We start from the raw sequence: 113,702 nt of genomic DNA on the forward strand, positions 1-113,702 counted from the left end.
GGCGCCCGCCGGTCGAGCGGCCGCTCTTGACCACCAGTACCGGCTTCTTCCGGCCGACCAGGCGGGCCAGCCGGCCGAACTTGCGCGGATTGCCGAACGACTCCAGGTACAGCCCGATCACGTCGGTCCGCGGGTCGTTCCACCAGTGCAGCAGAAGATCGTTGCCGCTGACATCTACTTTGTTGCCAAGCGAGACGAATTCGGACACGCCGGGGCCGATCCGGCCGGCATGGTCCAGGACCGCGATCCCGACTGCGCCGGACTGCGCGGCGAGGCCGAGCGAGCCGGCCATCGGCGGGACGTTGGCGAAGGTGGCGTCGAGGCGGACGGCCGGATCGGTGTTGACGATGCCCAGGCAGTTCGGGCCGATCAGCCGCAGGCTGTAGCGCCGCGCGATCTCCAGCAGCTTCTGCTGGGCCAGCCGGCCGTCGGCGCCCGACTCGGAGAACCCCGCGGAGAGGACGACGGCCCCGCCGGCACCGGCCCGGCCACAGTCCTCGATCACGCGGGCGACCTGCGCGGCCGGCACCGCGATCACGGCCAGGTCGACATGGCCCGGAACGTCTTCGACCGAAGGGTACGACGTGATGTCGCCGATCCGGTCGGCCTTCGGGTTGACGGCGTACAGGTCGCCGGTGAAACCGCCGTCGAGAAGATTGAGCAGTACTTCGTGGCCGACCCCGCCCGGCTTGCGGCCGGCGCCGATCACGGCGATGCAGCGTGGTGAGAGCAGCGGCCGCAGCGACCGGGACTCGGCGGCGCTCTCCCGCTCGGCCATCCGGTCGAGGGTGCGCGCGGAGTACGCGGTGTCGAGGGACAACTCGACCAGGCCGCTGTCCAGCTTGTGCACCTCACGGAAACCGGAGTCCAGGAAGACCCGCAGCATCGGTGCGTTCTCGGCGAGCGTGTCGGCATGCAGATGCCGGATCCCACGCTCGCGGGCGACCGCTGCCAGCTGCTCGAGCAGCAACGTCCCCAGACCCCGTCCGTGCACGGTGTCGTCGATCAGGAAGGCCATCTCGGCCTCGTCGGCCCGCATCGGCTCGTAGCTGGCAACACCGGCCACAACCCCGTCCACCTCCGCGACCAGCGCCACGTGACCATGCGCCGGGTCGGCCTCGACCAGATGCCGGGTGTGCTCGTCGGCCGTCAGCCGGCTCAACCCGAAGAACCGCAGGTAGACCGAGCGGTCCGAGAGCCGGTGGTTGATCGCCATCAGGGCCGCCTCGTCGTCGCGGCGGATCGGCCGCAGATGAACGACCGACCCGTCGGACGCAAGCGCATCCCAGCCGGCCGGAGCCGGCTGGGACGGGGTTCCCTCGGGGGTGGGAACCCTGGCCCGGCCGGAGTCTCCACCGACCGGGCCTGTCGTGGCCGATGTCATCGCCCCGGCCCGATCACGACTTGCGGGTGATCGGGACGGTGCGGGTCTCCACCGACCGGGTGGTCGTCGGCACGCTCACCTCGAGGATGCCGGCGTCGTACTGCGCGGTGACGGCGGACTCGTCCGCCCCTTCCGGCAGGAAGATCCGCCGGGTCAGGGAGCCGTAGTGGAACTCGGTCCGGGTCCCGGTGTGCTCCTCCTGCCGACGGGTCGCCGCGATGGTCAGGATGCCGTTGGCCACCTCCACCTTGAGGTCCGGCTCCGGATCGATGCCGGGCAGTTCCGCCTTGACCACGTAGCGATCGCCGTCGGCGTACTCCTCGATCCGGACGCCGCGGATTGCAGCCGGCCAGCTGAACATGTTCGGCAGGGAGTCGGCCCAGTCGAACAGATCGGCGAACTGGTGCCGTCCGTCCTTGCGCTCGAGTGTGGTCATCTTCACTCTTCCTCCTTCTCCTCGGTTCTGCTGACACCTCCACTCCACCTCGCCGGGGGCGGCCGGAGCAGGGCCGGAGGGACTCGACTGGTGCGGACCTTCGGCCCTGTCCACCGCCGTCACGCGACTCCTACGGTCGAACGGAACGGAGGTAGAGCAGGAAGGAGCGCGACATGGACGCCGCGATCAGGACTACGGGACTGTCCAAGCGGTTCGGCACGCACCAAGCGCTACGGCGGCTGGATCTCGAGGTCCCGCGCGGATCGGTGGTCGGCTATCTCGGACCCAACGGTGCCGGCAAGACCACCACGATCCGGATCCTGGCCGGGCTGATCGCGCCGACCACGGGGACCGCCGAGGTTCTCGGGTACGACGTGGTCGACCGCTGTGAGGAAGTCCAGCGGCGGATCGGCTACCTGCCGGGCGAGTTCGCGGCGTATCCCGAGCTGACGGGCGCGCAGTACCTGCACTACCTCGCGAACCTGCGCGGTGATGTCGACTGGGCGGAGACCGAGCGGCTGGCCAAACGGTTCGACCTGGATCTGTCCAGGCGGTTCAAGACGCTGTCGCACGGCAACAAGCAGAAGCTCGGCATCATCCAGGCTTTCATGCACCGGCCCGAGCTGCTCATCCTCGACGAGCCGACCGCCGGACTCGACCCGCTCATGCAGCGCGAGTTCCTGGCGCTGCTGCGGGAGACCAGGGACGACGGCCGGACCGTCTTCCTGTCCTCGCACATCCTGTCCGACGTCGAGGCGGTGGCCGACACGATCGCGATCCTGCGCCGCGGCGAGCTCGTGGTGACGAAGACCGTCGAGGAGTTGCGCGAACAGGCGCTGCACTGGCTGGAGCTCACCTTCGCCGGTCCCGCGCCGCTCGAGCAGCTCAGGCAGGCCGACGGAGTCCAGCAGCTCAGCGTCGACGGAAGAACCGCGCATGTGGAGGTCAGCGGTTCGACGGCCGGGCTGCTGACGGCGGCCGCGCCGTACCAGGTCGTCGACATCGTCAGCCACGAGGCCGATCTCGAGTCGATCTTCCTCGACTACTACACCGCAAGGAGCTGAGCACAGTGTTCCGCAACGTCTACTGGAAGACGCTGTACGACGAGCGCCGCGGCCTGGTCGCCTGGTCGACCGCCCTCGTGCTCCTGGTCGGCCTCGAGTCGGCCCTGTGGCCGTCGCTGCGGGACATGCCCGACATGAAGGAGATCTACGCCCAGCTCCCCGAGGAACTCGGCAAACTCTTCGACTTCGACGCGATGACCACCGGCCCGGGCTTCCTGAACGCCGAGCTCTTCACCCTGATGCTGCCGATCCTGTTCCTCGTCTACGGCATCGGGCACGGCGCCCGGCTGATCGCGGGCGAAGAAGAGGCCGGCACCCTCGATCTGCTGCTGGTGCAGCCGATCACGGGCGCGCGGATCGTCCTGCACAAGGCGCTGGCCCTCTTCAGTTGCCTGGCCGTCCTGGGCCTGGCCCTGTTCGTCGCGACCACCGGAATGAGCCTGATCTTCGGCCTGGGCATCGGCGCCGGCCAAGCTGCGACCGGTTCCCTGGCGATGACGCTGCTCGGCGCGGAGTACGGCGCCCTCGCCCTCGCCGCCGGAGCCCTCACCGGCCGCCGCTCGATCGCGATCGGTTTCGGCTCCGCCGCCGCGGCGGCCGCGTATGTCCTGTACGCCGCCGGACTGATGATCGACTCGCTCGACCCCTGGCGCCCTCTCTCCCCCTTCGACCAGGCGCTGAGCGGCGGCCCACTCGGCGCGGGCCTGCCAGCCACCTACCTCTGGCTGATCGCCGGCGCCGCCGCCCTCACCGTCATCGCGATGCCGGCCCTCGACGGCCGCGACATCGCCGCCCACAACTGAGGTTGGGTCCGACGGTCCCGCTGGGGTGGGACCTTTGGCACTGGGGGCGGGGACCGGCCGGCTGGGACCGTCGTTGCCATGGATGCCATAGACCTTGCCCGCTGGCAGTTCGGGATCACCACCGTCTACCACTTCCTGTTCGTGCCGATCACGATCGGGCTGTCCGCGCTGGTGGCCGGGCTGCACACCGCGTGGTACCGGACGGGGAACGTGAAGTACCGGCGGATGACGCAGTTCTGGGGGAAGTTGTTCCTGATCAACTTCGCCATCGGCGTGGTGACCGGGATCGTGCAGGAGTTCCAGTTCGGGATGAACTGGAGCGCGTACTCGAAGTTCGTCGGCGACATCGTCGGCGCCCCACTGGCGATCGAGGGACTGCTGGCCTTCTTCCTCGAGTCGACCTTCCTCGGCCTGTGGATCTTCGGCTGGGACCGGTTGCCGAAGAAGGTGCACCTGGCCTCGATCTGGCTCGTTGCCATCGGCACCTGGTTGTCGGCGTACTTCATCCTGGCCGCCAACTCGTGGATGCAGTGGCCGCGCGGCTACACCTACAACGCCACGACCGGCCGGGCCGAGCTGCACGACTTCGGCGCGGTGCTCACCAACAAGGTCGCGCTGGCGACCTTCCCGCACACGATCGCCGCGAGCTTCCTGACCGCCGGCGCCTTCATGCTCGGCATCGCCTTGTGGCACCTGCTGCGCCGCCCGGGTGAGCACGGCAGCCTGTTCCGGCCGGCCGTCAAACTCGGTGCGATCACCACCCTCGTCGCGGCCGTGGCGCTGGTCGTCACCGGCGACATCCAGGCCAAGATCATGACCGAGACCCAGCCGATGAAGATGGCCGCCGCCGAGGCGCTGTACGACACGTCGGCCCCGGCGCCCTTCTCCATCCTGACCATCGGCTCGCTCGACGGCAGCAAGGAGGTCTGGTCGCTGAAGGTCCCGCACGGGCTGTCCTTCCTGGCGACCAGCAGCTGGAACGGGAAGGTCGAGGGGATCAACGACCTGCAGAAGGCCTACGAGCAGCGGTTCGGCCCGGGCACGTACAAGCCGAACGTACCGCTGACCTACTGGACCTTCCGGTTCATGATCCTGTGCGGTGTCCTGGCCGCGGCCATCGCCCTGCTCGCCCTCTGGCTGCTCCGCCGGCAACGAATGTCGAAGTCCAAGTGGCTCATCCGGGCAGCCCTGGCCGTCCCGCTGCTGCCGCTGCTCGGCAACAGCCTCGGCTGGATCTTCACCGAGATGGGCCGTCAGCCCTGGATCGTCTTCGGGCTGATGCAGACCCGCGACGGGGTCTCGCCGAGTGTCGGGGCCGGCAGCGTCCTGACCTCGCTGATCGTCCTCACCCTGCTGTACGGCGTACTGGCGGTGGTCGAGGTGTTCCTCCTGCTCCGCTTCGCCCGTGAGGTGCCCGTGGAGTCCGAGCCGTCCGACCCGGAGGCCGCCGAGCCGGCCTTCCTGTACTGAGGAGCACCCCGATGGCACTCACTGATGTCTGGTTCCTGCTCATCGCCGTCCTGTGGACCGGCTACCTGGTGCTCGAAGGCTTCGACTTCGGCGTCGGCATGCTGCTCCCGGTCGTCGGCCGGGACCCGATCGACCGCAAGGTCACCCTCAAGACGATCGGCCCGGTCTGGGACGGCAACGAGGTCTGGCTGCTGGTCGCCGGCGGTGCGACCTTCGCGGCGTTCCCGTTCTGGTACGCGACGTTGTTCTCCGGCTTCTACCTGGCCCTGTTGATCATCCTGGTCGCCTTGATCCTGCGTGGCATCGCGCTGGAGTACCGCGGCAAGCTCGACGACGCGACCTGGCACCGGCGCTGGGACGCGGTCATCGTCGGCAGCAGCGCGGTACCGGCCCTGCTGTGGGGCGTGGCCCTGGCGAACATCGTGCGTGGTGTACCGATGGGCGCCGACCATGAGTACGCCGGTACGTTCTTCACCCTGCTCAACCCGTACGCACTGCTCGGCGGCATCACGACGCTGCTGCTGTTCGCCCTGCACGGCGCCATCTTCCTGGCGCTGAAGACGCACGGTGAGGTGCACGACCGCGCCCTCAAGGTGGTGCCGCCGATCGGCATCGCGACCATCGTGGCCGCCGCCGGCTTCCTGGGGTGGACGCAAACGCTGGACGGCTCCTGGATCACTTGGCTGCTCGCGCTCGCCGCGGCACTCTGCCTGATCGGCGGACTGGTCGCGTCCCGGCTCGGCCGGGAGGGCTGGGCGTTCATCGGCACGGCCGCGACCATTGCGCTGGCCGCCGCGACACTGTTCACCACGCTCTACCCGAATGTGTTGCCGTCGACGACGGACGCGGCCTTCAGCCTGACGACGGTGAACGCCGCCTCCACGGCGTACACGTTGAAGATCATGACCTGGGTCGCGGTGATCTTCACTCCGGTGGTGCTGGCCTACCAGGGCTACACGTACTGGGTCTTCCGTCGCCGGCTCGGGCGTTCGGACATACCGGTCACGGCCCAGAAGGCCAACGCCTGATGCCCGCGATCGATCCCCGCCTGCTGCGTTATGCGAGGACCACCCGGGTGTTCCTGGCGTTGTCGGTGCTGATCGGCGCCGGTCAGGCGCTGGTGATCCTCGCTCAGGCGTGGCTGCTGGCGTCGATCATCACGGACGCTTTCCTGCACGGGGCCGGCCTGCACGACGCCGCGGGCCGGCTCATCCTCCTCGGCACGACCCTGGCCGCTCGTGCCGGCCTGTCGTGGCTGGCCGAGGTGGCGGCGCATCATTCGTCCGCCGCGGTGAAGTCCGAGCTCAGGATGCGGCTGCTGCGCCAGGTCGCGCGGCTCGGTCCGCGCTGGCTCACCGGGGAACGCAGTGGCGAGCTCGGCACCCTCGCTACGCGCGGGATCGATGCCCTGGACGACTACTTCGCCCGCTACCTGCCGCAGTTGGTGCTGGTCTGCTTCGTACCGATCGTGGTGGCCGCGCGGATGTTCGCGGCCGACTGGCTGAGTGCCACCATCGTCGTGGTCACCCTGCCGTTGATCCCGGTCTTCATGATCCTGGTCGGCCTGACCACCAAGCAGCTGATGGCTAGACAGTGGGCGGCGCTGCAACTGCTGGCCCACCACTTCCTGGACGTACTGTCCGGGCTCGGGACCTTGAAGGCGTTCGGCCGGTCCCGGGCGCAGGCCGGTACGGTCGAGAAGCTGGCGGACAAGCAGCGCAAGGCGACCTTGTCCTCGCTGCGGATCGCCTTCCTCTCCTCGCTCGTCCTGGAGTTGCTCGCGACTTTGTCGGTCGCGCTGGTCGCGGTCTCGGTGGGCCTGCGCCTCGTCGACGGCAGGCTCGACCTGCAGACCGCCTTGCTGGTCTTGATCCTTGCTCCCGAGGCCTATCTGCCGCTGCGGTTGCTCGGCGCTCACTACCACGCCAGTGCCGAGGGCCTCAGCGCCGCCGAGCAGGTCTTCGCCGTACTCGACCACGAGACTCCCGCACCCGGCACGGCCACCGCGGACGCCCGGCAGACGATCGAGCTCGACGAGGTCGTGGTGAACGGCGCCGATCGCGACGGCCCGTCGCTCGACGGTTTCTCGCTGACGATCCCGGCCGGACAGGTGACCGGGATCGTCGGCCCCAGCGGTTGCGGCAAGTCCACTCTGCTCGCCACGCTGCTGGGCTTCACCGAACTCGAGTGCGGCCGGGTGCTGGCCGGCGGCGTCGATCTGTCCACTGCCGACCTGGACAGCTGGCGGTCCCAGGTCGGGTGGCTCAGCCAGGACCCTGTCCTGTTCACCGGTACGGTCCACGAGAACATCCGGCTCGGCCGCCCGTACGCCGACGACGCCGCGGTCCGGAGAGCCGCCCGGACGGCCCGGGTCGACGTACCGCTCGAACAGCAGATCGGTGAACGTGGCAACGGTCTGTCGGCCGGCCAGCGTCGCCGGATCGCACTCGCCCGGGTCCTGCTGCTCGACGCTCCCCTGCTGCTCCTCGACGAGCCGACGGAGGGCGTCGACCCTGACACCGAACACGAGTTGCTCAGCACGCTCCCCGCGGCCTTCGCCGGACGCACCGTCGTGCTGGTCACCCACCGCACCGCGCTGCTGGACCTGTGCGACCGCGTCGTCGATCTCGCAGGGGTGCCGGCATGACCTCCGTCCGGTGGTTGCTGCGGATCGCGCGGCCCGAGGCATGGCGGCTGATGGCGGCCGCGCTGCTCGGATCGCTGGCGCTCAGCTGCTCCATCGGTCTGATGGCGACCTCCGGCTGGCTGATCTCGCGCGCCGCCCAGCAACCCCCCGTGCTCTACCTGACCGTGGCCATCGTCGCCGTCCGTGCCTTCGGGATCGGCCGTGGCGTACTCCGGTACGCCGAACGCCTGGTCGGCCACGACGCTGCCTTCCGCGTCCTGGCCCGGACTCGCGTCCAGGCCTGGCTCGACCTCGACCGGGCAGCCCCTGCCGGCCTCGGCAAGTTGCGCACCGGCGACGTCATGACTCGCGTGGTCAGCGATGTCGAAGCCGTGCAGGACTTGCTCGTCCGTGCCGTCCTCCCCATCGCCGTCGCCGTCATCACCGGTACTGCGACCGTGGTGCTCCTGGGCGCCCTGCTTCCTGCGGCCGGTCTGGTGCTGTTGCTAGGACTGTTGATCGCAGGCGTCGTGGCGCCGGCGATCACGCTGTCCGTGGCCGGGCGGACCGAGCGACGGCTCGCACCCGCACGGGCTGCGCTCGCCGACCCGGTTCACGATCTGCTGGCCGGAGCCGCCGAGCTGATCGCGTTCGGCGCGGCCGGGCCGGCTCTCGAACGCATCAAGGTGCACGATCGGCGGCTGACGTCGCTCGCCCGCCGGTCCGCCATCGGCGCGGGGGCCGGGGCTTCGGTCGGCGCCATCGCGCTGGCGTTGACCGTCGTCGGTGAACTGCTGGTCGGGATCCAAGCTGTCCGGGAGGGGAGGCTGCCCGGAGTACAGCTGGCCGTTCTGGCGTTGACTCCGCTTGCCGCCTTCGAGTTGACCACTGGGTTGCCCGCTGCAGCCAGGCATCTGGTTCGCGGCCTCCGCGCAGTCGACCGGCTCCGGGCTCTCGGAGACCTTCCGCAACCCGCCGTTGCCTGGGGCAACAAAGATGTCATCGGTCATACCCTGGAGATCCGGCATGCCGATGCCCGCTGGCCCGGCGCCGATCAGCCGACGGTGCGCGACCTGACCTTGCGGCTCTCCCCCGGCCGCCGGATCGCCGTCGTGGGCGAGAGCGGCGCCGGCAAGAGCACCCTCGTCGCCGCCCTGGCAGGCTTCCTGACGGCCGAACGCGGCACCGTCACCTACGGCGGCATCGCGCTACCGGAGCTCGACGAGAACGCGTTCCGTCGTCACGTCACCGTCTGCGCCCAGGACGACCATCTCTTCGACACCACCATCCGCAACAACCTCCTGATCGGCAAACCGGACGCGACCGACACCCAACTGATGAATGCCCTCCGTCAGGCCCGTCTAGCGGCCTGGGTCAACCGCCAGCCACAAGGCCTCGACACCCCCGTCGGCGAACGCGCCGCCCAACTCTCCGGCGGCGAACGCCAGCGCCTCGCCCTGGCCCGCGCCCTCCTCGCCGACCCCGCCGTCCTCATCCTCGACGAACCCACCGCCCACTTGGACGACCCCACCGCCGCCGAACTCACCCGAGACATCCTCACCGCCACCCGAGGCCGCGCCACCCTCCTCATCACCCACCGCCTCGAGGGCCTGGACGACCTCGACGAGATCATCGTCCTGAGCCATGGCCGGGTGGCCCGCCGCGGCCGGCCGGCCGAGATCCTCGGCGCCGCGCACGCCTGATCCGCAACCCGAAGATCCCGGTCCGCTGTCGCGGACCGGGATCTTCCTTGCCCGGGTCAGAACTCGAAGACCAGCCGGGCCGGTACCTCTCCGGCCAGCACCTGGGCGATCGAGGTGTTGACCTCGTCGAGCTTGCGGCTCTCGGCGATGACGCGGGTCCGGCCCGCGGCGTGCAGCGCGAAGACCTCGGTGAGGTCCTGGCGGGTGCCGACGATGGAGCCGATGATCTCGATGCCCTTCAGGACCGTGTCGAAGATCGGGATCTGCATCGTGCCCTCGGCCGGCAGCGCCACGCAGATCAGCCGGCCACCCGGGCGCAGCGAGCGGAACGCCTGCTCGAAGGCCAGCGGCGTCACTGCGAAAGCCAGCGCCACATCAGCCCCGCCGAGTGCCTGGATCGCCTCGACCGGGTCCTCCCGCGCGGCGTTGACGACATGCGTCGCGCCCAGCTCCTTGGCCAGTTCCAGCTTGTTGTCCGCCAGGTCGACGCCGATCACCGTGCCGCCGACGATCTTGGCGTACTGGATCGCGAGGTGTCCCAGACCGCCGACGCCGAACACCGCGACGTTCTCGGTCGGCTGGATCCTCGCCACCTTGATCGCCTTGTACGACGTGACACCGGCACACGTCAGCGGCGCCGCGTCGAACGCGGAGACACCGTCCGGCACGCTGACCACGTACTTCGCGTCGGCGACGGCGTACTCGCTCCAGCCACCGTCCACGGAGTACCCGCTGTTGGCCTGGTGCTGACACAACGTCTCCCGGCCGTCGATGCAGTACCGGCATTCACCACACGCGCTGCCGAGCCACGCGATGGCAACCCGGTCACCGATCTTGTGCGAGGTCACCCCCGCGCCGAGTTGCTCGACGACCCCGACCCCTTCGTGCCCCGGTACGAACGGCGGACTCGGCTTGACCGGCCAGTCCCCATGCGCTGCGTGGATGTCGGTGTGGCACAGCCCGCAAGCCTCCATCCGCACCAGCACCTGCCCGGCAGCCGGCTCCGGCCGCACCCTGTCCTGAACCTCCAACGGCCGGTCGAACCCTGTCACTACTGCGGCCTTCATGAGTTACTTCCTTTCGTCGCGAACACGTTGGCTCCAGCCTCCGATGACCCGGTCCCGGCCCCCAGGGTCTCTGGTCCCGACGTGAGCGCAGGAAGTCCTTCAGAAGGCTGTTGTCCCGAGCAACTGGCCGATGCCGTAGGTGACGGCCATCGCGAGGGCGCCGCCGCCGACGAGTCTGACGACGGCCGGAAGCATGCGGCTCTGGCCGAGCCTCGCGCTCAGCAGGCCGGTGCCGGCGAGGGCGAGCAGGACTGCCAGGAAGGTGATCGGGACCCGCCATCCCTCGGGTGGCAGCAGGATGGCGATGAGCGGGAGCAATGCTCCGAGGGTGAAGGCCAGCGCGGACGCGCCGGCCGCGTGCCATGGGTTGGTCAGTTGTTCAGGGTCGATGCCCAGTTCGGCGTCGGCGTGCGCGGCGAAGGCGTCCCGCTCGGTCAGCTCGGCGGCGACCTTCGCGGCCGTCTCGGCCCTGAGGCCCTTGGCACGGTACAAGGCCGCCAGTTCGGCCAGCTCGGCCTCGGGGAACGCGGACAGCTCGGCGCGCTCCTTCGTCAGCAGTGCGCGCTCGGTGTCACGCTGACTGCTCACCGAGACGTACTCCCCCAATGCCATCGACACAGCCCCGGCCGTCAAGCCCGCCACCCCGGCCGTGAGAATCGTCCCGGCCGAGGTCGTCGCACCGGCGACGCCGACCACCAGTCCCGCGGTGGAGACGATGCCGTCATTGGCCCCGAGCACACCGGCCCGCAACCAGTTCAACCGCCCGGCGAGCCCTCCTCGGTGCGATTCGCCGGAGTGTGGCGGGCCTGCTGTAGCGCCGGACACGTCGATCAGCCCCCGACGTACGGGGCTGAGGTGACCTTGCCGTCCCAGCTGGCCTTCGCACCGGAGTCGCCGATGCGGTAGATGTCGTACAAGGTGGCGACGGCGACCAGGACGGCGATCACGGCGATCACTCGTGTCACGGTCTTCGAGGCCGGCGCCAGCCACGTGCGCTGCATCAGCGGCAGTCTGGTCAGCACTGTCCCGGACCGGGTATCGAGGTCCCGCGCGGCATGCGCGGCGTCCCGGGTCTGCAGGTCCGACTCACGGTCCCGCCACCAGATCACGACGGCCATCACCGCCAGAGCGATCGCGAAGAAGATCGCGGTGCCGCCGACCTCGGCGTGCTCGCGGACCTGCTCGCTGTTCGGCACGTGTTGCTCCAGCCACTCGCCAGCGCCCGTGGTGAGCGGGACGATCACCACGGTCGACAGGGCAAGCAGCGCGTTCGCTCCGGCCAGCCTGCGCCGAGCCGATGCCCAGAACGCCGTCAGCACCAGAACCAGCGCTGACAACGGCATCAGGACGACCACGGCGTGGACCAGCAGGACATGGACCGGCAAACCGTTCAGGGTGTTCATGACGTTGTCCTTCCAGGGTTTCGGCTGCGCAGCCGCAGCCGCCAGAGCTCATCGGCGCCCCAGACGATGAACGGGAAAGTGACCAGTACCGCGAGTTGCGGGACCGGCGGGAGGGCGGTACCGAAGATGTTCTGCAGGGGCGCGATGGTGACGACCGCGGCGGCGAAGGCCAGCTCGAAGGCGATTCCCCACAACAGAAGATGGTTGCTCAAGGCACCGATCGAGCGGAGCGAGGCGTGTTGGGTACGGGCGGCGAAGGCGGTGCCGAGCTGGCAGGCGACGATGCCGAGGAACGTCATCGTGGTGGCCTGGATCCAGAGGTGGTGCAACGCGCTGCCGTCGCCGGTCGGGGCGCCGGGGTGCCAGCCGCCGGCCAGCAGGGTCCAGAAGAAGACGCCGAGAACGAGAACCGCCGACAGCCCGCCGAGCAGGCCCCAGGCGCGGGCCAGCATCCGCGCGTCGATCACGTTCTCGCCGCGCTTGCGGGGTGGCCGGTCCATCAGCCCGGGTTCGGCCGGTTCACGCCCCAGAGCCAAGGCCGGCAGCGTCTCGGTGCCGAGGTCGATGGCGAGGATCTGCAGCACGGTCAGCGGCAGTGGTACCCGGCCGCCCGACAGCGCGAAGACCAGGAACGGGATCATCTCCGGCATCGCGTGCGCGAAGATGTAGACGATGAACTTGCGGACGTTGTCGTAGACCCGCCGGCCGGCCTCCACCGCGGTCACGATGCTGGCGAAGTTGTCGTCGGTCAGCACCATGGTGGCGGCCTCGCGCGCCACGTCGGTCCCGGCGACGCCCATCGCCAGGCCGATGTCGGCCCGGCGCAGGGCGGGCGCGTCGTTGACGCCGTCACCCGTCATCGCGACGACGTGCCCCTGAGCCCGCAACGCGTCCGCGATCCGCAGCTTGGCCTCCGGCGAACTACGGGCGAAGATCAGCTCGTCCTCGCCGGCCAGCAGCTCGTCCAGCGCCGCCTCGCTCATCGCTTCCAGTTCGCGACCGGTGACAACCCGAGCGCCACGCCGCCCGATCCCCACCCGGCGGGCGATCTCGGCCGCGGTCAGCCCGTTGTCCCCGGTCACCACCAGCAGCCTGATCCCGGCGTCGTGACACCGCGCGACAGCAGCCGGTACCTCCGTCCGCGGCGGGTCGAACATCGCGAGCAGGCCGAGGAACACCAGGTCGCGCTCGGCCTGCTCGCGCCGCTCGGGCAATGGCTCGCCCGGACGCAGATCCCGCCGGGCGACGCCGATCACCCGCAGCCCGCGCCCGGCCAGGCCGGCGAACTCCTCGGCCAGCCTCGTCCGGTCGGCGGCGGTCAGCGGTCGCGGCGTACCGCCCGGCCCGGTCAGCAGACTCGACTGCGCCAGCACCTCCTCCGGCGCGCCTTTCAGATTGACCTCGAGCGACCCGTCGCCGGTCCGGTCGATCGTGGACATCCGCCGCAGGTTCGGATCGAAGTGGAACTGCCGGACCCGGTTCGCGGTCCGCCTGTCGGCCGAGACGTCGGCACCGAGTCCGGCGGCCGCCAGCAGGAGTGCGATCTCGGTCGGGTCTCCGGTCGCGGTCTCAGGCCGCGCCGGATCCACGGTCGCATTCGTGCAAGCAGCCAGGGACTGCGCCAGCAACCGTGTCGCCGCGTCGGGCGGCCCCGGGGGGACGATGCCCTCCGGAGTCCAGATGTCCGTGACCTGCATCCGGTTCTCGGTGAGTGTTCCCGTCTTGTCGGTGCAGATCACCGTGGTCGAGCCCAGCGTCTCGACGGCGGACAGCCGCTTCACCACCGCGCCGCCCCGCGCCAGCACCCGTACGCCGACAGCCAGGGCCAGCGTGATGGTCGGCAGCAACCCCTCTGGCACGTTGGCCACCAGCAGGCCGATCCCGAAGTTCACGGCATCCGCCAACGGCAGGCCTGCCACGAAAGTACCGATCAGCAGGAACAACAGCCCAACGCCGACGGCGACGCCGGCGATCAGCCACGCGACTCGCTTGACCTGCCGCTCGAGCGGGCTCTCGTCCTGTTCGACCCGCTGCGACAGCGCCGCGATCCGGCCGAGCTCGGTCCGCATGCCGGTGGCGAAGACGACCGCCGTCGCCTCTCCGCCGGTGCAGCTGGTCCCACTGAACAGCAGGTCCGCGGCATCGAGGAGGGAGCCGTCGGTGTCGAGCAGATCAGCCGACCGGTACGCCGGAAGCGACTCGCCGGTCAGCGTCGACAGATCCACCTCGACCGCGCCGTCGAGCAACCGCGCATCGGCTGAGACCCGATCCCCTTCTTCGACGATGAGGATGTCGCCGGGTACCAGGGTCCGGGCCTCGACGGACTCACGGACTCCATCGCGGAGTACCGAGGCCTTGGCCGGCAGGTAGGCGGCGAGTGCCTCGACGGCCCGCTCGGCCTGCTGCTCCTGGACGAAGGCCAGGGCGGCGTTCAGGACGATCACCGCGACGATGGCGATCGCCAGCACCGGCGTACCGGACACGGCCGCCAGGACTGCGGCCAGCCACAGCAGCAGCGCAAGCGGGTGGGTGAACTGGCGGAGCAACTGACGCGGCCAGTTCCGGCGCGTCCGGCGAGTGAGCTCATTGGGGCCGTGCGCCTCCAGCCGGCGTGCGGCCTCGCGGTCGGTCAGCCCGTCGGCCCGGGTCCTCAGGTCGCGAAGAAGCCGCTCGGCAGGCTCGCGCGGATCGTCCGTCAGTGCCTGTATCTCGTCGACAGTCATTCTCCGAGCCTGGTCGCCGGACCGCCGCGCCCGTAGGGCCGAACGACTCGATCCGGCCGTCCGTTGGACCCCGCCCGCCGACTTGCGGCCCCCTCCGGACGGACTTTCGGCCCTGGGTCCGGCCGACCGCGATCGACCAGGCTGAAGGCATCCGAACACGACAGGGAGCCCGACGATGGAACAGGTCACGGACAAGCCGCTGACAGCCACCGAGATCGCCGCACTGGACGCCTACTGGCGAGCAGCCAACTACTTGTCCGTCGGGCAGATCTACTTGCTCGACAACGCCCTGCTCAGCAAGCCGCTGCGGCCCGAGGACGTCAAACCGCGTCTGCTCGGGCACTGGGGAACCACCCCCGGCCTGAACATGCTCTACGTCCACCTCAACCGGGTGATCCGGCTGCGCGATCTCGACCTGATGTACGTCATCGGTCCCGGTCACGGCGGCCCTGCGATCGCCGCGAACACCTGGCTGGAAGGCAGCTACAGCGAGACCTACCCGGACGTGTCGCGCGACGAGGCCGGGATGAACCGGCTCTTCCGGCAGTTCTCCTTCCCCGGTGGCATTCCCAGCCACGTCGCCCCGGATCTGCCCGGCTCGATCCACGAGGGCGGCGAGCTGGGGTACTCGCTCAGCCATGCCTACGGCGCGGTACTGGACAACCCCGACCTGATCGTCGCCTGTGTGATCGGTGACGGCGAGGCGGAGACCGGACCGCTGGCCGCCTCGTGGCACTCGAACAAGTTCATCGACCCGCGGACCGACGGCGCCGTGCTGCCGATCCTGCATCTCAACGGGTACAAGATCGCCAACCCGACGGTGCTCGCCCGGATCGGCGACGACGAGCTGAACAGCCTGCTCGAGGGATACGGCTACCGGCCGTACCTGGTCTCCGGCGACGACCCCGAGATCGTCCACCAGCAACTGGCGGCCACCCTCGACCGGGCGCTCGACGACATCGCCGACATCCAGTACGAGGCGAAGGCAGAGCCGGACGCCCCGCGTCGCGACTGGCCGATGATCGTACTCCGGACGCCGAAAGGCTGGACCGGTCCGCACGAGGTCGACGGCGTGCTGGTGGAGGGAACGTGGCGAGCTCACCAGGTGCCGCTGGCCGGCGTACGGACGTCTCCGGAACACCTTGCCCAGTTGGAGACCTGGCTGCGCAGCTACCGGCCGGAAGAGCTGTTCGACGACGAGGGCAGGCCGGTTCCCAGGCTGCTCGACCTGGTCCCCGAGGGTGACCGGCGGATGGGGTCCAACCCGCATGCCAACGGCGGTCTGCTGTCACGTGATCTGAAGCTTCCCGACCTGGCGGAGTACGCCGCGGAGGTACCGCACCCTGGTGCCGGCCCACACGAGCCCACCCGCACCCTCGGCCGCTATCTGCGCGACGTGATGCGGGCCAACGAGGACCAGCGCAACTTCCGGGTCTTCGGCCCGGACGAGACCTCGTCGAACCGGCTGGAAGCCCTGTACGAAGTGACCGGCAAGGCGTGGAACGCCGGGGTGCTGCCCACCGACGAGCACCTCGCGGTCGACGGCCGGGTGATGGAGATCCTCAGCGAACACACCTGCCAGGGCTGGCTCGAAGGCTACCTGCTGACCGGCCGGCACGGCTGGTTCTCCTGCTACGAGGCCTTCGTCCACATCGTCGACTCGATGGTCAACCAGCACGCCAAGTGGCTCAAGGTGACCAGGAAGCTGCCGTGGCGCCGGCCGATCCCCTCGCTCAACTACCTGCTCACCTCGCACGTCTGGCGCCAGGACCACAACGGTTTCTCACATCAGGACCCCGGTTTCATCGATCACGTGGTGAACAAGAAGGCCGAGGTCATCCGGGTCTACCTGCCGCCGGACACCAACACCCTGCTGTCGACCGCCAAGCACTGCCTGGCCAGCCACGACTACATCAACGTGATCGTGGCCGGCAAGCAGCCGCAGGAGAGCTGGCTCGACCAGGAGGCGGCCGAGCTGCACTGCGCGCGCGGCCTGGGCGTGTGGCCGTGGGCAAGCAACGACGACGGCGAACCCGACGTGGTGATGGCCTGCGCGGGCGACGTGCCGACGCTGGAGACGCTCGCCGCGGTGACCCTGCTGCGCGAACACCTGCCCGAGCTACGGATCCGGGTCGTCAACGTGGTCGACCTGATGCGGCTCCAGCCGGCCGCCGAGCATCCACATGGGCTGCCCGACCCGGAGTACGACGCGCTCTTCACCACCGACAAGCCGGTCATCTTCGCGTACCACGGCTATCCCTGGCTGATCCACCGGCTCACCTATCGCCGGGCCGGGCACGAGAACCTGCACGTCCGCGGGTACAAGGAAGAAGGCACGACCACGACGCCGTTCGACATGGTGGTCCGCAACGACCTCGACCGCTTCCACCTCGCGATGGACGTGATCGACCGGGTCCCCGGCCTGGCCCAGCACGCGGTCGAGTTCCGCCAGTGGCTGATCGACCAGCGGACCCGTCACCACGCCTACATCCTCGAGCACGGCGACGACCTGCCCGAGATCCGCGACTGGCACTGGCCCGTCCAGGAAGGAACCCCGTCATGACCACCGGTCAGAAGTACGTCCTTGTCGGGTACGACGGTTCGCCCGCGGCCAAGAAGGCCACCCAGTGGGCCGCCGCCGAGGCAGTTCGCCGGCACGCCGAGCTACGACTGGTCCATGTGCTGGGGCTGCCGATGGTGAGCAGCCCGATGGGGTTCGCGGTGCCGATCGAGACCGAGCCACTGCGCGCCGCGGCCAAGCGGCTGCTGCGCGAGGTGGTCGAAGAACTTCATGCTGAGCATCCCGGCCTCACCGTGCGGGTCGGCGCCGAGTTCGGCGGTACCGCGCCCACTCTGTTGCAGGAGGCAACCAATGCCCAGCTGGCGGTGGTCGGCTCGCGGGGTCTCGGCGAGTTCCGCGATCTCGTCTCCGGGTCGGTCTCGGCCCACGTGGCCACGCACGCGACCTGTCCGGTCGTCGTGGTGCCGGCACAGTGGGAACCAGGCGGCCGGGGTGAGGTCGCGGTCGGGATCGACGGCTCGGCCACCTCGACCGCCGCGGTCGACTTCGCCTTCGAGCAGGCGCAGGCCAGGAATCTCCCGCTGACGGCAGTGATGGCCTGGCACGATCCGGTCCGGACGGGACCGGGCGATCTGCTGCCACTCGTCTACGATCTCGACGCGCTCGAACAGGAGAGCGCCGCGGTGCTGGCCGAAGCGGTCGCCGGGCACGCCGAGAAGTATCCCGACGTGACGGTACGCCGCGAACTCGTCCGGGGTCATGCCGACGACGTCCTCATCGACGCCGCCAGGTCGGCGGAGCTGCTGGTCGTCGGCTCCCGGGGACGCGGCGCCTTCCGGGGGCTGCTGCTCGGCTCGACCAGCAGGTCGCTGGTCCACTACGCCCCTTGCCCGGTGGCCGTCGTCCGTTGATGCCGGAAGGCAGGGACGGCCGGGACCTTCGCCCCTGCTGCATCAGCGCCGGCGGGCAGATCGTTGAGGTGAGAGCAAGGAGGCTGGGATGACCGAGGCACGGGTGGTAGCAGGCATCGACGGCTCGCCGATGGCCGAAGCGGCGATCAGATGGGCCGCGACCGAGGCGGCGTCACGTGGTACCGGCCTGTCGCTGGTGCACGCGTTCGTCTGGCCCGAGTTCCCGGTGCCGTTGGGCGGTAACGACCTCGCGCCCGGTCTGCGGGCCGGTGCCGACAAGGTGGTCCGCGAGTCGGTGGAGCTGGCCCGGAAACTCGAGCCCACCATCGAGGTCGAGGGCACCCGCGTCGACGGATTCCCCTCTCCCGTACTGCTGCGCGCCTCCAAGCACGCGGAGGTCGTCGTGATCGGCAGCCGCGGACTCGGTATCGCGCTGGGCGCGCTGGCGGGCTCGACCGGACTCGACCTGGCGGCCAATGCCCATTGCCCGGTCGTCGTCGTCCGGTCCGGCCTGACACCGGCCACCGGCAGCAGGGTCGTCGTCGGGTACGACGGTTCGCCCGCCTCGGCGCTCGCGCTCGACTTCGGTCTCGACTATGCCCGCCGGCACCACCTGCGGCTCCGGGTGGTCGCCGCCCAGCCGTTGCACACCGAACACGACCGCGTCTCCGCCCAGGCGCTGGAAGCCGACGTCAGGTCCCGCGCAGGCGGCCAGGACGCCGAGCTGATCCACATCGACGGCCATCCGGCCGAACAACTGCTGCGAATGGCCGCTGACGCCCAGCTGATCGTGCTCGGCTCGCGCGGCCGTGGCGGGTTCGCCGGCATGCTCCTCGGCTCGGTCAGCCAGACCGTGCTGCACCACGCGGCCTGCCCGGTCGCCGTCATCCCGGCAGGCATGATCGGAGGCTGATCCAGATGACCACCTCGTCCCGCCCGACCCTCCAAACCGACCCGGCCCTGGCCTGGCCCGCCATTCATCGCGGCTTCCTGGCGATCTTCGGCATCGGCGGCCTGGTCCACGTCAGCCTCGGCATCGCCGATCCGGACAGCTACCGGCCGTTCGCGGACGCCGCCCTGTTCGACTGGGTCCGCCGCGGCTGGCTGGACATCTTCATGGCGCACCCGACCCTGTGGGCGCTGGTGCTGGCGGCCGGTGAGTTCGTGATCGCCGGTCTGCTCCTCGCCGCCCGCCGGACCGGCTACGTCGCCGTCGTCGGCTTCCACCTGGCGCTCATGTTGTTCGGCTGGGGCTTCTGGCTGTGGTGCCTGCCCGCCCTGGCGTTCGCCGTACCGGCGACGGTCCACGAGTTCCGTGAGACGAGCAGGCGGGAAACGTCATGAAGCGAGCCGCCGAGCGCATCGTCAAGGTGCCCTGGGTACGCCGGCTGGTGATCGACGCCGGCCGGGCGTCCCGGCGCCGGCATTCCATCCATGGCTTGTTCGAGGTCGACGTGACGGCGGCCCGGAAGGCACTCCGGACCCAGTTGCGGGACACCGGCGAGCAGATGTCCTTCACTGCCTTCGTCGTCAGCTGCGTGGCCCGGGCGGTTGCTGCCGAGCCTGCCGTGCAGGCCTATCGCAACCTTCGCGGCCGCGAGGTGATCTTCAGCCAGGTCGACGTCGGCCTGCCGGTCGAGGTCGAGCTGGACGGCGTCCCGTTCGCGTTCACCCATGTACTCCGCGACGCCGGCCGCCGGAGCGTGCGCGAACTGCACGACGAGATCCGCGCCGTCCATGCGGACCCGAATCGCAGCCCGTCGGTCCGCAAGTCGAACTGGGCTCGTGCCTACCTGCTGCTACCCGCCTTCGTCCGGACCGGGCTGCTCGGCGCCTTGCATCGCTTCCCGCACCGGCAACGGGCAATCGCCGGAACGGTAGGCGTCAGCGCGGTCGGGATGTTCGCCGGTGGCGGCGGCTGGGGCATCGGATTCCAGTTGCACACCCTCGCCGTCGTCGTCGGCGGCATCACCGTCCGCCCGGTCCTGGCCGGCGGCCGCCTGGTCGACCGTGAGTGGCTGCAGCTGACCGTCAGCGTCGACCACGACGTCGTCGACGGCGCTCCGGCCGCGCGGTTCGTCAACCGGTTGCGCGCCCTGCTCAGTGCCGCCGACGCTCTGGAACCGGCGGCCGGAAGGCCGGACCGGTCAGGACTTTCGCCCCTGCAGCAGGGATCGGCGATGGCAGACGGTGGAGCTGACCCCGAGGAGGACGCAACCATGACTGAGGACAGCACCCGGCGAGGCCCGGCGAACGAGAACGTGCCGGTCTCGCGCAGCTCCCGTACCTACGACGGCCTGCTGAAGTACCTGGGCGCGCGGCTGTACGAGGAACGCGAGCACGCGCGCCACGAGGACGAGGAACACGAGGTCAAGGACTCCGGGAACAAAGACTCCGGGAACCGGCCGAAGAAGAGGTGAGGACGATGCTGATCCGGGAGCTGATGACGACTCCGGCGGTGACGGTCGGGCCACGCACCTCGATCGGCACCGCGCTGAAACTGCTCGACGACCGCAAGATCACCTCGCTTCCGGTGGTCGACGCCGGCGGCGGGCTGGCCGGGATCGTCAGCGAGGCCGACCTGGTCCAGGACCAGGACCTGATCGACGACCGGGTTCCGGTCGCGGCCGTCCACACCAGCGGGCGGACCCCCGCCCGGCTGGTGGCCGAGGTGATGACCCACCTGGTGGTCGCCGTCCGGGCCGACGACGAGCTCGAGACCGCGATCGACCTGATGCGCTCGACGATGATGAAGAGCCTGCCCGTGCTGGACGCCGGCAAGGTGGCCGGGATGATCAGCCGCAGCGACGTGATCCACCTGCTGGCCGGGCGTGACCAGCGGATCCAGGCCGAGGTCGAGGAGCTGCTCCGGGTCGAGGCGCCGGACTGGAAGGTCCAGGTCAACGACGGCATCGTCACCGTCACCGGCCCGGCCGACCCGCACGAACGCCGGCTGGCCGAGGTACTGGCCGGCACCGTCCGCGGAGTCGTTGCCATCAGCATCGACCGGCGGCTCAGCGGGACCTGACCGCCACCAGGGATCCGGACCCACGGCTGTGGGCGAGATCGGACAACGCCTGATCGATCCGGTCGAACCCGACAGCCGTGGTCCGCGGCCGCACGGCCACCCGGCCTGCCAGCGCGAAGAGCTCCTCGCCATCGACCCGGGTATTCGCCGTGACGCTGCGCAGGTCGCGTTCCCGGAACAGGTCCCGGTCGTAGTTCAGCGCAGGGACGTCGCTCAGGTGGATCCCGGCCACCGCGACCGTCCCACCCGGCTTGAGCGCCTGCAACGCCAGTGGCACCAGTTCGCCGGCCGGCGCGAACACGATCGCCGAATCCAGCCCCACCGGTGGTACGTCCTGGGCTCCCCCGACGAACGTGACACCCAGCTCGCGCGCCAGCTCCTGGTTCGCCTGCCCACGAGTGAGCACATAGATCTCCGCACCCTGAGCAGCCGCCAGCTGGGCGGTGAGATGAGCGCTGGACCCGAAGCCGTAGATGCCCAGCCGGCCACCTGGCGGCAGATTGGCGCGACTCAGCGCGCGGTACCCGATGATCCCCGCGCACAGCAGCGGAGCCAGCTCCTCGGACGTACACTCCTCCGGCAGCCGGTAGGCGAAGTCCTGCGCGACCACGGCGTACTCGGCGAACCCGCCGTCGGCGTCCCAGCCGGTGTAGGTGGATCGTGGGCAGAGGTTCTCGGCTCCCCGCCGGCAGAACTCGCATTCACCGCAGGTGCCGCGCAGCCAGGCGATGCCGATCCGCTCGGCCAGCGCGAACCGGTCGGCGCCACGACCACGTTCCAGTACCTCGCCGACGATCTGATGACCAGGTACGACACCTGGCCGCCGCGGCTCGAGATCCCCCTCACACAAGTGCAGATCCGTCCGGCACAAGCCGCACGCGAGCACCCGCACCAGCACCTCACCGGCTGCCGGCTCGGGTACGTCCCGCCGCACCAGCCGCAACGGTCCGAGATCGATCGGTCCAGGCCGCCGCACGGCCCAGGCATCCATCTGCTCAGTCATCTTCCGACCATGCCAGACATCACCCCTACTGGTCATCGCCGAGCGACGGTTGAGGCCTTTGGTCCGCGCGGCCGGGGACCGGGGTCCCTGCCCCGGACCGGGTCGCCGCGAGAGGCTCGAAGTGTCCGGAACCGACGGAAGGAGCCGTCATGACCGTCTTGTGGATCGTTCTCGCCGTGATCGTGCTGCTACTGGTGGCATGCGTCCGCGTGGTCACCCAGTACGAGCGTGGAGTGCTGTTCCGGCTGGGGCGGATGAAAGCGGTCCGCGAGCCCGGACTGCGGCTGATCATCCCGCTGGTCGACGTCTTGCGGAAGGTGTCGCTGCGGATCGTCACCCGGCCGATCCAGTCGCAGGGCATCATCACCAAGGACAACGTCAGCGTGGACATCTCCGCGGTGGCGTACTACCAGATCGTCGACGCGGCCAAGTCGGTGCTGGCGATCGAGAACGTGGCGGCCGCGATCGACCAGATCGCCCAGACCACGCTGCGCGGCGTGGTCGGCCGGCACACCCTGGACGAGACGCTGTCGGAGACCGAGGTGATCAACGCGAACATCCGCGAGATCCTCGACCAGACGACGACCGAGTGGGGCGTGCTGGTCACCTTGGTCCAGCTCAAGGACATCCAGCTGCCCGACACGATGAAGCGCGCGATGGCGCGCCAGGCCGAGGCGGAGCGGGAGAAGCGGGCCAAGATCATCGCCGCCGAGGGCGAGGCGATGGCCGCCGCGTCGCTCGGCCAGGCCTCCGACACGATGATGGCCCACCCGCTCGCGCTGCAGCTGCGCAACCTGCAGACGCTGGTGGAGATCGGCGTCGACAAGAACTCGACCGTCGTCTTCCCGGCGCCGCTGATGAGCACGATCGGTGAGCTCGGCACCTTCCTGACCCGCGAGTCCGCTGCCGCCGCCGAACACCCACCGGTTCCGCCGGTGCCGGCGACGGACGGCCGCGAGGCCGCCGCCAATGGCCAGCCCGTTGCCGCCAGCAACTGACACCTCTCCGCCGGCGCCCCGAAGCCCGGGACGCCGGCGGTCGGCGGTGTTGGGGTGGTTGCGCAGTGCGGTCGGGCTGCTGGTGCTGATCGCTGTGGTGGACTACCTGGTGCTGCCCAGGATGGCCGGCACCGAGCAGTCGTTGCGACTGCTGCAGGAGGTCAGGCCGTGGTGGGTGGCCATCGGTATCGCGCTGGAGGCGCTCAGCCTGATCAGCTACTCGATGATCACCCGCAGCGTGATCAGAGACGATCCGCCCCGCTTCAACTGGCTGCTCCGCAGCGATCTGACCGGCTACGGACTCAGCCGGGTGATTCCGGGTGGAGGCGCGACCGCGACCGCCCTGCGCTACCGGCTGCTGGTCTCCGGCGGCGCCAGGCCGGCCGACGTCACGGCCGCGATCGCCGCCCAGGGAATCGGCTGCACGGTCGCGCTCGCGGCGATCTTCTGGGTCACGCTCGTTCCGGCGGTGTTCCTGTACGGTCCGACCGCGGCGTACCTGACCGGCTGGCTGATCGGCGCGCTGCTCGCGATCTGCGGCCTGGTGGCGATCCACGAGCGGTCACGTCTGGCAGCGTCAGCCGCACGGACACTGCAGTTCGTACTGCGCCGCTTCCCGCGCCGCTGGCGGCCGCCCATCCAGGCCGTGGCCACCCAGCTGCACGAGTTGCTGCGGGCACGCGAAGTACGGCGTTCCTTCGCCATCTGGGCAGTCATGAACTGGCTGCTGGACGCGGCCGCCCTGTGGGTCTTCCTCACCGCCTTCGGGTTCGTCATGAGCCCGGTCGCTCTCCTGCTGGCCTACTGCATCGCCAGTCTGCTGGCCGTTCTGCCGATCACTCCTGGCGGGTTGGGTGTGATCGAGGGGGTCCTGATCCCGACACTGATCGGGTTCGGCGTACCGGGCAGCATCGCAGTACTGGGTGTGGTCTCGTGGCGGCTGTTCCAGTTCTGGATGCCGGTACCGGTGGCGGGCTTGTGCTACTTGTCGCTGCGTACTCCGGGCTGGCGCGAAAGAGTCGCCGCCACGCCCAAGCGTGGCGGCGACTGATCGGCGGTCAGTGCTGATCGCCTGGTTCGTGCACGACGGCGACGGGGCACGGGGCGTGGTGCAGCACGCCACGAGCGGTCGAGCCGAGCAGCGCGGCCGCCAGCCGGTTGTGCTTGCGGCCACCGAGCACCAGCAGCTCTGCCTTCGTTTCCTCGGCGGCGGCGATCAGGCCGGCCACCGGGTGGCCCCGGCGGGTCTCGGTCTCGATCGTCAGCTCCGGGTACTTGATCCGCCACTCGTCGGCGATGGCCTGGAGCCGCTGGTCCTTCTCTTCGATCCAGCCGTCGTACTGATCGGTGATCGAGGCCGCGTCCCAGGTGTACATCACGGGAAGGTCCCAGATCCGGACCAGGCGCAGCGGCGCCTTGCGCTCCGCAGCTGCCTTGGCGGCGAACTCCAGAGCCGTGTCGATCGCTTCCTCCTCGTCGACGCCGACCACGATCGGCGCACCGGCGTACTGCGGCTGCCAGCGGTCCGGAACGATCACCACCGGCCCCTCGGCCAAGTGGCTGATCGCCTCGGCCGTGGAGCCGATCAGCAACCGGCTGATGGTGCCCGCGCCGCGCCGGCCGACGACCAGCATCTCCGCGCTACGGGCGGCCTTCACCAGGGCGGCCGCGGGCCGTCCCGTGATGGACCCGGCGCTGTGCCCGGCGGTCTCGTCATGGCCGGCCAGGTAGTCATCGACGTCCGCGACCAGTCGCTTGGTCGCCGTGTCGGCGCCGGGAGTGGCGAAGAACGGGCCGTTCGGCTGCTTCTCCTCCACCACATGGACCGCCTGGACCGGCAGGCCGCGCAGGTGCGCCTCCCGCAGGGCCCAGTCCATCGCCCCGCTCTGCTGCCACGACGCGTCCACACCGACGCAGATGGGTGCTCGGGTTGTCATCTCGTTCACTCCTTCGATCGGCCGGCCCTGATCAGTAGAACGGGCCGGGTACTCGGGCTGTGTCGTCGAAGGCGTAGCTGAGCCGGTTGACCACCCCGACCACGCCGTCGACCTCGCGGATCGCCTGCTCGGCGACCGGGATCATGCTGCGGTGCGGGAGCTGGCCGGTCAGCGTGACGACGCCGTCCACGACCTTGATCTCCACACCGAACGGGTCGTCCCACAACGAGTGCTCGATCGCCTCGCGCCGGACCCGCGCCAGCAGCACCCGGTCGCTGTCCAGGAACGCCCGCAGCAGGTCGGACCGGGTCACGATGCCCGCCATCCACTCGCCGTCCAGGACGACGAGCCGGGTGATCTCGCGGGCCGCCATCAGGCGGGCCGCCTCGGACAGCGTCGACCCGACCTCGATCGTCACCATCGGGCTCGTCATCAGGTCCCGGGCGGTGACCGCGCGGGCCTTACGGCGGGCCAGCCGCTGAGCCGGCGCCAGGCCGCGGTGCCGGGTCTGCGGGTGTTCCTGCTTGTGCAGCAGGTCGGTCTCGGAGACGATCCCGACCAGTCCGACCCCTTCCTGGGTGACCGGGAAGGCGCTCACCTTGTGCTCGGCGAACAGCTCGGCCACGGTCTTGAACGGCGCGTCGGCCGGTACCGTGATCACGTCCCGGGTCATCACGTCGTCGACCGTCAGCGGATGCCTCATCACCACTACCTCCGTTCCACTACTCGCTCGGGTGGGCCGCGAGGATCTCCTTCAGGGAGTCCACGAAGCGCAACGACTCGTCGTACGGGCGCTGCCAGACGTTGCGGCCGAAGATCAGCCCGAGGCCACCGGCCTCCATCGCCTGCCGGGCCTTGAGCAACATCGCCTCGTCGCCGGCCTTCTCGCCGCCGGAGACCAGCACCAGCGTCCGGTTCGCCGACCGGACCACCGCGTCGATGGCCTGCTGGGAGCTGAACTCCGCTTGGTAGGCCGGCTTCACGGCGGTGGTCTTCTCGGGGTGCGGGAAGTTCACCTTCACCACGTCCGCGCCGAGCTCACTGGCCACCCGGGCCGCGTAGTCGACGGCGTAGAAGGAGTCGTTGCCACCCTTCGCCGCGATCGCCGCGCCGCGCGGGTACGCCCAGACGATCAACGGCATCCCGAACCGGTGCGCGTCCTCGCGGACCTTCCGGTACTGCGCGAAGTCGGCCTCCTGGGCCGGCGACCCGACGTACAGGGTGTAGCCGACGGCGCCGGCGCCCAGCCGGACCGCGTCCTCCACGCTCGCGTGCACGGGCGACAGGGCCTCGGCGTCCGGTGGGATGTCGGTCTTGCCGTTCAGCTTGAGGATCAGCGGGATCTGGCCGGCGTAGTCCCAGTAGAACTTCTCCGCCAGGCCGACCTGGATCGCGATCCCGTTGAAGCCGCCGGCCACCGCCAGCTTGACGATGTAGGCCGGGTCCGAGGCCTGCGGGTTGGCGAAGAAGTCGCGCGGGCCGTGTTCCAGGCCCTGGTCGTACGGCAGGAAGAACGCCGTGCCGTTGCCCAGTCCGTGGTCGAACAGGATCCGGTGCAGGCGGGCCAACTTGCCGCTGTTCAGTCCTAGCTCACGCAACGGTGGCCGGGTCTGCATGATGAACACCTCCAGGAGTAACGGGTCAGATGAAGAGCAGCTGGGCGCCCGCGGTCTTCTCGATGAAGTCGGCGGCGCTGATGATCGCCTCGACGTCGTCAGACAGGTCGGACTCGTCGAGCCGCATCATGTCGGCGGACATCCGGCAGGCCCACAGACGACCGCCGGAGGCGACGATCTGCTCGAGGAACTCCGGTACGCCGGGCACGCCCACCTCCTCGATCTGCTTCTTCATCTGGTGGGTGGCCATCGCCGTCATCCCCGGCAGCCCGCCGAGGCCCTGCGGCAGATGCGTCGCGGTGTTGCCGAGCAGGGTGAACTTGAGGTCGTTCATCCGGGACTTGGTGATCATGTCGAAACCCCAGAAGGTGAAGAACAGATGCGTCTCCACGCCCTCGCCCAGGGCCGCGTTGGCCAGGATCAGGCCGGGGTAGGCCATGTCGAGATTGCCTTTGGAGCAGATGATCGCCAGCTTGCGGCCGGTGGTCGTGGCGTCGCCGAAGTCGGGGACGACGGCGGGTCCGGTGGTGGTCATGACAGGTCCTCTCACACGCAACCGCGAGGCTTCGGCAGGCCGGCGACGTAGGCCATCTTCTTGGCCGGTTTGCCGGGGAACAGGGCGAACAGCCGCTTGATCGGGATCCCGGCCAGGACCGAGACCCGGCGCAGCGTCGCGGTCTCGCCGTGGGCCGGGTAGTCGGCCCGCAGGAAGCTGATCGCCTTCCAGTGCTCGTCGGTCAGCTCGATCCCGATCCCGGCCGCGAGGCGCTCGGCCAGTTCTTCGTTCCATTCGCCGTACTCGGTCAGGAATCCCTCGGCGTCGACATGAACCTCGGCCGGCCCGACGGTGACGACAGGCATGATCAGTTCTCCTTGTCCGGTTGGTGTTTGCCACGCATTGACATCCGGGTGGGGACCGGCAGCCGGCGGCCGGGCAGCAGCAGGTGCCAGTAGATCCAGCGGAAGGCGAGCTTGCCCCAGTGGTTGCGGGAGGTCTCCCGCAGCAGGCTGAGCGGACCGAAGACCTGCAGCGGATACGTGCCGGGCAACGGTTCGGTGTCGTAGTTGAAATCGATCAGCAGGCCCTTGCCATCGCCGGAGTCGACGAAGCAGTTGGCGTGCCCGTCGAAGCTGCCGGTCATCGGCCGGCCCTCGGCGTACTCGCGGAAGTTGGCCGCGAACACCTCGGCCGAGAAGTGCGCCACCGACCCCGCCTTCGAGATGGGCAGGTCGTTGGCGTCGCCGAGCACGAAGATGTCCGGGTGGGCGGTGGACTGGAAGGTGTGCCGGTCCACTGGGATGTAGTTCAGCTCGTCGCCGAGACCGGACCGGGCGACGTAGTCCGCGCCCTTGTTCAGCGGTACCGTCACCAGCAGGTCGAAGGGGATCTCGCGCTCGTCGTAGGAGATCAGCACCTTGTTGTCCGGGTCGATCCGCTCGACCAGGAAGTCCGCCTCGACGGCGATCTTGCGCTCGTCGAGCATGCCGCCCAGCCGGGCCGAGGCGATCGGCTTGGTGAACGCGCCGGGCAACGGCGTCACGTAGACGAGCTCCACCCGGTCCCGCATCCCGTGCGCCCGGAACCAGGCCTCGGCCAGGAACGCGAACTCCAGCGGGGCGACCGGGCACTTGATCGGCTGGTCGACGATGTGCACGACGAACCGGCCGCCGGTGAACCGCGGCAGCGCCTCGGCCAGCGCGGCCGAGCCCTCCGGGGTGTAGAAGTCGAAGATGCTCTCGCGCCACTGGGATCCGAGCATGCCGGGGGTCTCGTCCGGCCGCGGACTGGTGCCGGTGGCAACGATCAGGTAGTCGTAGGCGAGCACCCGGCCGTCGGCCAGCCGGACCGTCTTCGCGTCGGCGTCGACGCGATCGATCTCACCGGTCAGAAAACAGATCCCGCGCCGCAGGTACCGCCGGCGTGACCTGGTCAGTTGCCCGGTCCGGTACTTGCCGAACGGCAGGAACAGCAGGCCTGGTTGATAGATGTGGTCGTCGTCGCGATCCACCACGGTGATCTGCCACTCGCGCAGCGGCAGCTCCCGGCGCAGCTTGTTCGCGGTCATCGTGCCGGCGGTGCCGGCTCCCAGGACGAGCAGACGCTTCATCGACAGGTCCTTTCTCCTCACTTCGAAGCTATGACTGTTGGCCGGCCGGGGTCAGGGCCGTTCGGCCCGACTCGGCCGGGCGGAAGGCCTCCGGTGGTTGGCCGGGTGTGCCGGCGTCTCGTACCGTCGGCTCTGACAGCGATCACCGAACGGGAGGCCTGCCGATGGCGCACGGGAAGGGCAAGAAGCCGCAGCGGATGCCCAAGCAGGTCTACGAGCAGGAACTGCTGCGGTTGCAGGCCGAACTGGTCAAGCTGCAGGAGTGGGTCCGCGTCGAGGGCGCCCGGGTGGTGGTGATCTTCGAAGGACGCGACGCGGCCGGCAAGGGCAGCACGATCAAGCGGGTCACGGAGTACCTCAATCCCCGCGTCGCCCGGATCACCGCGCTACCGGCTCCGACCGAGCGGCAGCGTACGGAGTGGTACTTCCAGCGCTACATCGAGCACCTGCCCGCCGCCGGCGAGCTCGTCCTGTTCGACCGCAGCTGGTACAACCGGGCCGGCGTCGAACGGGTGATGGGCTTTTGCACGAGCAAGGAGTACACCCGCTTCCTGCACCAGTGCCCGATCTTCGAGCGGCTCCTGGTCGAGGACGGCATCCTGCTGCACAAGTACTGGTTCTCGGTCAGTGACAACGAGCAGGAGAACCGCTTCCGCAGCCGGCTCGAGGACCCGATGCGCCGATGGAAGCTGTCCCCGATGGACCTGGAATCGATCTCCCGCTGGGAGGACTACTCCCGCGCCAAGGACGAGATGTTCGTGCACACCGACATCCCCGAAGCCCCGTGGTACGTGGTCGAGAGCGAGGACAAGCGGTCGGCGCGGATCAACATGATCGCCCACCTGCTCTCGACCATCCCGTACTACGAGGTGCAACGCCCCCCACTGGAGCTACCCCCGCGGCCTCCGTCCAAAGGCTACGAACGGACGCCGCGGGAGATGCAGACCCAGGTCCCGGACCACGCCGCGACCCTGGCCGGCCACTGACCCGTCAGATGGCCGCCGCTGTGAGGGTGTCGCGGGGCAGCCCGCCGTCCTGGTCGGCCTCGGCGTCGGCGACGTTGCCCTTCACCGCGAAGAAGCTGTCCGGCGTGACCGAGATCGAGTCGATCCCGGTCTGCACCAGGAAGCCGGCGAAGCCGGGGTCGTCGCTGGGCCGCTGACCGCACAGCCCGACCTTGCGGCCGGCCCGGTGCGCGGTGTCGACCAGATGCTGGATGCTGCGCGAGACCGCCGGGTTGCGCTCGTCGAACAGCGGCGCGAGCGTCTCGGAGTCCCGGTCGACCCCCAGGGTCAGCTGGGTCAGATCGTTGCTGCCGATCGAGAACCCGTCGAACTGCTCGGCGAACTCGTCGGCCAGGATGATGTTCGAGGGGATCTCGGCCATCACGTAGACCTCGAGCCCGTTCAGCCCGCGCTCCAGGCCTTCCTCCCGCATCACGGTGAGCACCCGGTGGGCCTCGGCCGTGGTCCGGCAGAACGGGATCATCACCACGACGTTGGTCAGGCCCATCGTGTCGCGCACCTTGCGCAGCGCCCGGCACTCCAGCGCGAAGCCGTCGCGGTAGCCCTCGCTGTAGTACCGGCTCGCGCCCCGCCAGCCGATCATCGGGTTCTCCTCGACCGGTTCGAACCGGCGGCCGCCGACCAGGCGCGCGTACTCGTTGGTCTTGAAGTCGCTCATCCGGACGATCACCGGGGCCGGCCAGCGCGAGGCCGCGATCCGGGCGACGCCGTGCGCGAGGGTGTCGATGAAGAAGTCCTCGCGGTTGGCGTAGCCCTGCGTGTACTGCGAGACCTCGGCCTGCTCGTCGGCGTCCAGCTCGTCGAACCGCACCAGCGCCATCGGGTGGACCTTGACGTGGTTGCTGACCACGAACTCGATCCGGGTCAGCCCGACGCCGTCGGCGGGCAGCCGCCACCAGCGGAAGGCCGCGGCCGGGTCGGCGAGGTTGAGCAGCACCTTCGTCCGGGTCTGCGGCACGTCGGCCAGGTCGAGCTCCTTCACCTCGTAGTCGAGCTTGCCGTCGTACACCCGGCCGTGCTCACCCTCGGCACACGACACCGTCACCTGGCGCCCGTCGGTCAGCACCGACGTCGCGTTGCCGGTGCCGACGATCGCCGGCAGGCCGAGCTCACGGCTGACGATCGCCGCGTGCGAGGTCCGGCCACCGTGGTCGGTGACGATCGCCGCCGCGCGCTTCATGATCGGCTCCCAGTCCGGGTCGGTGATCTTGGTGACCAGCACCGCGCCGTCCACGAACTTGCCGATCTCGGCCGCGGACTCCAGCCGGCACACCACGCCGTCGGCGATCGCGTCACCGACGGAGAGGCCGTGCACCAGTTCGGTACCGGGCTCGAGCAGCCGGTACGACCGCAGGGTCGCCGCCTCCCGGCGGGCCTGGACGGTCTCCGGCCGCGCCTGCACCAGGTACAGGTCGCCGGTCTCGCCGTCCTTGGCCCACTCCAGGTCCATCGGCCGGCCGTAGTGCCGTTCGACGATCGCCGCCCACCGCGCGAGCTGCAGGATGTCGTCGTCGGCCAGCACGAACGCGGTCTGCTCGTCCGGAGTCGTGGCGACGGTCCGTACTCCGCTGTGCGTGGTGATGTTGTCGGAGTAAACCGTCTTCATCTCCTTGGCGCCGCGCGTCTTCGAGATGATCGGACGGAGCTCGGCGCGGTCCAGGAACGGCTTGAAGACCACGTACTCGTCGGGGTCGACCTGCCCGCTCACCACCGACTCCCCCAGCCCCCATGCGGCGCTGATCAGAGTCACCGCCGGGAACCCGGTCTCGGTGTCGAGCGTGAACATGACGCCGGCCGAGCCGATGTCGGAGCGGACCATCCGCTGGACGCCGACCGACAACGCCACCGACAGGTGGTCGTAGCCGCGCTCCTCGCGGTAGCTGATCGCCCGGTCGGTGAACAGCGACGCGTAGCAGCGCTTGCAGGCCGACAGCAGCGACTCGATCCCGTTGACGTTCAGGAACGTCTCCTGCTGGCCGGCGAAGCTCGCCTCCGGCAGGTCCTCGGCAGTGGCGCTGCTGCGGACGGCGACGGTGCCGCCGAGCTTCTCGTAGGCGATCGCGATCTCGTCGACCAGGTGCGGTGGCAGCTCGGCGTCGAAGAACGCGGTCCGGATCGCGGCGCCCACGGAGACCAGGTCGGCTCCGTGCCGCAGCCGCCGGATCTGCGCCGCGATGAACGGGCGCAGCCGGGCCGCCTCGACGAACTCCCAGTACGAGGCAGAGGTCAGCGCGAAGCCGTCCGGAACCCTGATGCCCTCGGCACCTAGTTCGCGCAGCATCACGCTCAGGGACGCGTTCTTGCCGCCGACGGCGGCCAGGTCGGTCCCGGTCGGATCGGTCAGCCAGGCGATTCTCGCTTTGTCGCTCATCACAACATTCCTTCCTCGGTCGACCGCGGTCACAGCGACCGGGCGACCAGCTCGGTCAGGTCGAGCAGGCGGCTGGTGTAACCCCACTCGTTGTCGTACCAGCCGAAGACCTTGACGATGGCGCCGTTGGCCTGGGTCAGCGGCGCGTCGAAGATGCAGGAGGAGGGGTCGCCGATGATGTCGTGCGACACGATCGGGTCCTCGTTGTAGCGCAGCAGATCCTTCAGCGGGCCCGCGGCCGCGTCGGCGAAGGCCTGGTTGACCTGCTCGACCGTCACCGGCGCGGAGAGCTCCACCACCAGGTCGGTGAGCGATCCGTCCTCGACCGGCACCCGGACGGCCACGCCGTCGATCTTGCCGGCCAGTTCGGGGATCACCTGGCCGACCGCCTTGGCCGCGCCGGTGCTGGTCGGGATCATGTTGACGGCCCCCGACCGGCCGCGCCGCAGGTCCTTGTGCGGCGAGTCCAGGATCACCTGGTCGTTGGTGTAGCTGTGGATCGTGGTCATCAGGCCGTGCTTGATCCCGAACGCCTGGTGCAGCACCGAGACCATCGGCGCGACGCAGTTCGTCGTGCAGGAGGCGTTCGAGATGATGTCGTGGGCGGCGGGGTCGTAGGTCTGGTCGTTCACACCCAGCACGATCGTCGCGTCGACGCCCTTGCCCGGCGAGGACAGCAGCACCTTGCGGGCGCCACCGGCCAGGTGGACGGCCGCGGCCTCCCGGGTGCGGAACCGGCCGGTCGACTCGATCACGATGTCGACGCCTGCGGCCCGCCAGTCCAGCGCGGCGGGGTCGCGCTCGGCGGTGACCTTGATGGTCTGGTCGCCGATCGTGATCGTGTCGTCGGTGTGACCCACGCGCTCGCGCAGCGGGCCGTACGTCGAGTCGTACTGCAGCAGGTTCGCCAGTGTCGCGGTACCGGTGATGTCGTTGATCGCCACCACTTCGATCGCGTCGGTCCCACGCTCCAGCGCACCGCGCAGGAAGTCGCGCCCGATCCGGCCGAACCCGTTGATCCCTACCTTGACCGTCATCTCTGTTGTCTCCTCGGTTGGCTGTCGTTCGTTCTCATTCGAGAACGGCCCCGACCGGCTGGTCAGGGCCGAAGGTCCTCGGGTGGGCGGGCTTCAGGACTGCGACTTCTTCCAGCGCGGCGCGATCTCGGCCCACTCGCGCTCCCAGGCGCGGGCCCGCCGCCGGTCGAGCGGCAACCGCAGCAGGCGGAACGCCACCCAGAGCAGTGGCCAGCCGACCATCACCATCACCAGGCCCGCACCCGCCCCGAGCGCCTGGCTGTCGGCCGGCTGCCGCGGAGCCGGCACGACGGCGCCGGTCCGGTCCAGCCAGACGGTCACCGTGCTACCGGCCTTGGAGCCGATCACGACGTTCGCCCAGGCCTCGTGCGGGAAGCCGTACTCGTCGTCCCAGCCGACTCGTACCCGGGTGGCGAGTTGGCCAGGTGCCGCCGGGACGGCGACTGCGGTGTCCTCCAGCGTGTGGGCCTGGACGGAGGTCAGCTCGGCGCGACGCTGGGCGGCCGTCTGTTCGAAGCTGTGGGCGATCGAGGTGCCCACGGCCGCCGCGACCGGAACCAGCAGCAGGCCGGCGAACATCACGGCGAGGAGCAGGAAGGACTCCGCCCGGTCGCTGGCCCGTCGCAGGCGATTGTGGCCGAGGCCGAAGCGCCGCAGGAACATCACGGCCCGCAGCTCGGTCGGGTGGTGCTGGGTGGTGCTCATCTCTCGGCCTCCTCGGTCGGCGACGGATCTGGATCTCCTGCCGAACGACAGTGCCGGTACGCGACCACGGCGAGTCAGAGCCCAAGGTCCTGATTTCCCGGGACCGATCCATCGGTCCGCCGCGTTGAGGACCTTCGGCCCTGCTCGCGGTGCGTCGTCGGGCGTGTGCTGGAGGCACCAGCGCAAGCAGGGAGGAATCATGGACACCGAACGGCCGCCCGCCGGCACCACACCGGCCGATCCGTACCTGCGCGAGGCAGTCGAGCAGCCGACCGCCGTGCGTCGCGCGACCCTCGCACTGCCCGAGCTCCGGGCGTGGTTCGCCAAGACCTACGGCGAGGTCGGCAGCTACCTGACCCTGCACGGGATCACCCCGAGGGGCTATCCCTTCGCGCGCTACCAGCACCGCCCGGACGGCCGCTTCGACGTCGAGGCCGGCTACGTCGTCACCGCCCCGATCGCCGGCGACACCGTCACCGTGCCGTCTTCGCTGCCCGGCGGCCTGCACGCGGTCGTGTGGCACATCGGCCCGTACCAGAAGATCGGCGCCACCTACGCCCAGCTGACCACCTGGATCGAGTCCCAGAGCGGCCGCGCCGACGGTGCGCCGTGGGAGTTCTACCACGACCCGCCCGGCAACGAGCGGACCCTGTGGCGCACCGAGATCGTGCAGCCGTACGTCATCGTCGGGGATCCGCGATGACGATCACCTCGCTGCGGCCGGCCGGTATCGCCGTCGAGACCCACGGGATCCTGCCCACCGACACGGTGGACCAGGTCCGTGCGCTGTTGATGCCGGTGATCGGCAAGTGGGCCGGCCACAGCAGGATACGGATCACCCGGCTGACCCACGTCGACGCCGCCAGGCCCCTGGTGGCGCAGCTCGACGTGGGCCATCCGCACGGCCGCCTTCGCGCCCAGGTGGCCGCGAAGACCTTGCGATCGGCCGTGCTGACGCTGGCCGCCCGGACCACCGCCCAGCTTCGTCAGGTCCCCGGTGCGCGGGTGGTTCCCACCTCGCTCGCGACCTGGTTCCCTGAGCTCCTTCCGCCGGCGGACCGGCGGCTCAGCCGGAACAAGATCTGCGATCTGCGGCCCACGACGGTGGACGCCGCGATCGCCACGCTCGAGCGGATGGACTACCGGTTCCATCTGTTCCGTGAGATCTCGACGGCTCAGGACAGTCTCGTCTGCCGCACCGGTCCGGGCTCGTTCCGGCTCCTGCAACTCGAGCCGCGCGACCTCGCTTGGAACGGCAGCAGGCCTTTGGTCAAGGACCGGACACCGACGCTGTGGCTCACCGTCGGGGAGGCGCTGGCCCGGCTCGACCTCACCGGGCGGCCCTATGAGTTCTTCGCCGACAAGGCGACCGGCCGCGGCCGGATCGTCTACGCCCGCTACGACGGGCACTACGCAATGCTCAGCGCCGCCGTACCCCTCTGGCAGCCGAACTGAGACAGGAGTGAACCGATGAAGACCGATCGCTATCCGGTCCGGCTCGAGGGTGACCTCGACCCGTCCGTCAGCCGGGGACTCTGGCTGATCAAGTGGCTGCTCGCCATTCCGCACTACATCGTGCTGGCTGTGTTGTGGCTGGTGTTCGGCGTCCTGTCCGTGGTCGCCTTCTTCGCCATCCTGTTCACCGGCCGGTATCCGCGATCGATCTTCACCTTCACCACCGGCGTACTTCGGTGGAGCTGGCGGGTGTCCTTCTACGCCTACAGCGCGCTCGGCACCGACCGCTATCCGCCGTTCACCCTGAACGACGTCCCCGACTACCCGGCCCGGTTGTACGTCGACGAGCCGCCACAGCTGTCGCGGGGACTCGTCCTCGTGAAGTGGCTGCTCGCGGTACCTCACCTGCTGATCGTGGCGATCCTGCTCGGTGGTGGACCGTACCTGAGCTATCGGTTCGCCGACTCCGTCCTCTCGGTGGAGGGTGGCGGTCTGATCGGCCTGCTGACCCTGATCGCCGGCGTCGCGCTGCTGTTCACCGGCCGGTACCCGCGGGAGCTGTTCGACTTCATCATCGGCCTGAACCGCTGGGTCTACCGGGTCGCCGGCTACTTCTTCTTGATGACGGACGAGTACCCACCCTTCCGCCTCGACTCCGGCACGGACTCCAGCCGCACCGGGGGCTCCCCCGATTCCGGTCGGCGCCCTGCCGACTCCGTCCCCTTCGCGGCTTCGGCCGGCGCGCCCCAGCACCCGCCGTCCACCCACCAGTGGACGGCGGGGCGGGTGATCAGCGCCGTAGCCGGCTCGCTGCTCATCCTGTTCGGCCTCGGCGCGTTGCCGGCCGGTGGTACGGCGCTCTGGTTCGACCACGGCGGCCGGGACGCGGCAGGCTACGTCAGTACGGGCACGCAGCACTTCTCCACCTCCGGCTACGCGATCGCCAGCGAAACCGGGGCGATCCGCATGGACGGCCCGTCGTGGATGATGGAGCGCTTCCTCGGTGACGTCCGGATCACCGCCGACAGCCGGACCAGCACCCCGGTGTTCATCGGCATCGCGTCCGAGCGGGACGCCTCGGCCTACCTGGCCACCATCGAACACTCCGTCGTCGACCGGATGTACGGTCACGAGACCGGCATGGCGTACCACCGGCAGAGCTGGGGCTCGGCGCCTCCGCAGCCCCCTGCGGCAGAAGGCTTCTGGGTCGCCAAGAGCTACGGTCCGGGACAGCAGGTGCTCAACTGGCGGCCGGGTACCGGCGACTGGACCGTCGTCGTACTGAACGCGGACGCCAGCCGATCGGTACAGGCCGACGTTACCATCGGCGCGACGATCCCGTGGCTCGACGACGTCGCGTACACGCTGATCGCGATCGGGCTGGTCTTCCTGGCCGGTGGCGGTCTGCTGATCCATCTCGCCGTCCGCCGCACGTCGGCGCCGGTTCGGGGAGCGACGTCATGACCACGCCACGCCCTGAGGATCCGCGCACCTCCCGACGGTTGTCCGTCATCGCCGTCATCGCGGCGGCGACCGCGCTGGCCCTCGCCGTCGCCGTCCTCGTCGCGACCACCCTCAAGGACAGCCGCCCAGCCGGCACTCCGTTGCCAACAGCAACAGTTACCGCGACGAGGCCGCCGGTCACCACGGTGCCGCCGCCGCCGACCATCACCCCGTCGCCCGTGCCGACGCCCACACCGAGCCGCCGGGTCTTCCGGTACCAAGCGGTGTGGCCGTTCGGTTCGGAGCAGGACGCGGCCGTCTGGCAGCAGGCGTACCGCAAGTCCGGCAGTCAACCCTGGCATCTCGACGCTGCACAGACCGCCCTGTCCTTCACCATGGGCTTCCTCAGCTTCGACGAGGTGAACACCGTCGTGTCCCGGACGGTCCGCGGTGACGACGCCACGGTCGCGGTCGGCTACCGCACCGGCACCACGACGCCGTCGGTCGCCGCCGTCCTGCACCTGCGCAGGATCGGCCAGGGCGAAGACGCTCCCTGGGAGGTCGTCGGCAGCCGCGACACCAGCCTCACTCTCGACCGGCCCGGCTACGGCAGCTTCGCCGGCTCGCCGCTGCGGGTCGGCGGACGGATCACCGGCGTCGACGAGGCGATCCGCATCGAGGTCCGGCAGCACTCGTCGAACGCAGTCCTCGGCGCGTACTGCTGCGTGCCGGCCGGCGGCGAGCACACGCCCTGGTCCGCTTCGGTGTTCTTCCGTGGCGCCACCGACGACGTACTCGTGATCGTCGCCTCGACCGGCGGCCACTACCAGGCGGTCGAGAAGTTCGCGATCACCGCAGTCCGCCCCCGAGGAGGAGTCTGATGTCCAGGAAGGTCCTGGTGGCCTACGCCACCAAGATGGGAGCGACCGCCGGGATCGCCGAGGCGATCGGCATCGAGCTGCGCCGGCACGGCCACGAGGTCGACGTCCGGAACGTGACGACGGTCGGCTCGATCGCGGAGTACGACGCGGTCATCGTCGGCAGCGCGCTCTATCTGCGCCGATGGCGCCGCGAGGCGGTCAGATTCCTGCGCAGGCACACGCGCGAACTCCGGGACCGGCAGGTCTGGCTCTTCCACAGCGGCCCGATCGGCGCCGACCGCCATCAGGAGCAGGAGATGCCCGCGAACGTCCAACGCATCGCACGGCGGATCGGCGCCAAGCGCGCGACGACGTTCGCCGGCGCCCTGCTGCCAGACACAGCCAAAGGACTCGTCGCCCACTGGCTCGCCAGCGGGCGGCTGGCCAGCGACTCGCGCGAATGGCGGCGGATCGCGGCCTGGGCCGACGACGTCGCGGCGGCGCTCTCGTCGGCAGAACACACCAGCTGGCATCGACAGTAGACAGGAGACCGCAATGTCCAGAAAGGTACTCGTGGCCTATGCCACCAAGATGGGTGCGACCGCCGGGATCGCCGAGGCGATCGGCGCCGAGCTCCGCAACCACGGCCACCAGGTCGACGTCCGCGAGGTAGGGCAGGTCAGCACGATCGGCTGGTACGACGCGGTCGTCCTCGGAAGTGCTGTCTACGCTCACCGCTGGCGCCCCGAAGCCGTCACCTTCCTGCGCCATCACACCAAGGAACTGGGCAACCGGCAGGTGTGGCTGTTCCACAGCGGACCGGTCGGACCGGCCAGCGACCAGACCCAGCTGATGCCGAGGAAGGTTCAGCGGCTGGCCCGGCGGATCGGCGCGACCCCGGCGATGACGTTCGCCGGCAAGCTCACCACCGAGACGGCGGAAGGGTTCCTGGCCACCCGGATGGCCCGCACCGAGCTCGCCGGGGACTTCCGCGACTGGGAGCTGATCACGGCCTGGGCGAAGGACGTCGCCGCGGCCATCTCGTCGGGCGACGTCAGCTCGTGGCACCGCGCCGAAACGGAGGGGCAGGAGGCGGCGCGATGAGTTTCAACCTGGCCACCATTCTGACCGAGTCGGCTCTCGGCCATCCCGACAAGGTCGCGGTGATCAGCGGCGCCCACCGGCTGACCTACGCCGAGATCGACGCCGCGTCCGACCGGTTCGCGACCGGCCTGCGCGACCAGGGCATCCGGCCCGGCGATCCGGTCGGGCTGCAACTACCGAACCTGCCGCAGTTCGTGATCGCGTACTTCGGCATCCTGAAGGCGGGCGCGATCGCCGTCCCGATGAACGTGCTCTACAAGGCCGACGAGATCGCCTACATCCTGAAGGACGCCGGCACCCGGATGCTGATCACCTGGGCCGGGGTCGCCGAGGAAGCGGCCAAGGGCGCCAGCCAGGCAGGCGTCTCGAACCTCGTCGTCGTCACCAGCCCGGGGATGCCGGACACAACCCTCGGTACGCCGTTCGAGCGCCTGCTGGCCGCTGCGCCGGACGGCCCGGCGGTCATCCACCAGCCCGATCCCGGCGACACCGCGGTGATCGTCTACACGTCCGGCACCACCGGCCGGCCGAAGGGCGCCGAGCTGACCCACTTCCAGCTCTTCATGAACGCAGACACCCCCGGCCGGCTGTTCGGCGTCCGCGACGACGACGTGATCATGGTGGTCCTGCCGCTGTTCCACATCTTCGCGCTGTCGAGCATCCTCGACGTCTGCGTCCGGTTCGCCGCCACGATGACACTGGTCCCCCGGTTCGACCCCGACACCGTGCTGGCCACCATCCAGCGCGACCGGGTGACCGTCTTCGAGGGCGTGCCGACGATGTACGTCGCACTGCTCAACCACCCGGGCCTCGACCGGTACGACGTGTCCTCGCTGCGGATCGGCATCTCCGGCGGAGCGCCGATCCCGGCCCAGGTGATCGACGACTTCGAGGCCCGCTTCGGGATCGTCATCCTGGAGGGCTACGGCCTGTCCGAGACCGCCTCGACGACCACCTTCAACGTCAGCGCCGAGGACCGGCGGGTGTACAGCGTCGGCCGGCCGATCTGGGGCGTCCAGGTGCAGGTCTGGGACGAGCACGGCCAGGTGCTGCCGCCGGGTGCGGACCACATCGGCGAGCTGATGGTCCGCGGGGTGAACGTGATGCGCGGCTATCGCGGAAATCCCGAGGCCTCGGCGGAGGCGTTCAGCGACGGCTGGTTCCACACCGGCGACCTGGGCTACGTCGACGAGGACGGCTACTTCTTCGTCGTGGACCGGAAGAAGGAACTGATCATCCGCGGCGGCTACAACGTCTACCCGCGGGAGGTCGAGGACGCCATCTACACCCATCCTGCCGTCGCGCAGGCCGCGGTGGTCGGGGTACCGGACGACCTGCTGGGCCAGGAGATCAAGGCCTTCGTCGCGCTGCGGGCCGGTCTGGAACTGACCGCGGAGGAACTGATCCGGCACGTCAAGGACCGGATCGCGCCGTACAAGTACCCACGACTGGTGGAGTTCCGGCCCGAGCTGCCGGTCACCGCCGCGGGCAAGATCCTGAAACGGGAGCTGTAGCCATGGACCGGATGACCCCGCTCGACGCGCTGTTCCTCGAGGCCGAGGACGAGGAGCCGGGCGTCTCGATGGCGATCTCGTCGATCGCGGTGTTCGAGGGACCTGCCCCGACGTACGCCGAGTTCGCCGAGCTCCTGGCCGGACGGTTGCCACTCATCCCGCGCTACCGGCAGAAGGCGCGGCAGCTCCCGTTCGATCTGGGGCCGCCGGTCTGGTACGACGACGAGCACTTCGAACTCGACTACCACCTGCGGCACACCGCCCTGCCCGCTCCCGGCGGTGACGCCGAACTGGCCGCGCTGATGGCCAGGCTGATGTCCGCGCGGCTGGCCCGCGACCGCCCGCTGTGGGAGTACTGGCTGGTCGAGGGACTGCAGGACGGCCGCTGGGCGCTGATCTCCAAGGTCCACCACTGCATGGTCGACGGCGTCTCCGGGACCGATCTCTACTCCGTGGTTCTCGATCCTTCGCCGCGGCCACGAGCGGCCGTACCGGACAAGTGGTCGCCCCAGGCCGAGCCGTCGACCTTCGGACTCACGGCGGCCGCCCTCGGACAACTGGTGCTGACCCCGATCCGGCAGCTCCGGCTGGCGGTCACCGGCCTCCGGCAGCCACGCAACCTCGCGTACCGGTCCTGGAGCATCGGCCGCGGACTGTGGGCGCTGTCCGAAGCACTCAGGCCCGCTACCCGGTCGTCGCTGACCGGCTCGTTGTCGTCGAGCCGGCGGTACGCCTTCGGGCGAGCGGAAGTCGCGCAGGTGAAGGAGATCCGGCACCGGCTGGGTGGGACGTTCAACGACGTCGTGCTCGCGGCGGTCGCCGGCGGCTTCAGGTCGCTGCTGCTGTCTCGCGGCGAGACGCCGAGGGAGAACTCGGTACGCACCCTGGTCCCGGTCAACATCCGCGCCCCCGGCCAGGAGAGCATCCGGGACAACCGGGTCTCGCTGATGCTCGCCAAGCTGCCGGTCCACCTCGAGGATCCGGTCGAGCGGCTGGCCGCGGTCCGGACCCGGCTCGACGAGCTGAAGACCGACCACGAGATCGACTCCGTCGCCCTGCTGACCGAGCTCGCCCGGCGGGAGCCGTTCGCGCTGATCGCCCCCGGCTACCGGCTCGCGGCGCGGCTCCCGCAGCGGTCGGTCGTCACGGTGGTCACGAACGTGCCCGGTCCGCGGGAGCCGCTGTACGCGCTCGGACGCCGGCTGGTCGAGATCATCCCGTACGTGCCGATCGGTTCCACGGTCCGTACCGGCGTCTCGATCCTCAGCTACTGCGACTCCGTCGCCTTCGGGGTGACCGGCGACTTCGAGGAGGCCGACCTCGCCGTTCTGGTGCGCGGCGTCGAGGACAGCCTGGCCGAACTAGCGGCGGCCAGGCCGTCCGAGCCGGTCAGTTGAGCCGATCGGCGGTGCCACCTGGGTAGTGACGCGCGAGCGCGGCAGGCGGCTCGAACGGACGCCACTGCCCAGCAGGCTGGGCGAGCCGGTCGGCAGCCAGCCAGAGCACGGCGGGGTTGTGGCCGTAGCCGAGATGGCTGCCGTTCACCGCGACGTTCTGCCGCAGTGGTCCGGCGGGCTCGACACAGGCCCGCCACGGCACGATCCCGTCCTGCTCGGAGTAGACCGAGGTGGCCGGCATCCTGAGTGGTGGCCTGGTGTGCTCAGGCGGTGGCAGCTCGGAGTCCGGCACATGCAGGTGGGACAGCATCCTCAGCACCCGATGGGCGCGGGTCTCGGACGGCAGGTTGAGCCGGTACGGGCTGCCGAGCGTGATCACGTCGCGGACCTGGTGCGGGTTCTCCCGGGCCAGCTCACGCGCGTAGATCCCGCCCAGACTCCAGCCGATCAGGCTGATCGGCTCGCCGTGCCGATCGGACAGTTCCCGCAGGCGGTAGCGGATGCCGTCGACGGCATCCCTGGTCGGGCCGACGTTCCGGCCGAGATTCCAGCCGTGGGTCCGGTAGCCCAGGCGGTTCAGGAACCAGCGCATCGACGTGGTGGACGCGTCGGAGGCGAGCAGACCGGGGAGGACGAGGACGGGGTGGCCGTCGCCACGCGGGGCTGTTCGCAGTACCGACCTCGCGGTCGCCAGCTGGCCGAGGTCGACGACGCTGCGGCTGGGCTCGGTCAGGTACCAGTGCAGGGCCGGCCCGGTGGACTTCACTGCTCGAGCGGACGAGGTGCGCATCCTGGCCTCCTGGCTACCGATGAGTATCCCCTTCAGGGTATGCCGTTCCGGCCAACCAGGTCAGAATCCGCCCGGCGGTCGGCCCGGGGACCTCCAGCTGGGGCACGTGGCCGACCCCGGGGATCACCTCCACGGTCCATTCGGGGTGGCGCTGGGCGGCGTACGCGGCGATCACGGCCGGGACCAAACGATCCTGCGCGCCGTGCAGGTGCAGGACCGGCACCCGGATCGCGTCGATCGTCGCCCAGGTCGCGCTCCGCCGGGCGCCGAGGGCCAGCAACGATCGCGCGGCCGTGAGGAAGGCAGCATCCAGCCCCCGGACTCTGGACCGCTGCTCGAGCAATTCGGCCGAGGCTGCGACCAGCTCCTCGGGAACGGCCGAAGGATCCACACAGCAAAGCGCCAGCAACCGCCGGACCTGCTGCCTGGGCGAGCGTTGCCGCCGTTCGCGCGCGAGCGCCCAGCGACCCAGCACAGGGACGGCGAATCCGGCGAAGGCGGCGGTGATCGCAAGCTCCGGCCGTGCGCCGATAGCGGGCGGCAGTGCCGGATCGATCAGCACCAGGCCCACGACGGCGCCGGGGTGACGCACTGCCTGGAGGATCGACACCATCCCGCCCATCGAGTTGCCCACCAGGATCACCGGGCCACCGATCACCTCCTGGACGAAGCGGTCCAGCATCCTCGCGTTCGCCTGGACCGTCGTAGACCTGCCCTGCGGATGGCTGAGCCCGAACCCGAGCAGGTCGACAGCCAGTACGCGGGCGTCGGCAGCCAGGAGTGGCGCCAGCAGAGCCCAGTTCAGGTGCGACCCACCCAAGCCGTGCACCAGCACCATGGCCGGGCCGGCCGGCTTGCCACCGAAGTCGACGTAGTGCACCGGCCCGTCGAGATCGACGAACCGGCTCGCTCCGCCCCAGCGGCTGATGCCACGGCCTCCAGTCATGGGCAGCTCAGACGGCGCCGAAGCGTTCGGTGTGGATGCGGCGGTGCGGGATGCCCAGCGCCACGAGGTCGCGACTGACCGAGGTGACCATCGGCGCGGGGCCGCAGAGGAAGTAGTGGAGCCGGTGGGGACGGCGTGGGAGGTTCCTGGCCAGCAGGTTCTGGCCGATCCGGCCGACCTCGCCGGTCCAGCCCGGTTCGGGCGTGCTGACCACCTCGATCACCTTGAGGTTCATCCGCGCCCTGACCTGTTCCACCTCCGGTACCAGCATCAGGTCGTGCCGGGTGCGGGCGGAGATGATCAGCCAGCCCCGGCGCCGGTCGCCACGATCGGCCAGCGTGCGCAGCATGCTCAGCAACGGCGTGATGCCGACACCGGCGCCGATGAACACGAATCCGGCCGCGTCCTCGAGTCCGTCGATGGTGAACCCGCCGTACGGCCCGTCCAGGAAGACCCGGCGTCCGGGCCGCAGCGCCGCGAGCAGCTCGGTGAAGTCGCCGAGCGCCTTGATCGTGAACTCCATCCGGTCCGGGTGGTCGGCCGACGACGCGATGCTGAACGGATGCTCCTCGAACACGAACGGCGTCGACCCGATCTTCAGCCAGACGAACTGACCGGCCTCGAACGGCAGCCCCGGATGGCCGTCGGCCTGGATCACCAGCGTCACGCCGTCACCGGGTACCGCGGCCACCGACTTGACGATGTAGGCGAACCGGCCGGCCCGGGCGGGCAGCCAGATCCAGCGGCGCGCGGCCAGCCCGGCCAGGAGCAGGCCGGAGCCGATGAACCAGGCCGCCAGCAGAACATCCGACACCAGGTGCCGAAGCCACCAGACGTGCAGCCAGGCGGCGATCAGGACGATCGCGACCAGCCCGTTGTGCACCAGCCACCAGCCCTCGTACCGCGGTTGGCGCCCCGGACGGCGCAAGGCGAGGACGACGACCAGCACCAAGGCGACCGTCGACGTGACCGCGGCCCGGGCCGCCCAGGTGGTGTGCGCGAGATCGAGGATCGTGATGCCGCGTGGATCGAAGATCAGCACCGCGACGAGATGCACCAGCACCAGGACAACCGCGATCAGCGCGATCAGCCGATGGACGGCGAGCACGGTCTCGATCCCGAAGCTCGCGATCAGCCACGGCAGCCGGGCCGGCAGCGCGGCCGTCACGACCAGAGCGGAGTACGCGACCAGGCCGGCACTGAGGGCCACGGCCCCGCCCGGAGCCGTGTCCGGCGGGGCGAGCACGTGCCAGGTGAGCAGCAGCGGGATGAGCAGTACGGCGAGGTACCAGAGGAACCAGGTCAGTCGAGACAACGGGCCATGGACCCGGGCCGAGACTCGGTGCAGAGACATCGCGACTTGCTTCCGGGAACAGGGACTTTCGTTCAGGATGCTGGCAACGTACGCCGACATCGCGGGCGCGGGGAACAACGCTGAACACGTATGACAGGACTGTCATCTCCCGGCCGTCGACCACCCGTCAGCGGGCCGGCTGGGCGGTACCGACCTTGCCGTCCCAGCTCGCCTTCGCGCCCGAATCGCCGATCCGGTACACGTCGTACACCGCGACCCCGCCGGCGACGATCGACAAGACGGCGATCACCGCGGTCACCGCGGCAGACGCCGGGGCGAGGAACGTACGCCGCGTGGACGCCGATTCGGCCGGTGCCGACGTTGCCCGGCTCTCCCGGCCACGCCACCACACGGCCAACGCCATCACCGCGACCCCGATGGCAACGAAGACGGCGGTGTCCCCCAACTCTGTGTGAGCACGGATCAGCTCGGTGGAGGCCACCCGGTGCTCGAGCCACTCGCCCGCGCTGGTGGTGATCGGTACCAGGGCGAGAACCACCAGCGACAGCAAGGCGTTCGGTCCGGCAAGCCGGCTACGCGCCGGCGCCCAGAGGGCGGTCAGGATCAGCAGCAGGGCGGACAGTGGCAGCAGTACGACAATCGCATGAACCAGCAACACATGCGCGGGCAACCCGTTGACGGTCGTCATCTACAGCTCCTCGAGACAGTGGACCCGGTCAAGCCGGTATCGGAACCCGAGCATGCCGTTGATTTCTTAGTGCTTTCTTGGACCATCGGGTGACGCGCGCTGCCGGTTCCGGACATCCGGGACCATCGCCGGACCGCCTGGGTCATCCGTCCCTGCCCGCCTCCGCGAACCCGGGCAAAGCTGGAATCAGAGAGGGGTGAGCCGTGATACCGAACGCTGCGCATCGACCGGCCGCCGGTGACCGATGAACGCCGTCTTCGACTGGCTGGCCGGGCTGCCTGCCTGGCTGGTCATCACCGTCGTCGTCCTGCTGCCCGCGCTGGAGGCATCCACCTTCCTCGGTCTCGTGGTGCCGGGTGAGACCGCTGTCATCGTCGGCGGCGTCGTCGCCCACGCCGGCGGCCTCCCGTTGTGGGCGGTGATGGTCGGAGCAGGGTTCGGCGCGATCGTGGGCGACCAGGTGGGGTTCATGGTCGGCCGACGGTACGGTCCCGGCCTGCTCGGCCGCCTGCCGCGCAGGCTCCGCAAGCCCGAGCGCATCGACAGCACCCTCCGGCTGATCGCCCGGCGCGGCGCCCTGGCGGTCGTGCTCGGACGCTGGACCGCTGCCTTCCGCGCCCTCGTCCCGGGCATCGCAGGGATGAGTCAGATGCGCCGATCGACCTTCACCGTCGCGAATGTGATCGGTGGTGTCATCTGGGCGTTCCTGGTGGCGGGCGGCGGCTACCTGGCCGGAGCCTCGTACCGGGTCCTCGAACAACGGCTGGGCCTGGCGAGCGGATTCCTGCTCGCGATCTTCGCCGGCGGCATCATCACCGCCATCCTCGTCTACCGCCGCCGTCACCGCCGGCCGGCCAGGCGCTGAGATGGCCCGGCGTCCGCGCGGACAGCCCCGCGATCCGGCGCGCTGGGCTCCCTGGATCGCCGGTCTGGTCTGCATGCTCGGGATCATCAGTGTGCTGGACGCGGTCAGCCCGCCCCTCCGGCCTCGCCTGAAGCCGCTGACCGCCGTACTACCGGTACTCGTACCCCAGGCCGCAAGTGCCGCGGTTCCGCTCGGCGTCGTCCTGGTCATGCTGTCCAGAGGTCTTGCCCGACGCAAGCGACGGGCATGGATCGGCGCGCTCACCGCGGCGTCCGGTCTGGTGGTGCTCAACGGCCTGGCCCACTCGACCGGTGAAGCCGTCGCGGCCGTCGTGGTCGTCGTTCTGCTGGTCTTCACCCATCAGGCCTTCACCGGTCGCCCGGACCCGGGCAGCAGGCGCAAGGTGATGGTCACCTTCCTGACCTCGTTCGTACTGGCCACCTCGGTCGGGGCCGCCTCCCTGATCGGCGACCCGGACGCGGTGGACCACCTGTCCGCGCCACAGCTGCTCCGCGAGGTCTGGCTGGGCTTCATCGGCATCAGCGGGCCGGCCCGATTCGAGTCGGACCAGACCCGGCAGAGGCTCGAAGCGACGCTGCTGCTGCTCGGCGTGATCGTGGCGGTGGCGACCGTCGTCATGGCGCTGCGAACCGCTCGGGCACCCAGACACCAGGTTGGTTCCGAAGGCGCGCGGTTGCGTGACCTGCTGGCCGCCTACCGCAACGACTCGCTGAGCTACTTCGCGCTGCGCGACGACAAGTCACTGATCTTCGGCCCCACCGGCACGGCCGCCATCGCGTACCGCGTCGTCGCCGGTGTCTCCCTGGCCGGCGGAGATCCGATCGGTGATCCGGACGCCTGGCCGGGCGCCATCGACGCGTGGCTGGCCGAGGCCCGCGGCTACGCCTGGACGCCCGGCGTCGTCGGTGCCAGCGAACGAGGAGTGTCGAGCTACCGCGAGCACGGACTGAGCGCCATGCAACTGGGCGACGAGGCAGTCCTCGATGTCGCCGCCTTCAGCCTGTCCGGCCGGCCGATGCGCGCGGTCCGGCAAGCGGTGGCCCGGGCGGAACGGCGAGGCCACCTGGTCCAGGTACGCCGCCAGCGGGACATCGGCGACGCCGAGCTGGCCGACCTGTCCCGGCACCTCGCAGGCTGGCGCGCGGGTCAGGCGGAGCGCGGGTTCTCGATGGCGCTCGGCCGGTTCGGCGACCTCCGCGACGGCGATGCGACGGTGGTCAGCTGCCGCGACGAGACCGCCCGGCTGGTCGCCGTGTTGAGCCTGGTGCCGTGGAACGACGACGGTCTGTCCCTCGATCTGATGGTCCGCTCCCCCCGAGCGGGCAACGGAGTGATCGAACTGATGGTCAGCGAACTGGTCCAGGCGGCTCCGGATCTCGGTATCGCCCGGATCTCGCTCAACTTCGCCGTCTTCCGCGAGGTCTTCGAGCGCGGCGGCCTCGCCGGCGCCGGGCCCGGGCTGCGGTTGTGGTACCGCATCCTGCTCGGGCTGAGCCGGTTCTGGCAGATCGAGTCGTTGTACCGGGCCAACGCGAAGTACCGCCCGGCCTGGGTACCGCGATTCGTCTGCTACCAGCGCGTCCGGGAGCTGCCCCGGATCGCCTCGGCCACGCTGCAGGCCGAGTCCTTCCTCCGGCTGTCACCGGCGAAACTGATCGGTCCGGCCCGAAAGGAGACAAGCCGTCATGCATGACAAGAAGCACCCTGCCCTCCCCGACGTCGTCAAACCACTGCTGCGCGGCTGGTTGCACGCCGGCACCTTTCCACTGGCGATCGCGGCCGGTGTGGTGCTGATCGTGGCGGCGCCGTCGGCCGTCGCACGGGTCGCGGCGGTGGTCTTCGCCACCGCGTCCTCTGTGCTGTTCGGCGCCTCCGCCCTGTACCACCGGGGCCACTGGAGCCCGGCGACCTCGGCGGTACTGCGGCGGATGGACCACTCGAACATCTTCGTGATGATCGCCGGCACCTACACCCCGTTCGGTCTCCTGCTGCTCACCGGAGGCAATCGCGTCGCCCTGCTCACCGCGGTCTGGGGAGGCGCGCTCCTCGGCGTCTTCTTCCGGGTGTTCTGGCTGTCGGCGCCGCGCTGGCTCTACACGCCGATCTACCTTGCGCTCGGCTGGGTGGCGGTGTTCTGGATGCCGGACTTCTACCATCGCGGCGGCGCCGCGGTCGTCGTTCTGCTCGCCGCGGGCGGGCTGGTGTATTCGGCCGGCGCGGTCGTGTACGGGATCAAGAAACCGAATCCGTCACCGCGCTGGTTCGGCTTCCACGAAGTCTTCCACGCCTGCACCGTGGCCGCGTACGTCCTGCACTACATCGCGGTCAGCCTGATCATCTACCAGCTCGTCGGCTGACCAGGTCGCCTCGTCGCGGCTACTTGGTGAAGTGGGCTGTGTCGAGGGCGGACTGGAGGGAGCGGCGGTAGCCGTCGGAGGTGAAGGTGGCGCCGGAGACTGTGTCGATGGTGGCGCTTTGGGCGGTCAGGGCCTCTCGCTGGAGGATCGGGAGGGCGAAGGCGCTGATGGCGCGGTCGCGGTCGCCGGACGACGGTGCGGTCAGGGTCTTCACCGCGGTGATCCGCGACGAGTTGATCGTGACCTGGAGCTGGACCGGACCGTAGCGGGTCAAGGCCGACTGACCGTTGACCACGGTCGTCCGCTGTCCGCCGTGACCCGGCACGGTGCTGACTACTCCCGCCGAGGCGGCAGGAGCGGCTGGGCCGCCTACCCGGTTGGTACTGGTCGGGTACAGGAAGAGCAGGCCGAGTACTGCGGTCGTCGCACCCAGCACGATGCTGTTCCGCCGCAGATGGCCGACTCTCACAGCGCACCGGCCTGGTGAGCGGCGTCCAAGGCCGACTGCAACGACTGGCGATACCCCTGGGACGTGAACGTCGCGCCGGACACCGCGTCGATGTGCGCCGACTGGGCGGTGACCACCTCCCGGTCCAGGACCGGTACGGCGTACGCGTTGATCCCATCCGTGGTGCCGTCGCCTTGCGGGTGCTCGATCGCCTGCGCCCGCTTGATCCGGCCGTCCTGCACGGTGATCCGCACCCGGACCGGCCCGTACTGCGTATCGACGAGATCGCCCTGGAAACCGGCAGCAGCCGTCGTCGCGCTCGGGGCCGGCTTCTTCGACGTACTCGAGGTGGGGGAACCGGCCGGGAGGCGCGGTGCGACCGTCGGCGCCGGGGAGGGCCGGGGCCGGACGTGCCGCGGCCTCCCGGCCGGCGTACTGGTGGACGAGGGAGCCGGCGTACCGGCCGATTGGGAACCGGCCCGCAGGCCCAGTCCCACTACGGCCAGCGTGACGACCGACATCGTCCGGACGACACCGCGTCTCATCGGCCACCTTCCTGATCGATCACCACGAGAACCTCTCCTGGTGCAGTTGGTCCGGCGGAAGCCCGGCCGCCAAGGCCGCTGTGCAGACTGCGTCCATCCAGGGATCCGGCCCACAGACGAACACGTCGTATCCCTCGATCCCCGGCACCAGGCTCCGCAGGGCGTCGACATCGGTCCAGTTGGAGGCGTTCTGCGGCAGCCACGACGGCCGGTCACGCAATCGCGGCCCGAGGACGTAATGCACCTCGATCCCTCGCCTGGCAGCCAGTTCATCGAGCTCGGCGCGGAAGACGAGGTCCTCCTCGCCGTGCGCACGGTAGACCAGCGCGGCGTCGGCCGGGGCGTAGTCGAGGTCTTCCAGCAAGGACCGCAGCGGCGTGATACCGATGCCGCAGGCAAGCATCGCGACCTTCGAGGTGACCCGGTGTTCACCGGTGAGCCGGCCGTACGGGCCCTCGATCAGCACCTTCGTGCCCGGCCGCAACCAGGCCAGTCGCCGACTGCCGTCACCTGCCTCCTTGGCGGTCACCCGCAACTGCCGTGGCGACGGGGTCGCCGACAGCGAATAGGGGTTGCCCCGCGACCAGCCCGACCCGTCCAAGAAGCGGAAGACGAAGTACTGGCCTGCCTTGGCCGGCAACCGGTGCAGCCCTCGCCCAGTGAGGTGGACCGACACCACGTCCGGGCTCTCGCGTACTACCGAGCTGACGGTGATGCCATGCCGCAACGAGCGCCACAGCGGAAGGCCGAGCCGGTAGACGAGCACGGCCGCCAACGCCGCCGCATAGACCGACCACCAGTAGACCCGCGCGAGCGACGAAGTGGTGAAGTCGGCACCCGTCCAGATCTCGTGCGGGATGGACAGGCCCACGCCCAGATAGGCATAGAGGTGGAGCAGGTGCCAGGACTCGTACCGCAAGGCCCGGCGCGCTATCCGCACCGAGGTGACCACCACCAGGGTCAGAGCGACGACAGCGGCCACGGCGAGCAGCATCCCGCCGTACGAGGTGACGACGCTCCAGGTCTCGTGCAGCAGGTCGTTGTGATCGCGCAGGGTGTAGCCGATCAGGATCAGCGCGACGTGCAGCATCAGCAGGTTGAACGAGGCGAACCCCACCAACCGGTGCCGGCGAGCCAGCTCGTCCTGACCGTAGCTGCGCTCGATCGCCGGTACGCGGGCCATCAGGATCACCTGGACCAGCAGCAGATCGGCCGCGACCAATCCGGTGATCCGGCCCAGTGACGTGAAGAGGTCTGCCGGTCCGGCGGCGAGCAACTGGGCACCACGCCCCGACAACCAGAGCGCGATCACGATGAGCACGCTCGCCCAGCAGGCGATCCCCGCGATGTCACGCCACCAGCGCGGAGTACGGCGGGTCCGGCGGCGGGTGTGTGCTGCCCGCGCAGGACTCAGCAAAGAGGTCATCGGGACAACTGCCGGTCGGTCACTGCGGCTCCATCGGGTCGGATACCCCGAGGATGCGCCGGGATTCTTAGCCGTTCCTTGGAGCCGCGGGAAGAACGAGCTCGAACGTCGCGCCGGTATCGCTGCGCACCAACCGGAGCTGGCCGCCGTGCCGGTTCGCCACGTCATGGGTCAGGGCGAGGCCGAGACCGTAGTGGGCCCGGCCGGAGCGATGGCCGCCGGAGTCGAATCTGCGCAACACCCGCTCGGCGTCCTCGGGCCGGATACCGGGGCCGGTGTCGCTCACCCGCAGTACTACGTCGCGCCCCGACCGGCGGACGCCGACGCGGACCTCTCCCCCGTCCGGCGTGTGGTCGATCGCGTTGTCGACCAGGGCGAGGACTGCCCGCCGGAGCGCGGTGTGGGACCCGAGGACGGTGCAGTCCTCATCCGTCGCGCCATGCAGCAGGGTGACCCCGGCCGCGGTGGCATGAGCTCGGGCGCTGTCGGCCACCGAGCCCGCCAACCGGTTCAGGTCGACCGGCTCACGAGTCTCCTCGCTGCGCGGGTCCGCCGCCACCAAAAGGTCCTCGACCACCTCGCCCAGCCGCTGCGTGTCCTGGACGACACCGCGCGAGTCGCGTAGGACTTCCTCGCTCAGGTCACTGCGTTGCAAGGCCCGGTTCAGCACCTGCGCACGGGTGCTCAGCAGCGTCAGCGGTGTCCGCAACTCATGACCCGCGTCGGCGACGAAAGCACGTTGCAGGGCAAGCGCCTGCGCTAGCGGCCGGACCGCCCGCCGCCCCAGCAGAATGCCGAGCAGCGCCGCGAACACCAGCCCGACAGCAGTCGCGAACCCCATCGCCTGCAGCAGTCGCGCCCGTTGCTGATGGGCCGTCGTGAGGTCCAGGACGGCCTGGATCGGCCGCCCGTCGCGGCGAACGGTGGCGATCCGGTACTCCGCTTCGTCGTCCTCCCGCACATTCGTCAACCGCACCGCCGGCCCGGCTGCTGCGCGCAATCCGGCCAAAGCGGGGTCCAGCTCGTCGGGCAGGCCGGCCGACCTCTCCAGGCCCTTCGGGGTGTCCATCACCAGCCAGATCCCCGAGGGTGGGTCACCGACGTCGTCAGCGGTGCGCAACGTGTTTCGCAGCAGGTCGTCGGCCGCTCCGGCCTGGCCGCGGACGACGACGATCGTCACCAGCACGACCAGGAGCAGCATCGCCGCTCCGACCAGCGCGGCCACCTGGACCGCGACCTCACGGGCGGCCCGGCGGACGAGCACCTGGTCACCGATCGGACGAGCGCTCATGAGCGACCGAGCCGGTACCCGAGCCCGCGGACCGTGCTGATCACTCCACGGCCCAGCTTGCGCCGGCAGTAGTGCACGTAGGTGTCGACGACGGTCTCGGACTCCGCCTCGTCGAAGACCCGCGCGAGCAACTCGGCCCGGCTGAAGACGACTCCCGGCCGCGCCGCCAGCAAGGCCAGCAACGCCGACTCCCGCTCCGACAGCTCGACCAGGCCACCGTCGGTACGCCGTACCGTCCGCCCGGCCAGGTCGAGCCGCCCACCCGGTACGACGAGATGCTCCGCCCGATCGGGATGACGCCGGAGCAAAGCGCGCAGCCGAGCCAGCAACTCGGTCAACTCGAACGGCTTCGCGAGGTAGTCCTCCGCCCCCGCGTCCAGCCCGTCGACCCGCTCCGCCGTGGTTCCGCGCGCCGACAGCACCAGGATCGGCGTACTGACGCCCCGGCTGCGCAGCCGGGTGATCAGGTCGAGCCCCTCGATGGCCGGCAACCCCCGGTCGACGATCATCACGTCGAACTCCTGACTCAGTCCGAGATGCAGCCCGCGCTGGCCGTCCGGCGCGGCCGTCACCAGGTAGCCCTCGTCACCGAGCACCCGCCCGAGCAGCCCGGCCAGGTCCTGGTCGTCCTCCACCAGCAGGAGTCGTGTCGCGGTCATCCGGCGTCGCCCGGCTGAACGCGTGGCCAACCGGGCATCGCCCGGAGGGTGCCGTCGGTGTGCACTCCGAGTCCGGCATACCCAGGCAGCAGCGAGACGACCCGCGGCCAGTCGTCCCCGGCGACGAACGCCGCCGTGGCGAGCACATCCGCCCACTCCAGCGACGGCCCGGTCACCGACACCGAAGCCCAGTTGCCGACCACTGCTGCCCCGTTCCGTGGATCGTAGAGATGGGCTCCGCGCGCCGCCGTCCCACTTGTCGCGACCGCATCGCCGGTACTACGCACAGTAGCTACCACCGCACCAGGATCACCCGGATCCTGGATGCCGATGACGAACGGCTCGCCGCTCGGGCAGTGCACCACGACATCGCCACCCGCGTTGAGACACCAGTCGGCGCCGTCGACCTCGATCAGCAATCTGCTCGCCCGCTCCGCGGCCCAGCCCTTCACCAGTCCCGACGGATCCCAGCCGGCGGCCGGTGTCTCCGCGTCGAAGAGACCACCGGTGAGCTCACGGGCCCGCCGGCAGCGGTCGGCGACCTCGCGGACCACCGGAGCGGCGGCCTCCCAGCTCAGTTCTCCCCGCGCCAGCCGGCTCACCTCGCTGTCCGGACGGTACGGCGAGAAGGTCAGGTCGACCTCTCGCAGCTCTCGATACACCGCCTGGGCAGCGGCATCCGCGGCCGCCGTACGGGCCGCCGGGCCCCTGGCCAGCAAGCTGATGGGCAACCCCATCACCTGTTCGGCCCAGCTCCGCTTCTGCACTGTCGACACGAGGCAAAGGTACGTCGCCCGACCCGGGACCGAATGACTGCGGGCTCTTCCGCAGACCGTGACGGAGAGTCAATATGTCCTTGGGGGGTCCGCGCCTGCGGACTCAAGGGGATGTGGGACCGGCTCCGGCCGGGCCTGGGGGTCAGATGACGACGATATTGGTGGTTGACGACGAACCCGAGCTGGTCCGTTTCGTCCGGCGCGGGCTCGAGGCCGAGGGCTATCAGGTGCTGACCGCGACCGACGGGATGGACGGTCTGCGGATGGCGCTGACCAGGAAGCCGGACCTGATGGTGCTCGACCTGCGGATGCCCGAGGTCGACGGTGAGGCCGTGATGGCCGGGGTGCTGGCACGCAGCCCCTCGACCCGGATCCTGGTGCTGTCCGCGGTCGCGGACGTCCAGGCGCGGGTCCGCTGTCTCGAGCAGGGCGCCGTGGACATCCTGGCCAAGCCGTTCGCGATCCGCGAGCTGCTGGCCCGGATCCGGTTCAGGCTGCGCGAGTCGACCGACCGGGACCCGGACGAGTTCGTTCTCCGGGCCGGGCCGATCGCGCTCGACGTCCGGACCCGCCGGCTGCGGGTGGACGGCAGCGAGGCGGTGCTGTCGGAGCGGGAGTTCCTGCTGATGCAGCACTTCATGCGCAAGCCGGACACGGTCTGCTCGCGCAGCGAGCTGCTCTCGGCGGTGTGGGGCTACGACTTCGACCCGGCCACCAACGTGGTCGATGTCTGTGTCCGCAGGCTGCGGGCGAAGATGACCAGAGACGTGATCCAGACGGTGCGCAATGTCGGTTATCAGCTTCAGATCGCGTGACGCCGGGCTCGCGGGGCGGCTCCCGCGGCTCCGGCAGGGCCTGCGGCGGCCGCAGTGGTACCGGCTGGTCGATGCCCTGCTGGCCGTCTTCGTGCTCGGGATGCTGGTCGCCATGAACCTGATGATCGAGCGCGAGGTGATCCCGTACCACCTGCTGTTCCTCGCCCTCACGCTCGTCTACGGCTTCCGGGTCTGGCCGCTGCTGCAGACCCTGCTGATCACCTTCGCGATCACCGTGCTGACCGGCTGGATCCTGGTGGTGCACCAGCTACAGGACGGCAGCAGCCGGGCCGAGTGGGCCGAGATCCCGTTGATGCCGATGCTGTTCCTGGCGATGGTCTGGCACGCGCGCCGCCGGGTCGCCGCCCAGCAGCAGGTCGAGCTGATGGCCGAGGAACGGCTCGCCGTCTTCGACCGCGAACGGCAGTTCTTCCGGGAGGCCTCGCACGCGATGCGCACCCCGGTGACGATCGCGCGCGGTCATCTCGAGCTGCTCGAGCCGGTGGTGGCCGGCGACGAGTCCCGGCAGGACCTCGCCATCGCGATGCGCCAGGTGGACCGGCTGTCCGCGCTGTCCACCCGCTTGCTGGCGCTGGCCAAGCTCGACTCGGGCCGGGCCGTCCGGCATCAGGAGCTCGACCTGAGTGAGTTCCTCGACCAGATCGGGAACAACTGGCGCGACAGCGCCGACCGGGACTGGCTGGTCGACCGGTTGCCGTCGATGCCGGTGCTGGCCGATCCGGTCTGGCTCGAGCTCGCGCTGGACGCCCTGATCGAGAACGCCGTCCACTTCACCGGGCCCGGCGACCGGATCAGGTTGTCCGGTGGGGTTTCCGGCCGGTGGTACGTGATCGGCGTCGCCGACTCCGGGCCGGGCATCCGGGCCGAGGACCTGCCGCACGTCTTCGACCGGTTCTGGCACCGGCGCCCACCGACCGCGCCGATGGGCAGCGGCCTCGGGCTGCCGATGGCGCAGGCCACCGTCAAGGCACACGGTGGCCACATCACCGCCTCGACGGCGCCCGAGGGCGGAGCCTTGTTCGAGCTCACCCTGCCACGTCGGCAGGACTTCGGTCCGGTGGAGAGCTGACCACCACGGTGTCTCGACGGGATACCCGGCGGAGCCGGACCAGCATCGCCACCCACCAACCGCCGACCAGCAGGATCGTCACTGCGAACCAGAGCATCGTCAGCTCCTTCTTGATCGGAGCGGTGGACACCAGCGCCGTCCTCGCCGACGCGTTCGCCCCACCGACCGCCCAGTTGTAGGCGTGTACCGCGTCCGGCAGACCAGGCCGCCGTACCGTCACCTCGACCCGGGCAGCCCCACTGCTGTTCAGTACCACGGCTGCCGACCAGCGACCGTCCGCCAGCCGCTCGGCCCGTACCGGCGGCGAATCGGTGCCGTCGGCATCGACCACCGCCACGGTCACCTGCTGGACCGGCGCGGGAGCCGGTCGCCTGGTGTCGAAGACGTCGACCATCACCAGGTTCCGGCCGGGCAGGTTCGGCCGGACCGCCAGCGTCTGCTGAAGATCCGCGACCCGGGAGTCCTGCAGCGGTACCACCTCGGCCGCCGGGTCCTTGACGAGTTGCGGCTCGACCGCGGGCTGGCCACTGGTGATGACCGCGGCCAGTCCGAGCACGACTACAGCGAAGCCCGCTTCCGCCGCGAGGGCCGAACGCCGCAGCGCCGCACCCGCCGTTCGCCGCAACCGGAAGTGGTTCGTGAGACCGAGGACACCGATCACCGCGAAGACACCGATCTTCAGCAGCAGCGCCCGGCCGTAGAACGTGACCAGTGCGGCGTCGACCGAGCCGACCACCCCGCTCGTCAGGTAGATGCCTGAGGCGATGATCAGACTCACGCAAGCGGCGGCGGGCAGCCCGAAGGCCCGCAGTACCGCGAGAAGTTCGAGCCGCGGTCGCCGATCGCGCGCGGACCAGGCGAACCACAGTCCGACCAGCACCGCGCCTGCCCAGGTGGCTGCTGCGGTGAGATGGATCGCGTCGGCAACCACCCGCGTGGGCAACACCCCCTGACCGGCACCCGAGTGTCCGGTCAACGCGCTGCCCAGCGCGACCAGAGCCGCGCCCAGGACCAGTACCGGCCCACGACCCCGGTAGCGGCGCCCGACAGCAGCGCCCACCAGCAGCAAGAAGCCTGCCTCCCGGAGACCCCATCGCAGGCCGTACGAACTGCTGAGCAGCTCTGTGGAGCCTGCCTTCGAAGTCTGATATCCCAACAGCAGAAGGGCTCCGACGGCACCCGCGCAACCGCCGGCCAACTCCCCGCGCTGAGCCATCCGCGACCATCCGGCCCCGGCGGTAGCCGCTTGACGCCGAGCGAGGCGACCCATCAACGCACCGCCGAGTGCGAGGGCCAGCGCGCCGAACACCAGCCAGCGCAGGACGACCTCGCCCGGAGCAGGAACCGGTTCATCGAGACCGGCAGCAGCCACCGCGTGGCCGATGCCGAAGACCAGGACGCCTGCAGTCCGGTGCAGGTCGTCGGCCGACAACGTCTGCCAGGACACCCGGTAGGCGCCCTTGGGCAGCGTGGGCAGGGTGGCCAGTACCTCGGACGGCTCCTCACCGCCTTCCCCCACAACTCGTACATCGCTCACCGGGTAGTGCTTGCCGTCCTCCGCCACCACGTCGATCTGCGTCGCGGCGGGAACGACCGTCTCGCTGAACGCCAGCCGCAGCCGGGTAGGTGCCACCGACAACGAGGAGCCGTCAGCCGGACTGGTCGAGGTGAGGTAGGCATGGGCGCTCGCGGTCTGCGGAGACCACGTGACCAGCACGCCGACAAGCAGCAGCAAGCCCGCGAGCCGGCGGAGGCGGGCCGATGTCGCGGACATCAGAGCACCGGAGCGTGCAGCAGGCTGAGGTCTCCCAGCCTGATCGTGGCCTTCTCGCCGTGCCGCAGGGCGCCCTTGGTGTTCTGGTACACCAAGTAGTACGTCTGGCCGGATCGCAGGCTGTGTCCCTGCTTCATCACCGACACCCGCTTCGTCCCACCGTCGCGGTCCTCGCTGCGTAGCTCCGGCGGATGCTGAACGTCCGACTGGAACCGGGTGGCCTTCTCGCTGTCCAGGACGACGTAGGTCAGCGTGACCAGTCCCCCGTCGCCGACGACGGCGACGCGAGAGAAACGCACACCGTACTTCTCCTCGATCGTCGAGCTCTGCGGGAACGCCGCGGGGTCACCCGAGGCCCAGAGCTTGACCGCGACCAGCCCGCCGGCGACCAGGGCCACCGCCAGGACGGCGATCAGGATGACGAGACGATTGACCCGGCGGCGCGGCGTCGGGCTTGCTTCACGGTGAATCGTGTCCAGCATGGCGGTCCCCTCCCAAGGACGGCGCCGGGGCCCTGAACGCCCAGGGCCCCGGCGGTCTTACCGCTACGGCATCGTGTACCTGGTCGAGGCGAAGCTGTCGAAGTACGCCCGTCCAGTGGAGCTCGCACTGATCCCGGCCGACACCCCCAGCCAGGCCGTGTCGATCCGCAGGGTGCTGGTGTTACCGGTCTGCAGTGACCGGCTGACACCGTCCACCGACAGCCGCAGCGATCCTGCGCCCGTACCGGTGGCCGGCCCCGAGGTCCAGTCGACCTGCAAGGTGTGCGGACCGGCGGTGAGGGTGACCCAGTTGCCGGTCAGAGCCCCTGCGCCGCTGCGATCGAGGATCGTCCGGACCTGCGCCGAGCCGGCGGTGAACCGGTACTCCAGCGCGTAGACCTGACCGTTCGCGGCGGTCCGGCCCTGCAACAGGCTCAACGCGGTGTTCACGTTGGTCCCCGAGGTCAGCGTGTTCCGGTTGAACACGAACCTCGCGTGGTACGACGTCTCGGCGTTCGGCGTCAGGTCGGTCAGGTACCCGTTACCCGGCAGCGTGACCTGCAGACCACGGGTACTCCCTGGCTCGATCGCCGTCGGCAGCGCGGCCGTGGTGGTGTTGAGGACACCACCGGTGGTCGCGCCCCAGAACCCGAAGCCACCCGACTCGAAGTTGTCGGAGAAGATCGCGTTCGGCCGTTGCACCGAGACCGTGGTGTTCACGGACTTGCTCCAGTTGCCGGCCAGGTCCTGCACCCGCAGGTTGAACACCTGGTTGCCCGGCGGCACCGAGGCCAGCGGCACGGTCACCTGGACCTTGCCGGCGACCACGCTGACCGGGAGCGAGATGCCCTTGCCGACACCGGGATCGGTGCCGCCCAGCCAGTACTCCGCCTTGGCGATCAGCGAAGCGTCCGTGACCGGCGCTGTCAGCGTCAGCGTGGTTGCTCCGTTGGTCGGGTTCGGCGAGGCGGTCAGCGCACCGAGTACCGGCGCCGTCTTGTCGACCACCAGGTTCACCGCGAACAGCGAACCCCAGTTGCCGGCCGCGTCCTGTCCTCTGACATAGACGTGATGGGTGCCGTCGGCAAGTGCCTTCACCTGGGTGAGCGGGATCAGCCCGTAGAACGCCTCACTGGTGGAGTTCAGCGTGCCGTCGACCGGAAGCATCTGCAGCCCTGTTCCGCCCGCCGGGTTGGGCGAGGCCGGATCCAGGAACGCCTCCGCATCGGTCAGCAGGCTCTGCAGCGCGCCACCGGCATCCTTGTCGGTGATCTGCGCCGAGACCAGCAGGCTGCCCGGGTGACTCTTGTCCGCGAGCACGGCGTTGGTCGGGTTCGGCCCGACACTGGCCGCGTCGACGGCCGGCCCGGTCACGTCGATCGGCAACGAGATGTCGAGCGGCGGTCCCCACAACCCCAGCGAGTCCTTGCTGTGCACGAACACGTGGTGCTCGCCCTCGCCCAGCGTGCTGAGCACGGCCGGCGACAGGTCGGCGTCCTCGGCCACCACCGTGGCGCTGCGGTTCAGCGTCAGCGGTGTACCGGTTCCGTCGGCGCCGACGGTATCGAGGAAGTACTCGGCGTCCGTGATGAGTCCACCCGCGTCGGTGTCGTCACCGGTCGCCGAGATGCTGACCGTGACGGCGCCGTTGGCCGGTACGTCCGCGATCGATCCGTTGATGGTCTGCGGACCCGTCTTCGGCAGGTTCAGGATCGCCGAGCCGACGACGCCCCAGTTGCCGACGGCATCGAGCGCCCGGACGAACACGGTGTGCCGGCCGGCGTCGAGGGCGGCCAGGACCGCGGTACTGATCGTGCCGGTCGCGCCGGTGATGCTGACGCCGCTGCCGGGCAGCGACATCGGCGTACCGAATCCGACGCCGGTGGTCACCGCGTCGTCGATCACGAACTCGGCCTGGCTGACCGCCGAGCCGCCGGTCGTTGCGTCACTGAGGTCGGCCGTCACCGTCACCGGCGTGAGGCCGGTCGACGGGTTGGGCGCGAGTTTGATATGACTCGAGACCGGCCCCACCCCGTCCGTACTGGGCGGCGGGGCGTTGGTGTCCAGGAAGGTGAGCATGCCGCCGAACGCCAGCTGGCTGGGATCGGCGGTGTGCTGGCCGTTGTTGTCCAGGTGCCTGGCCGTCTCGTAGAGCGCCAGTTTGGCCTCCGGCCCGGTCGGCATCGTGACGAGTGAGTCCAGGGTCTGGCCGGGATCGATGCTCTCGGCCGCGACCGTGGTCGCGTAGTGCGCGGGATGGCCGCCCTGGGCGATCTCGGTCTGCAGCCCGCCGAGCACCGTCATCGGGTGCGTCAGCGAGCCCACGTTCACGTACCGGACGAGCACCTTGTGCCCCTGGTCGGTCGCGATCGGATCGCTGGCCGGGTAGGGCTTGCCGTTGATCAGCCGGTACTTCGGGCTGAACTTGCGCAGGTCGAACGCCGCCGGGTTGGCGTTGAACGCCGGGTCGATCTCACTCAGCACGACCACCGCGTCGTCGTCGTACCCGGACGCCGGATAACCGGCCGGCTGGGTCCCGTACGCCGTGCCGTCGGCGGGCAGCACCACTAACGCGCCGGCCAGACCCATGGCGACCTGCCGAGCGCCACCGGAGGTGTGCCCGGCCTCGTAGAGGAAGGTGCCCGGGCGACCCGCCGTGAAGCTGTAGGCACGAGTGGCGCCCGCTGCGATCCCGGTGGTGTCCTCTCCCCCGGTCGGCAGAGGCTGCCCGGGGAACGCCAGCGAAACACTCTGGCCGGCCACCTCGTTGTGGAGCGTGACGGTCACTTGGTCGCCCTGGTGGACCACCAGCACCGGGCCGGGTGCGGTCGCCGAGGCGGCCGCGCCGGTCGAGGAGAAGCCCCAGATGGGGACCGGCACACCCAGCAGGGTGGCCGTACCGGTCATGGCGTACAGGTCGCAGGCGGCAGTGCCCGCGCCGAAGGTGCAGCCCCTCGGCGTGAGCTTGCCGACGGCAACCGATGCCCGCGCGGGAAGTTGCTGCGCGGCAGTGGGTGCGGGCGTCGCCGTCGCGTGCAGCGAGAGCGTCACGCCGAGCGTCGCGGCCGTCAGGATCGCAGCGGCGACACGGAATCTGTTCGTCATCGTCGGAGTCCTCACTGGCCTGTGCAGCCGGCCGGCGGGTCGATGCGGAAGACCGTCATCATGCCGCCGAAGGCCGCCCCGTAGTTGGTCGCTTGTTCCAGCGCGTGGCTGTGCGCGATGTGGTAGTACTCGCCACATTCGTTGTTCTGCGTCAGGTTCGACGGCACCGCGTTCTTGGTGCCGAGGTAGCCGCTCTCGGAGAACCAGGTGTCCGGGCCGACCAGCAACTGGTCGGTGATCGCCGGGATCTGGGTCGGGATCGGGTTGGTGGTCGCGTTCCAGTGCTCGACGTCACGCCAGTCCATCAGCACGTCGAGGGTCTGGCCCGGACCGACGTCCAGGTCGTACTTCTCGTACGACAGGTCCTGGCCGTCCGGCCCCTGCAGGGCATGCCCGTCGCGGTTGACGACGCGCTCGTCGCTGCCGTGCGGGTGGAACGGGTAGTTGACGCTGCCTGCGTTGAGGTAGCGGATGGTCGCCGGCAACGGGTTCGTCGCGGCATCGTACGGCTTGATATGCACGAGCGCGCCGTACGGCTGGCCCGGTAGCCAGGGCGCGTTGTTCGGCGCCAGCGTGTCCGGCATGCTGCGGCCGTTGATCAGGAAGTACCGCGACTTGGAGCCGTTCAGCTCGACCGGCTGGTTGCGCTCGACGGCCAGGTGCACGTCCGGGTCGATCTCGGAGAGCAGGTAGACGTACTCCTTGCCGTTCGCGAAGGCGGAGTCGGGCCGGTCGTTCACCTGGTTCGCGTGTCCGGCGGGCCGGACCACCAGCGCGCCGTACAGGCCCATCTGCTGTTGCTTGTCGACGTCGGTACCGGTCACGTACAGGTACGTGCCGGGGCTGCCCGCCGTGAAGGTGTAGGTGACCGACCCATCCGTGGCGGCCGCGGACTGGACCAGCGAGGTCAGCGACCCGCCCGAGTCGAACTGGGGTTGTGCCGGGTTGCCGTTCGCCTTCACCGACTGCTGGCCGGGGAACACGATGGAAGTGGCCTCAGGCAACTTGTTGTGCAGGACCACGGTGACCGGCCGGCCCGACTCCACACACAGGGTGGGACCGGGCGACTGGAAGCCGCGCTTGCTGTTGCCGTAGCTCCACATGAAGATCGAGTTGCCGTCCGGAGTGGAGACGTAGCCGTCGCTCGCGGTCAGCGAGAAGGTCTGGTTCGGATCGGTGTCGCAGAGCAGCCCCTCCGACATCGCCGCCACCGAGGCCTGGGTCCACACCACGGCCGGAGCGATCACCAGCACCGCGGCCGCCGTCAGCGACAGCAGCCGCTGGATCGAGAGTCGTTTCATCGTCATCGCCCCCCTCACGCGTTCGCCGCGGTCTGGGCGGGATAGGTGCCGGGTGGTCCGACGACGATCTTCGTCATCATCCCGCCGTAGCCGGCCCCGCCGCCGTTCTCGAGATAGGAGTACTTGCGGTCGTACAGCAGGTACTCGCCGGGTCCGGGCGCGACGAACAACGCGTCCCGGCTCTCGCCCGGCCCGATCTCGACCATGTTCGTGGTCAGGTAGTTGGTGGTGCCGTCGCGTCCCTTCAGCAGGCTGGCGTCCTTCGCGATCACCGTCAGGTCGAGGTTGTCCACGGTCATCGCGTGGTTCTGGTAGCCCAGGTTGGACATCCGCAGCAGCACCCGGTCACCGGCGTTGCAGCGGATCAGCGAGGAGATCGGCTGGTACTGCAACCGGCCGGCCGCGGTGCTGAGCGGATCGCCGTTGGCGGCGACGGTGTCCGGGTAGGCCCGGCCGTTCAGCAGCCAGAAGCTCGGGTCGTAGTCGGTCCAGTCGTTCACCTGGATGTGCGCGTCCCGGTAATGGGCCGCCGACCACAGCTCGGTCAGCATGAAGGCGAACTCCCGGTCGTACGCCGTCGAGCCGTCGCCGTCGTTGTAGGCGTACCGCTCGCCCGGATGCAGCGGCGTGCGGTTCTGGGCCGGGCGGACGAACACCATCCCGGTCATCCCCATCTGGACGTGCTCCACGTCCTCGAAGTGGCAGTGGTACATGTACGTGCCGGCGTCGTGCGGCCGGTAGAAGTACGTCAGGTCCCGCCCGATCGGGACCGCCAGCGAGAGCTCCGGCACGCCGTCGAACAACGGGATCGCGTTGACGAAGCCGTGCCAGTGCAGGGTGTGCCCGTCGAACAGGTCCGGCCGCTGGGCCAGGCCGAGGTTGGTGAGCGTCAGGTAGACGTCGTCGTCCTCGTCGAAGGCCATCATCGGAGCACTCACCTGTGCCTTGCCGCGCTGGGCGGCGACCAGGTTGGAGCTCATCCCGGTCACGTCCCGGAAGCCGAAGACATAGGTGTTGAACGGGCTGGGCGCGAGCGGGTCGGGGAAGAAGGGTGGGTCGGGCGGGGCATCGCCCGGCATCGCCACCCAGCCGTCGGTACCGGCCAGGTGGACCTGCTTCATCGGGTGCGCGACGGTGGCGCGGTTCGGCGCCGCGAGCACCTGGCTCGAGCTGAGCAGGCCACCGCCGAGGACGGCACCGCCGACGACACCCGCACTGGTGAGAAAGGAACGCCGCGACAGTCCGCGCGGCACAACTGCATCAGTCATTGGGATCTCCCGTAGTACTGGTCGATGTGCGCTGGAGAAGGCGCGGCCCGCCGGGGGGTTCGGGGCGGGCCGCGCGGCTCTCAGGGCGTCATCTGGTCGGAGCCGGCGTCGTACCGGCGTTGCACGAAGGGGAAGACCCCGGTGACGGTCGGGCGGGGTTGCCCGTCGATGTCCGGGCTGTGGGCGCTGACCGTGTAGCTGAACCCCGACGTCGGGGTTCCCCACCGGACCACCGTGCTCGCGGCGCCCAGCCCGCGGGCGGAGGAGGCCGGTGTCGCCGTGGCCAGATGGAAGTCGCCCATCAGGTTCGGCGGCAGCAGCTGCGCCACGATCGCTGCCTCCCGGAAGGCCGGGTACGACCGGACCGCCAGGATGTTGACGCTGACCTCGTACGGCGACACGAAGCCCGGGTCGACCAGCGAGTTCGACGGATCCGGCGCGGAGCCGGTCTCGTCCTGCAGCACCGAGTGGGTCGGGGTGAGCAACGCCCCGGGCACGTCGGCGGCGCCCATGTCCCACGAGTTCACGGTGTTGTCCGTGCCGTCGGGCAGTTTGCCGCCGATGCCGTAGACCCAGCCGCCGCTGAAGTTGCCGGCCCGGTTGTCCCAGAACACGTCGTTCAGGAGCGTCGGCTTGCTGAACGTGGTGTTCGCCAGCGTCTGCGAGCCCGGGAACAGCGAGGTGTTGCGCAGCCTCGCCTGCAACGGATCGCTGTTCGCGGCGGTGGACAGTCCGGCCGGCGCCGGATCGCCGTTGCTGGTCACCGCCGTGGCGGTGGTCAGGTTCTTCGTCACCGTGTTGTTCACGAAGTTGACGAAGGCCGAGTCGTCGATGGCCACGCCACCGCCCTCGTGGGCGGACACGTTGTCGGCGATGGTGTTGTCGGCGATCAGGATGGTCTGCGGGTCGGAGCGGGAGATGTGCGATCCGCTCGTCTGCAGCAACCGGATGCCGCCACCGTCGTCGTTGGCCAGGTTGGCCTGGATCGTGTTGCCCTCGATGGTCACCGGACCGGTGCCCGGCGACAGCGCCGTCGGGGTGGCCGGCAGTTCGCCGGCGATCATCACGCCGCCGCCCTCGTCGTACGAGGCGTTGAACCAGATCCGGTTGTCGGTGACGGTGCCGCCGGAGCTGCCACCGCCGTTGACCATGTAGCCGAAGGCGGTCAGCGCGCCGCCGTACTCCGCGGAGAAGTTGCCGCAGATCGCGTTGGCGTCGATCCGGTAGCCGTCGCTGCCGGTGAACAACCCGATCCCGCCGGCCAGGTTGGTGCCGCCGTTGTCACGGATCTGGTTGCGCGCGATGGTCGCGTTGAAGTTCTGGTTGTTCCCGACGTACGGCGTACCGATCCGGATGCCGCCGCCGTACGAGCCGCCGTTGCCGTGGATGACGTTGTCGGTCACCCGCAGGTTGCGGACGTTCGCGTGGGCATAGACGCCACCGCCTTGGGTGACCAGTGCGCCCGCAGCGCCGTACGGCGTCGTCACCGCGCCGGTGAGCGCGTTGACGTTGCCCGGCAGATCGGCCTGCGCTCCGCCGGTGATGCTCATGCCGTCGAGCGTGACCGGCCAGCTGTTCGGCGTCAGGCCCGCCAGGGCAGGATCGTCGAGCACCGTGACCACGGCCGAGTCCGGGACCGCCGGGTTGCCCGAGTACGTCAGGCTGCTCAGCAGGTTGATCCAGGCGGTGCCGTTCGGGTTGTCCAGGTTGAAGCCCGAACCGTCCAGGATCGTCCCCGGTACCCAGGTGTTGTCCGAGTCGAAGCCACCTGGGCCGACCCCCTGGATCCGGACCTGGTGATGGACGATCACGTTCTCGTTGTAGTCACCCCGTGGGTTGGTGCTGGTCTGCGCGTTCGGCCAGATCACCACCAGCCAGTACGGACGCGCGGGCGTGATCACCTGACCGCGCGGGTTGCGGATCACCCGGTTCGGCCGCGCCGCCTCGAGGCCGGCCTGCACGGTCTTGTACGTCTTGGTCGGACCGACCTCGACCAGGACCGGGTTGTTCGGGTCCGTCCCCGGTGTCGACGCGTTGGCCGCCGCCAGCACCTGCAGCGTCAGACCGTTCACACTCTTCAGCCCGCTGTGACCGGTGATCGCCAGCTCGGCCGCGCCGAGAGCGAACCCGTTCGGCACGGTGAAGGTGATGCTCTTGTCGGTCCAGTTGGTGACGGTCATCGCTGTCCCGTTGAGGGTCACCTGGTCGGGTGCGCCCGCGGCGCCGAAGCCGAGGCCGCTGATGGTGACCGACCGGTTCGGATCCCCTCTCCTGATGTACGGCCGGCTCACCGCCAGCAGTTGCGGCACGGTGCCACCGAGATCGCACATCGTCGGATTCACCGTCGTGGTGTCGGGTGCGAGCACGGTCGCGGCAACCTGGGTCGGCGCCTCGTCGGTGACCGTGTAGAGGCCCGGCCAGGCCTGGAAGTTGGTCGCGATCGTCCGGAACCTCGAGTTGTAGTCCGGGTTGAGCGCGCCTGGCTGGCCTGGGTCGTTGCCGACGAAGCGGTACATGTTCGGGCAGGGACCGGCCGGCAGTGGGCAGTTGTAGGTGCCCGTCGACGGTTCCAGCGCCTCGTACAGGCCGTTGAAGTCGGTGTGCACGGTGTCCACCAGGCGTCCGGACCAGTCGTACAGACCGACCGGGACGAACGGCAGGCCCTGCGCCTCGCCGTAGTTGACGCTGCGCTTGTCGAGGGTGAGCCCGAGGTCGTTCAGGGTCAGGCCCCAGAAGTGCGTCGGGATCGGCACCTCGGTGAACAGGCTGAAGTTCGGTGCGGTCGCCTGGTTCGCCCGCAGGCCGACGAGCTTGTCGTCGCAGGACGGCCGCTCGTAGCCCTGGAACGGGCTGCCGCCACCGGCGTTGAACGCCTCGTTCGTCACGTTGACCGTGTGCAGCGGTCCGGCGCACGGCGAGATGATGCCCGCCTGCTGCGACGGCGGCTGATCCGGTGGTACCGGCGTCGGATCCGGCGGTCCGGCCGGGTCCTCGGCCGCGGCCGGGGTGGCCGGCGGGTAGTTCTCCTGCGGCAGGTAGCTGTCACCGTCGAAGACGTTCACATCTTCCTCGGCGGTGGACTTGTACATCGGCTTGCCGTCGACCGGGTCGTTCGGGATGTCGACCGAGACGATGTAGTCGCGGGCCGGCAGATCCTGTTCCTCACCGGCCGGCAGCGGCGCGTAGAGCGCCAGCCCGTCCGGGTTGTGGACGGTGTCGGTCGGCGGGTAGAGGTTGATCTTCGAGGTGGTGAAGCCGTAGTTCCCGTTCACCGTCTGGCTTCCACCGGGAGCATCGCTCGCACCGACCGCCAGGCCCATCATCGGCGCCTCGACGCACATCCTGTTCGCGGCCGCGCCGAACTCCGGCAGTGCTTGCTGGTCGGTCAGCGGCTGCCCGTTGTACATCCGGGCGGTACAGCCCCGCGGTGGCGCCCACTTCTCCGAAGTGTAGGCGTCCTGGACCTCCGGCCCCTTCACGAACGCCCCGTACTTCGGGTTGTCCTGCAGCCCGCCGTTGCCGTCGGGCACCTGCTTGGGCTCGGTCTCGTAACCCTGCCGGCACAGCTCGGTCGGCGTGGTCGCGGTGCAGGCCTTCGGCAGGTACAAGCGGACCGGGATGTCGGGGATGCCCGGCTGGTACGGCTCGGTGGCGGCCTTCGCCGGATCGAGCTCGTTGCGGGTGGTGTCGTAGGTGACGGTTCCGACGATGCCGCCGTTGGTGCCCGGATCGTACGGCTGGACACCCCAGTCGATCTGGCCGCGTAGGCCGATGATCGGCAGGAAGTTGATGTCCACCAGGCTGCCCAGCTGGGTGGTCGCCTTGGTCTCGTTGGCGCCCTTGTAGGTGATGCCGGTGGTCTTGTAGCGGGTGTTGAAGCCCTCCAGGATCAGCCACTTGCCCAGCGGGTAGGTCTCCTTGATGTCGTAGTTGCCGTTGGCATCGGTCGTAGTGGTGTTCGTGTACTGGTCCATCAGCGAGTTGTCGCGCTCGCGGACGGTCAGGCCGAAGCCGGGCACGGCCCGCTCACCGGTGTCGCGCTTGCCGTTGCCGTTGGCATCGACGAAGACGCTGCCGTGGACGTGGCTGAACCAGCCGACCAGCATCTTGTTGCCGACGTCGGTGACGTCGCCGTTGTGGACCTCGACGTTGAAGCTCCACAGGATGTAGTCCTGGTCGTCGTCCCACAGGGTCAGCTGGTAGGTCCCGTCGGGCACGTTCTTGATGTCGAAGCTGCCGTCGGCCGCGCCGCGACCGACGTAGACGGCCGCGTCACCGGCGTCCAGGTCGGACAGCGCCACCCACGGGTTCGGGATCGGCCCGTCGGACTTGGCGCCGGCGAACCCGGTCTCGGGCACGACCTGGCCGTTCTGGCCGCCGATGTAGGGCAGGCCGGCGATGGCGACACCCTTGATCTCACCGGTCGGCGGCGTACCGGCCGGCGGGGTGATGGCCCGGGTCCGGACGAAGCCGAACTGGACCGACGGCACGAGTTCACGGCCGCGCACCTGCTCGGTGTCGTACCCGGTCTCGCCTTCCTGCTGCCAGATGTCGTGGTCGTGACCACCCTCCAGGGTGGTCGTCTGGACCCATTGGTAGGTCTGGCCGGCGGCCGGCGCCGGCGGTGCGACGGTCGCGGCGTAGCGGTTGGGTCCCATGTTCGGGATGACGATCTGGCCGGTGGCGTCGCTGACGCACTTGCCGGTGGTGCGGGTGGTGTCCACGATCGGCTTGTTGTCGGCGTCGAACAGCATCGGCCCGCTGCCGTTGGCGTTCGCGTGCTTGTACACGGTGCACAGCGCGTTGCCGTAGTAGTCGGTGCTGACCAGGCCGAGAACGTCGGTCAGGGTGGCGGTGAAGCCGGCCAGCCCCTGCTCGGCGTCGACCTCGTAGGTGCCGTCGACGGGCACACTGTCGTTGAACACCTGCAACCGCAGGGTGGTCAGCGGCAGCGGTGTCGGATTCATCCGGACGACGGCGTGCGTGGTCGCGCCGGAGCCGACGGTGAAGTGCTGACCGTCGATCTTGAAGCCGTCGGCGGTGACCGAGATCAGGTACTTCCCGGCCGGCAGGTTGCCGAGCGCGGTGTCGTCGTCCAGGTCCGCCTCGGTGCCCTGGGCAACGATCGGCGCGAATCCGGACGTGTTTCTGGTCGACGGCCACGGGCAGCTGTCGGCGAAGTCCGGATCGGCCGACCCGCCCGGCGCCGTACTCGGCAAGCACTGCCCGATCAGCTGGTTCGACCGGGTCCCCGGATCACCGGTGTCGTCGACATTGATCAGCCATTTGTAGTGCGGCACCGGATCGCCCTCGTGGACGAACCCGGGTCCCGAGTTGACCGACCGCGCGCTCTCGACGTGCAGGGTCAGGCTGCCGGGCCCGGCGGCCGCCGCGGGCGCCGCACCCCCCGACGCCTGCCCCACCGAGACGAGCGCGGCGATCATCCCGAACCCGACCACCGCCCGCAACCACCTGGGCGCGGATGTCCGTTGTCCTCTCACAGCCCCTCCCCCACCTGTCGACACGCGCGAGTCCTCCCGACTCACGTCTGTCGTTCGCCAGCGTGGCGGAGCCACCACTACCCGGCCCGCAGATGACGCCGCCGTCATTTGTTTGTCACCGACCCCCGGGATCGGCGGCTTTCGTCGCCTGCCGGGACGGGCCGGACCGGCGGTGGCCGGCCGACTTTCCGGTGAGCCATAGCCAGGCAGGGCAGTGACGTGCAGACTTTCTGAACGCCGTGAAGTAACTAGCGGCGATGTCCGGCCGTTCCGGACCGACAGAAAGGTCACCCCGCCATGGCCATTTCCCCTGGACGCAGACGCCTACGTGTGGCTGCGGCGACGCTGATGGTTGCCGCGCTCATCCCTCCAGGCCTGTCGTCGACCTCGATCGCTGCGCCGGCAGCGGCAGACATCACGACTGTGCAGCCGCTGACAGGACCTGCTGGTGAGGCCGCGCGGACGCCGTACATGGGTTGGAGCAGTTACAGCATGCAGGTCTACTCCAACAACGGAGGGACCTGGATCAACGCCGCCCAGCTCAAGGCACAGTCCGATGCGATGCACCAGAAGCTCCAGCCGTACGGGTACAAGTACATCAACATCGACGCCGGCTGGAACGACGGTGTCGACGCCTACGGCCGCCCGAAACCCAGCACGACGCTGTTCCCGAACGGCTTCTCCGATGTCATCGACTACATCCACGCCAACGGCCAGAAGGTCGGGATCTACAGCATCCCCGGCATCTCGCCCGCCCTCGAACAGGCCAATCTCCCGGTCTTCGGGCACCCGGAGTGCCGGACTGGTGACCTCGCACTCCAACCGCTGCAGCAGGCCGACTACTGGGGCTTCGGGCACCGCATCGACATGTCCAAGCCGTGCTCTCAGGCCTACCTCGACTCGATCGCCGACCTGTACGCCGAGTGGGGCATCGACTTCCTCAAGTTCGACAGCGTCACCCCAGGCTCCGGGCACAGCGACCTCTCGCTCGACGCGCGCGCCGAGGTGGCCGGCTGGTCACAGGCGCTGACGCCGCACGGGATCTGGTTCGAACTGTCCTGGGCGCTCGACCTCAACTACGCCGACTACTGGAAGCAGTACGCGAACGGCTGGCGGGTCGACTGGGACGTCGAGTGCTACTGCCCCGGGCAGGCCCTGACCGCCTGGCCGAACGTCAGCAGGTTGTTCCCCAAGCTCGCCGAATGGTGGCGGCACGGCGGCCCCGGCGGCTGGAACGACCTCGACTCATTGAACGTGGGTAACGGCGCGATGGACGGCCTGACCCAGGACGAACGCCGGACTGCGGCGACGCTGTGGGCCGTGTCGGCGGCACCGTTCTATGTCGGCAACGACCTCACCCAGCTCGACCAGTTCGGCCTGAGTCTGCTGACGAACACCGAAGTGCTCGCTGTCAACCAAGCGGGCCGCCCAGCACAGCCGGTGTCGACCGCCACCGACCAGCAGGTCTGGTACTCGCTCAACGCGGACAACAGCTACACCGTTGCCCTGTTCAACCTCGGAGGCTCAGCATCCACGGTCACCGCGAACTGGTCCGACCTCGGCCTGACCGGCGGGGCGCAGGTGCGTGACCTTTGGGCCAAGCAGGATCTCGGCAGCTTCGCATCAGGGTTCACGGCGACCGCAGTACCGGCGCACGGCGTACGGCTGCTGAAGGTCACCCCGCAGGCAGGCTCGACGATCAACGTGAACGACGACGATCAGCGCGTCGCATACGCCGGAACCTGGCAGCGCAACGGTGGCCGTGAGGTCACGACCATCACGGACTCGCTGGCGCTCACGGTCGCGGACACCACGGCCGGCGGCACCGCGCCCGCCGGCGGCGTCCGTACCACCGAGGTGAACAACGACAATCCCGCGATCAACTACACCGGCACCTGGAGCCGTAGCTGGAGCCGCGGACTCGGCGACTACCAGGACGACGTCCAGTACGCCGAGACGAACGGTGACGCATTCTCGTACACCTTCACCGGGACCGGCATCGACTACGTGACCGAGAAGCACGCGTCACAAGGCGACGTGGACATCTACGTCGACGGCGTCTTCAAGCAGACCGTCAGCACGTACCAAGCCAGCGGTCGCGGCGCGCAGCAGGTCGTCTACGGCATCTCCGGCCTCACCAACGGGATCCACACCATCCGGGGCGTGAAGAAGACCGGCCAGTTCATGCTGCTCGACAAGTTCAACGTCCGCACGCCGGGCGGTGTCCGCATCATCTCACTCAACGACAACGACGCCCAGATCACCTACACCGGTTCATGGGGCAACAGCACCGGCCGCGGCTTCGGCGACTACCGCGACGACGTCCAGTACGCCGAAGCCAACGGCGACGCCTTCAGCTCGACCTTCACCGGAACGGGCGTCGACTACATCACCGAAACGCACGCGTCACAGGGCGATGTCGATATCTACATCGACGGCATCTTCAAGCAGACCGTCAACGCCGGCCAGGCCAGCGGCCGCGGTGCCCAGCAGGTCGTCTACAGCATCTCCGGGCTGACGAACGGCACCCACACGATCCGCGGCGTGAAGAGGTCCGGCCAGTTCATGCTCGTCGACCGGCTCGACGTACGGCAGCCAAGTCTTCTCACCCCCGACACCGCCGTCTTCGACAAGAAGACATCCGCTCAGGCGGACGTCGTCGTACAGCTCGGCCGACCGGCGAGCGACCTGACCTCCATCCAGCGAGGCAGCACGACCCTGGTCAACGGCACCGACTACACCACCTCCGGTGCGGCGGTCACACTCAAGAAGAGCTACCTCGTGGCCCAGCCCACCGGCTACACCAACCTGAACTTCACCTTCCGAAGCGACTACCACAACGACATCCACGCAACGACCGCGAACGGCGCAGCCCTCGAGTTCGCCTTCAAGGGCACGACCGTCACCTGGCTCACCGCCACAGCCCCCGACCAAGGCGAAGCCGACGTGTACGTCGACAACGTCCTCATCCAGCGAGTCAACCTGCAAACCGCAACCCGCGGCACCCTGCAAAGCATCTTCACCCGGTCCGGCCTCACCAGCACCGACCACACCCTGCGCATCGTGAAGGTCTCCGGCTCCCTCCTCCGCAACGACGTGATCCGCTACACGACCGCCTGAAAGCACACGGGTGGTCTGGGATCCCCAACCGGTCCCAGACCACCCCCGGTCGGCCGTGCATAAGTTTCAGCCGCTCAGGGGCGCCCAGGGTTTCAGTCAGGTAGACCGCGGTAACCACATCAGCATGGCCACGGATATCGCATCACCTGAGAGCCACGCCCGTCGATCGCGGTTGCTCGATTGGGGGGCGCTGCTGGCGGCGATCGCCGTCGTGATGATCACCGGGAGTTCGTTGGCCTCGGCTACCGTCTTACTTGCCGACAGCAACAGCGCCGACACGGCAGCTGTAGTCGTCGGCACATCCGCGTCAGCCGCCAGCCCCAGCCCACTCCCCGGCGGGGACGTCGACGGAGATGCGAACGACTGGACAGGAACGCCCCTGATCTTCCTGGCCGTCCTCGCTGTCCTGCTGGTGGTCGTCGGCGGAATCATCCTCGCCCGCTACCGAAGCCACCGAAGCCGCCAAGCAGATCAGCACAGAAAGTGAACGGTGCCGCACCCCGATTCGATTATGGGTACTGACTGGCCGAATCGACTGTCTGATCACCTCAGGGAGTGGCAGTGACTGCAAAACCCTCCGCAATCGGAGACCTCCGCCTGGCGACGATCGTCGTCAACTCCACCGCCCCGGACGGCACCGGCCCGAGCCGCGTCGCCCCCGCCAAGGACGGAGACAACTCGTGACAGCTCAGATCCCCCTCGCCGGTGTCGTCCTGGATACAGCGGACCCGCGGTCACCGACCTCGAGGCCGCCCAACGGCAAGCCGTCGAAGCCGGCGCGGCCCTGATGGACTGGCAACCCCAGAAGGAAGGCGTCCGGATCCTCGCCGACCCGGCCGGCCACATCTTCTGCCTCTTCCTGCCGGGCTTCTAGCGAAAGTCAGCCGGACGGGGAGGCCTCGTCCGGCTCCGGTATGTCCGCCTCTTTGGGCTCAGGAGTGCCCAAGGGGCGAATCGGATCCGGGCCGGCCGGCGCGTCCGGTTGTTCTGGCGAACCCAGCGGCTGGATCGGGTCGGGCTCAGCCGTGCTCTTGCCGTACGGCGGCTGGTTCGCCGGCTCGAGCGTGATACCGGCCTGTGCCGCCTTCTGCGCAACGGCGATCTCCGGGCGACCAAGCCTGATACCGATCACACACGGCGGAATGTTGCAACGGGCCAACTCTTCAAGGCGGTCGAGCTCTGTCGCAGTCCACGGTTCGGCCGCGTTGCTGACAGATTGTGGCAGCAGCATCGATCTCACTTCTTCCCTCAGCTTCTGCCAGCCCTGTGCCCACTCCCAGCCGATCGAAAAGCCGACGATCGACCGGGGGGTCGCAACCCCGGCGCAATGAGGAGATCAGACGCTCGTACGGCGGTCAGCCGGCTTGAGTCGGCCAGGCCGGTGCCGGTGCGCATCTGGCGCATCCTCCGCGGACGCACTCTTGGGCGTCGGGCAGACCGGCCCATGACTGATCGGCCCGCCACCGAGTCTTCGGCTCTTCCACTGCTTCTCGTCGTAGTCGTAATACGTATCGACGCCACCCACAGCCATCATCGATCTCCCGCCAAACCGAAACCACCGATCCGGCCGCTGACTGCCCAACGGACCGCCGTTTTCAGACTGCCACGCCGCGGCGACCGACACCAGCCCCGACCTCCGCCGCCGGCACCTTCTCGCGGATCGCCGGCCACTCGTCGCCGTCCCCCGCGTCGGTCGCGACGCCCGAACTTCACGGCGTGGCCCACGTCTGGACCACGGTCACCAACACGCCCTCCGTACCCGATCACTCAAAAGCCATGCACGACTACGCCGAGCGAGATCGCCTCCGCGTGAGCAGCCGACGCCGCTTCACTCGTCCGTTTTGCCGCCGGGTACCGGCGACCTGGAGTCGCGCTGATGGACGCGCGGCCGGGCGAAGGGATACTGGCATGGCTGCCGATGTCGTCGATCTGATCATGCAGGACCACCGCGAGGTCGAGCGCCTGTTCGACGAACTGAAGAACCACCCCGAGAAGCGCAAGGGCCTGGTACCAGTCCTCACGACCCTGCTGTCGGCGCACAGCCGCGCCGAAGAGTCCGCCGTCTACCCGGCAGCCGCCGCCGAAGCCGGCGAGACGGACGACGTCGCGCACAGCCAGGAAGAACACATCGAGGCCGACCAGCTCCTGGCCAAACTCGCCGACACCGACCCCGAGTCAGCCGACTTCGACAAGGTCCTCCAGAACCTCGTGGACGCCGTCACCCACCACGTCGAAGAAGAAGAGACCAAGGTCCTCCCCGGTATGCGCGCCAACCTCAGCCAAGATCGCCGCCTCGAACTGGCCGAAGCCTTCGCGGCCAGCCGCAAGGAGCACCTCGGCGACCAGCCCGACGACATCACCCGCGACCAGCTCCTCCAGCAGGCCCGCAATGCAGACATCTCCGGCGTCTCCTCCCTCGACAAGGACGCCCTGCAGAAGAAGCTCCAGCAAGAGGCCGGCGAGTAGGCCAACCGCCGTTTCCGAACTGTCTTGCTGGGCACCGGAAGCAGGCCAGGGTGTTCGTCGACAATGGGAGTGACCGTCATGTCGATCATCGACCGATTCAAGCGCTGGCGTACCTCGCACGCCCTCAACGAAGCGGACGCGCCGGCCGACACGTCGACAGCAATGACGAGGACCGAAGGCGGCGACCCGCGTGGTGACACACCGGCCACCACCGGCACCGGCCCGAGCGGCGAGTTCGTCGGCCGGGTCGCCGGCGACGAAGCCGACACCGGCATCAGCGGCGCCGAGGCCCGCTCCGGCATGAAGGACAGCCCCGATGGCACATCATGAAGCGTCAGCGACCGTGAACGTCGCGCCGAACATCCTGTTCGACTACGTGTCCGACCTCCAGCAGCTACCGAACTACCTGCCCCGGCTGACCGGCGTACACCAGACCACGCCAGCACCGGCCGAGGCACAGGGTATGGAGGCCCGCCGGCCCAACCAAGCCGTGCACCACGAGGTCGAGGTCACCGCCGACGAACCGCACGGCCACACCGTACGCAGCGAGGCCTGGATCGACGTCGTCGAGGAGAACCGCACGCTCCGCTGGGGCGCCCCCAGTGACACCGGGTACCACGGCGAGCTCGAAGTCGGCTTCGTTGCCGACGGCACTTCACTCCTCACCGTCCGGCTGGACACCGACCACCCGGACGACCCAGCCGTCGACGACGAACTTCGCCGCGCCCTCGACGCCATCAAGACCTCACTCGAGCAGACGACGACCAGTTGAGGAGGAGATGGAAATGACGGTCAAGCTGAACAAGACCGCGTTCGCGCATGCGAAGGACCTGATCGGCAAAGGGCAGGCGGTCAAGGACGAACGGGACGACTGGAGCGAGCACGCGCCCACCGCAGACCAGGAGAACGAGTACCTCGACAAGCACGGCTGGGACGAGTACGGGCTGTGGTACCTGGGCATCGACACCGAGATGGGTGACGAGACCAAAGGCCACTACAAGTTCCCCTACGGAGACTTCCGCCGCGTCCATCGCTGCGGTGTCATCAGCGCCGAGTCCCGCGCCGCCCAGAACGACTACGACGACATCACCGACGCCGTCGCCCAGCTCCACGAACTCCTCGACGGCGACCACGCCTGACGCACCGACCAACCTGCCCGCCTGACCGTCTTGTGAGGACACGTGATGGCCCGCCAACCGTACGTCCGTGAGGAAGAAGACGCCGGCGAGCGTCTCGACCGGCACTGGAACGAACTGCTGCAGGAGCTCCGCCTGGCCCAGACCGGCACCCAGATCCTGTTCGCCTTCCTGCTGACCATCGCCTACCAAAGCGGATTCCAGGCCGCTGACCAGTTCACCCACCACGCGTACGCCGTCACGATGACCGCATCGGCGATCGCCGTCGCCCTGTTCCTGGCGCCGGTCTCGTTCCACCGCATGGTCTACCGGCAAGGCCTCCGCGACCGCCTCGTCCCGATCAGCCACCACCTGATCGGCGCAGGCCTCGTCTTCCTGATCGCGGCCATCGCCGGCGGGGTCCTCCTGGCCCTCGACGCCGTCCTGTCCCGACCGGTCGCGTTCGCGATCCTCGCCGGCGTACTCACCTGCTTCCTCACCCTCTGGTACGCCCTCCCCGCCTACGTCCGCGCGAAATGCGGCGACTGATCAAACGCCCTCGACGGCGACTACCGGCAGAGGCGGGCGTTGTCGGCCGTGCCTTCGACCTCGAGGATGAGGCCGTCGACGATGCGGTACATGTCGAACTCGTCGGTCTCGACCGGCGAGCCGTCGCCTGGCGCCCCTAGAAACTCCCCGCGCCGGGTGCCGGTGTCATGAAGGTGCACTGCCAGCCATTCGCCTTCGTAGATGGCACGGCGAAGTTCCCATCGATAGTCCGGGAAGACCGTGGTGGTGCGGACGACGTCGGCGACGTATCCCGCGCGGGGTCTGACGACGCCGTTCACCAGCACCGGATCGGCCAGAAACGACCCGAGTTCGTTCCACGCCCGCAGATTGCAGGCCTCGAGATAGGCGCGATATCGCTGGATGACTTCAGCTCGACTCGACATGCTCCGATTGTGCGGGATCACCTCGATTGGGGCCGGGTACCGGGCGAGCATGGTTTCAGTGTGGACAGCGACCGCCGAAATGCCCCGGTACGACGCCCTGCAAGGCGACACGACCGTCGATGTGCTGGTGATCGGCGGCGGTTTGATCGGACTGACGACAGCGCTACTGCTCGCCCGGGACGGCGCACAGGTCGCCCTGATCGAAGCCCAACGGATCGGCTCGCGAACCAGTGGCCACACGACCGGCAAGGTCACCTCTCAGCACGGCGCCATCTACGCGACCCTGGTCGCCCGCCACGGGACGGCCAAAGCGCGCCAGTACGCCACCGCGAACCAGGCAGCGGTCGAACAGGTAGCCGCCCTGATCGATGCCGAAGGCATCGACTGCGAGTTCCTCAGAACCCCTGCCTACGTCTACTCCACCAAGTCCGCCGACGCCCTGGACAGTGAAGCGGCCGCAGCGTCATCGCTCGGCCTCCCCGCGCATCTGGTCGACGCCGCAGAAGTCGGAGTCCCCGCGGCCGCCGCCCTCCGCTTCGACAACCAGGTCCAGCTGCACCCCGTCCGCTACCTCGCCGGCCTGGCGACGGCTTTCGAGCGCACCGGCGGCCGGATCTTCGAGCACACCCGAGCCGTCAAGGTCGACGAGAAGGACGGAGCCGTTCACGTCAGCACCGAAAAGGGCGGCGTGATCACCGCCTATCAAGCAGTACTCGCAACGCTGCTCCCCATCGGCATCACCGGCGCCTACTTCGCCCGGACACGCCCCAAGCAGTCCCACGGCATCGCCGTCCGGCTTCCGGTCGAAGCACCCACCGGTATGGCGATCTCGGTCGACTCCCCCACGCACTCGACCCGCCCCTGGCCAGGCGGCGGACCGAACGGCTTGATCGTCGTCGGCTCCGACCACGAGGTCGGATCGACCAACGAGACCGGGGCCGCCTACCAAAGCCTGGTCGACTGGGTGAACTCGACCTGGAACGCCGCGATCGAACCCGAGTACCGTTGGTCAGCTCATGACTACAGCACTCCGGACCTGCTGCCCTACGTGGGCAGATCTCCGGGCAGCCGCTCCATCTTCGTTGCCACCGGCATGCACAAATGGGGACTCAGCAACGGAACCGTTGCGGCCGGCATCATCAACGACCTCATCGCCGGCCGGGACCACCCCGCCGCCGACCTGTACGACGCAACCCGGTTCGGCGACACCCGCGCCGTCGCCAAACTGATCACCGACAACCTCAAGGTGGGCAAGAACTTCACCCTCGGCCACGCCCAGCGGATCCTGAGAGGCGGCCTCGACCACCTCGAAGCCGGCCAAGGCGGACTCCTCAAGACCGGCAACGGAACCATCGGCGGCTACCGCGACCAGGACGGGAACCTCCACACCATCAAACCGATCTGCACCCACCTCGGCTGCCCCCTGACCTGGAACACCGCCGACACCACCTGGGACTGCAGCTGCCACGGCTCGCGCTTCGATCCCGACGGGGAAATCCTCGACGGCCCCGCCACCACCCCACTCGAAGCACCGACCACCGATGCCTAGCCCACGGTCGGTACGGGAGTCCAGGCCGAAGGCGAGGTTGCCTGCGGCTACGACTACGACGCGTGCGCGACGCAGTGGTACGACTACGTGCTCGTCAAGAACTACATCGTCAGCAAGATCTACTACCGCGGTGGGGGCTACCACTTCTACTGGTGGAACTGACGGTTCTGGCGCCGATCGATACGGCGACCGCCGTCAGCGCGACCGTCAGCCAGCCTGCGCGATAGTCGATGACGTCGCCGCGGCCGGCCACCGAAATGGTGACGGCCACCATCGTTGCAGTACCGACCTGGGCGGCCGTGTTCAGCAGACCGGCCGCGCTCCCCTGCTCTTCAACCGGTACTGCGGTCCCGAGCTCGTACGCCGCGACGGCGCCGGCCCCGTTCCCCAGGCCTGCCAAGGTGAGCCCGATCAGAAGTGCCGCCGTCGTGGACCAAACGAAGGCCATGATCGCCCCACCGCCAATCAGCAGGAACCCGAGCGTCACCACGCGTCGCGCCCCGACCAGCGGCATCAGCCGGCCCGCCAGTCCCGCCGCAATCACCACCGAGATACTGAACGGCAGGATGAGCAGCCCTGCAGCCGCCGGACTGAATCCCTCAGCCTGCTGCAGGTACAGAGTCCCGACCACGACCAGCGAGCTCGTCGTCGCCGTGACACCGAACGATCCGATCAGTCCCGCCACGAACGGCGGCCGCCACAAACCGACCGGCACCAAAGGTGACGTCGTACGACGTTCATGAACCACCAACCACACTGTGGCCAGCACCCCCACCAGCACCAACGCAGCCGGAAGTGCCCACGCCCTGGCAGCAGTATTGGCGGCAGCAACGATCGCCCCAACCGAAACCACCTGCAGCATGACCGACCGCAGGTCGAAGGCCGACGCAGCCCGGTTCGGCCGATCCCGCTCGACCAGCCGCAGCAGTACTGCGATCAACACCGTCGCGACCGCCAGATTGCCCCAGAAGATGGCGCGCCAGCTCACCGCGGACGTCGTCAGACCGCCGACCAGCAGACCCGTCGCACCGGCCAATCCTCCGCAGGCGTTCCAAGCGCCAAGCGCGCGATCACGAGCAGCCTGCGTCTCGGCGACCCTGGTCAGCAGAACCAGGGCGTTCGGCACGGTCACCGCAGCCGCCGCACCCTGGATCGCCCGCCCGGCCACCAGCATCGCCATCACCGGCGCGGCAGCAGCGACCGCCGACCCCACTGCGAACAGCACAAGGCCCATCACCAGCACGCGACGATGCCCCAACCGATCACCGAGCCGCGCCGACAACAGCAGCAAACTGCTGAACCCGACCGCGTAGACGGGTACCAGGAGCCCTGCCTGCGCAGCGGATCCGCCCAGATCCGCCAACATCCGCGGAAGGGCGGACACCACCACGGTCACGCCCATCACGTCGACGAACTGGACCGTACACAGGGCAAGAAGACGACCACGGTCTTTTTCCATGCAACCGACGCTAATGTAACGCTTTTACACACTAAAACCGTTAGCGTGTTGCCCTAGGATGGTGGCCATGGAGATCGAGTTGACCTGGGCCTGGCTGGAGGGCTACCCGGCACTCGACTTCGCGAACACAGTGATCAGGCGCGGCTGGACGGAGTACGAACTGGTCACCTCGGTCGACGCTCTGAGCTCCTGGCTGGACGCCGCCGCGCTCCCCGCGCCACGGCCCACGACCGTCACGGACGATGATCTGCAAAGCTTCCTGCCCCTTCGCGATGCCGCCCTACGCTTGCTCCGTGCCGCTACGGGTCACGGAGACTGGCACGCTGCCGACGTACGGACCCTCAACGAAGCCCTCCTCGACTGCCCCGAAGTGACCGTGCTCGAGACAGCGGGATCCGTCGTCTCGCGCACAGTCGGCTCGCCGGCACCGTTCTCGCTCCTGCTGGCCCGCCTCGCCGCCGAGGTACGCGACGTACTGGCCGGCCCGCGACCAGACCTCGCCCTGTGTGACGCACCCGGCTGCGGCCAGCTCTTCTTCCAGCGCCGCACCAACCAAGCCTGGTGCGGCCCGCCTTGCGGCAACCGCGCCCGCGTAGCCCGCCACCACACCGCCACAGACAACTAGCGAGCGCCGGTGATGACGGCAACGCGGGTCACGGCTTCAGCAACACCTTCACGGCGCCGTCCTGCTTCTTCTGGAACATCGCGTACGCCGCCGGGCCGTCGGACAGCGGCACGTGGTGGGTCGCGAAGCCGTCGACGCCGAGCGGGTCGTCGTCGGTGAGCAGCGGCAGGATGTCGTCGACCCAGCGGCGCACGTTGCCCTGCCCCATCCGCAGTGAGATCTGCTTGTCGAACATGGTCAGCATCGGCAACGGATCAGCCGCCCCGCCGTAGACACCGCTCAACGAGATCGTGCCGCCCCGGCGTACCAGCTCGATCGCCAGATAGAACGCCGCCAGCCGGTCGACGCCGACCGTCTCCATCATCTTCTCGGCCAGGCCACTCGGCATCAGCCCGACCAGCTTGTGCGCGGCCTGCGCCTTCGGGGATCCATGAGCTTCCATGCCGACGGCATCGATCACCGAATCCGGGCCGCGACCGCCGGTCAAGTGGCGTACCTGCTCAGCCACGTCAGCGGAGTACGTGAGCGTCTCCACCCCACGCGCCTGCGACCGCCCGAGCCGCTCGGGCACCAGATCGATGCCGATCACCCGACAGCCACGATGCAGACCGATCCGCGCGGCCATGTCCCCGATCGGACCCAGCCCGATGACCGCCAACGTCCCGCCCTCGGGTACCGCGGCGTACTCGACCGCCTGCCACGCCGTCGGCAACACATCCGACAAGAACACGAACCGATCATCAGCCGGCCCCTCAGGAACCACGATCGGCCCGTACTGCGCCTGCGGCACCCGCAGGTACTCCGCCTGCCCGCCCGGCACCTGCCCGTAAAGCCGGGTGTAGCCGAACAACGCGGCACCCATCCCCTCATCGCGCACCTGCGTCGTCTCACACTGCGACTGCAGACCGCGGTCGCACATGAAGCAACTACCGCAGGCGATCCCGAACGGGATCACCACCCGATCCCCCACCTTCAGGTTCGGCACCTCGGCGCCGGTCTCGACCACGACGCCCATCGGCTCGTGCCCGAGCACGTCACCAGGCTCCAGATATGGCGCCATCACCTCGTACAGATGCAGATCCGACCCGCAGATCCCGGTCGAGGTCACCTCGATGATCGCGTCCCTCGGCTCCTTGATCACCGGATCCGGCACCTCGGAGTACTCGATCTTCCGCTTGCCCTGCCAAGTCAATGCTTTCATACCTACCGATACCCCCGGCCACCCAGACCAATCCGGCCAGGGTTTGCGGCGGGGACAGATCAGGTACCCGGGTGGGATGAGTCGACCGAGGATTGTCGTTGTCGGAGCGGGATTCGCCGGATATCACGCCGCCAGAACGCTCAACCGGCTGACGCGGGACACCGCCGAGGTCGTGATCGTCAATCCGACCGACTATTTCCTGTACGTACCGCTGCTACCGGAGGTCGCGACCGGCATCCTCGAGCCGCGCCGGGTCACGGTCTCGATCGCGGACACCCTGCCCGGCGTGCAGCTCGTACTCGGTGAGGTCGACGGCCTCGACCTCACCGAACGGACAGTCCGGTACGCCGAGCCGGCCGGCGAACGCGGCGAACTCGGGTACGACCGGCTGGTGATCGCCGTCGGCAGCGTGAACAAACTGCTGCCCATCCCCGGAATCGCCGAGCACGCACACGGCTTCCGCGGCGTACCCGAAGCCGTCTACCTGCGTGACCACCTCGCCGAACAGCTCGAACTAGCCGACGCCGCCGACGACCCGGCCGAGCGAGACGCGCTGTGCACGTTCGTCGTGGTCGGCGCGGGCTACACGGGCACCGAGGTCGCCGCCCACGGCGTGCTCTACACCGAGTTGCTCAAGAAGCGGCGTCCCCGCCTGCACGACCAAACGATGCGCTGGATGCTCCTCGACGTTGCCGACCGGGTACTACCCGAGCTCGACGAACGGTTGAGCAAGACAGCCGACCGTGTACTGCGCGAGCGCTCCGTCGGCGTCCGGATGGGCGTGACCGTCGAGGAGGCGACCGCGGACGGCGTACGGCTGTCGGACGACTCGTTCGTACCAACCCAGTCACTGATCTGGTGCGTCGGCGTCCGCGCCGACCCCGTCGTCGAAGGACTCGGCCTGAAGACGGACAAGGGGCGCCTCGTCGTGGACGAGTACCTGACCGTCCCCGGTCATCCCGAGGTGTTCGCCTGCGGCGACGCCGCCGCAGTACCGGACCTCACCAGGCCCGGCGAGGTCACCCCGATGACGGCACAGCATGCCGAGCGCCAAGGCAAGCAAGCCGCCCGAAACATCGCCGCGTCACTGGGGATGGGCACCCGCCGGCCCTACAGCCACAACGATCTCGGCTTCGTGGTCGACCTCGGCGGCAGCCAAGCCGCAGCCAACCCACTCCACCTACCGCTGGCCGGCTTCGCTGCCAAGGCGGTCACCCGCGGCTACCACCTGCTGTCGATGCCTGGCAACCGCGTCCGCACCGCCACCGATTGGCTCCTCGACGCCATCCTCCCCCGCGAAACCACCCACCTCGATCTCGTCCCACCCCACAAGGTCCCCCTGGACACGGCCGGCCCCGAACGCCCGAACTGACACTGACCATCGGCAGCGTTTCGACGCCGGCGGTCTTGTAGAGTCCATCGAGCGGTTCTGCCAGTAGCCGCGTGGCGTGGCCAGCTAGGAGACTGCGTCGTGAGCAACGACGAAAACCCCCTGATCATCCGGATCGACGCGACCAACGACCTGGTGGTGGTCGAATTGGCCGGCGATCTGGATATGGAGACCACACCGGCTCTTACCGCTGAGCTCAAAGCCGTCCTCGGAGCACGGCCGGTGGTGGTCGAGTTGAGCGGGGTCGAGTTCATGGACTCCAGCGGTATCGGCGTCCTGCTCGGCGCTCATCGAGAAGCGGCTGCCGAAGGTGGTGCACTACTGCTCGTCGCCGCCAGTCCGCGACTGCAGAAGATCTTCAAGATCACCCATCTGCACAAGGTGTTCGCCCTCCACGAAACGATGGAGTCGGCCGTGGCGAGCCTCGAGTCCCCACTGGAGATAGAAGGAGCCCCGGTCGAGACCGTCGTCCCGGGCTTCACCACAGAACCCGATTAGTTCCGGAGGTTGAGCGGTGGCCTCGTCGAGCGCGTGCGTACTATCTGCGGTCACCGTGGGTACTGGGCCGTTACGGGCGGGCGCCTCGCGCGGGGAGCCTGGTCCGGAGGCCCCGGCCGTTCAGACGAGCAGCGGCCGGGGCCGCCATCAGCCGGCCATCGCGTACAGGGAGAAGGCGTCGAACGCGGCGGTGCCCAGGTGAGGGTCTGGGTCGAGTAGGCGAATGCAGGTGCCGGTGCGGTCGGCGAATACGGCGTACCGGCCGAGTGGACAGGTGATCGGGGCGATCAGCCAGTCCAGGTCGGGGTGGTCGTCGAAGAACGTGTCCACGTCGCCGACGTCGTACACTCCCCCGCTGCCGAGGGCGGCTTCGGCGGGGTCGCGGACGAGCACGATCGTCGGCGCCCCATCGCGCGGGGCAAGGAGAGCGGTGTCGTCGTCGGGCCAGCCGAGCGGCTCCAGGCCGAGGGCGCGGTAATAGTCGACACTGGCTTCCAGATGTTCGACCGGACGGATCTCGAACAACAGCTTCATCGCTACCCCTTCTGCTCTGTCGAGGCTCGGTCGGCGGTACGGTGCCGACTGCCCTGGCGTACCTCGTCGGTCTGATCGGTGACGTCCGCGATGCGATCCGCCAGCGCGGGATGATCGCGGCTGAGACCAGTCTGCGCCGCGGCCAACGGCCCGAGCAACGCCAGGGAATCGTCGTCGCCCAGCGCCACGCTGATCTGATCGACACTTGCCTGTACCACCGGATCCAGATCGTCCAGCGAGCTGATCTGCCCGGCGAGCCGGCGCAGGTCGGCGGCGTTCTGTCTGGCCCAGGTCGCCACCGCCCGGTCGCCGGCCCGCTGATCGCGCACGGCCTGGAGCCGCTGCTCACCGTTCATCGAAGGATCAGTCGCGTTCGGGCTGAGCCGCAGATAGCGCCGCTCAGCCGCCTGCCTGCTGGCCACTCCGAGCGCGGGCGCGAGCTGCGCCCAACTCACCCCGCGGCGCCGGGCCGCGTCGATCAGTTGAGGCTCGTACTGCGTGAGCTGCTCGCGCAGGTCCCGGATCCGGGCCAGTGCCTCGAGGAAATCCTCGGGCTCCCGGCCGGCCGGCCCGGTGACGACCTCCCGCACGAAGGCCAGCGCGTCCGGGTCGTCCGGCTCGCTCACGGTCCTGTGCTCGGTCATGGTCGGGCCCTCGCGTCGAAGTGGCCGCAGGCTCGGGTCAGGCGTCGATCTGCTGCGGGCTGTCAGCCGGCGCGCTGATGCTGATCTTGCGCGGCTTGGCCTGCGCCGCGACCGGAATCCGCAAGGTCAGCACACCGTTGTCGTACGCCGCCTCGATCCGCTCGGTGTCGAGGGTGTCGCCGAGGAACAACTGCCGGGAGAACACCCCCAGCGGCCGCTCGGCCACCTGCATCTCGACGCCTTCGGCCAGCGCCGCGGGCCGGCGCTCGGCCTTCACCGTCAGCACGTTCCGCTCGACATCGAGGTCGATCGCGTCGGCCGAGACGCCGGGCAGGTCGAAGACCACGACGTACTCGTCACCCGAGCGGTAGGCATCCATCGGCATCGGACTCGGCTTGGACCAGGTCCCCGGGGCACTACCACCGGTCACCAGCTGGGCCAGCCGATCGAACTCACGGAACGGGTCGGTGCGCATCAACATCGTTCCACCTCCTGACTAGTCGTTCGTCGGTGTCAACACGCACGACTTTTATAACGCGTCATCGATCCATTGACAACCCCATCCGTCATCAATCCGTTGACATCGCAGCCGCGCGCACCTCGGCTTGTTCGAGGCCACGAACCAGCGCCCGGGGGGGCACCATGGGAGGTATGGATCGCTCTGGAGGCTCGGGTGAACCAGGCGGAGCGTCGCGGCGTCCGCGTAGTGCGCTGACGTTGCGGCTTGTGCTTGCGGTCTACGGGCTGGTCGTTTGCGGTGGTGCCGCGGTGGTCTTCGGCTACGCGGGGCTGCCGGTGATTCTGATCGTGGTCGCGGTCGCGCTGGCCGTCGTCGCCGCGATCGACCTCGTCGTCATCATCCGCCGGAAGGCGCACGGCGAGCCCGGGTGAGCGGTCAGGGGGTTCCGTCGTCGGTGTTCGTGCTCACGTACCAAGCCCGTTCAGCGGCTCCAACGCCAGTCGCGAACCTCGGGTAGGTCCTCGCCGTGCTCCCTTACGTAGGCGTGGTGCCGGGTTCGCTGGTCGGTGAACCACTGACGGGTCGAGATCGCGTGGGTGCCCAGCGACGGGACCCGGTCGATCACGTCCATTGCCAGGTGGTACCGGTCGAGGTTGTTGCGGACGACCATGTCGAACGGCGTGGTCGTCGTACCCTCCTCGATGAAACCGCGCACGTGAAGGTCCTGGTGGTTGTTGCGGCGATACGTGAGCCGATGGATCAGCCACGGATAACCGTGGTACGCGAAGATCACCGGCGTACCGGGCGGGAAGAGCGCGTCGAAGTCCGAGTCGGTGAGCCCGTGCGGGTGCTCGGTCGCGTCCTGCAACCGCATCAGGTCGACCACGTTGACGACCCGGATCTTCAGCTTCGGCAGGTGTTCGCGCAGGAGATCGACCGCCGCCATCGTCTCCAGGGTCGGTACGTCGCCGGCGCAGGCCATCACCACGTCCGGCTCGCCGTCGTCGTTGCCGGCGAAGTCCCAGACCCCGATTCCGCGAGCACAGTGCAGCGCCGCCGCGTCCCAGTCGAGCCAGTTCGGCTGCGGTTGCTTGCCTGCGACAACGACGTTGATGTAGTTCTTCGTCCGCAGGCAGTGATCCATAGTGGACAGCAGCGTGTTCGTGTCCGGCGGCAGATAGACCCGGACGACCTCGGCCTTCTTGTTCACCACGTGATCGATGAAGCCCGGATCCTGGTGCGAGAAGCCGTTGTGGTCCTGCCGCCACACGTGCGAGGTCAGCAGATAGTTCAGCGAGGGGATCGGCCGCCGCCAGTCGAGCCGGTTGACGGTCTTCAGCCACTTCGCGTGCTGGTTCACCATCGAGTCCACGATGTGCACGAACGCCTCGTACGACGAGAACAACCCGTGCCGCCCAGTGAGCAGATACCCCTCCAGCCACCCCTGACAGGTGTGCTCGCTGAGCATCTCCAGCACCCGCCCGTCCGTGGCCAGGTTGACGTCGGTGTCACGCCGGTCCGCGTTCCACGCCTTGGCGGTCACCTCGTAGACCGCGGACAACCGGTTCGACTCGGTCTCGTCCGGCCCGACCATCCGGAAGTTGCGATGCGCCTGATTGGCGGTGAAGACGTCTCGCAGGAACGCTCCCAGCACCTTCGTCGGCTCACCGTCCTCAGCACCGGGCGCCTTCACCGGTACGGCGTACTCCGCGATCGCCGGCAACTCCAGATCACGCGTGATCAACCCACCGTTGGCATGCGGACTGGACCCCATCCGCCGGTCCGCCGACGGCGCAAGCGCCAAGACGCTCGAGACCGGCCGGCCGGTCTCCTCGAACAGCTCCTCCGGCCGATAACTCCGCAGCCAATCCTCCAGCTGCCGCAGATGATCCTCATTCGTCCGTACGCCCGACAGCGGCACCTGATGCGCCCGCCAGGTGTCCTCGACCTGCTCGCCGTCGACCGTGTGCGGACCGGTCCAGCCCTTCGGCGTCTTGAGCACGATCATCGGCCACGCGGCGCGGGCGACGTCCGCGACCGTCGTACGGGCCTCGCGCTGGATCTCGTCGATCCGGTCGAGGCAGCGATCCATCGCGGCCGCGAGTGCCTGGTGGACCTCCTCCGGCTCCGAGCCCTCGACCAGGTAGGGCTCGTGACCGTAGCCCTGGAGCAGCGCGGTCAGCTCCTCGTCGCCGATCCGCGCGAGCACCGACGGATTGGCGATCTTGTAGCCGTTCAGATGCAGGATCGGCAGCACAGCGCCATCGCGCCGCGGATCGAGGAACTTGTTCGAGTGCCACGAGGTCGCCAGCGGACCCGTCTCCGCCTCACCATCTCCGACCACACAGGCCACCACCAGCCGCGGGTTGTCGAAGGCAGCGCCGTACGCGTGGCTGAGCGAGTAGCCCAGCTCGCCACCCTCGTTGATCGACCCCGGTACTTCCGGCGCCACGTGACTCGGAATCCCACCGGGGAACGAGAACTGCCTGAACAGCCTGGTCAGCCCGGCGAGATCCTGCCCGGTGTTCGGATAGGTCGCGGTCCAACTGCCCTCGAGCCAACTGTTCGCCACGATCGCGGGACCGCCGTGGCCCGGCCCGATCACATACATCAGCTCGCGCTCGCGCTGCCGGATCACCCGGTTGAGATGGGTGTAGATCAGGTTGAGCCCAGGCGTCGTCCCCCAGTGCCCGAGTAGCCGCGGCTTGATGTGCTCAGGCCGCAACGGCTCCTTCAGCAACGGATTGGCGAGCAGGTAGATCTGCCCGACGGACAGGTAGTTGGCTGCCCTCCAGTACGCGTCGAGCCCCTGCAGTTCCTCGTCGCCCAGTGGCGCGGCATCGATCCGTTGCACCGGAATCTCCTTCCTGACGGCTTCGCAGACCCTCCCGTACCCCGGAGCCAAGATCTCAGTCCGCCTTGAGACGCTCTTCACCGAGGCGTTCCACGTCGGCGACGAGCTCCTCGGAGATCCGGTTGAGCTTGACGTTCCCGTTCTGGGACAGCCTGGCCAGGAAGGCGAACGCACGCTGATCGGTCAGCGAGTAACGCTCCATCAAGATGCCGATCGCCTGACCGATGGTCCGCCGGGTCCGCAGCGCGTCCTGCAGGTTCTCGATCTCGCGCGCATAGCCGATCGCCATCGCCGACTGGTGCGTGAACAGCGCCCCGATCGCGCCGAGATCCTCGAACGAGCCGACCACCGTCGAGTACAAATTCAGCGCCCCCTGCGATTGGGGCGCGTCGAACAGACGCAGACCCGCCTGCGCGACGATCCCGGCGGCCACCGCGCTCGCGGCGTAGCGCGGAAAGCGCGGATCGGCGGCGAGGTCGGGAGACAGGACGTGCACGCTGTCGGTCGCGGCCTCGTAGCACGGCCCCTCCTGAAGCTCGTACTGCGCGGCGTCCACGCCCCACAACAAGTCGGCGGTGGGCGCCGCGGTCTCGAGCCGCCCGTCGCTGTGCTTCACCGTGATGCTGGCGTACTCCACCTCCGGAAGCACCTCGACCGCCGCCGCCGTGATGCGACCCAGCGTGTGGTCCAGGTCGCCCGCTGTCAGCGACTTCGACAGTCGCCGCGTTGCCTCCAGAAGTTTCGTGTCATCCATAGACCGCAGGTACCCGCGTCACCGGGTCCGAACCGGGTGCCGATCAGGCGGCTGACCGGACCGGGGCGAGCTTGTTCCTCAGGCTGTCCAGGATCTGGCGGAGCAGACGCGAGACCTGCATCTGACTGACGCCCAGCTCAGCGCCGATGTCGGTCTGCGCCAGGCCTTCCACGAATCGCAACTGCAGGATCTCCCGATCCCGATCGCTCAGGTCCGCCAAGACCGGCCGGAGCACCTCGATCGCCTCCAACTGATCCAGCGCCCGGTCGTCCTCGGCGGCCACCACGTCGGCCAGCGACAGACCGGCATCCGTCTCCGGGCGATCCAGCGACAGCACCGTGAAACAGCCATGGGCGACCCTTGCCCGCTCGACCTCCTCAACCTCCACACCCAGCCGCTCGGCGATCTCGGCCGAGTTCGGCTCCCGCCCCAGCTCCTGCTCCAGGTCCGGCAGCTTCGCCGCGATCATCCCCTGCAACTCCTGCAGCCGGCGCGGAATCCGCACCGTCCACGCGCAGTCCCGGAAGTACCGCTTGACCTCGCCCCGGATGGTCGGAATCGCATACCCGATGAACGGCGTATCGGCGTCGAGCCGGTAGCCGTGCGCCGCCTTCACCAGCCCCAGATAAGCGACCTGCTCCAGGTCTTCCACCTCCGGACCCTTGTGCCGGAACCGCTGCGCGATCCCCCGCGCCATCTCGATGTTGAGCTCGACGATCGCCTCGAGCAGCTGCTGCCGCTCGGTTTCGCCGGTACTACGCTCCCGCCGCTCGAACAACTCCTGCGTCGCGGACTCGCGCGCCGCGCGATCCCGGGCGGACCAGCACTGGGTGGGCACTGAACTGACAAAGAAACTCATCTCGACCTCGCGACAGAACAACGTCACGGCGTGGCCCACCTCCGGACCACGGTCAGCAGCAAACCCTCCGTACCCGCTCCCTGCCAAACCATGCGCCGGCCACCCGGGACAGGGCGGCGGACAGGTGACTCCGGGGCATTGACAGCGTTGTCTGCTGGGACGACGATACTTCTGGTCGGAGACTGAAACGTTTCCAACCTCTTCCGCCCGAGCCGCCCCGAAGTAGTCGAGGAGATCGTCGCCGTGATTCGTGCTGCCCGAACTTTGCAGATACTGGTGGCTGGAGCAGTCCTGGCCGGAGCGGCGCTGTCCGCGCCGGCCGCTGGTGCCGCGCCCGCCTCCGACGGTCCGGCAGCGACCGCTCGGGCCCGGGTTGCCGCTGACGAGCTGATGAGTTCGTACGAGCCGGTCAAGGCGTGGTTTCCGTCGAGCTGGTGGAATTCCGCGGTTGCCTTGCAGACCGTCGGCGACTACATGGAGCGCACCGGCGACCGGCGTTACCTGCCTCAGCTGGACAACACCTTCGAGAAGGACAAGGGCGTGTTCCCGGCCGGGTACCTGTCCGGTGATCCGCTGCTCGGGAACTTCACCAGCCGTGCCATCGACGACTCCGAGTGGTGGGGCCTGACCTGGATCCAGGCGTACGACCTGACGAAGAACCGCAAGTACCTCGACATGGCGGTCACGATCGCCGAGTACGTCGAGGGCTACTGGGACCCGAGCACCTGTGGCGGCGGCGTCTGGTGGAACGGGGAACGTACCTACAAGAACGCCGTCACCAACGGCCTGTGGATCCGCCTCACCGCCGAACTCCACAACCGCCTGCCGCGCGACAAGCACTGGCTCGGTCGCGCGAAGGAGGGCTGGAACTGGTTCACCGCCAGCGGCATGATCAACTCCGCCGGCCTGGTCAACGACGGTTTGAGGGACGACTGCAGCAGCAACGGCGACACCGTCTGGAGCTACAACCAGGGCCTGGCCATCGGGGCCGGCCTCGAACTGTGGCGAGCGACCCATGATCCGAAGCTGCTGACCACGGTACGACGCTTGGCCGACGCGGCCATCGCTCCCGGCGGACTGGTGACCGACGGCGTCCTGACGGAGTACTGCGATGCGCCCGGCCGCACATGCGACGACAACGGCAAGCAGTTCAAGGGCATATTCATGCGCTACTGGATGGACCTCGCCGACACCACGCACGATCACCGCTACACCGCTTTCGTTGCTCAGCAGGCCGCAACGGTCTGGGGCAACGACCGCGACGCCGCCGATCGGCTGGGCGAGCGCTGGTCAGGCGCCGAGCCGAACGTCTTCGACTGGCGGACACAGGCCAGTGCCCTCAGCGCGCTGATCGCTGCCGTGCCGTCCACGCCGCCGACGCGGTCGCTGTCGGCCACCACCGATCCGGCCCTGCCGGTGGTGATGCCGTCGACCGGCGCCGCCACCCACGTGAAGCTGACAGTCGACGTCCAGGCCACGGGACGTGAGCCGCTCCAGGTCGCCGTACGGGCAACTGCCCCGTCGGGATGGGCCGTCACTCCCCCACGCTCGACGGTGCTCCTTCGCCCGCACGGCAACGCCGTACCGGTGCACTCGTCGGTCCAGCTCGATGTGACGATCCCCGCCGGTACGCCGGACGGCCGCTACCCGGTGAGCGCGACCGCGACCTCCGGCTCACAACTGTCGTTCAGCACCCGAGCCGACATCCTGATCGCGAACACCGCCGACTTCGACACCGGTACGGCGGCCGAGACCCCCTGGCTGTGGGACGCGGACGGCTCACAGAGCAACGGCGTCCAGAACCGGTTCGCCGACGGGCACTCGTACTTCGTCTACCGCTTCCCGTTCCCGGCCGACACCACCACGGCCTCCGCGACACTGACGATCGACAACGAGTTCGTCGTACAGGTCAGCGGCGACGGGCAGCAGTGGACCACGGTGGCCACCGAGACACAGCCCTTCCACGACGGTGAGAACAAGCTGGCCAGGACGTTCGACCTCAGCGCTCATCTCGGCCCGGACAAAGCAGCCTACGTCCGGATCTCCGACTCGTTCCCCGACGACGGCTGGGGTGGCCGCGTCTACCACGTGACAGCCACCCACGACTGAACTCGCACGACCGCGAATCCAGCAGCGAGACCGCGTCGAACTTGTGCAAGCCACGCCTGAACCTTTACAGGCCGGCTGACCGCGTGCATAACTTACGCATAAGTTTCATTCGGTCTCCGGACGAGGTGACGATGGCGGGACAGGATCTGCCCACCGCGGTGCGCTGGGTCGACGACCGGACGGGGATCGCCAAGCTCGGCAAGAAGAACCTGCGCAAGGTCTTCCCCGACCACTGGTCCTTCATGCTCGGCGAGATCGCGCTCTACAGCTTCGTCATCCTGATCCTGACCGGCATCTTCCTCACCCTGTGGTTCAAGCCGTCGATGGCCGACGTCACCTACCAGGGCTCGTACAGCCTGCTCAAGGGCCTGCACATGTCCGAGGCCTACGAGTCGACACTGCGGATCTCCTTCGACATCCGCGGCGGCCTGCTGATGCGGCAGATCCACCACTGGGCCGCAGTGCTCTTCGTCGCCTCGATGAGCGTGCACCTGCTGCGCGTCTTCTTCACCGGCGCGTTCCGCAAGCCGCGTGAGCTCAACTGGCTGATCGGGATCGTGATGCTGTTCCTCGGCATCATCGAGGGCTTCATCGGCTACGGCCTGCCCGACGACCTGCTGTCCGGCACCGGGCTGCGGATCACCGAAGGGCTGGTCCTCGCCGCTCCCGTCGTCGGCACGTACATGTCGTTCTTCATCTTCGGCGGCCAGTTCCCCGGTGACGAGTTCGTCTCCCGGTTCTTCACCGTGCACGTGCTCCTGATCCCAGGCATCCTGCTCGGCCTGATCACGGTCCACCTGATCCTCGTCGTCTACCACAAGCACACGCAGTACCCAGGGCCTGGCCGGACCGAGAAGAACGTCGTCGGCTACCCGCTGATGCCGGTCTACATGGCCAAGGCCGGCGGCTTCTTCTTCGTCGTCTTCGGAGTGCTCGCAATGATGGGCGCGCTGCTGCAGATCAACCCGGTCTGGCTGTACGGCCCGTACAACCCCGCGGAGGTCACCGCCGGTTCCCAGCCCGACTGGTACATGGCCTGGCTCGACGGCGCCGTCCGCCTGATGCCCGGAGTCGAATCGCACTTCTGGGGCATCACGATCAGCTGGAACGTCGTAGTACCGGCGCTCCTGATGCCGCCGCTGTTCATCGGGTTCGTCGCGCTCTACCCGTTCATCGAGAACTTCGTCACCGGCGATCGCCGCGAACACCATCTGCTCGACCGCCCACGCAACCAGCCGACCCGCACCGGCATCGGTGTCGCGATCATCACCTTCTACGGCGTGCTGTGGCTCAACAGCGGCAACGACCTCGTCGCAACCCACTTCCAGCTGTCGATCAATACGATCACCTGGGTCTGCCGCGTGCTGATCTTCCTCGGCCCGGTGCTGGCGTTCTGGATCACCCGCCGGATCGCCATCTCACTGCAACGCGCCGATCTCGACCGCGTGCTGCACGGCCGCGAGTCCGGCATCATCGTCCGCTCCCCCGACGGCCGGTACTACGAGAAGCACGACCCCATCACCCGGTACGAGGCCTACGCACTGACCGCCCACGAGAGCCGGCACCCCGTGGCCCGCGGCGACGACACGGACGCAAACGGAGTCGACCGCCCGCACCGCCATCGCCGCCGGATCCGCGCCGCCCTCTCCCGCTTCTACTTCGCCGGCAACACACCGACCACCGAGGACCCCGGCCGCCCGGAACCGAACAGCCTGGAGAAGGCCGGCAAGACCTGACCGGCAAGGATCCCTGAGCCGACGGTGTCACAGGTTGTGGTGGTGTTCTGTCTTTGCAGGTGTGAACGCACACGCGGGGAAGCGCACCCTGGGACTGTCAGCCGAAGAAGTCGATGAGTGCCTGCGCCACAGCCTCTGGTTGTTCGATCGGGAGGAAGTGACCGGAGCCGTCGATCATCGCCAGCCGGACGTCAGTACCCGACTGCGGCAAGGTTTGCCGGATCCCCGCGAAGTTCGCCGGCGAGGCGAGACCGAGCATCGGTACCGTCACCTTGCCGTAGGTCCTGAAGTCGGCAACGTCCTGGTCGAAGGCCTGGAACCAGCCGTTCCCGGCCCGGATGGCATCTGCACTGTCGTAGGCCCGGGCATACGCCTGCCGATCGCCTTCGCCGACCTTGCTCCGATCGACGAGATGGCTGTCGAACACGTAGTCGACGACGAACCGCATCCGTCCTGCCAGCAGCTGCTCGGGCAGACCACGGATCTGGTTGAGCGGGAACCACCACAGATTCGGCGCACCCTCCGACGGCAGCAGCTTCAGCTCGTACAGGCTGGGATCCGGATGGCCGACCTCCATGACGGCCAGTTCGGTGACGGCCTCGGGATGATTGACCGCGTAGCTGAAGGCAACCATCGAGCCGATGTCGTGCCCGGCGATGGCGGCCTTCGAGTAGCCGAGGTGGTGAACGAGCTCGAGGATGTCGCGCGCCATCGTCCGCTTGTCGTAGCCGGAGTCCGGCTTGGCCGACAGGTTCATCCCCCGCAGATCGACCGCGATCACCCGGTACCGCTCGGCCAGCAGAGGCATCACGTGGCGGAACTCCCGCCACGTCACCGGCCAGCCAGGCAACAGCACCAGCGGTTCACCCTGGCCGCCGGCGACGTAGTGCAACGTCGTCCCGTTCACCTCGGCGAAGGCACTACGGAAGTCGCCTGGCAGCGCCGACGCCAGCGCGGCGTCCTCCACTACCGACTCGTCCTCGAACACGGTCACACAGATCACTCCCACTACGTAGACGACCAGTACTCAGCTATGACCGAGCCGACCGCCGGCTTGTGACAGCGGGCTTGTTCTCCCCGCCGCGTTTCTCGCCTCCAACCCGCACGATCGAAGGAGCAGGTTCATGGATCTGAAGATTGCCGGCCGGACCGCGGTGGTGTGCGCGTCCACCTCCGGATTGGGCGAAGGTGTTGCCAGGGCGCTCGCCGCGGAAGGCGCGAACGTCGTGGTGACCGGCCGCCGGGCGGAGTTGGCCAGGTCGATCGCCGCACAGTTGCCGTCGGCAATCGGTATCAGCGTGGACATGATGAGCGACGGCGGCCCCGAACAGATCATCCAGGCCGCCACCGAGGCGTTCGGATCGGTGGACATCCTGGTCCTCAACGGTCCCGGCCCCAGGCCGGCCACCGCCCTGGACGTCACAACGGAGGACATCGGTACGGCGATGGCGTCGGTGATCCAGCCACAGCAGCGACTGGTGTCCCTCGTACTCGACGGAATGCGCGAACGCGGCTGGGGCAGGATCCTCGCAGTCTCGGCCACGAACATCGTGGAGCCCCTGCCCGCGCTGGCGTTGTCGAACATCGCCCGTCCCGCCCTCGCCGGCTACCTCAAAACCCTCGCAACCCAGGTCGCACCCGAGGGCGTCACCGTGAACCTCCTACTGGCCGGCGGCTTCCGTACCGCCCGCCGCGATGCCGTCGAAGCAACCAAGGCCGCCCGGACGGGCCGGCCCGCAGCCGAGATCCAGGCCGAAGAGGCCGCCGAGGTCCCGATGCGCCGCTTCGGCGCCGTCCACGAGTTCGCTGCCGTAGCCGCCTTCCTGTGCAGCGACCTGTCGTCGTACGTGACGGGAACGGCCGTCCGATGCGACGGCGGCTTGGTCCACAGCCTCTGAGCCGCAGGTCTCAACGCGTGCCGGAGATCAGACTGAGTTCGCGACCGCGCTGGACGGCGGTACTGCGATCCGTGGCGCCGAGCTTGGCGTAGATCCTGCGAATGTGGGTGTTGACAGTGTTCAGCGAGAGCAGCAGTTCGGCGGCGATCTCCGGCCGGGTCAGGTTCGTGGGCAGGTAGCGGAGGACCCGAAGCTCACCAGGGCTGAGGCTTTCGACCGGCCCACGGGCCGGCGGCGTACCGCTGCGGACAGCGTCGAGGACATCGGCCACGAGCGCCGCGTGCCGGGTCTGCCAAGCCGGCAGAACCTCCAAAACCCGCCACGCACCGGTCATCGCGAACGGCAGGATCAGCCGATCCTGCTCGGCGAGGTCGAGCGCGTGCTCGATCGCGGCTACGGCGGCGCCCTTGTCGCCGAGGTCGCAACAGGCGAGCGCCATCATCAGGCTTCCCTCGAGCCCCAGAACGGCGTCGGACTCGAGTACGCGGCGGGCGGCCGCCGCGTCATGGTCAGCCAGGTGGATCGCTGCGGCGGCGGTGCGTACGTCACCCGTTGCGGCGAGCATCGTCCGTGCCTCGTCGAACATTCCGGCGCGGGCCAGCGTGGCGATCGTCCAGGCGGCCACCTGACCCGAGAACGCGTGGTCGCCGCCCGCCTCGCCGAACTCGGCCAGCGCCTCCTGGTGACGCTCACGGGCGGCCGCGATCATCCCGGCGACGACATGCGTGAGCAGCTGGATGCCGGGTTCGCTGACCGTGCGTACGGCGCGATCCAGCCAGCGTTCGGCATGGTCGAACTCCCCCGTCCACACCAGGACCCAGGCGAGCGTGGCGTAGGCAGGCGCAACCACCGGTTCGTCGTCCAACCCGTGCCGGTTCGCCAGCGCGATCGCGTCCTCGGCATGCCGGCGGGCCAGCGGAAGGGACCGAAGGGTGGCCACGAAGCTCAGATAGGCCAGGCAGGCCACTTCGAGGTACGGGCGGTTGAGATCGCGGGCGAGGACCGCGCCCTCGGACAGATGGCGCTCCGCGTCTGCCGGCCGCCGCGACCATGCCTCGGTCGCACCGAGGTTCTGAAGCAGGACAGCGCGCAGATCGGCGTCCGGAAGGTTGTTGTCCTGCGCAACGACACGGTCGTACTCGCCCCGTAGCCTGGCGAGTTGCAGATCCAGGACGGCGACGACCATCGGATGCTCGCCGGCCGATCGAGCGGTCTCGAGGTGCGCTGCCGCTTCGTCGAGCCGCATCCGGTTCAGTTCGTCGATGGCATGGACCAGCGCGAGAGAGTCGCCGGGAGCCGGGAAGGCGTGGAGGAGCGTTCGTACCGTCCCTGCCTCCCCATCGAGGGTCAGACTGAGCGCGCGCTCGGTCAGCAGCCGCCCGGCCTCCGCCCAGTCGCCTGCCCGCTGCAGATGCCGGACCGCGGCGGCGGGTTGAGCGTGTTCTGCGAACCACTGGGCAGCGAGCCGATGGAGAGCAGGGATGCTGTCCGGCTGAGTACGCCGAAGTTCCAGGCGCAACAGGCCCGCGAACATCTGGTGGTAGCGGAACCACGTGCGCTCGACGTCCAGCGACGTGACGAAGGCGTTCGCCCGCTCCAGCTCCAGCAGGACCCTCTCGGCACCGGATCCGCCCGTGAGCACGTCGGCCAGGTCGCCGTTGACCTTGTCCAGCAGCGAGGTGCGCAACAACAGATTCTGTACCTCGGGGCTCTGCCGCTCCAGCATCTCGGCCAGCAGGTACTCGGCCACGGTCCGATCGCTGCCGGAGAACTCGGCGACGAATCGTTCCGGATCCGGATTCCCAGCCAGCGACAGGACTGCTAGCCGCAGCCCGGCCGCCCAGCCTTCAGTACGCTGCTGCAGTACTTCGACAGCCTGGCCGGACAGCGCGAGACCTGCCGCCGCGACCAGCTTCCCGGTCTCCTCGACCGTGAATCGCAGCTCCGGACCGCGAATCTCGGCCAGCTCACCGGCGAGCCGAAGCTTGTGCAGCTGGAGCGGCAGCTCGCCGCGGGTGGCGACGACCGCGTGCGCGAGAGGCGGGAGTTCACTCAGCAGGGTGGCCAACTCGCCGGGCGATTCGAGTTCGTGCGCGTCGTCGACGACCAGCACGAACGATCCCTCGATCGTCGCGAGCTCGGACAGAGCCTTCTCGCGCTCGCCGCCGCCCGGTGTCGCGACCGGCGGGTCGGATCCACACGCCGCGTGGATTCCGCACAGTACGTCGAACCAGAACCGCTGGTCGGGCCGCACCGTCACGAACGCGAGCGGACGCTGCTGCTGCCCGGCCCAAAGCCGCAGCAGCGAGGTCTTGCCGCTCCCGGCCGGCGCCGAGATGATCGTTACCCGCTTGGCCGCCGCACGATCCAGCGCGACGACCAGGTCATGGCGGTCGATCAGCGCAGGCACACCGCAATGATAGTTGCCCGATCACCTGATTCCGGTGATGGCCGGTCACCTGATCCGTGCCGATCCTGGCTTCATGTCCACTATCGAACTGCCCGAATATGCTCCGGTACCGCAATCCGCAACAGGCCCCGCAGTCAACGAACACGGCTACTACGTCGGCCGGGTGGAGAGGAATCTCTACTGGGTCACCGACGGCGGGTACCAGGCGGCCTTCCTGACCACCGCCGACGGTGTCGTCCTGTTCGACGCACCACCCACCATCGGCCACAACCTGCAGCGCGCCATCGACGAGATCGCGGCGGCGAACGGCGTTCCGAACAAGGTCACCCACCTCGTCTACTCACACCATCACGCCGACCATATCGGCGCCTCGTCGCTGTTCGGCCCGGACGTGGTGCGGATCGGCCATGCCGAGACCAAGCGGCTGCTGGCCCGGACCGGCGACCCTGCACGGCCTGCGCCCGACCTGACCTTCGACACCAAGCACGCTCTGGAGGTCGGCGGCGAGACCGTCAATCTCGCCTGGCACGGTTCCAACCACACGCCGGACAACATCTACATCCACCTGCCCGGCCACGAGACGCTGATGCTGATCGACGTGGTGGTTCCGGGCTGGGCGTCGTTCGCCGCCTTCAACGTCAACGTCGACGTACCCGGCTCCATCGCCGCACCGGACAACGCTCTCGACTATCCGTGGAAGCACTTCATCGGTGGCCACCTGGGCCGGCTGGGCACCCGCGACGATCTCACCCTGCACCAGCACTACCTGGCCGACATCGTCGACAACGTCCGCACCGCGCTGGCCACCGTCGACCCGATGCCCTTCTACGCCAGGTACGGCGACAACGTGTGGGCGGCCGTCAAGGCCTACCTCGACACAGCCTCCGCCCAAGCCGCCGCGCCAGTGGTCGAGAAGTACTCCGGCGTTCTCGGCGCCGCCGACGTCTTCATCACCAGCACCGTCTTCGTCATCCTCGAATCCCTGCGCCTGGACCTCGGCGAAGGCCTCTACATCCATCCCTGAGGGCGAGCCAGGCCGGAGCGGGTGGCTCCGGCCTGCTGGGATGGCTGGCGTCGCACTCAGCGCGCGGCCCGTTCGATCACATTGGTCACCGTGTCGGGTTGCGAGAGCATGACCAGGTGGGAGGCGCCGTCGACCTCGACGATCCTCGCGCCGGCGCGGTTGGCCATGAAGCGCTCGGCCGCCGGAGAGATCGCGTGGTCACCGGTCGAGACGACCGCGTACTTCGGCAGCGCCGCCGGGGCCGTCCGCTCGATCGGCTCACCGAAGGCAGCCGCGGCGACCGGGCGCTGAGCGGCCACGAACGCGGACGCCTGGCGGGCCGGGAGGTCGGCGGCGAAGACCGCGCGAGCGTTGTCGGGCTTGATCGCGAGATCGAGTCCACCGGGGTAGGCGATCGGGGTGGTCGCCGAGCCCAGGTCGCTGCCGGGGAACTGCGAGTTCAGCGCGCCCAGCGTCTCACCGGCCTGCGGAATGAACGCGTTGACGTAGACGAGCGACTTCACGCCCTCGGTACCGGCCAGCTCACTCACGAGCGCGCCACCGTACGAATGCCCGACCAGAACCTTAGGACCGGGAATGGTCGCCAGTACCCCGCTCAGGTACGACGTATCGGCTGCGATGCCTCGCAGCTGGACGGCCGGAGCGACGACCTGATAGCCGTCCCGCTGCAACCGGCCCGTCACCTCCGACCAGCTGCTCCCATCGGCGAACGCCCCGTGGAGCAGGACGATCGTCGGTTTAGGTGGGGTTTGTGTTCCCATCGTGGCTTGTGCGGTGGTCGTGCCGGCCAGCAGCAGGGTGCCGCCGAGTGCGGTCAGGACGACGGTGCGGCTCAGGTTTCGTACGGACTGGATCAGCTTGTTCATCGTGTTCACGCCTTTGTGTTGCCAGTGGTGGGTGCTTGGAGGTTGCGGGCCTCGATGGCCTTGACGGAGTCGTGGAACGGCTTGCCGAGCACGCTCTTGCCGAACAGGCCGAGCACGATCCCGAGCATCCGGCCCTTGAAGTTCTTGCCCTGGCGCACGATCGACGCGTCGATCGTGGTCGTGCCGTCCGTCCGGCGGCGCAGGGTGTAGGTGTGACCGGACGCTCCGCCCCACAGGTTGGAGTCGATGGTCTTGAGGACGATGTGGTCCGGGTTCGACCAGTCGTAGCGCAGCCGTTCCCAGGCGCTGTCGTTGCCTTCGGTCACCTCGGCGTACCCGGGGCCCTGGGCATGGACCAAGAGGTGGTCGTCGGAGCTGTTGACGAACAGCTTCGACCGGCCCGGCCCGAAGTCGGTCAGCCCGGCGACGAACTGCTCGGGTGTCGAGGTGGTGATCTCGGTGAGATGGATGGTGGACATGTACGTTCCGTTTCCTCGAGGGATTCCCTGGCGGGATCCACTGACCCCACTGTTCGTCGCCCGGGAACCACTCACACCAGTGCCTTCCCCTGGTGCTACCCACGTGTTCCGACGCGAGGGCCGCGCGGCGTCAGCCCTTGGGGATCGATGTCGTCACGGCGTGGCGACGAGATGGCGGAGTGCTGCCGGGTATTCGAGGTGCGCGGGCAGGGCGATGCCGGGCGCAAGGGGTGCGTGGACCAGTCCGTCGGAATCGACACAGGCCTCGCGGCGGACGTCGGTCGAGGTCACCAGCGACTCGTAGTACGTGGTGTTCGAGATGGCCATGCAGAGGTGCTGGTTGGGGATGTCGGAGCCGTGGACCTCGGCGCGGAGGCGATAGGCATCGGCCAGGTGAGCGATCCGCATCGCTCCGGTGATCCCGCCGCGCAGGGTTGTGCTCGCCCGTACGCCGAAGGTCGCCGCGCCCGAGTTGATGAAGTCGGCGGCGTTCAGATGCGCGCCGTCCGAGGTCTCGGCGACCAGCAGCGGGACGCCGACCGACCGAGCCAGGAGCCCGTACGCCGTGACGCTGAACTCACGCATCGGCTCCTCGTACCAGAGGTAGTCCAGGTCCGTGAGTGCGCGGCCGAGCCGGATCGCATCGGGCAGGTCGAAGCCGGCTGAGCCGTCGTACATCAGTGGCACGTCGTCGCCGACATGTTCGCGCAGGGCCGCGCACAACTTCGCATCGCGACGTGCATCGCCCCAGGCGTGCAACTTGATCGCCGCGTACCCGGCCTCGAGGCACTGGGTCGCCACATCGAGGAACTCCGCGGTCGTGGCGAAGGTCGAGGTCGACGCGTACGCCGGGATCGAGCGCCGGTGACCACCGAGCAACTGCCAGACCGGCTGCCCGGCGACGCGGCCGGCGAGATCCCACAGCGCGACGTCGATCAGGCCGAGCGTGGGCAGCGGGAGCTCCTCGATCCGGTCGAGCTCCCAGATCCGGTGCCAGAGCCACTCCCGCTGGTACGGATCCTGGCCGACCAGCTCGTCCCGGAACACCCGATCGACGAGCTCCTCCAGCTGCGCGGCGCCACCGGGACGGGCGAACAGCGCCACCCCCTCAGCGCCCTCGTCGGTACCGATCCGGAGCACGGCGCCGTCGGCGTCCGGCGCGCTCCCGCCGAGACCCGCACGCCAGCTGAACGGCGGACTCGCGGCGGGAATCCGGACTCGATGGGTCTCGACATGGGTGATCTTCATGAGCTCTTTCCGACGAATGAATCAGATCAATGCGTCGTCAAGGTAGCAAGAGGACACCATCTTGCCTACAAACCAGGCTCCTCTTTCGAGATTAACCAGGTTCATCACCTTCTCAGCGAGGCCGGCTGTCACGTCCACGGGCCGGGCAGGTGGAGCACTGCTGCTACCTGTCCCGTCTTCCTGCGTGCTGCGACTGGACACTTCGCGCGCTGGGAGGGATCGTGCAAGTGGAGACGTTGATGGCTGACTTGGTGGAACGGATCGGCGCTGGGACGACGACTACGCTCCCGCGCAGACGAAGCCTGGGCAGTGTGGTCGGCAAGTGGGTGTCCACCACCGACCACAAGCTGATCGGGCATCTCTACCTGATGACCTCGTTCGCGTTCTTCCTGATCGGTGGCGTGATGGCGCTGCTGATCCGGGCCGAGCTGGCCAAGCCGGGGTTGCAGATCGTCGACGAAGAGGTCTACAACCAGCTCTTCACCATGCACGGCACGATCATGCTGCTGCTGTTCGCGACCCCGCTGTTCGTCGGCTTCGCCAACGAGATCATGCCGGTCCAGATCGGCGCCCCCGACGTCGCGTTCCCACGGCTCAACATGTTCAGCTACTGGCTGTTCCTCTTCGGCGGCCTGATCACGCTGTCCGGCTTCATGACGCCCGGCGGGGCCGCGGACTTCGGCTGGACCGGCTATGCCCCACTGTCCGGTGGTACGCGCTCACCGGGTGTCGGTGGTGACCTGTGGGTGATGGGCCTGTGGATGGCCGGCCTGGGCACCATCCTCGGTGCGGTCAACTTCGTCACCACGATCATCACGATGCGGGCGCCCGGTATGACGATGTTCCGGATGCCGATCTTCACCTGGAACATCCTGGTGACCTCGATCCTGGTCCTGATCGCCTTCCCGATTCTCGCCGCAACCCTGCTGATGCTGGAGGCGGATCGGGCCCTGGGGGCTCACGTCTTCGACGCCGCGAACGGCGGGCCGTTGCTGTGGCAACACCTGTTCTGGTTCTTCGGGCATCCCGAGGTCTACATCATCGCGCTGCCGTTCTTCGGCATCATCACCGAGATCCTGCCGGTCTTCAGCCGCAAACCCATCTTCGGGTACGTCGGCCTGGTGGCGGCCACCCTGTCCATCGGCGCCCTGTCGATCGCCGTCTGGGCCCACCACATGTTCGTCACCGGCGGCGTGAATCTCCCGTTCTTCTCCTTCATGACGTTCCTGATCGCCGTACCGACCGGGGTGAAGTTCTTCAACTGGATCGGCACCATGTGGGGCGGCTCGGTGTCGTTCGACACCCCGATGCTGTGGTCGGTCGGCTTCCTGGTGACCTTCCTGTTCGGCGGCCTGACCGGCGTCATCCTGGCCTCGCCCGCGCTGGACTACCAGCTGTCCGACTCGTACTTCGTGGTCGCGCACTTCCACTACGTCGTCTTCGGCACCGTCGTGTTCGCGATGTTCGCGGGCTTCTACTTCTGGTGGCCCAAGTTCACGGGCCGGATGCTCGACGAGAAGCTCGGCAAGCTGCACTTCTGGCTGCTGTTCATCGGCTTCCACACAACCTTCCTGGTCCAGCACTGGCTAGGTGTCGAGGGCATGCCGCGCCGCTACGCGACGTACAGGGCAGACGACGGCTTCACCACCCTGAACCAGGTATCGACGGTCGGCGCGGCGCTTCTGGGCCTGTCGATGTTGCCGTTCTTCTACAACATCTACAAGTCGCGCAAGTCGCCACTCGTCGGAGTCGACGACCCCTGGGGCTGGGGCCGCTCGCTGGAGTGGGCAACCAGCTCCCCTCCCCCGCGACACAACTTCGAGAAGCTACCGCGGATCCGGTCCGAGAGTCCTGCCTTCGATCTGCACCATCCGGCCGTCGCGTTGATGGAGTACCCGGACAGCGGGGCCGGGCGGGACGACCTGCTGGACGCCGGTGAGGACCAGGGCCGAGTCGAGAACCTGGAACGCAACACCGGGGCCGATCAGGACTCCCCGCCCAACGACGGCTGACCGCTGCTCAGCGCGAGGGCGACGATGTCGGCCGCGGCACTGACGTCCGGGAGCGGACCGTCACAGCGCAGAGCATTGGCTTCGTGCAGCAGGACCGCCACGTAGGTGTCCGCGGCCTGGCGGCGCATCCGGTGATCGAGCGCGAACGGGCTGGCCGCGTCGAGGACCCGCTCGGTCAGGTCCATCAGCCCGGCGTGCAGACCATGCAGATGGCCCCGCACCTCGACATGGGTGTTCGCCTCACGGAACAGGATCGTCCGTAGTACCGGCGACTTCTGCCGGCCGTGCTCGAACTCGCGGGCCAGCCGCACAAGCGAGCCTGGTACGTCACCAGCAACCGCCAAGCCACCGACCGCGCACAACGGGTGCGACGGCAGGCGCTCGGCGAACAGCGTCCGCAGTACGTCCAGCTTCCTCGGGAAGTAGTAGAACAACAGCCCTTTCGCCACTCCTGCCCGGTCGGCCAGAAGCTTGGTCGGGGTGGCGTCGAAACCGTCCTCGGCGAACAGGTCCTCGGCGGCGTCGAGGATCCTCGTCCGGGCCGCGTCGGTCTCACCGGGTGCGGCTTTGCCCACCCGGCGAGACCGACGCCCCACCGACCGATCTCCGACCATCGCAGATCCTCTCGGGGCCGGACTGGTAAACGTGTCGTCAGGATGTGGTGGCGGCCCCGCGGTGCGATCTGGTGATCTGCAGGTCCGCCACACCGATCAAGAAGACGACGGCGCCGACGATCCAGGCCGTCCAGGCCATCGGATGAGTTCCGCTGAAGTCCATCACCCAAGGCGAGATGAAGAACAGCACACCCAGCAACGCGGTTGCGCCCTCGGCCGGCAACAGGTCCGGCCGGGCGAGCTCCACGGCCGCGATCCCCGCGGTCAGGATGCCGAGCACGATCATCGTCGTGGTGGCCTTGCTCGTCGTCGTCGTCCAGATCGGCGACAAGAAGGCGTAGATCCCTGCGAGCAATGCGATGAAGTCCTGCGGGTGGGTCCATCTTTTCATCCGGACCAACCACCTTTCCACCTGTGGGTCCGTCGCTCCGTAGGCGGGCCGATCAAGCCCAGTGTCATCCTGACTGACCGCCCGGTCAAGCACACGACAGCACCCGCCGGCCCCACTGTCACAGATACGGCAACAGAGGCAAACGTCATACGTATGGCGAGCCAGGGCAGACGTCCTGGCGCCGCGGCCGCGGTCGGCCGGCTAGAAGACCAGGGACAGGAGCAAGGTCAGGCCGAGGCCCATGACGGAGATGATGGTCTCCATCACGGACCAGGTCTTGATGGTCTGGCCGACCGTCAGGCCGAAGTACTCCTTGACGAGCCAGAAGCCGGCGTCGTTGACGTGGGAGAAGAACAGCGAGCCGGCGCCGATGGCCAGTACGACCAGCGACAGGTTCGGGTCGCTCAGGCCGGCGGCGAGTGGGGCCACGATGCCGGCGGCCGTCACGGTGGCGACCGTCGCGGAGCCGGTGGCCAGCCGGATCAGGACGGCGACCATCCAGCCGAGCACGAGGGCGGACAAGCTGGCGGCCACGGCGATCTTCGCGATCGCCGTACCGGTCCCGCCGTCGACCAGGACCTGCTTGAAGCCGCCGCCCGCGCCGACGATCAGCAGCACGCCGACGATCGGGAACAGGCTCTCACCGATCTTCCTGCTCAGGACGGAAACACTGAAACCGACCGCGGTGCCGAAGGTGTACATGGCCAGCAGTACGGCGATCAGCAACGCCACCACCGGATCGCCGATGAACTCGAGGAAGGGGAACAGCGCCGCGTCCTTGCTCATCCAGACGTCGGCGGCGGCCTTGAGCAGCATCAGTACCACTGGCGACAACACCGTGATGAGCGTCCAGGTGAAGGTGGGGCTGCGGGTCGCGTTCGGATCCTGCGCGCCGCCGGCCGCCGCTCCTCCGGTGTCCCGCACCTCGCCGTCGCCGCGCTCGGACCCGCCGGTCACCGCGAGAGCAGCGCCGGAAGCACCGATCGGCACCCATTGGGCGGCGAACCGGCCGAACAGCGGACCCGCCACCGCGACCGAGGGAATCGCGACCAGCAGGCCGAGCGCCAAGGTGATGCCGACGTTGCCGTGCAGGATGCCGATCGCGGCCAGCGGACCGGGGTGCGGCGGTACGAAACCGTGCAGGACCGAGAGACCGGCCAGGGCAGGAATCCCCAGCAGCATGGCCTTCCCGCCCGAGCGCCGGACGGCGAGCATCACGATCGGGATCAACAGGACCAGCCCGATCTCGAAGAACATCGGGATCCCGATGATCCCCGCGATCAGTGCCATCTTCCACGGCAGCGTCGCGGCCCGGCCGCGGAGCAAGGTGTCCACCACCTTGTCGGCGCCGCCGGAGTCGGCGAGCAGCTTGCCGAGCATGGCGCCGAGCGCGATCAGCACACCGACGTACCCGAGAACACCACCGACGCCGTTCTCGAACGACTTCGTCACCCCACCGGCCCCGATCCCCGAGGCCAGCCCGACGAACAGCGAACCGATCGTCAGCGCGAGGAAGGCGTGCAGCTTGACCCCCACGATCAGCAGCACGATCAACGCGATCCCCAGGACCGCGACGATCAGGACCCGGGTGTCGTGCCCGTTCCAGGGTGCGTTCACATCGGCCGTCGCCAGTTGGGCCAGCATGAAGCCACCACCTCCGCTACTCGCTCAGCGCCGAACCGGTGCTCCTGCAGGCTACGCCCGGTGAGCGGGTTTGTCGTTGCAGCTCTGTGGACAAACCCGCTCAACAGCGGCTCGGCTCAGCCGGTGTAGCCGGCGAAGATCTGGCTGAACTGGTACGGCGTCTGCGGGACGTTGGTGCAGTTGACGAGGGATCCGTTGCAGGCGTTGCGGTCTCGGGTCATCTCCCAGAAGGAGAGCATGCCGAGGTGCTTGGTGCGGGCGAAGTCGACCAGTTGGGTGGAGTGGGTCTGGTTGAACGTGCCGCCGTCGTCGTTGCGGCCGAGCATCGGGGTGACGCCGACCTTGAGCCAGGCCTGGGCGTCGGTGAGGGACGGCCACAGCGACTTGATCTGGCTGAAGGTGCTCTGCGCGGCCTGTACGGCGAAGTCACCGTAGTTGCCGGACGAGCGGTTGTAGTCCATCGCCATGATGTTCACGACGTCGAGGTTGATGCCGTTGTCGCGGGCCGACTTCAGGACGGCGAAACCGTTCCCGTCGAGGCCTTCGGGCAGCACCGGCAGCGTCAGCGAGATCTTCAGCCCCGGCCGGTTGCTCTGCAGGATGGACAGCGCCTGCGAGCGGCGGGCGATCGAGACCGGGTCCGCGGCCGCGCCGCCTTCGATGTCCAGGTCCAGGTAGCGCAGCTGGTACGCATCGACGACCGCCTGGTACTCCGTTGCGGTTGCCTGCGGGGTCGGGCAGACCTGGGCGAGTTCGCTACCGGCCGCACCACCGAAGGAGATCTTGACGTCGCCGCCGCGGGCCCGGATCGCGTCGATCTGGTCCTTGCTCCAGGCCGTCCTGGGGTCGTACGCCCCGAACCAGCTCGCCTTGCAGCCACCGCTGCCGGTGATGAAGCCGAGCGTGAACGAGCGCAGATTGCCGGCGGTGGCCATCGCGGTGAGCGACGGCGTCGGCCAGGCGCCCATGTCGACGTACGGCGCGACCGGTACCAGCGACCCGGCCGGGCCGGAAACCGTCGTCGCGCTGACCGTATTGCTGGCCGGCGACGAGTTCCCGGCGGCATCATGCGCCTTGACTGTGAACGTGTACGCCGTTCCCGGGTTGAGTCCACCGACCGTACCGGTGGTCAGATCCGTGCTGATCAGCTGCGTGCTGCCCGAGTAGACGTCGTACCCGGTGACGCCGATGTTGTCCGTCGATGCGTTCCAGGCCAAGGACACCGTGCTGGTACTTGTCCCAGTGACCCGGAAGTTCGCCGGAGCGGTCGGCGCGCTGGTGTCACCCGCACCGCCCGCGCAGAGCCCACCGTTCACCCTGCAGTTCGTCGGACGAGCGGGTCCCTTGGCGATGAACCCGAAGGTGGCGGACTGCCCAGCGGCAAGCGGCGCATTCCAGCTCGCGTTGGCGGCCACGATGTGGTTCCCGGTCCGAGTGACGACCGAATCCCACGAGCTGGTGATGTTCGTTCCGGTCGCGAGATCGAACTCGACCCGCCAACTGCTGATGGTGGCGGCAGTGCCGTTGGTGACGGTGTAGGCGACTTGGAAGTTGCCGTCCCATTCACCGGTCAGAGCGTAGGCCGCGGTGACCGATCCCGCCGCTGTCGCCGGGGGCGCGGCAGTGAACGGAACCAGCAGAGCGAGGAGGGCGAAGACAGCGAGCAGAACACGTGATCTGGGGCGGATCATGGGTGCCTCCGGGCAGTTGTTCAATTATTAAGAAGCAACCATATATAAAGATTGTTTCCAGTCAATACCTCGATCTTCAGTGGACCTGGCGGGTGTCGCCGGACCAGTAGGACCTGCGGAGTTCTCGTTTGAGGATCTTGCCGGCGCCGGAGACGGGGAGGGCTTCGACGAGGTCCAGGCTGCGGGGGGCCTTGTAGCCGGCAATGAAGGTCTTGGTGTGTTCACGCAGGTCCTCGAGGGTCGGGGTTTGGCCGGGTGCCGGTACGACGACGGCGTGCACGCGCTCGCCCCACTCGGTGTCGGGGACGCCGATGACCGCGCACTGGGCGACCGCGGGGTGGCGTGCGATGGCGTTCTCGACCTCGGCCGAGTACACGTTCTCGCCGCCGGTGACGATCATGTCCTTCAGGCGGTCGACGATGTAGAGATAGCCCTGGTCGTCGAGATAGCCGGCATCGCCGGTGTGCAGCCAGCCGTTGCGCAGCACCGCGGCGGTCTCGGCCGGCTTGCCCCAGTAGCCGGCCATCAGGTGGTCGCCGCGAACGGTGATCTCCCCGATCGTTGCCGTGGGCACCTGGTTGCTGTCGGCATCGACGATCCGCAGCTCCGAGTGCGGCGCGGCCTGGCCGGCCGACCTGAGCAGGCCGTTGCGGTGGTCGTCCGGGGTCAGGACGGTGACGATCGGCGCGGTCTCGGTCAGTCCGTAGGCCTGCGTGAAGGTCGCAGCCGGGAGCCGGCGCATCGCCCGCTCCAGCACCGCCGCCGGGATCGGCGACGCGCCGTACAGGACGGCACGCAGGCTCGTCAGGTCGTACTCGCCGATCCGGGGATCATCGACGAGCAACTGGATCATCGTCGGTACGACGAGGACGTCGGTGACCCGATGAGCGGCGATCGCCTCGAAGACGCTCTCGGTCTTGAAGCTCGGTACGAAGACATGGCTTCCAGCCAGCAGCAGCGTCGAACCCCACACCGCAAGGGCAGCCAGGTGGAACATCGGCGCGCAGTGCAATGACCGGGACGCGCGAGTCGGCAAGCAGCCGGTCGCGGCTGACCCGAGCCACGACGTCGCCAGGTTCGTGTGCGAGAGCATCACGCCCTTGGGTGACCCGGTCGTACCGCCCGTGTAGAAGACGCCGGCCAGCGCATCGCCGCCGAGGCACGTGTCGGCGACCGGCTGCGCGCCCGCGATCAGCGACTCGTAGTCCAGCGTGCCGTCCGGCGCAGGCCCCTCCCCCAGATAGATCACCGTACGCAAGCCAGGCACCGCCGAGTACAGCGTCGGCAGCAAAGGCACGAAGGCCTCGTCGACGAAGAGCACCCGGGTGTCGCAGTCCGCCAGCGAATAGGCGATCTCGGCCGGACTCCACCGGATGTTGACCGGGTTGAGCACAGCACCGGCCCACGGCACGGCCAGCAGGTACTCGTGGTACCGGTCGGAATTGAGCGCGAGAATCCCCACCCGGTCGCGCGACCGCACGCCCAGCCCCTGCAGGGCACCGGCCAGCCGGGACACCCGCTCGGCCACCTCGGCGAAGGTACGCCGTCGCTCGCCGCAGATCGTCATCACCGCGTCCGGCTGCTGCTGGACGGCTCGGTGCAGCCCTTGGGTCAGGTACATCGAAGGCTCCTCTGGAGAGATTCATTGCGCCCTGCGGCAGAAGCCCCTACAGTGATTCCACTGCACGGCGTAGCGTAATGGAGTGTAACCATGGCAGGACGTCCCCGGAACCCCGAACTCGAACAGCGGTTGCTACTGGCAACCTGGGAGCTGCTGACCGAGCGCGGCTACGACGCATTGACTCTGGCCGAGGTGGCCAACCAGGCCGGCGCGCACCGCACAGACGTCTACCGCCGCTGGTCCACCAAGGCGCAACTGGTCGTCGAGACGCTGACCGAGCACCTCCCCCCGATCATCGATCCGGACACCGGCTCGTTGCTGAGCGACCTGCGCGCGATCATCGGCGAGTTCGCGAAGTCCTGGTCGGCGCCGTGGATCGACGGGGTCGTCGGCCTGCTCGCCGACCTGCAGCGCGATCCCGATGCCGAGCTGGCCTTCCGGACCATGGCCGAAGGGCGTGGCGTCCCGCTGGGCCGCGCGCTCGCCCGGGCCATCGAGCGCGGCGAGATCGCCGCCACCACGGACCGCGCGCTCGCCGGGGATCTCGTTGAAGGCCCGTTGATGCACCGCCGCATCGCGGCCCGCCAGCCGCTCACTCCGGAATTCCTCGACTCCGTCGCCACCGTCGCCCACCAGGTGCTGACCAACACAGCCCGGCTCCCCCGTTGAGCCGTACCGATCGAGAGGTCAGATCACCATGCCTGCTGAGCATCTCCACCCCGGCGACGGGCTGACCGAGCAGTACGCCGTACTTCCCGACGGCCGCCGTCTACGGGCGATCACGGCCGGCACCGGCGACGGCCCACTCGTGGTGTTCGAAGCCGGTATGAGCGCGCCGGCCGCGAGCTGGGTCCACACCCAACGCCGGCTCGCCACCCACGCGCGCACTCTGTCGTACGACCGCGCCGGCTACGGCGGGAGCGATGTCGACCCTGCCGATCGCACGCTCGAGCGGATCGTCGACGATCTCGAAGTACTGCTCCGCGACGAACCAGGGCCGCTGGTCCTGGTCGGGCACAGCTGGGGCGGCCCGATCCTGCGGCTGTTCTGTGAACGTCAGCCCGAGCGCGTCGCAGGCATCGTCTTCGTCGACGCGACGATCGTCGAGGTGATGCCCGAGGGCGACGGCAAGCTGCTGGCGAGGTCGTTCGCCGTGCTGGAACTGCTCGCCCGGCTGGGCGGCAAAGGGCTGATCGTCAAGCAGACCCTGCCGCACTGGTCCCCCGACCTCAGCCCGGCCGAGCGGGAGATCATCGTCCGCGACTACGCGAACCCACGGGCCATGCGCGCCGGACGCCGCGAGGCCCAGCAGGTTGTACCGGCACTCCACACCATGCGCCGGCTGGAAGCGGCCGGCACGCCAGACGTGCCCACGATCTGCTTGCAGGCAGGGCGCGTCGACCGAGGCATGAAGAAGCGCCGGCCGGCCTTCAACCGAGCCGCCGGGGAGTTGATGGCCGCGATCCCCAGCGGGCGGGTGGAAATCCTCGACGGCGTCGGGCACCTGATTCCGCAGGAAGACCCGGCAGCGACCCACGCCGCGATCGTCGAGGTCCTGACCACTGCCCGCAAGCAATTCAACTCCGCACCGTAGCGAAATGAGGTGAAGGGGTTGACCGACGCCCTGCACGACCTGACCGCGACGGCGCAACTGGCCGCGCTCCGCGCCGGCGAGCTGAGCTCCCGCGAGCTGACCGCCCACTACCTGGACCGGATCGCCGACCACGACGACGAGCTCGGCGCGTTCACCACCGTCACCGCGGAGCTCGCGATCGAGGAGGCCGCGCAAGCCGACAAGCGAATCGCCGAAGGCGAGTGGTCGCCGTTACTCGGCCTGCCGCTGGGGATCAAGGATCTCTTCGCGACCGCCGGGGTACGCACGACCTTCGGATCCGCCGCCCTCTCCGACACGGTCCCCGACGTCAACGGCTGGACCACCGGGCTGTTGCGACAGGCCGGCGCGATCCTCCTCGGCAAGACCAACACCCCCGAGTTCGGCAGCACCTGCTACACCGAGAACGCGGTGACAGCGAAGCCGTCGGTCACGCCGTACGACCTGACGCGCTACGCGAGCGGCTCGAGTGGCGGTGCGGCCGCAGCGGTCGCGGCCGGACTGCTACCGGTCGCGCACGCCAGCGACGGCGCCGGCTCGATCCGCACGCCCGCCACGACCTGCCATCTCGTCGGCATGAAGCCGAGCCTCGGCCTGGTCACCCCCAACGTCCCATCCGGCTCCTTCTTCCCGACCACGATCGAAGGCCCGCTGGCGAGGACCGTCGCGGACGCCGCGCTCCTGCTCGACGTGATGGCCCAGCCGTCGAGCGGAGACCTGCACGGCTGGCGACCGGAGCAGCTGTTCACAGACGTCATCTCCCAGCCACCGCGGCCCTTGCGCGTTGCCGTCTGGACCGAGACCGGGCTGGACGGTGTCAGCCCGCACCCGGAAACGGTCCGGGCCGTGAAGCGGACCGCCGCGCTACTGGAAGAGCTGGGCCACGACGTACAGGAGGTCCCGCTCCCCTCCATCTGGGACGAGCAGCTCCGCGATGCGATGCGCAGGCACTTCGGCTACCTCGTCAACCTCGTCGTCGAGTCCCTGGTCCCCATGGATCGCAAAGGGCTGCTCACGCCGTACACGCTGTTCCTCGACGACATCGGCGCGCAACTGTCCGGCGCCGAGGTGCTGACCACGCAGGCGATCATGGCGCGGTCGGCCAGTTCCTACCTTGCCGTCTTCGAGCAGGCCGACGTCGCTCTCACTCCGGTGACCAGCGGTCCCCCGGTCCCGCTCGGACACTTCGACTCCGCCGGGGTCGAAGCGATCATCGACCTGATGTTGGAGTGGTCGGTCTACACGCCGTGGGCCAACCTGACCGGCCAGCCCGCGGTCGCGCTGCCTTCCCATCTCGATCACGACGGGCTGCCGTACGGCGTCCAGCTCGTCGGCCGTCCTCGCCACGATCTCGAGCTCCTCGCGCTGGCCGCGCAACTCGAGAGTGCCGCCCTGTGGGACGACGTACACCCACCCTGCTGGAGTCAGTGACGACCAGCCTGTCCCGCTACGGAGACACCATGAGAAGAATTGCTGCACCCGCTGCCGTCTGCGCGGCGGTGCTGGTCGCCTCGGGCTGCGGTGGCGCGAGTCCCGCCGCCGAGAGCCAGGCGCTGACCGACGGCGCGACCTTCACCTTCAACATCGACGCCGATCCGGGCAACCTCGACCCGCAGGCCGCGGCCAACAGCTGGGTCCAGCAGCTCGGCCGCTTCGGCTACGACCCGCTGGTCCAGATCGATGCCAACGGCAAGATCCTGCCCGGCCTCGCGACGGCGTGGGCGGTCGAGGGCAACCAGGTCAAGCTGACCTTGAAGAAGGGCGTCACCTGCTCGGACGGTACGCCGTTCACGGCGGCCAACGTGGCCACGAACCTCGCCTGGGTCGCGGACCCGAAGAACAAGAGCCCCCTGCTCGGCGTGTACCTCCCGGCCGGCACCAAGGCGACCGCGGACGACACCGTGGGCACCGTGACGATGACGGCGCCGCGAGTCGGCTCGTTCGTCCTCAACGGTCTCGCGCACCTCCCGATGGTCTGCGGCAAGGGCCTGCAGGACCGCAAGGCGTTGGCGCAGGGCATGGTCGGCACGGGTCCGTACACCTTGACCTCGGTGGCCGCCAACGACCAGTACGTCTTCACCAAGCGGGACGGCTACACCTGGGGTCCGAACGGACTCAGTACGGCGACCAAAGGCCTGCCGCAGAAGGTGATCGCCAAGATCATCCCGAACCCCACGACGGCCGCCAACCTCCTGCTCTCGGGTGGTCTCAACGCCGCCACCCTGATCGGCCCGGACGTCAAGCGGTTGCAGGCGGCGAACCTGTTCACCGCGAAGATGCCGCTGCTCGTCGGCGAGATGTGGTTCAACCAAGCGCCCGGCCGTCCAGCTGCCGATCAGTCGGTTCGGGAGGCATTGACCCGCGCGGTCGACCTCACCCAGCTGGCCAAGGTACTGACCTCTGGCGCCGGTACGCCGCCGACCACGCTCTCGTCCGTCGTACCGCTGGCCTGCCAGGGCGACTCGGTCGGCAGCGTTCTGCCCGGGCACGACCTGGAGAAGGCCAAGCAGCTGCTGGACAAGGCCGGTTGGGTGGCCGGCGCTGACGGCGTACGGGCGAAGGCAGGCAAGCCACTGGCTCTCACGTTGTCGTTCAACACCGCGTTCGGAACCGGGATCTCGGCAGCCGCCGAGCTGGCCACCAAGACGTGGACGGAGCTCGGGGTCAAGATCACCTCGAAGCCGCAGGACA

Annotated in this window: 102 protein-coding genes and 1 pseudogene (1 of these 103 only partly in view); 51 read left to right on the forward strand and 52 right to left on the reverse strand. The window is 68.8% G+C overall.

All coding sequences use genetic code 11. The features are described 5' to 3' along the window. Positions 1-1,384: GNAT family N-acetyltransferase (locus ABD116_RS04265; protein WP_343964994.1), on the reverse strand; the 1,384-nt coding region annotated here is incomplete at its 3' end. A gap of 13 nt (positions 1,385-1,397) precedes the next feature. After that, positions 1,398-1,820 carry an Hsp20/alpha crystallin family protein gene (locus ABD116_RS04270; RefSeq protein WP_343964995.1) on the reverse strand — a complete coding sequence of 141 codons (423 nt, stop codon included), beginning with the start codon at positions 1,818-1,820 and terminating at the stop codon, positions 1,398-1,400. Positions 1,821-1,993: 173 nt separating this feature from the next. On the opposite strand from ABD116_RS04270, the gene ABD116_RS04275 reads away from it, so the two are divergent. From ABD116_RS04275 to cydC, 6 genes are all read left to right on the forward strand, one after another. After that, entirely contained in the window at positions 1,994-2,884 is an 891-nt protein-coding gene (locus ABD116_RS04275) for an ABC transporter ATP-binding protein (RefSeq protein ID WP_343964997.1), read from the forward strand. A gap of 5 nt (positions 2,885-2,889) precedes the next feature. Further along, entirely contained in the window at positions 2,890-3,687 is a 798-nt protein-coding gene (locus ABD116_RS04280) for an ABC transporter permease (RefSeq protein WP_343964999.1), read from the forward strand. Positions 3,688-3,765: 78 nt separating this feature from the next. After that, the gene (locus ABD116_RS04285; protein WP_343965001.1) at positions 3,766-5,157 is read left to right on the forward strand and encodes a cytochrome ubiquinol oxidase subunit I; all 1,392 of its coding nucleotides are present in this window, start codon (positions 3,766-3,768) and stop codon (positions 5,155-5,157) included. 11 nt (positions 5,158-5,168) lie between these two features. Continuing rightward, a complete protein-coding gene (gene cydB, locus ABD116_RS04290; protein ID WP_343965003.1) occupies positions 5,169-6,185 on the forward strand; it encodes a cytochrome d ubiquinol oxidase subunit II in 1,017 nt (338 codons plus the stop codon). Then, positions 6,185-7,804, forward strand: coding sequence for a thiol reductant ABC exporter subunit CydD (gene cydD / locus ABD116_RS04295; RefSeq protein WP_343965005.1), 1,620 nt, complete (start codon positions 6,185-6,187; stop codon positions 7,802-7,804). Before cydB ends, cydD begins: the two co-directional genes overlap by 1 nt. After that, positions 7,801-9,486 (forward strand): thiol reductant ABC exporter subunit CydC, encoded by a 1,686-nt coding sequence (gene cydC, locus ABD116_RS04300; protein ID WP_343965007.1) that lies wholly within the window; start codon positions 7,801-7,803, stop codon positions 9,484-9,486. The genes cydD and cydC overlap by 4 nt, the downstream gene beginning before the upstream one ends. A 56-nt stretch (positions 9,487-9,542) precedes the next feature. On the opposite strand, the gene adhP is transcribed toward cydC, so the two are convergent. The 4 genes from adhP to ABD116_RS04320 form a co-directional block, all read right to left on the reverse strand. After that, a complete protein-coding gene (adhP, locus tag ABD116_RS04305) occupies positions 9,543-10,553 on the reverse strand; it encodes an alcohol dehydrogenase AdhP (RefSeq protein WP_343965009.1) in 1,011 nt (336 codons plus the stop codon). Between the two features lie 99 nt (positions 10,554-10,652). Continuing rightward, a complete protein-coding gene (locus ABD116_RS04310; RefSeq protein WP_343965011.1) occupies positions 10,653-11,312 on the reverse strand; it encodes a VIT1/CCC1 transporter family protein in 660 nt (219 codons plus the stop codon). 71 nt (positions 11,313-11,383) lie between these two features. Next, a complete protein-coding gene (locus ABD116_RS04315; RefSeq protein ID WP_343965013.1) occupies positions 11,384-11,956 on the reverse strand; it encodes a hypothetical protein in 573 nt (190 codons plus the stop codon). Continuing rightward, positions 11,953-14,679 carry a cation-translocating P-type ATPase gene (locus ABD116_RS04320; RefSeq protein ID WP_343965015.1) on the reverse strand — a complete coding sequence of 909 codons (2,727 nt, stop codon included), beginning with the start codon at positions 14,677-14,679 and terminating at the stop codon, positions 11,953-11,955. Before ABD116_RS04320 ends, ABD116_RS04315 begins: the two co-directional genes overlap by 4 nt. A 175-nt stretch (positions 14,680-14,854) precedes the next feature. Between ABD116_RS04320 and ABD116_RS04325 the strand changes: the two genes are divergently transcribed. From ABD116_RS04325 to ABD116_RS04350, 6 genes are all read left to right on the forward strand, one after another. Continuing rightward, complete coding sequence (locus ABD116_RS04325; RefSeq protein ID WP_343965017.1) at positions 14,855-17,242, forward strand: phosphoketolase family protein; 2,388 nt, start codon at positions 14,855-14,857, stop codon at positions 17,240-17,242. Next, entirely contained in the window at positions 17,239-18,111 is an 873-nt protein-coding gene (locus ABD116_RS04330) for a universal stress protein (RefSeq protein ID WP_343965019.1), read from the forward strand. The genes ABD116_RS04325 and ABD116_RS04330 overlap by 4 nt, the downstream gene beginning before the upstream one ends. Positions 18,112-18,199: 88 nt before the next feature. Further along, entirely contained in the window at positions 18,200-19,024 is an 825-nt protein-coding gene (locus ABD116_RS04335) for a universal stress protein (protein WP_343965021.1), read from the forward strand. A gap of 5 nt (positions 19,025-19,029) precedes the next feature. Then, a complete protein-coding gene (locus ABD116_RS04340) occupies positions 19,030-19,455 on the forward strand; it encodes a hypothetical protein (RefSeq protein ID WP_343965023.1) in 426 nt (141 codons plus the stop codon). Further along, entirely contained in the window at positions 19,452-20,531 is a 1,080-nt protein-coding gene (locus tag ABD116_RS04345) for a 2-oxo acid dehydrogenase subunit E2 (protein WP_343965025.1), read from the forward strand. The genes ABD116_RS04340 and ABD116_RS04345 overlap by 4 nt, the downstream gene beginning before the upstream one ends. Positions 20,532-20,536: 5 nt before the next feature. After that, positions 20,537-21,139, forward strand: coding sequence for a CBS domain-containing protein (locus tag ABD116_RS04350; RefSeq protein ID WP_343965027.1), 603 nt, complete (start codon positions 20,537-20,539; stop codon positions 21,137-21,139). Here the strand turns inward: ABD116_RS04350 and ABD116_RS04355 are convergent. Continuing rightward, positions 21,126-22,142: a zinc-dependent alcohol dehydrogenase family protein gene (locus ABD116_RS04355; protein ID WP_343965029.1), complete on the reverse strand. Its 1,017-nt coding sequence runs from the start codon at positions 22,140-22,142 to the stop codon at positions 21,126-21,128. The genes ABD116_RS04350 and ABD116_RS04355 overlap by 14 nt on opposite strands. A gap of 149 nt (positions 22,143-22,291) precedes the next feature. Here ABD116_RS04355 and ABD116_RS04360 point away from each other — a divergent pair, with 149 nt between their 5' ends. Then, on the forward strand, positions 22,292-23,140 hold the full coding sequence (locus tag ABD116_RS04360) for a slipin family protein (protein ID WP_343965031.1): 849 nt from the start codon (positions 22,292-22,294) through the stop codon (positions 23,138-23,140). 58 nt (positions 23,141-23,198) lie between these two features. Beyond that, positions 23,199-24,191 carry a lysylphosphatidylglycerol synthase transmembrane domain-containing protein gene (locus ABD116_RS04365; RefSeq protein ID WP_343965033.1) on the forward strand — a complete coding sequence of 331 codons (993 nt, stop codon included), beginning with the start codon at positions 23,199-23,201 and terminating at the stop codon, positions 24,189-24,191. A gap of 7 nt (positions 24,192-24,198) precedes the next feature. Here the strand turns inward: ABD116_RS04365 and ABD116_RS04370 are convergent, their stop codons facing one another. From ABD116_RS04370 to sqr, 6 genes are read right to left on the reverse strand one after another with little or no spacing between them, the layout of a single operon-like run. Next, positions 24,199-25,077 (reverse strand): universal stress protein, encoded by an 879-nt coding sequence (locus ABD116_RS04370; protein WP_343965035.1) that lies wholly within the window; start codon positions 25,075-25,077, stop codon positions 24,199-24,201. A gap of 31 nt (positions 25,078-25,108) precedes the next feature. Then, on the reverse strand, positions 25,109-25,780 hold the full coding sequence (locus tag ABD116_RS04375) for a CBS domain-containing protein (protein WP_343965036.1): 672 nt from the start codon (positions 25,778-25,780) through the stop codon (positions 25,109-25,111). Between the two features lie 19 nt (positions 25,781-25,799). Next, positions 25,800-26,693 carry a class I fructose-bisphosphate aldolase gene (locus tag ABD116_RS04380; RefSeq protein WP_343965038.1) on the reverse strand — a complete coding sequence of 298 codons (894 nt, stop codon included), beginning with the start codon at positions 26,691-26,693 and terminating at the stop codon, positions 25,800-25,802. A 25-nt stretch (positions 26,694-26,718) separates the two neighbouring features. Then, positions 26,719-27,228 (reverse strand): DsrE/DsrF/DrsH-like family protein, encoded by a 510-nt coding sequence (locus tag ABD116_RS04385; RefSeq protein ID WP_343965040.1) that lies wholly within the window; start codon positions 27,226-27,228, stop codon positions 26,719-26,721. Between the two features lie 11 nt (positions 27,229-27,239). Continuing rightward, a complete protein-coding gene (locus ABD116_RS04390) occupies positions 27,240-27,554 on the reverse strand; it encodes a TusE/DsrC/DsvC family sulfur relay protein (protein ID WP_343965042.1) in 315 nt (104 codons plus the stop codon). Positions 27,555-27,556: 2 nt separating this feature from the next. After that, positions 27,557-28,801 (reverse strand): type III sulfide quinone reductase, selenoprotein subtype, encoded by a 1,245-nt coding sequence (sqr, locus tag ABD116_RS04395; RefSeq protein WP_343965044.1) that lies wholly within the window; start codon positions 28,799-28,801, stop codon positions 27,557-27,559. A gap of 164 nt (positions 28,802-28,965) precedes the next feature. On the opposite strand from sqr, the gene ppk2 reads away from it, so the two are divergent. Further along, complete coding sequence (gene ppk2, locus ABD116_RS04400; RefSeq protein ID WP_343965046.1) at positions 28,966-29,787, forward strand: polyphosphate kinase 2; 822 nt, start codon at positions 28,966-28,968, stop codon at positions 29,785-29,787. A gap of 4 nt (positions 29,788-29,791) precedes the next feature. On the opposite strand, the gene ppsA is transcribed toward ppk2, so the two are convergent. The 3 genes from ppsA to ABD116_RS04415 form a co-directional block, all read right to left on the reverse strand. Further along, entirely contained in the window at positions 29,792-32,197 is a 2,406-nt protein-coding gene (gene ppsA / locus ABD116_RS04405) for a phosphoenolpyruvate synthase (protein WP_343965048.1), read from the reverse strand. 29 nt (positions 32,198-32,226) lie between these two features. Then, positions 32,227-33,234 carry a type I glyceraldehyde-3-phosphate dehydrogenase gene (gap, locus tag ABD116_RS04410; protein ID WP_343965050.1) on the reverse strand — a complete coding sequence of 336 codons (1,008 nt, stop codon included), beginning with the start codon at positions 33,232-33,234 and terminating at the stop codon, positions 32,227-32,229. 93 nt (positions 33,235-33,327) lie between these two features. Beyond that, the gene (locus tag ABD116_RS04415; protein WP_343965052.1) at positions 33,328-33,939 is read right to left on the reverse strand and encodes an Rv1733c family protein; all 612 of its coding nucleotides are present in this window, start codon (positions 33,937-33,939) and stop codon (positions 33,328-33,330) included. Between the two features lie 199 nt (positions 33,940-34,138). Between ABD116_RS04415 and ABD116_RS04420 the strand changes: the two genes are divergently transcribed. Genes ABD116_RS04420 through ABD116_RS04455 form a run of 8 tightly spaced genes read left to right on the forward strand, consistent with a single transcriptional unit; the run spans position 34,139 to position 41,712 of the window. Further along, the gene (locus ABD116_RS04420) at positions 34,139-34,642 is read left to right on the forward strand and encodes a GyrI-like domain-containing protein (protein ID WP_343965054.1); all 504 of its coding nucleotides are present in this window, start codon (positions 34,139-34,141) and stop codon (positions 34,640-34,642) included. Then, positions 34,639-35,394, forward strand: a complete 756-nt coding sequence (locus tag ABD116_RS04425; RefSeq protein WP_343965056.1) for a sigma 54 modulation/S30EA ribosomal C-terminal domain-containing protein — start codon at positions 34,639-34,641, stop codon at positions 35,392-35,394. Before ABD116_RS04420 ends, ABD116_RS04425 begins: the two co-directional genes overlap by 4 nt. A gap of 15 nt (positions 35,395-35,409) precedes the next feature. Beyond that, a complete protein-coding gene (locus tag ABD116_RS04430; protein WP_343965058.1) occupies positions 35,410-36,858 on the forward strand; it encodes a DUF4389 domain-containing protein in 1,449 nt (482 codons plus the stop codon). After that, complete coding sequence (locus ABD116_RS04435; RefSeq protein ID WP_343965060.1) at positions 36,855-37,718, forward strand: hypothetical protein; 864 nt, start codon at positions 36,855-36,857, stop codon at positions 37,716-37,718. The genes ABD116_RS04430 and ABD116_RS04435 overlap by 4 nt, the downstream gene beginning before the upstream one ends. Beyond that, positions 37,718-38,239, forward strand: coding sequence for a flavodoxin domain-containing protein (locus ABD116_RS04440; RefSeq protein ID WP_343965062.1), 522 nt, complete (start codon positions 37,718-37,720; stop codon positions 38,237-38,239). Before ABD116_RS04435 ends, ABD116_RS04440 begins: the two co-directional genes overlap by 1 nt. Before the next feature lie 13 nt (positions 38,240-38,252). Further along, positions 38,253-38,801, forward strand: coding sequence for a flavodoxin domain-containing protein (locus ABD116_RS04445; RefSeq protein WP_343965064.1), 549 nt, complete (start codon positions 38,253-38,255; stop codon positions 38,799-38,801). After that, the gene (locus tag ABD116_RS04450; protein WP_343965066.1) at positions 38,798-40,315 is read left to right on the forward strand and encodes a long-chain-fatty-acid--CoA ligase; all 1,518 of its coding nucleotides are present in this window, start codon (positions 38,798-38,800) and stop codon (positions 40,313-40,315) included. Before ABD116_RS04445 ends, ABD116_RS04450 begins: the two co-directional genes overlap by 4 nt. Positions 40,316-40,317: 2 nt before the next feature. Next, entirely contained in the window at positions 40,318-41,712 is a 1,395-nt protein-coding gene (locus tag ABD116_RS04455) for a wax ester/triacylglycerol synthase family O-acyltransferase (RefSeq protein ID WP_343965068.1), read from the forward strand. Here the strand turns inward: ABD116_RS04455 and ABD116_RS04460 are convergent. From ABD116_RS04460 to ABD116_RS04475, 4 genes are all read right to left on the reverse strand, one after another. After that, entirely contained in the window at positions 41,705-42,502 is a 798-nt protein-coding gene (locus ABD116_RS04460) for an esterase/lipase family protein (protein ID WP_343965070.1), read from the reverse strand. The genes ABD116_RS04455 and ABD116_RS04460 overlap by 8 nt on opposite strands. 13 nt (positions 42,503-42,515) lie before the next feature. Continuing rightward, entirely contained in the window at positions 42,516-43,448 is a 933-nt protein-coding gene (locus ABD116_RS04465) for an alpha/beta fold hydrolase (RefSeq protein WP_343965072.1), read from the reverse strand. 7 nt (positions 43,449-43,455) lie between these two features. Next, the gene (locus ABD116_RS04470) at positions 43,456-44,802 is read right to left on the reverse strand and encodes a ferredoxin reductase family protein (protein ID WP_343965074.1); all 1,347 of its coding nucleotides are present in this window, start codon (positions 44,800-44,802) and stop codon (positions 43,456-43,458) included. Between the two features lie 127 nt (positions 44,803-44,929). Next, on the reverse strand, positions 44,930-45,451 hold the full coding sequence (locus ABD116_RS04475) for a DUF2231 domain-containing protein (protein ID WP_343965076.1): 522 nt from the start codon (positions 45,449-45,451) through the stop codon (positions 44,930-44,932). Between the two features lie 244 nt (positions 45,452-45,695). Here ABD116_RS04475 and ABD116_RS04480 point away from each other — a divergent pair, with 244 nt between their 5' ends. Genes ABD116_RS04480 through trhA form a run of 3 tightly spaced genes read left to right on the forward strand, consistent with a single transcriptional unit; the run spans position 45,696 to position 48,694 of the window. Then, the gene (locus ABD116_RS04480) at positions 45,696-46,316 is read left to right on the forward strand and encodes a DedA family protein (RefSeq protein ID WP_343965078.1); all 621 of its coding nucleotides are present in this window, start codon (positions 45,696-45,698) and stop codon (positions 46,314-46,316) included. A gap of 1 nt (position 46,317) precedes the next feature. Beyond that, positions 46,318-48,030, forward strand: coding sequence for a phosphatidylglycerol lysyltransferase domain-containing protein (locus ABD116_RS04485; protein WP_343965080.1), 1,713 nt, complete (start codon positions 46,318-46,320; stop codon positions 48,028-48,030). Beyond that, on the forward strand, positions 48,023-48,694 hold the full coding sequence (trhA, locus tag ABD116_RS04490) for a PAQR family membrane homeostasis protein TrhA (protein ID WP_343965081.1): 672 nt from the start codon (positions 48,023-48,025) through the stop codon (positions 48,692-48,694). Before ABD116_RS04485 ends, trhA begins: the two co-directional genes overlap by 8 nt. Before the next feature lie 19 nt (positions 48,695-48,713). Here the strand turns inward: trhA and ABD116_RS04495 are convergent, their stop codons facing one another. The 6 genes from ABD116_RS04495 to ABD116_RS04520 form a co-directional block, all read right to left on the reverse strand. Continuing rightward, positions 48,714-49,163: an FMN-binding protein gene (locus ABD116_RS04495; RefSeq protein WP_343965083.1), complete on the reverse strand. Its 450-nt coding sequence runs from the start codon at positions 49,161-49,163 to the stop codon at positions 48,714-48,716. Beyond that, positions 49,160-49,687: an FMN-binding protein gene (locus ABD116_RS04500; RefSeq protein ID WP_343965085.1), complete on the reverse strand. Its 528-nt coding sequence runs from the start codon at positions 49,685-49,687 to the stop codon at positions 49,160-49,162. Before ABD116_RS04500 ends, ABD116_RS04495 begins: the two co-directional genes overlap by 4 nt. Positions 49,688-49,706: 19 nt before the next feature. Continuing rightward, entirely contained in the window at positions 49,707-51,113 is a 1,407-nt protein-coding gene (locus ABD116_RS04505) for a ferredoxin reductase family protein (protein WP_343965087.1), read from the reverse strand. Positions 51,114-51,180: 67 nt separating this feature from the next. Further along, positions 51,181-52,404, reverse strand: coding sequence for a sensor histidine kinase (locus tag ABD116_RS04510; RefSeq protein WP_343965089.1), 1,224 nt, complete (start codon positions 52,402-52,404; stop codon positions 51,181-51,183). Continuing rightward, positions 52,401-53,063 carry a response regulator transcription factor gene (locus ABD116_RS04515; RefSeq protein ID WP_343965091.1) on the reverse strand — a complete coding sequence of 221 codons (663 nt, stop codon included), beginning with the start codon at positions 53,061-53,063 and terminating at the stop codon, positions 52,401-52,403. Before ABD116_RS04515 ends, ABD116_RS04510 begins: the two co-directional genes overlap by 4 nt. Next, the gene (locus ABD116_RS04520; RefSeq protein WP_343965093.1) at positions 53,060-53,839 is read right to left on the reverse strand and encodes an FAD:protein FMN transferase; all 780 of its coding nucleotides are present in this window, start codon (positions 53,837-53,839) and stop codon (positions 53,060-53,062) included. The genes ABD116_RS04515 and ABD116_RS04520 overlap by 4 nt, the downstream gene beginning before the upstream one ends. A 146-nt stretch (positions 53,840-53,985) precedes the next feature. Between ABD116_RS04520 and ABD116_RS04525 the strand changes: the two genes are divergently transcribed. Together ABD116_RS04525 and ABD116_RS04530 are read left to right on the forward strand one after the other, a co-directional pair. Beyond that, positions 53,986-54,654, forward strand: a complete 669-nt coding sequence (locus tag ABD116_RS04525) for a response regulator transcription factor (protein WP_343965095.1) — start codon at positions 53,986-53,988, stop codon at positions 54,652-54,654. Further along, the gene (locus tag ABD116_RS04530; protein ID WP_343965097.1) at positions 54,626-55,744 is read left to right on the forward strand and encodes a sensor histidine kinase; all 1,119 of its coding nucleotides are present in this window, start codon (positions 54,626-54,628) and stop codon (positions 55,742-55,744) included. Before ABD116_RS04525 ends, ABD116_RS04530 begins: the two co-directional genes overlap by 29 nt. Here the strand turns inward: ABD116_RS04530 and ABD116_RS04535 are convergent. The 6 genes from ABD116_RS04535 to ABD116_RS04560 all read right to left on the reverse strand — a co-directional run bounded on the left by ABD116_RS04535 (position 55,701) and on the right by ABD116_RS04560 (position 69,175). Then, positions 55,701-57,518, reverse strand: a complete 1,818-nt coding sequence (locus ABD116_RS04535) for a copper resistance CopC/CopD family protein (RefSeq protein ID WP_343965099.1) — start codon at positions 57,516-57,518, stop codon at positions 55,701-55,703. The two genes, ABD116_RS04530 and ABD116_RS04535, sit on opposite strands and share 44 nt — an antisense overlap. After that, entirely contained in the window at positions 57,518-58,000 is a 483-nt protein-coding gene (locus ABD116_RS04540) for a hypothetical protein (RefSeq protein ID WP_343965101.1), read from the reverse strand. The genes ABD116_RS04535 and ABD116_RS04540 overlap by 1 nt, the downstream gene beginning before the upstream one ends. Before the next feature lie 63 nt (positions 58,001-58,063). After that, the gene (locus ABD116_RS04545) at positions 58,064-61,105 is read right to left on the reverse strand and encodes a multicopper oxidase domain-containing protein (protein ID WP_343965103.1); all 3,042 of its coding nucleotides are present in this window, start codon (positions 61,103-61,105) and stop codon (positions 58,064-58,066) included. An 11-nt stretch (positions 61,106-61,116) separates the two neighbouring features. Further along, on the reverse strand, positions 61,117-62,406 hold the full coding sequence (locus ABD116_RS04550; RefSeq protein WP_343965105.1) for a multicopper oxidase domain-containing protein: 1,290 nt from the start codon (positions 62,404-62,406) through the stop codon (positions 61,117-61,119). A 14-nt stretch (positions 62,407-62,420) separates the two neighbouring features. Beyond that, the gene (locus ABD116_RS04555) at positions 62,421-63,674 is read right to left on the reverse strand and encodes a multicopper oxidase domain-containing protein (protein ID WP_343965107.1); all 1,254 of its coding nucleotides are present in this window, start codon (positions 63,672-63,674) and stop codon (positions 62,421-62,423) included. An 80-nt stretch (positions 63,675-63,754) separates the two neighbouring features. Beyond that, complete coding sequence (locus ABD116_RS04560) at positions 63,755-69,175, reverse strand: hypothetical protein (RefSeq protein WP_343965109.1); 5,421 nt, start codon at positions 69,173-69,175, stop codon at positions 63,755-63,757. 297 nt (positions 69,176-69,472) lie between these two features. On the opposite strand from ABD116_RS04560, the gene ABD116_RS04565 reads away from it, so the two are divergent. From ABD116_RS04565 to ABD116_RS04580, 4 genes and pseudogenes are all read left to right on the forward strand, one after another. Further along, complete coding sequence (locus tag ABD116_RS04565; protein ID WP_343965111.1) at positions 69,473-72,295, forward strand: X2-like carbohydrate binding domain-containing protein; 2,823 nt, start codon at positions 69,473-69,475, stop codon at positions 72,293-72,295. A 124-nt stretch (positions 72,296-72,419) separates the two neighbouring features. Further along, positions 72,420-72,782, forward strand: coding sequence for a hypothetical protein (locus ABD116_RS04570; protein WP_343965113.1), 363 nt, complete (start codon positions 72,420-72,422; stop codon positions 72,780-72,782). Positions 72,783-72,856: 74 nt separating this feature from the next. Further along, complete coding sequence (locus ABD116_RS04575; protein WP_343965115.1) at positions 72,857-72,979, forward strand: hypothetical protein; 123 nt, start codon at positions 72,857-72,859, stop codon at positions 72,977-72,979. Between the two features lie 58 nt (positions 72,980-73,037). After that, positions 73,038-73,169: pseudogene (locus ABD116_RS04580) on the forward strand (VOC family protein); the annotation flags it as partial. Positions 73,170-73,175: 6 nt separating this feature from the next. Here the strand turns inward: ABD116_RS04580 and ABD116_RS04585 are convergent. After that, positions 73,176-73,526, reverse strand: a complete 351-nt coding sequence (locus ABD116_RS04585) for a hypothetical protein (protein WP_343965116.1) — start codon at positions 73,524-73,526, stop codon at positions 73,176-73,178. Positions 73,527-74,203: 677 nt separating this feature from the next. Here ABD116_RS04585 and ABD116_RS04590 point away from each other — a divergent pair. The 5 genes from ABD116_RS04590 (at position 74,204) to ABD116_RS04610 (ending at position 76,425) form a co-directional block, all read left to right on the forward strand. Then, entirely contained in the window at positions 74,204-74,761 is a 558-nt protein-coding gene (locus ABD116_RS04590) for a hemerythrin domain-containing protein (RefSeq protein WP_343965117.1), read from the forward strand. A gap of 78 nt (positions 74,762-74,839) precedes the next feature. Next, the gene (locus tag ABD116_RS04595; protein WP_343965119.1) at positions 74,840-75,091 is read left to right on the forward strand and encodes a hypothetical protein; all 252 of its coding nucleotides are present in this window, start codon (positions 74,840-74,842) and stop codon (positions 75,089-75,091) included. After that, positions 75,078-75,533, forward strand: coding sequence for an SRPBCC family protein (locus ABD116_RS04600; protein WP_343965120.1), 456 nt, complete (start codon positions 75,078-75,080; stop codon positions 75,531-75,533). Before ABD116_RS04595 ends, ABD116_RS04600 begins: the two co-directional genes overlap by 14 nt. Before the next feature lie 13 nt (positions 75,534-75,546). After that, entirely contained in the window at positions 75,547-75,900 is a 354-nt protein-coding gene (locus ABD116_RS04605; protein WP_343965122.1) for a hypothetical protein, read from the forward strand. Between the two features lie 45 nt (positions 75,901-75,945). Further along, a complete protein-coding gene (locus ABD116_RS04610; protein WP_343965124.1) occupies positions 75,946-76,425 on the forward strand; it encodes a DUF6328 family protein in 480 nt (159 codons plus the stop codon). Positions 76,426-76,445: 20 nt separating this feature from the next. Here the strand turns inward: ABD116_RS04610 and ABD116_RS04615 are convergent, their stop codons facing one another. Then, on the reverse strand, positions 76,446-76,829 hold the full coding sequence (locus ABD116_RS04615; protein WP_343965126.1) for an ester cyclase: 384 nt from the start codon (positions 76,827-76,829) through the stop codon (positions 76,446-76,448). A 49-nt stretch (positions 76,830-76,878) separates the two neighbouring features. Here ABD116_RS04615 and ABD116_RS04620 point away from each other — a divergent pair, with 49 nt between their 5' ends. Next, positions 76,879-78,378 (forward strand): FAD-dependent oxidoreductase, encoded by a 1,500-nt coding sequence (locus tag ABD116_RS04620; protein WP_343965128.1) that lies wholly within the window; start codon positions 76,879-76,881, stop codon positions 78,376-78,378. Between the two features lie 109 nt (positions 78,379-78,487). Here ABD116_RS04620 and ABD116_RS04625 read toward each other — a convergent pair whose 3' ends face one another. Further along, positions 78,488-79,837 (reverse strand): MFS transporter, encoded by a 1,350-nt coding sequence (locus ABD116_RS04625; protein ID WP_343965130.1) that lies wholly within the window; start codon positions 79,835-79,837, stop codon positions 78,488-78,490. Positions 79,838-79,904: 67 nt separating this feature from the next. Here ABD116_RS04625 and ABD116_RS04630 point away from each other — a divergent pair, with 67 nt between their 5' ends. After that, entirely contained in the window at positions 79,905-80,462 is a 558-nt protein-coding gene (locus ABD116_RS04630; RefSeq protein ID WP_343965132.1) for a CGNR zinc finger domain-containing protein, read from the forward strand. Between the two features lie 28 nt (positions 80,463-80,490). On the opposite strand, the gene ABD116_RS04635 is transcribed toward ABD116_RS04630, so the two are convergent. Next, positions 80,491-81,663 (reverse strand): zinc-dependent alcohol dehydrogenase, encoded by a 1,173-nt coding sequence (locus ABD116_RS04635; RefSeq protein ID WP_343965134.1) that lies wholly within the window; start codon positions 81,661-81,663, stop codon positions 80,491-80,493. Positions 81,664-81,739: 76 nt separating this feature from the next. On the opposite strand from ABD116_RS04635, the gene ABD116_RS04640 reads away from it, so the two are divergent. Together ABD116_RS04640 and ABD116_RS04645 are read left to right on the forward strand one after the other, a co-directional pair. After that, on the forward strand, positions 81,740-83,035 hold the full coding sequence (locus ABD116_RS04640; RefSeq protein ID WP_343965136.1) for an NAD(P)/FAD-dependent oxidoreductase: 1,296 nt from the start codon (positions 81,740-81,742) through the stop codon (positions 83,033-83,035). A 99-nt stretch (positions 83,036-83,134) separates the two neighbouring features. Continuing rightward, entirely contained in the window at positions 83,135-83,551 is a 417-nt protein-coding gene (locus ABD116_RS04645) for an STAS domain-containing protein (protein ID WP_343965138.1), read from the forward strand. A gap of 147 nt (positions 83,552-83,698) precedes the next feature. Here ABD116_RS04645 and ABD116_RS04650 read toward each other — a convergent pair whose 3' ends face one another. From ABD116_RS04650 to ABD116_RS04660, 3 genes are read right to left on the reverse strand one after another with little or no spacing between them, the layout of a single operon-like run. After that, positions 83,699-84,085: a hypothetical protein gene (locus ABD116_RS04650; RefSeq protein ID WP_343965140.1), complete on the reverse strand. Its 387-nt coding sequence runs from the start codon at positions 84,083-84,085 to the stop codon at positions 83,699-83,701. A gap of 2 nt (positions 84,086-84,087) precedes the next feature. Then, positions 84,088-84,729, reverse strand: coding sequence for a hypothetical protein (locus ABD116_RS04655; protein ID WP_343965142.1), 642 nt, complete (start codon positions 84,727-84,729; stop codon positions 84,088-84,090). 37 nt (positions 84,730-84,766) lie between these two features. Then, positions 84,767-85,210, reverse strand: coding sequence for an Hsp20/alpha crystallin family protein (locus ABD116_RS04660; protein WP_343965144.1), 444 nt, complete (start codon positions 85,208-85,210; stop codon positions 84,767-84,769). A gap of 170 nt (positions 85,211-85,380) precedes the next feature. Between ABD116_RS04660 and ABD116_RS04665 the strand changes: the two genes are divergently transcribed. Further along, entirely contained in the window at positions 85,381-85,620 is a 240-nt protein-coding gene (locus ABD116_RS04665) for a DUF6343 family protein (protein ID WP_343965146.1), read from the forward strand. Positions 85,621-85,670: 50 nt separating this feature from the next. Here the strand turns inward: ABD116_RS04665 and ABD116_RS04670 are convergent, their stop codons facing one another. Genes ABD116_RS04670 through ABD116_RS04680 form a run of 3 tightly spaced genes read right to left on the reverse strand, consistent with a single transcriptional unit; the run spans position 85,671 to position 89,656 of the window. Continuing rightward, a complete protein-coding gene (locus ABD116_RS04670) occupies positions 85,671-88,043 on the reverse strand; it encodes a phosphoketolase family protein (protein ID WP_343965148.1) in 2,373 nt (790 codons plus the stop codon). A 55-nt stretch (positions 88,044-88,098) separates the two neighbouring features. Beyond that, positions 88,099-88,797 carry a GAF and ANTAR domain-containing protein gene (locus tag ABD116_RS04675; RefSeq protein ID WP_343965150.1) on the reverse strand — a complete coding sequence of 233 codons (699 nt, stop codon included), beginning with the start codon at positions 88,795-88,797 and terminating at the stop codon, positions 88,099-88,101. Positions 88,798-88,840: 43 nt separating this feature from the next. Next, positions 88,841-89,656, reverse strand: a complete 816-nt coding sequence (locus ABD116_RS04680; protein WP_343965152.1) for a sigma-70 family RNA polymerase sigma factor — start codon at positions 89,654-89,656, stop codon at positions 88,841-88,843. Between the two features lie 276 nt (positions 89,657-89,932). On the opposite strand from ABD116_RS04680, the gene ABD116_RS04685 reads away from it, so the two are divergent. Together ABD116_RS04685 and qcrB are read left to right on the forward strand one after the other, a co-directional pair. Further along, positions 89,933-91,765, forward strand: coding sequence for a glycoside hydrolase family 76 protein (locus ABD116_RS04685; protein WP_343965154.1), 1,833 nt, complete (start codon positions 89,933-89,935; stop codon positions 91,763-91,765). A 131-nt stretch (positions 91,766-91,896) separates the two neighbouring features. After that, positions 91,897-93,501, forward strand: a complete 1,605-nt coding sequence (gene qcrB / locus ABD116_RS04690; protein ID WP_343965155.1) for a cytochrome bc1 complex cytochrome b subunit — start codon at positions 91,897-91,899, stop codon at positions 93,499-93,501. 97 nt (positions 93,502-93,598) lie between these two features. Here the strand turns inward: qcrB and ABD116_RS04695 are convergent, their stop codons facing one another. Beyond that, complete coding sequence (locus ABD116_RS04695) at positions 93,599-94,495, reverse strand: alpha/beta fold hydrolase (protein ID WP_343965157.1); 897 nt, start codon at positions 94,493-94,495, stop codon at positions 93,599-93,601. A gap of 130 nt (positions 94,496-94,625) precedes the next feature. Here ABD116_RS04695 and ABD116_RS04700 point away from each other — a divergent pair, with 130 nt between their 5' ends. Beyond that, entirely contained in the window at positions 94,626-95,399 is a 774-nt protein-coding gene (locus ABD116_RS04700) for an SDR family oxidoreductase (RefSeq protein ID WP_343965159.1), read from the forward strand. A gap of 10 nt (positions 95,400-95,409) precedes the next feature. Here ABD116_RS04700 and ABD116_RS04705 read toward each other — a convergent pair whose 3' ends face one another. After that, positions 95,410-97,809: a winged helix-turn-helix domain-containing protein gene (locus ABD116_RS04705; protein ID WP_343965160.1), complete on the reverse strand. Its 2,400-nt coding sequence runs from the start codon at positions 97,807-97,809 to the stop codon at positions 95,410-95,412. Positions 97,810-97,882: 73 nt separating this feature from the next. Between ABD116_RS04705 and ABD116_RS04710 the strand changes: the two genes are divergently transcribed. Beyond that, entirely contained in the window at positions 97,883-98,833 is a 951-nt protein-coding gene (locus ABD116_RS04710) for an MBL fold metallo-hydrolase (RefSeq protein ID WP_343965161.1), read from the forward strand. A 56-nt stretch (positions 98,834-98,889) separates the two neighbouring features. On the opposite strand, the gene ABD116_RS04715 is transcribed toward ABD116_RS04710, so the two are convergent. The 3 genes from ABD116_RS04715 to ABD116_RS04725 all read right to left on the reverse strand — a co-directional run bounded on the left by ABD116_RS04715 (position 98,890) and on the right by ABD116_RS04725 (position 101,426). After that, the gene (locus tag ABD116_RS04715; RefSeq protein ID WP_343965162.1) at positions 98,890-99,699 is read right to left on the reverse strand and encodes an alpha/beta fold hydrolase; all 810 of its coding nucleotides are present in this window, start codon (positions 99,697-99,699) and stop codon (positions 98,890-98,892) included. 5 nt (positions 99,700-99,704) lie between these two features. Then, a complete protein-coding gene (locus tag ABD116_RS04720; protein ID WP_343965163.1) occupies positions 99,705-100,178 on the reverse strand; it encodes a hypothetical protein in 474 nt (157 codons plus the stop codon). A gap of 153 nt (positions 100,179-100,331) precedes the next feature. Then, complete coding sequence (locus ABD116_RS04725) at positions 100,332-101,426, reverse strand: enolase C-terminal domain-like protein (protein ID WP_343965164.1); 1,095 nt, start codon at positions 101,424-101,426, stop codon at positions 100,332-100,334. 239 nt (positions 101,427-101,665) lie between these two features. On the opposite strand from ABD116_RS04725, the gene ctaD reads away from it, so the two are divergent. Further along, positions 101,666-103,438: an aa3-type cytochrome oxidase subunit I gene (gene ctaD, locus ABD116_RS04730; protein WP_343965165.1), complete on the forward strand. Its 1,773-nt coding sequence runs from the start codon at positions 101,666-101,668 to the stop codon at positions 103,436-103,438. Here ctaD and ABD116_RS04735 read toward each other — a convergent pair. The 5 genes from ABD116_RS04735 to ABD116_RS04755 all read right to left on the reverse strand — a co-directional run bounded on the left by ABD116_RS04735 (position 103,411) and on the right by ABD116_RS04755 (position 109,399). Next, positions 103,411-104,052 (reverse strand): TetR/AcrR family transcriptional regulator, encoded by a 642-nt coding sequence (locus ABD116_RS04735; RefSeq protein WP_343965167.1) that lies wholly within the window; start codon positions 104,050-104,052, stop codon positions 103,411-103,413. The genes ctaD and ABD116_RS04735 overlap by 28 nt on opposite strands. Before the next feature lie 37 nt (positions 104,053-104,089). Further along, a complete protein-coding gene (locus ABD116_RS04740) occupies positions 104,090-104,443 on the reverse strand; it encodes an SPW repeat protein (RefSeq protein WP_343965168.1) in 354 nt (117 codons plus the stop codon). A 201-nt stretch (positions 104,444-104,644) separates the two neighbouring features. Further along, positions 104,645-106,087 carry a GntT/GntP/DsdX family permease gene (locus tag ABD116_RS04745; RefSeq protein WP_343965170.1) on the reverse strand — a complete coding sequence of 481 codons (1,443 nt, stop codon included), beginning with the start codon at positions 106,085-106,087 and terminating at the stop codon, positions 104,645-104,647. 116 nt (positions 106,088-106,203) lie between these two features. Beyond that, positions 106,204-107,778: a cellulose binding domain-containing protein gene (locus ABD116_RS04750; protein WP_343965172.1), complete on the reverse strand. Its 1,575-nt coding sequence runs from the start codon at positions 107,776-107,778 to the stop codon at positions 106,204-106,206. Positions 107,779-107,854: 76 nt separating this feature from the next. Further along, the gene (locus ABD116_RS04755) at positions 107,855-109,399 is read right to left on the reverse strand and encodes a long-chain-fatty-acid--CoA ligase (protein WP_343965174.1); all 1,545 of its coding nucleotides are present in this window, start codon (positions 109,397-109,399) and stop codon (positions 107,855-107,857) included. Positions 109,400-109,489: 90 nt separating this feature from the next. Between ABD116_RS04755 and ABD116_RS04760 the strand changes: the two genes are divergently transcribed. The 4 genes in view from ABD116_RS04760 to ABD116_RS04775 are tightly spaced (at most 29 nt apart) and all read left to right on the forward strand, a layout consistent with a single transcriptional unit that may run on beyond the window. Then, complete coding sequence (locus tag ABD116_RS04760; RefSeq protein WP_343965176.1) at positions 109,490-110,068, forward strand: TetR/AcrR family transcriptional regulator; 579 nt, start codon at positions 109,490-109,492, stop codon at positions 110,066-110,068. Between the two features lie 28 nt (positions 110,069-110,096). Further along, positions 110,097-110,993, forward strand: coding sequence for an alpha/beta fold hydrolase (locus tag ABD116_RS04765; protein ID WP_343965177.1), 897 nt, complete (start codon positions 110,097-110,099; stop codon positions 110,991-110,993). A gap of 9 nt (positions 110,994-111,002) precedes the next feature. Then, the gene (locus ABD116_RS04770) at positions 111,003-112,442 is read left to right on the forward strand and encodes an amidase (RefSeq protein ID WP_343965179.1); all 1,440 of its coding nucleotides are present in this window, start codon (positions 111,003-111,005) and stop codon (positions 112,440-112,442) included. A 29-nt stretch (positions 112,443-112,471) separates the two neighbouring features. Beyond that, positions 112,472-113,702, forward strand: the 5' portion of a protein-coding gene (locus ABD116_RS04775) for an ABC transporter substrate-binding protein (protein WP_343965181.1). The gene runs 353 nt beyond the window's last position; 1,231 of the gene's 1,584 nt are visible here — the first part of the coding sequence; it begins with the start codon at positions 112,472-112,474; the stop codon falls past the right edge of the window.

Source organism: Kribbella koreensis (assembly GCF_039525325.1).
GTDB classification, from domain to species: Bacteria; Actinomycetota; Actinomycetes; order Propionibacteriales; family Kribbellaceae; genus Kribbella; species Kribbella koreensis.

Coding starts and splice junctions, on each gene's coding strand:
- ABD116_RS04615 (WP_343965126.1), bottom strand. CDS start 76,829: ATGTCGAGTCGAGCTGAAGTCATCCAGCGATATCGCGCCTATCTCGAG.
- cydC (WP_343965007.1), top strand. CDS start 7,801: ATGACCTCCGTCCGGTGGTTGCTGCGGATCGCGCGGCCCGAGGCATGG.
- ABD116_RS04480 (WP_343965078.1), top strand. CDS start 45,696: ATGAACGCCGTCTTCGACTGGCTGGCCGGGCTGCCTGCCTGGCTGGTC.
- ctaD (WP_343965165.1), top strand. CDS start 101,666: ATGGCTGACTTGGTGGAACGGATCGGCGCTGGGACGACGACTACGCTC.
- adhP (WP_343965009.1), bottom strand. CDS start 10,553: ATGAAGGCCGCAGTAGTGACAGGGTTCGACCGGCCGTTGGAGGTTCAG.
- ABD116_RS04475 (WP_343965076.1), bottom strand. CDS start 45,451: ATGACGACCGTCAACGGGTTGCCCGCGCATGTGTTGCTGGTTCATGCG.
- ABD116_RS04450 (WP_343965066.1), top strand. CDS start 38,798: ATGAGTTTCAACCTGGCCACCATTCTGACCGAGTCGGCTCTCGGCCAT.
- ABD116_RS04650 (WP_343965140.1), bottom strand. CDS start 84,085: ATGAAGCTGTTGTTCGAGATCCGTCCGGTCGAACATCTGGAAGCCAGT.
- ABD116_RS04390 (WP_343965042.1), bottom strand. CDS start 27,554: ATGCCTGTCGTCACCGTCGGGCCGGCCGAGGTTCATGTCGACGCCGAG.
- ABD116_RS04590 (WP_343965117.1), top strand. CDS start 74,204: ATGGCTGCCGATGTCGTCGATCTGATCATGCAGGACCACCGCGAGGTC.
- ABD116_RS04660 (WP_343965144.1), bottom strand. CDS start 85,210: ATGTTGATGCGCACCGACCCGTTCCGTGAGTTCGATCGGCTGGCCCAG.
- ABD116_RS04425 (WP_343965056.1), top strand. CDS start 34,639: ATGACGATCACCTCGCTGCGGCCGGCCGGTATCGCCGTCGAGACCCAC.
- ABD116_RS04435 (WP_343965060.1), top strand. CDS start 36,855: ATGACCACGCCACGCCCTGAGGATCCGCGCACCTCCCGACGGTTGTCC.
- trhA (WP_343965081.1), top strand. CDS start 48,023: ATGCATGACAAGAAGCACCCTGCCCTCCCCGACGTCGTCAAACCACTG.
- ABD116_RS04350 (WP_343965027.1), top strand. CDS start 20,537: ATGCTGATCCGGGAGCTGATGACGACTCCGGCGGTGACGGTCGGGCCA.
- ABD116_RS04640 (WP_343965136.1), top strand. CDS start 81,740: ATGAGTCGACCGAGGATTGTCGTTGTCGGAGCGGGATTCGCCGGATAT.
- ppk2 (WP_343965046.1), top strand. CDS start 28,966: ATGGCGCACGGGAAGGGCAAGAAGCCGCAGCGGATGCCCAAGCAGGTC.
- ABD116_RS04465 (WP_343965072.1), bottom strand. CDS start 43,448: ATGACTGGAGGCCGTGGCATCAGCCGCTGGGGCGGAGCGAGCCGGTTC.
- ABD116_RS04665 (WP_343965146.1), top strand. CDS start 85,381: ATGGATCGCTCTGGAGGCTCGGGTGAACCAGGCGGAGCGTCGCGGCGT.
- ABD116_RS04755 (WP_343965174.1), bottom strand. CDS start 109,399: ATGTACCTGACCCAAGGGCTGCACCGAGCCGTCCAGCAGCAGCCGGAC.
- ABD116_RS04550 (WP_343965105.1), bottom strand. CDS start 62,406: ATGAAACGACTCTCGATCCAGCGGCTGCTGTCGCTGACGGCGGCCGCG.
- ABD116_RS04565 (WP_343965111.1), top strand. CDS start 69,473: ATGGCCATTTCCCCTGGACGCAGACGCCTACGTGTGGCTGCGGCGACG.
- ABD116_RS04735 (WP_343965167.1), bottom strand. CDS start 104,052: ATGGTCGGAGATCGGTCGGTGGGGCGTCGGTCTCGCCGGGTGGGCAAA.
- ABD116_RS04460 (WP_343965070.1), bottom strand. CDS start 42,502: ATGCGCACCTCGTCCGCTCGAGCAGTGAAGTCCACCGGGCCGGCCCTG.
- ABD116_RS04275 (WP_343964997.1), top strand. CDS start 1,994: ATGGACGCCGCGATCAGGACTACGGGACTGTCCAAGCGGTTCGGCACG.
- ABD116_RS04515 (WP_343965091.1), bottom strand. CDS start 53,063: ATGACCGCGACACGACTCCTGCTGGTGGAGGACGACCAGGACCTGGCC.
- ABD116_RS04485 (WP_343965080.1), top strand. CDS start 46,318: ATGGCCCGGCGTCCGCGCGGACAGCCCCGCGATCCGGCGCGCTGGGCT.
- ABD116_RS04530 (WP_343965097.1), top strand. CDS start 54,626: ATGTCGGTTATCAGCTTCAGATCGCGTGACGCCGGGCTCGCGGGGCGG.
- cydD (WP_343965005.1), top strand. CDS start 6,185: ATGCCCGCGATCGATCCCCGCCTGCTGCGTTATGCGAGGACCACCCGG.
- ABD116_RS04630 (WP_343965132.1), top strand. CDS start 79,905: ATGGAGATCGAGTTGACCTGGGCCTGGCTGGAGGGCTACCCGGCACTC.
- cydB (WP_343965003.1), top strand. CDS start 5,169: ATGGCACTCACTGATGTCTGGTTCCTGCTCATCGCCGTCCTGTGGACC.
- ABD116_RS04710 (WP_343965161.1), top strand. CDS start 97,883: ATGTCCACTATCGAACTGCCCGAATATGCTCCGGTACCGCAATCCGCA.
- ABD116_RS04370 (WP_343965035.1), bottom strand. CDS start 25,077: ATGACAACCCGAGCACCCATCTGCGTCGGTGTGGACGCGTCGTGGCAG.
- qcrB (WP_343965155.1), top strand. CDS start 91,897: ATGGCGGGACAGGATCTGCCCACCGCGGTGCGCTGGGTCGACGACCGG.
- ABD116_RS04445 (WP_343965064.1), top strand. CDS start 38,253: ATGTCCAGAAAGGTACTCGTGGCCTATGCCACCAAGATGGGTGCGACC.
- ABD116_RS04620 (WP_343965128.1), top strand. CDS start 76,879: ATGGTTTCAGTGTGGACAGCGACCGCCGAAATGCCCCGGTACGACGCC.
- ABD116_RS04625 (WP_343965130.1), bottom strand. CDS start 79,837: ATGGAAAAAGACCGTGGTCGTCTTCTTGCCCTGTGTACGGTCCAGTTC.
- ABD116_RS04385 (WP_343965040.1), bottom strand. CDS start 27,228: ATGACCACCACCGGACCCGCCGTCGTCCCCGACTTCGGCGACGCCACG.
- ABD116_RS04725 (WP_343965164.1), bottom strand. CDS start 101,426: ATGAAGATCACCCATGTCGAGACCCATCGAGTCCGGATTCCCGCCGCG.
- ABD116_RS04675 (WP_343965150.1), bottom strand. CDS start 88,797: ATGGATGACACGAAACTTCTGGAGGCAACGCGGCGACTGTCGAAGTCG.
- ABD116_RS04740 (WP_343965168.1), bottom strand. CDS start 104,443: ATGAAAAGATGGACCCACCCGCAGGACTTCATCGCATTGCTCGCAGGG.
- ABD116_RS04380 (WP_343965038.1), bottom strand. CDS start 26,693: ATGCAGACCCGGCCACCGTTGCGTGAGCTAGGACTGAACAGCGGCAAG.
- ABD116_RS04595 (WP_343965119.1), top strand. CDS start 74,840: ATGTCGATCATCGACCGATTCAAGCGCTGGCGTACCTCGCACGCCCTC.
- ABD116_RS04765 (WP_343965177.1), top strand. CDS start 110,097: ATGCCTGCTGAGCATCTCCACCCCGGCGACGGGCTGACCGAGCAGTAC.
- ABD116_RS04455 (WP_343965068.1), top strand. CDS start 40,318: ATGGACCGGATGACCCCGCTCGACGCGCTGTTCCTCGAGGCCGAGGAC.
- ABD116_RS04635 (WP_343965134.1), bottom strand. CDS start 81,663: ATGAAAGCATTGACTTGGCAGGGCAAGCGGAAGATCGAGTACTCCGAG.
- ABD116_RS04510 (WP_343965089.1), bottom strand. CDS start 52,404: ATGAGCGCTCGTCCGATCGGTGACCAGGTGCTCGTCCGCCGGGCCGCC.
- ABD116_RS04440 (WP_343965062.1), top strand. CDS start 37,718: ATGTCCAGGAAGGTCCTGGTGGCCTACGCCACCAAGATGGGAGCGACC.
- ABD116_RS04470 (WP_343965074.1), bottom strand. CDS start 44,802: ATGTCTCTGCACCGAGTCTCGGCCCGGGTCCATGGCCCGTTGTCTCGA.
- ppsA (WP_343965048.1), bottom strand. CDS start 32,197: ATGAGCGACAAAGCGAGAATCGCCTGGCTGACCGATCCGACCGGGACC.
- ABD116_RS04415 (WP_343965052.1), bottom strand. CDS start 33,939: ATGAGCACCACCCAGCACCACCCGACCGAGCTGCGGGCCGTGATGTTC.
- ABD116_RS04720 (WP_343965163.1), bottom strand. CDS start 100,178: ATGTCCACCATCCATCTCACCGAGATCACCACCTCGACACCCGAGCAG.
- ABD116_RS04745 (WP_343965170.1), bottom strand. CDS start 106,087: ATGCTGGCCCAACTGGCGACGGCCGATGTGAACGCACCCTGGAACGGG.
- ABD116_RS04525 (WP_343965095.1), top strand. CDS start 53,986: ATGACGACGATATTGGTGGTTGACGACGAACCCGAGCTGGTCCGTTTC.
- ABD116_RS04585 (WP_343965116.1), bottom strand. CDS start 73,526: ATGCTGCTGCCACAATCTGTCAGCAACGCGGCCGAACCGTGGACTGCG.
- ABD116_RS04315 (WP_343965013.1), bottom strand. CDS start 11,956: ATGAACACCCTGAACGGTTTGCCGGTCCATGTCCTGCTGGTCCACGCC.
- ABD116_RS04270 (WP_343964995.1), bottom strand. CDS start 1,820: ATGACCACACTCGAGCGCAAGGACGGACGGCACCAGTTCGCCGATCTG.
- ABD116_RS04610 (WP_343965124.1), top strand. CDS start 75,946: ATGGCCCGCCAACCGTACGTCCGTGAGGAAGAAGACGCCGGCGAGCGT.
- ABD116_RS04555 (WP_343965107.1), bottom strand. CDS start 63,674: ATGACTGATGCAGTTGTGCCGCGCGGACTGTCGCGGCGTTCCTTTCTC.
- ABD116_RS04325 (WP_343965017.1), top strand. CDS start 14,855: ATGGAACAGGTCACGGACAAGCCGCTGACAGCCACCGAGATCGCCGCA.
- ABD116_RS04540 (WP_343965101.1), bottom strand. CDS start 58,000: ATGCTGGACACGATTCACCGTGAAGCAAGCCCGACGCCGCGCCGCCGG.
- ABD116_RS04535 (WP_343965099.1), bottom strand. CDS start 57,518: ATGTCCGCGACATCGGCCCGCCTCCGCCGGCTCGCGGGCTTGCTGCTG.
- ABD116_RS04715 (WP_343965162.1), bottom strand. CDS start 99,699: ATGAACAAGCTGATCCAGTCCGTACGAAACCTGAGCCGCACCGTCGTC.
- ABD116_RS04285 (WP_343965001.1), top strand. CDS start 3,766: ATGGATGCCATAGACCTTGCCCGCTGGCAGTTCGGGATCACCACCGTC.
- ABD116_RS04340 (WP_343965023.1), top strand. CDS start 19,030: ATGACCACCTCGTCCCGCCCGACCCTCCAAACCGACCCGGCCCTGGCC.
- ABD116_RS04700 (WP_343965159.1), top strand. CDS start 94,626: ATGGATCTGAAGATTGCCGGCCGGACCGCGGTGGTGTGCGCGTCCACC.
- ABD116_RS04335 (WP_343965021.1), top strand. CDS start 18,200: ATGACCGAGGCACGGGTGGTAGCAGGCATCGACGGCTCGCCGATGGCC.
- ABD116_RS04600 (WP_343965120.1), top strand. CDS start 75,078: ATGGCACATCATGAAGCGTCAGCGACCGTGAACGTCGCGCCGAACATC.
- ABD116_RS04505 (WP_343965087.1), bottom strand. CDS start 51,113: ATGACCTCTTTGCTGAGTCCTGCGCGGGCAGCACACACCCGCCGCCGG.
- ABD116_RS04680 (WP_343965152.1), bottom strand. CDS start 89,656: ATGAGTTTCTTTGTCAGTTCAGTGCCCACCCAGTGCTGGTCCGCCCGG.
- ABD116_RS04345 (WP_343965025.1), top strand. CDS start 19,452: ATGAAGCGAGCCGCCGAGCGCATCGTCAAGGTGCCCTGGGTACGCCGG.
- ABD116_RS04605 (WP_343965122.1), top strand. CDS start 75,547: ATGACGGTCAAGCTGAACAAGACCGCGTTCGCGCATGCGAAGGACCTG.
- gap (WP_343965050.1), bottom strand. CDS start 33,234: ATGACGGTCAAGGTAGGGATCAACGGGTTCGGCCGGATCGGGCGCGAC.
- ABD116_RS04545 (WP_343965103.1), bottom strand. CDS start 61,105: ATGACGAACAGATTCCGTGTCGCCGCTGCGATCCTGACGGCCGCGACG.
- ABD116_RS04430 (WP_343965058.1), top strand. CDS start 35,410: ATGAAGACCGATCGCTATCCGGTCCGGCTCGAGGGTGACCTCGACCCG.
- ABD116_RS04570 (WP_343965113.1), top strand. CDS start 72,420: ATGGCCACGGATATCGCATCACCTGAGAGCCACGCCCGTCGATCGCGG.
- ABD116_RS04760 (WP_343965176.1), top strand. CDS start 109,490: ATGGCAGGACGTCCCCGGAACCCCGAACTCGAACAGCGGTTGCTACTG.
- ABD116_RS04320 (WP_343965015.1), bottom strand. CDS start 14,679: ATGACTGTCGACGAGATACAGGCACTGACGGACGATCCGCGCGAGCCT.
- ABD116_RS04355 (WP_343965029.1), bottom strand. CDS start 22,142: ATGACTGAGCAGATGGATGCCTGGGCCGTGCGGCGGCCTGGACCGATC.
- ABD116_RS04750 (WP_343965172.1), bottom strand. CDS start 107,778: ATGATCCGCCCCAGATCACGTGTTCTGCTCGCTGTCTTCGCCCTCCTC.
- ABD116_RS04655 (WP_343965142.1), bottom strand. CDS start 84,729: ATGACCGAGCACAGGACCGTGAGCGAGCCGGACGACCCGGACGCGCTG.
- ABD116_RS04375 (WP_343965036.1), bottom strand. CDS start 25,780: ATGAGGCATCCGCTGACGGTCGACGACGTGATGACCCGGGACGTGATC.
- ABD116_RS04420 (WP_343965054.1), top strand. CDS start 34,139: ATGGACACCGAACGGCCGCCCGCCGGCACCACACCGGCCGATCCGTAC.
- ABD116_RS04330 (WP_343965019.1), top strand. CDS start 17,239: ATGACCACCGGTCAGAAGTACGTCCTTGTCGGGTACGACGGTTCGCCC.
- ABD116_RS04500 (WP_343965085.1), bottom strand. CDS start 49,687: ATGAGACGCGGTGTCGTCCGGACGATGTCGGTCGTCACGCTGGCCGTA.
- sqr (WP_343965044.1), bottom strand. CDS start 28,801: ATGAAGCGTCTGCTCGTCCTGGGAGCCGGCACCGCCGGCACGATGACC.
- ABD116_RS04360 (WP_343965031.1), top strand. CDS start 22,292: ATGACCGTCTTGTGGATCGTTCTCGCCGTGATCGTGCTGCTACTGGTG.